This window comes from Halomonas sp. I1 (genome assembly GCF_032334135.1).
Classification (GTDB): Bacteria; Pseudomonadota; Gammaproteobacteria; order Pseudomonadales; family Halomonadaceae; genus Halomonas.
Genome location: NZ_JAVXUS010000009.1, coordinates 30,770 through 122,042, shown reverse-complemented (window position 1 = coordinate 122,042; position 91,273 = coordinate 30,770). Strand labels below are relative to the sequence as shown.

The window sequence follows — 91,273 nt, the reverse complement described above, 5'->3', positions numbered from 1 at the left end:
TGTGATCATTACAGGAACTATGGTGGAAGAACTGAAGGCCATTTGGAACCAGCACCCACTACATTAGATGATGACCCGATGTTTTCCACGAAAAAAATGGTAGCGTTGATATCAGCAATGAATTGCTTGGTGTTCTAAAAGGGATTCAACTATCTTCTAAAAGCTCCTCTCAGGAGAAAGCATTGGCTATAAGCCTGGCAAATGAAATAGTAAATTTAAAAACAACTTCAGAAAGAACCACATATTTGAGCATTGGAATGTTTGGATTATGTCAACTCGAAGCTAACGGGGGAATTGCCAATACTGAGCTACTCTCTCTGGTTTCAAAACTAATAGATAACTCACTTTTAATAGGCACCGATGACTCTCTATCAAAACAATCCGAGGAATCTCCCGAAGAATTTTATAACAATCAAAAATAGCCAGTCGCGTCAGCGCGTTGTTACCTAGTGCATCAATTTTCCGAGAGCAGCCAGTACAGCAATATTTCTTGAGCATCTTGACCAGAGCACCGGTGACGACACCAACCGCCACCGGTGCAACAAACCTGATGGCGTTGTCCTCCAAGCCTCCGTTCGCGTCCAATCTCACGCTTGGGAAGCCTTCCACGCTTCCCCCTGCCTCTCGCCTCTCGCCTCTCGCCTCTCGCCTCTCGCCTCTCGCCTCTCGCTGATCATTTTCATGCGAATTCAGCCATATTGTTTGCAACTTGTCGCGCCAAGGTCATGAATCGTTCTCATTAGTTTCTGGGTGCGCCGTCGCCCGAAAATGACCCTGTCGTTGCTGATCCTCGTCGCCCTGTTGCTGGTCGCCGGCTGGCGCTGGGGCTGACCTCGGCCCCGGCGGTGCAATGGCAGACCGCCCAGGTCTCCGGTCAGCTCACCGAGCTGCACGTGGATGTCGGCGACAGCGTGGAAGCCGGGCAGCTGCTGGCGGAGCTCGAGGCGCTGCGCACCCAGCTCGAACAGCGCCGGGCGGGATGTCACGACGCCTTCAGGCCCAATCGCCTGGCCAGCCGATGAAGATTGCCCGGGTCCATGCCCAGTGCCCGGGCCGACGCCGCCCAGTTGCCGTCATGATCGCGCAGGCTTGCCTGGATGTGATGCCGCTGAAACGCCTCGGTCGCTTCCTTCAGCGACAGCGACGGCCCGGCCGATACTGCATGGGCACGCATGGAGACCGCCGCGCCGCCGTCATCAGGCAGGTCGAGGTGGTCAGGCGTGATCAGTGCCACGGCCTGGCGCCGATCAGCGGTCGCCGGCGTTTCATGATCTCCCAGCGCCCGTAAGGCCGCCCTGGCCAGCGTATGTTCGAGTTCCCGCACATTGCCCGGCCAGTGCCAGGCCAGCAGCGCCGTCTCGGCCTCCGCCTGCAGCCGCAGGTTGTTGAGCCCCAGACGAACCCTGTTGATCTCGAGAAAATGGCCGACCAGCAGCGGAATATCCTCGGGGCGATCCCGAAGGGGCGGCACATGCAGGGGAAAGGCACTCAGCCGATGATAGAGGTCCGCGCGGAATCGGCCGGCCTCGACTTCGGCCTCGAGATCGCGGTTGGTGACGGCGACGACCCGCACATCGACCTGGCATGGCGTTTCGCTCCCCAGCGGCTGAATCTCGCCTTCCTGCAGCACGCGCAACAGCTTGGGTTGAAGTGACAACGGCAGCTCGCCGATCTCGTCGAGCATCAGGGTGCCGCCATCCGCCATCGCGAAGTGACCCCGCCGGTCCTCGGTCGCCCCGGAGAAGGCGCCGCGCCGATGGCCGAACAGCTCGCTCTCGATCAGGCTCTCCGTCAGAGCGGCGCAGTTGACCTTGACCAGCGGCCCCTGGTGGCGGCCCGAGCGCCGATGCAGGGCACGTACCGCCAACTCCTTGCCCACCCCCGTTTCCCCATGCAGCAGCACGCTCATGTCGGTGGGCGCCACCAGCTCGATGGCATTATCGAGCTGGCGCATGGCGCGACTGTTCCAGCGCCAGCCGACCTCGGAAGACGACGCTTGAGTCAAGGCCTCGCTGAGACGGGTACGGGTCGTGCGCAACCGCTCGGCCAGGCGCAGGCAGGTGCCCAGTAGCCGCGCGATACTCAGCAGTTGATCGTCATCGAGGCCGTCCAGACACCCCGGCTCGAGCGCATCCAGCGTCAACAGGCCCGTCAGTCGCTCCTCATCGCGCAGCGCGACGCCGAGGCAGTCATGCACGTCGCTGAGGTCCTCATCGATCAAACCATCGAAAGGGTCCGGCAGCGGACTGTCATGGGGAAATCGACATACCCCGGGATGGCTGGCGATCGCGGCAAGCCGAGGGTGGTCCTGCAACGCGAAGCGTCGCCCGCGCACCTCATCATTGAGTCCCAGCAGCGCCACCGGTCGCAAGGCATCGCCATCCATCACCATCAGGGTGCTGGCATCGGCGGGAAAGTCTCCTACCAGGGCCCGGAGCAGGTGGCCCCAGTGCACCTCGGACGCCTCATGCTCCGCGAGCTGGGCCAACAGCGTACGCAGCGCCTTGAGAAACTCCGTCATTCGCTCCCCCTCCGATAGGCCGACATGATAACGAGACTATGACAGTCAATTGTCATAATGACACTACCAATGTCATATCGACCAGTGTCATTTAAACACTTCCAGGCCGAAAACCGAGTATGAGCTCACTGACAGATGCTTGGAAGCATCCTGGAATTCGATATACGACAGACAGTTATAGCCAACCATGTGACGAAGTGTCGCAATGACAGCGAGGTGGAACACCCCTTGCTCCTACAGGGTGTCTCCACCCACATCCTGAATCGAGGCTGACGCGAACCATGCTGACACGTGCACAGGAAGACATCATCGACGCCACCGCCCCCGTCGTTGCCGAGCACCTCACGACCATCACCCAACGCTTCTATCCATTGATGTTCGAGCGCTACCCCGAGGTCGAGCCGCTCTTCAACCAGGCTCACCAGGCCAACGGCGGGCAGCCGCGGGCCCTGGCCGGCGCGGTCCTGGCCTATGTCCAGCTGCGCAAGGAACCCGCCAGGGCACGGCGCACCCTGGAAACCGTGGTCAACAAGCACGTCTCGCTGAACATCCAGCCCGACCAGTATCCGATCGTCGGCGAGTGTCTGATGGCCGCCATCGGCGACGTCCTGAGCGAGGCCGTCACGGAAGAGATCGCCGATGCCTGGGGGGCGCTGTATCAGGAACTGGCCGATCTGCTGATCGATCTCGAGAGCCAGCGTTACCGCGAATTCGCCGAATCCACCGGCGGCTGGCGCGGTACCAGGTCCTTCCGGATCGCCGACACTCGCCAGGAAAGCGCTGTCATCCGCTCCTTCATTCTGGAGCCGGAGGATGGGCGTCCCGTAGCCGCCTTCCAGCCCGGCCAGTTCATCGGCGTCCGCCTCATGATCGACGGCAAGCCGGTCTATCGGCACTACAGCCTGTCGGCCTATCCCAATGGCCGCAGCTATCGCATTTCCATCAAGCGCGAAGCCGACGGGGTCGTCAGCCGCCACTTTCACGAGGCCCTGAGTGTCGGCGACCGTATCGAGCTGCTGCCGCCCGCCGGTGACCTGACTCTGCCCGAGGAGGGACACGATCCGGTCATGCTGCTCAGCGGCGGCGTCGGCCAGACGCCCATGCTGTCGCTGCTTCGCCAGGCGCTGGAACAGGGACGACAGGTCGTCTACCTGCATGCGGCACTGGATGGCGATCATCACGCCTTCGGCGATGACGTCAACGCCCTGGCACGCGACTATCCCGATCATCTGCGGGTCATCACGGTCTACGAGCAGACCGACGATGGCGCCGCTGTCGATCATGTCGGACGCGTGCATCACGACCTGATCGCCCGCCACCTGCCCGCCGGCACGCCGCACTGCTACTTCGTCGGGCCACAGGGCTTCATGGTTGCCGTCGATGGATACCTGCAAGCACTGGGCGTGCCTGAAGAGCGCCGCCACTTCGAGCATTTCGGTCCTTCCCGCGCTCTCGAAGCCGCCTGACGACAGGCCACGCGCGCCACACCGGACAGTCGCCGCCCGGCGGCTGTCCGGCCAGGCCGCGCGCCCACCCTCACGAAACCCGCAATGCTCGCTCTTCCTGGCGATGCTGCAAGGGCGAGATTCCGAAGTAGCGCTTGTAGTCGCGGCTGAACTGCGAAACGCTGCGATACCCCACCGCCGAGGCCGCCTGATTCACGTTGCAGGTCTTCTGAGCCAGCAGCTGTTGCGCCTTGAGCAATCGCAGCCGCTTCAAGTACTGCAGTGGCGATGCCTGCACGATTTCCTTGAAATGCTGATGGAAGGTCGACGGGCTCATGTTCGCCTGACGAGCCAGCGCCTCCACCGACACCTCGTCCGCATAGCGGGTATGCAGCCGCGACAACACCTGGACGATGCGCGAGTAGTGCCCCTGGTGCAGCACCAGAGCACGAAGCGCCGGCCCCTGTCGGCCCCTCAAGGCTTCGAACACCACGTCCCGCACTCGCGACGCCCCCATGGCAGCCGTCTCGGCGGGATCGTGCAGGGTCCTCAACAGCCGCTCCACCGCTCCCTGCATGCCATCGGTCATCGATACCGACGCCATCGGCACCGGCGACGCTTCAACCTCGCTCGAAGGCTGGCCGCCCCCTTCACCGATCATCGTCACCAGCTCGCCGAGCAACGCCGGATCGAGGTGCACCGCCACCCCCAGCAAGGGTGCTTCAGCGGAGGCATGGGTCTCGCACTCGAAAGGCAGCGGCAGCGTCTGCACCAGATATTGCCCGGGGCCATAGTGGATCTCCCGGTCCCCCAGGTAGCCGATCTTGTACCCCTGGGCCACGATGATCAGGCTCGGCTCGTAGATCATCGGCGTGCGGCCGCTCGGCCGATGCATGGCCATCAAGGACACCCCGGGCAGCTGGGTCGGCGTATAGCCGTCACCCTCGACCAGGGGCGCCAGCAGATCGACCAGCGAACCGGCGTGAGATTCTGTGATATGCATCCTGAAATCCTTCCTCCATGCCCGGGGCCATCGAAGATTCATCGGGCCGCCCCTTCATGACGGGCAAAAGCGAGTTCGTAGAAAGTAGCAAAAATGCGAGAGAAACGTGGATTCACGGCGGGCTCGACCAGCGCCATGATAATTTCTTGTCGCCTCGGGGCTACATGATGGCGGCATCAGCGCTTCCACGGTACAGAAGGACGCCACCTCTCGGAGAAACGGGCAAAAAATCCGGAGGAACGTCGGTCCTCAGCGCCCCTCGCCGCTTCCATAATGAGCCCAGCCTCACCCCGAGGCATCACAGACCGACAGGAGAGCCATTCATGAGTCAGACTCGTGCCTATGCGGCCCATGCGGCCGACCAGCCCCTGGCCCCCTTCGCCTTCGAGCGCCGTCAGCCGCGCCCGGACGACGTCGCCATCGAGATCCTCTACTGCGGCGTCTGCCACAGTGACCTGCACTTCGCCCGCAACGACTGGGGCATGACACGCTTCCCCATCGTGCCCGGCCACGAGATCGTCGGCCGCGTCACCGCCGTGGGTGACGACGTCAGCCGCTTCCAGGTCGGCGACATGGTCGGTGTCGGTTGCATGGTCGATTCCTGCCGCCACTGTCAGCCCTGCCAGGACGGCGTCGAGCAGTTCTGCCTCGAAGGCTTCACCATGACCTACGGCAGCGATGACCGCCAGGACGGCACCATGACCCAGGGCGGCTACTCGGACAGCGTCGTCGTCAGCGAGCACTTCGTGCTGCGCATGCCCGAAGGCCTCGACCCGGCCGCCGCCGCCCCCATCCTCTGCGCCGGCATCACGACCTATTCGCCGCTCAGGCACTATGGCGTCAAGGCCGGCCACAAGGTCGGGGTGATCGGCATGGGCGGCCTCGGCCACATGGGCGTCAAGCTGGCCAAGGCGCTGGGTGCCGAGGTCACCGTCTTCACTCGCTCCGAGGCCAAGGTCGAGGAAGCCCGTCGTCACGGCGCCGACCATGTGGTCGTCTCCGGTGATGCCGCCCAGATGGAGGCCGTGGCCGAGACCTACGACTTCATGCTCGACACCGTTCCGGTACAGCACGACCTCAATCCCTATCTGGCGACCCTGAAGTACGACGGCACCCATATCCTGGTGGGCCTGCTCGATCCCATCGAACCGGCCATCGAAGGCTTCAACCTGGTCTTCAAGCGTCGTGTGCTGGCCGGCTCGCTGATCGGCGGCATCCCCGAGACCCAGGAACTGCTCGACTTCTGCGCCGAGCACGACATCACCTGCGACATCGAGACCATCGACATCCAGGACATCAACACCGCCTATGAGCGCATGGAGAAAGGCGACGTGCGCTACCGCTTCGTCATCGACATGGCGTCGCTGAAGAACGAAAGCGCCGACTGACGGCTCGCGCCTGCCGAGGCCCCCTCGGCAGGCGCCCCCATCCCCCTTGCCTTGCCTTGTCTTGCCTTCCCGCCACCTTCCCTTCCAGCAGCCCCGTCACCGTGACAGGCCGTAGCGTACACACAGCAGATCGGTCACTCCCGACACTGTAACGTCAGGAAACGCCTGCCATACTGACCTGACGAGATTCCAGAGACATGCTGGAGGCATCACTGTCGCGGTGTCCGAGTCGTGTCGTGATACACAGGGAGTCAAAGGATGACATTGAATTTGCCCACGCCAGGGGCACCGGAAACGACGTCGCTGGCCGAGTGCATCAGACGCCGGCGCAGCACAAGAGAATACGCCGAATCGCCGATCCCGCTCTCCTGTCTGTCGGAGCTGCTCTGGTCGGCCCAGGGAATCACCGGCGATGAGGGCAAACGAGCGTCTCCGTCGGCCGGTGGGCGCTACCCGCTTCACCTCCATGTTCTCGTACGAAGCGTCGACGGTCTGCCACCGGGCCTCTATGCGTACGGGGTCGATGACCATTCGCTGCAGCGCATGGATGACCTGCCATCGGATGCCGTGGTAGAGGAAATGGGAATCGGCGATCAGCCATGGTTGCGTGACGCCGCTGTCATGATCGGCGTAGCCGCAGACCTGGCAGGCACCATTGAACACTTCGAGGACCAGCCACCGGCAGGCGAGCGTGGTCCACGATACGTCTACATGGAAACCGGCGCCCTGGCCCAGAATGTTCAGCTTTACGCGACAGCCCTGGAGCTTGGCTGTGTCCTGGTCGCCGGATTCGAGGATGGGCTGACCAGGAGCGCGTTGCGGTTTTCTTCGAACCTGGCCCCCTGCGCGTTACTGTGTATCGGGTATCGACCGAGTACGTGAACTCAGCCTGCCAGACCAAGCGACGCTCACCGTGAACAACAGCCTCAGGGAGGGACAATGAAGGTCAAACGCATCGTCGCCAATACCGACACGCCGGCGCTCGACCAGGCGGCCGCTTTCTACCAGGATATCCTCGGCCTCGACCTGCTCATGGATCATGGGTGGTTCCGGACATACGGCTCGGACGAACAGATGATGGTCCAGGTCAACTTCGGCTCGCAGGGCGGATCCGGTACACCAGTACCGGCGCTATCGATCGAAGTCGACGACCTGGATGCCGCCCTGGCGAGGTTCGAGAAGGCCGACATTCCCGTCGAATACGGCCCCGTCAGCGAGGAATGGGGCGTGCGCCGATTCTATGTCCGCGATCCCTTCGGGAAGCTGATCAATATCCTGCAGCATGAATGAGCGAGGTGGCCGCCCCTCTGGCCCGGCTTAGGTTACCGAACGCAGACGCGCCACCAGATCGGTCAAGGCCGTCTCGAGCGCCAGGTCGGGCAATGCGTCGCGCAGGGCGATATGGCTCTCGGCCCGGAAATGCTGGGCATCGCCGACAGCCGACTGGAAGTCGTTGACGACCTCGACCAGCGCCGACGGCGTCCCCTCGACCTGCATGGCACCATGCACCAGCAACGCCATGTCACGGCTGCCCTTCACGCGACGCCAGCGCTGGGCCGTGCCGACCAGCTTGCGGCCGGCAATGCGCACGTTGAAGCGGCCATCGCAGTAGGCCCCCGGCACCGCACCGAGATCCGCCGAGGCCACGCCCAGGGATGCCAGCCACTCACACCAGGGGTCGCCCAGGCGGTGATAGCCCCAATCGAGATGCGCCGCCGAACTGCGCACCTCGCAGCGCACCGCCAGGGCCAGGTTGACCACCATCGGCCCCTGGGGCACCGGCGTGCCGCCGGTGGCACGGAACAGCACCGGCCAGCCTCGCGCCTCCAGGCGCGACCGCGCCTCGGCGAAGCCCTCGAGGCGCGCGTGACGACGCGGCATCACCAGGGCTCGGTCATGCGGCGACCAGGCCAGGCACTCCAGCTGGCTCTCGCCCCGGCACACCCCTTCCAGCAACGCTTCCTCGGCGGCGAGCCCCTCTTCCACCGTGGGATGCCGAAGGATGCTGTCGTTCGTCATCATCTCGCTCGCTCAAGTCGTGAAGGCCCAAGCTTACGTCGTCACCCCCGACCGGCGCCATCGCACACCACCTTGGTCGAACCTCTCATCCATGACCTTTACGTTAACGTAAACCTGTCTTAGTCTTGGCATCATCACCTCGAAGAATGATCGGACGTGCCCCATGGCGCGTCACCAGACCAGCGGAGTTCGCCATGCACGCGCCCTACCAACCCCTCGACTTCGGTCTCGACGACGAACTGAACATGCTGCGCGACCAGGTCAACGCCTTCGCCCGCGACGAGATCGCGCCGCGCGCCGCCGAGATCGACGCGAAGAACGAATTCCCCGACGACCTCTGGAAAAAGTTCGGCGACATGGGCCTGCTCGGCATCACCGTGCCGGACGAGGACGGCGGCAGCGGCATGGGCTATCTCGCCCATTGCATCGCCATGGAAGAGATCTCGCGGGCCAGCGCCTCGGTGGCACTCTCCTACGGCGCCCATTCCAACCTCTGCGTGAACCAGATCAAGCTCAATGCCAACGCCGAGCAGAAGGCCAGGTACTTGCCCGGCCTGATCAGCGGCGAGCACGTCGGGGCACTGGCCATGTCCGAGCCCGGCGCCGGCTCCGACGTGGTCTCCATGAAGCTCAAGGCCGAGAAGCGCGGCGCGCACTATGTGCTCAACGGCAACAAGATGTGGATCACCAACGGCCCCGACGCCGACATCCTGGTGGTCTACGCCAAGACCGATCCGGAAGCGGGCTCGAAAGGGATCACTGCCTTTATCGTCGAGAAAGGCATGAAGGGATTCTCCACGGCCCAGAAGCTCGACAAGCTGGGCATGCGCGGCTCCAACACCTGCGAGCTGGTCTTCGAGGACTGCGAGGTGCCCGAGGAAAACATCCTCGGCGAGGTGAACAAGGGGGCGCGGGTGCTGATGAGCGGCCTCGATTTCGAGCGCACCGTGCTGGCCGCCGGCCCCATCGGCATCATGCAGGCCGCCATGGACGTGGTGGTACCCTACCTCCACGAACGCAAGCAGTTTGGCCAGTCCATCGGCGAATTCCAGCTGGTGCAGGGCAAGGTGGCCGACATGGTCACCACCCTGAACGCCTGCCGGGCCTACCTCTATGCCGTCGCCGGCGCCTGCGACCGCGGCCGCACCTCACGCAAGGACGCCGCCGGCGTGATCCTCTACTGCGCCGAAAAGGCCACCCAGATGGCACTCGACGCCATTCAGCTGCTCGGCGGCAACGGCTACATCAACGAATACCCCACCGGCCGCCTGCTCCGCGACGCCAAGCTCTACGAGATCGGCGCCGGCACCAGCGAGATCCGCCGCATGCTGATCGGCCGCGAAATCTTTAATGAATCGGCTTAAAACCAGCTATAAGCCGTAAGCTATAAGCTGTAAGCAAGACAGCCCCGTCGCAGGACGCCCCTCAGGAGTCTACGGCAAGTAAGTCGGCGCGGCAGGCAACCTCTTAAAGCTTAAGGCTTACAGCTTACGGCTCATCTCGGAGAGATGTATGTCCATCTTGCAGACCCAGATCAACCCGCGCAGCGAGGGTTTCCAGACCAACGAGGCGGCGATGCGCGCCGAGGTGGGCGGGTTGCGGTCGTTGACCGCGGCGATTCACCAGGGCGGTGGCGAGAAGGCGCGCGCCCGGCATGAGTCGCGCGGCAAGCTGTTCGTGCGCGACCGTATCGACCATCTGCTCGACGAGGGCTCGCCCTTCCTCGAGTTCTCGGCGCTGGCCGCTCACGAGGTCTACGACAGCCCGGTGCCCGCCGCCGGCGTGGTCACCGGCATCGGCCGCGTCTCCGGCGTGGAGTGCGTGATCGTCGCCAACGACGCCACGGTCAAGGGCGGCACCTACTTCCCGCTGACCGTGAAGAAGCACCTGCGCGCCCAGGAGATCGCCCGCAAGCACCGCCTGCCCTGCCTCTACCTGGTGGACTCCGGCGGCGCCTACCTGCCGTGCCAGGACGAGGTCTTCCCCGACCGCGACCACTTCGGGCGCATCTTCTACAACCAGGCCACCCTCTCCGCCGAGGGCATTCCGCAGATCGCCGTGGTCATGGGCTCCTGCACCGCCGGCGGCGCCTATGTCCCGGCCATGGCCGACGAATCCATCATCGTGCGCGAACAGGGCACCATCTTCCTCGGCGGCCCGCCGCTGGTGAAGGCGGCCACGGGCGAATCGATCAGCGCCGAGGACCTGGGCGGCGCCGACGTTCACGCCAAGGTCAGCGGTGTGGCCGATCACTACGCCGAGAACGATGCCCATGCCCTGCAACTGGCGCGGCGCTGCGTGGCCCGACTCAACTGGCAGAAGCGCGGTCAACTGGCCATGGCCGAACCCAGGCCGCCACGCCTCGACCCCGAGGAGCTCTACGGCATCGTCGGCACCGACCTCAAGAAGCCCTTCGAAGTGCGCGAGGTGATCGGCCGCATCGTCGACGACTCCGCCTTCGACGAGTTCAAGCGCACCTATGGCGACACCCTGGTCACCGGTTTCGCGCATATCCACGGCCACCCGGTGGGCATCGTCGCCAACAACGGCGTGCTGTTCTCGGAGAGCGCCGTGAAGGGCGCGCATTTCATCGAGCTCTGCGCCCAAAGGAAAATCCCATTGATTTTCCTACAAAATATTACCGGTTTTATGGTCGGCTCGAAGTACGAGCACGAAGGCATCGCCAAGCACGGCGCCAAGCTGGTCACCGCCGTGGCTTGCGCCAAGGTGCCCAAGTTCACCGTGCTGATCGGCGGCAGCTTCGGCGCCGGCAACTACGGCATGTGCGGCCGCGCCTATGATCCCAACCTGCTGTTCATGTGGCCCAACGCCCGCATCTCGGTGATGGGCGGCGAACAGGCCGCCGGCGTGCTGGCCCAGGTCAAGCGCGAGCAGATCGAGCGCGAGGGACGCGAATGGTCCGACGCGGAGGAAGCCGACTTCAAGCAACCGACCCGCGACCAGTACGAGCACCAGGGCCATCCCTACTACGCCAGCGCGCGACTCTGGGACGACGGCGTCATCGACCCCGCCCAGACCCGCGACGTACTCGGCCTCTCGCTCGCCGCCGCCATGAACGCCGAGGTCGAAGACACCAAATTCGGCGTGTTCAGGATGTAGACGCGCTTCGCGCCAGAAACGAGTACCGAGCGACGAGATACGAGCAGCTCGAAGCTCGAAGCTCGAAGCTCGAAGTCAGCAGGATACCGATATGACCACAGAGACCTACTCCACCCTGGACATCGACCCCCACGCCGTTGCGTGGCTGACCCTGGATCGCCCGGAGGTCCTCAACGCTTTTGACGATGCCTTGATCGGCGAGCTCAACGGGCATCTTCAGCACGTGCGGGAGGCCGCCGAGCGTGGCGAGGTCCGCGCGCTGGTACTGGGTTCGCAGGGCAAGCATTTCTCCGCCGGGGCGGATCTGGGCTGGATGAAACGCATGGTCGACTACGATCTCGAGGACAATCTGGCGGACTCCCGCCAGCTCTCGGCGCTGATGCACGGCCTGGACACCCTGCCCTGCCCCACGCTCTGCCGCGTCCAGGGCGCGGCCTTCGGCGGCGCCGTGGGCCTGGCCGCCTGCTGCGATATCGTCATCGCCTCGGAGAAGGCTCGCTTCTGCCTCTCCGAGGTCAAGATCGGCCTCTCGCCAGCGGTGATCAGCCCCTATGTGCAAGGCGCCATCGGCAGCCGGCAGATGCGCCGCTACGCGCTGACCGCCGAGGTCATGGACGCCACCACCGCCGAGGCCCTGGGGCTGGTGCATCGCGTGGTCGAGCCGGACGCCCTGGACGAGGCGGTCGCCGCCATGGTCGAGACATTGCTCGCCACCTCGCCGCAGTCCAGCCGCGCCACCAAGGCGCTGCTCGCCGAGGTCGCCCGTGATCCCGACAGCGCCGCAACCCGCGAGCGCACCTGCCAGGTGATCGCCGAGCTGCGTGTCAGCGACGAGGGCCAGGAAGGCCTGGCCAGCTTCTTCGACAAGCGCCGCCCTGCCTGGGCCCCCGAACCTCCTTCCACGACGGAGCGCTCCTCATGAGCCATGCCTTCGATACCCTGCTGGTGGCCAATCGCGGCGAGATCGCCTGCCGCGTGATGCGCACCGCCCGCCGCATGGGCCTGCGCACCGTGGCCGTCTACTCCGATGCCGACGCCAGCGCCCGCCACGTGCGCGAGGCCGACGAAGCCGTGCGCCTCGGCCCGGCCGCCGCCCAGGCCAGCTATCTCGATATCCAGGCGGTGATCGACGCCGCCCGGCGCACCGGGGCCGGCGCCGTGCATCCCGGTTACGGTTTCCTCTCCGAGAACGGCGATTTCGTCGCCGCCCTGGCGGACGCCGGCATCACCTTCGTCGGCCCGCCCGCCTCGGCCATCGCCGCCATGGGCGACAAGTCCGCCGCCAAGGCCCGCATGTTTGATGCCGGCGTGCCCCTGGTGCCCGGCTACCATGGCGACGCCCAGGACGACGCCCTGCTCAAGGCCGAAGCCGACCGCATCGGCTATCCGGTGCTGCTCAAGGCCAGCGCCGGCGGTGGCGGCAAGGGCATGCGCGTGGTGGAAAGCGGCGATCAGTTCCAGGCCGCGCTGGACGGCTGCCGCCGCGAATCCCGGGCCGCCTTCGGCGACGAGCGCATGCTGATCGAGAAGTACCTGACCCAACCACGCCACGTCGAAGTGCAGGTGTTCTGCGACACCCAGGGCCACGGCGTCTACCTCTTCGAGCGCGACTGCAGCGTACAGCGTCGCCACCAGAAGGTGCTGGAGGAGGCCCCCGCCCCGGGCATGACCGAGGCCCTGCGTCGCCAGATGGGCGACGCCGCGGTACGCGCCGCCCGCGAGATCGGCTATGTGGGCGCCGGCACGGTCGAATTCCTGTTGGACTCTTCACAAGGTCAGGATCAATCGTTCTACTTCATGGAGATGAACACCCGCCTCCAGGTGGAGCATCCCGTCACCGAGATGATCACCGGCCAGGACCTGGTCGAGTGGCAGCTGCGCGTCGCCATGGGCGAGCCTCTGCCGCTGAGCCAGAACGAACTGGCCATCACCGGCCACAGCTTCGAGGCGCGCCTCTACGCCGAGGACCCGGCACAGGACTTCCTGCCCGCCACCGGTACCCTCAGCCGCTTCGAACTGGACCTCGCCGGCGCCGGCCTCGAGCCGACCCGGGTACGCCTGGACAGCGGCGTGGCCAGCGGCGACAGCGTCTCCATGCACTACGACCCGATGCTCGCCAAGCTGATCGTTCACGGCGACGACCGGGAACAGGCGCTGGCCACCCTCAACCGCGCCCTGGCCGCCCTCGATGTCCAGGGCGTGACCACCAACCGCGACTTCCTGCAACGCCTGGCGACGCACCCCGCCTTTCGCGCCGCCGAGCTGGACACCCGCTTCATCGAGCACCACGAAGCGGAACTGTTCGCGCCACGGCATTATACGGCCGAGGAATACGCCAGCGCCGCCCTGGTCGGCCTCCACCAGCTCGGCCAGGAACGCGAGAGCGACTCCCCCTGGGATCGCCACGACGGCTTCCGGCTCAACGCCGAGCACACCATCCGCATCGCCCTCTGCGACCCCACCCGAATCGACGACGAGGACGCCGTGGTCACCGTCGAGGGCAAGCGGGCGGCCCCCGGCGCCCCCTGGCGCCTGCGCATCGGCGAACAGACCTTCGACGCCACCCTGCAACCGCTCGACGGCGACGCCGTGGCGGTGACCCTGGACGGCCACCGCCGCCGCCTGCAGACTCGACTGGTCGGCGAAGGACGAGAACGCAACCTGGTGGTGATGGTCGACCCACGGCGCGAAACTCGGCTGTTCTGGCGACGCATCGACGCCATCGACCACGGCCGCCAGGAAGCCGAATCCACCCTCACCGCCCCCATGCACGGCACCGTGGTGACCCTGCTGGTGCAACCCGGCGAACGCGTCGAGAAAGGCATGGCGCTGATGGTCATGGAAGCCATGAAGATGGAACACACCCTGACCGCCCCCGCCGACGGCCAGGTCGAAAGCTTCCACTTCCAGGCCGGCGACACCGTGGGACAAGGCGACGTGCTGCTGGAATTCGCTGCAGACGAGTAACCACCGTGCCCCTGGCAAGTAGCGTCCAAGGTAAGCGGCGCCGGGGGCAGGCCGTAGCGAAGGTCATTCGCCATGGATGGCGAATGTAGCGTCCAGGGAGGGATTCACAGCGCCTTCGCCAAGGCCTGCCGCCGGATCAGCCGCTGCTCTGGATTCTCTCGAATGATTGGAGCTCTGCAATGGCATTCCCCAAGCAAGTCCGCCTGGTCGACGTCGCCCCCCGCGATGGGCTACAGAACGAACCCGAAGCCATCGACACCGACACCAAACTCGAACTGATCGACCGCCTCGCCGACGCCGGCCTGCGCCATATCGAAGCGGCAAGCTTCGTCTCGCCCAAGTGGGTACCGCAGATGGCCGATCACCGCGAGGTGATGACCCGGCTCGAACGTCGCCCCGGCATCACCTACTCCGCCCTCACCCCCAACCTAAAGGGACTCGAGACCGCACTGGAATGCGGCGTCGAGGAAGTCGCGGTATTCGGCGCCGCCAGTGAGGCCTTCTCCAAAAAGAACATCAATTGCACCATCGCCGAATCCCTGGAACGCTTCGCCCCAGTGCTCGAGCGCGCCCAGGAAGCCAACGTTCGCGTACGCGGCTACGTCTCCTGCGTGCTCGGCTGCCCCTACGAAGGCGAGATCGCGCCGGCCAAGGTCGCCGAAGTATCGAAGGCCCTGTTCGACATGGGCTGCTTTGAAGTCTCGCTCGGCGACACCATCGGCACCGGCACCCCGCTCAAGGCCAAGCGCATGCTCGAGGCCGTCGCCCGCGACATCCCCATGGACAAGCTCGCCGCCCACTTCCACGACACCTACGGCCAGGCACTCGCCAACCTCTACGCCGTGCTCGAGGAAGGCGTGGCGGTGATCGACAGCTCCGTCGCCGGCCTGGGTGGCTGCCCCTATGCCAAGGGCGCCGCCGGCAACGTCGCCAGCGAAGACGTCGTCTACCTCCTCGACGGCCTGGGCATCGACAGCGGCGTCGACCTCGACAAGCTCGCCGCCACCGGCGACTGGATCACCCAGGCCATCGGCCGGCCCAATCGATCCAAGGCTGGCGTTGCCACTGCCACGAAACTATCTGACACATCCGGCTGACTACCAAAGGCACACATTGTGCTATCCTCACCTTATGAAGCCGATCACATGGAACACCGAGAAGAACCAACGCCTACAGGAGGAAAGAGGTATTTCCTTCGAGGCGGTGGTCTTCCACATGTCGGCGGGTGATCTTCTGGATACACTGGAACATCCAAACCAGAAGCGTTACCCAGGCCAGCAGATCCATGTGATCGACATAGAGGGGTACGCGTACCTCGTACCTTTTGTCGAGTCGGATGATGAAATCTTCCTGAAGACCATTATCCCGAGCCGAAAAGCGACAAAGGCCTATCTGGGAGGTGGCAAATGAGCAAATTGGACAAGGAAGAGCGAGAGCTACTGGAAGCTTTCGAAGAAGGCGAGCTGAAACGAGTGCCGGACGCCGAACATACGCAGCAACGGCATCAGCAGTATGCAGAGGCCATGTTCAAGAAAGATGCACGCATCAACATTCGCCTTTCCTCCAGGGACCTTCGAGGCCTCCAGAAAAAGGCGCTGGCAGAGGGTATTCCCTACCAGACACTGGTTGCCAGCATCCTCCACAAATATGTGGAAGGTCGCCTGCACGAGGACTGATCGCCAGCGCCAAAACGCAAAGCCCCCGAGCCAGATCGCTGACTCGGGGGCTTATTCATTATGCCGCGTCAGCGATGCGGGGTTCGGCCGGCGATCGCGACGCTCTCGGGCGGGCGGATGCCGAAGCACTCCCGGTAGCGCTGGGGCGGCAGCCCCGCGTAGCGCTTGAACAAGCGCCGAAAGAAGGCCAGGTCGTCGTAGCCGACGGCGCGGCTCACCTGCTGAACGGTCTGCTGCTCGTTCTCCAGCAGGTGGCGGGCGGCATTGATGCGCAGGCGGTGGAGGTAACCGGTGGGCGTTTCCCCGGTGGCCAGCTTGAAGCGGCGAGCGAAGTTCCGCGGGCTCATGCCCACCTGTCCGGCCAGGTCATCCAGTCTCACCGGTTCGGTGAAATGGTGGAACAACCACTCCTGGGCCCGTCGGATCTGCCCGTCCTCATGCGACATCTCCGGAGGTTCCGCCGCGTACCCGGCCTGCCACACACGCGGCGTCTCGAGCAGTAGTGCCCTGGCCGTCTCCATGGCAACTCGATGACCGCAGAATTTCTCGACCAGATAAAGGCTGAGATCGACGGAGGCATACACGCCGCCACTGCATAGCACGTTGTCGCTCTCCGTCAGGAACCGCTCCGGCTGCCAGTGCACCTGCGGGTAGCGTCGCCGACACGCCTCTACCACCCCCCAGTGGGTCGTCGCGGGCCGGCCATCCAGGATACCAGCCTCGGCAAGCAGTCCCACGCCCGCGCAGATACCAGCCAGGGTGACGCCACGCGCGTGCCACTTGCGCAGCCACGGATAGAGTGCCGTGTTGGCCGAGCAGGCGGCCTCCAGGTCTGCACCCACGGCGGATACGATAATGAGATCGGTCTCCGCTACCGCCTCGATGGCACAGCTCGGCTCCAGGTTCAAATCCACGGCCGTGGACACCCGCCGGCCGCCCTGGGACGCCGTACGTACCCGGAAGTGCGGCTCCACCGCCTCCCCGCGCATGGTATTCCACAGCACGCCGGCCGTGCTGAACACCTCCACCGGCGCCACCGCCGTCGAGGGCATTCCCCCCTCCACCAGCACCACGGTGACATCGATCATCTGATCACTCCGTTGGCCGGATCGCCCCTGCAGTATGTCATTTCCGCCACTACGCGGCGGGAAGCACCTGGAGAATACTGGCGAAACGCGTCCGAGACGCCTCGGCATACGAGACCCAGGCACGCAGAGGAGACACAGCATGAGCAACAACACTACCTACAAGGGAAGCTGCTTTTGTGGCGCCGTACAAGTGACCGTCAGCGGCGAGCCGGAGGCCATGGGCTACTGCCATTGCGATTCGTGCAGACAGTGGTCCGCAGCGCCAGTCAACGCCTTTACACTATGGAAGCCGGAGGCCGTCCACATCACCCAGGGCGAGGAGCACATCGGCACCTACCACAAGACCCCACAGAGCTACCGCAAATGGTGCAAGACCTGCGGCGGGCACATTCTCACCGAGCACCCGGAGCTCGGCCTGACGGATGTCTATGCCGCGATTCTGCCCGCACTCCCGTACAGCCCCGGCCTTCACGTGCACTACCAGGAAAGCGTGTTGCCGATTTCCGACGGGCTCGACAAATTCAGGGATGTGCCCGAGGAGATAGGCGGTTCCGGTATTCGCGTGGCGGAATGACGTGCTGAGACGTATCACACCATGCATAACCCGAAGCGCCCCGGACCAATGCTGGACCGGGGCGCTTCGAGTGATACGAAAGGAAGCGTGCGGCTACGCCGCCGCGTCTGCCCGCCTGGCCCGATGGGCATGCAGCTTCTTGTAGCTCTCGATCAGCCGCTGGTGACGCTCCAGGCCTTCCAGTTGCATGCCGACCGGCTCGAGGCCGTGGAAGCGCACCTCGCCGTTCACCGAGCCGACCACGGCGGCCATGGTCGCTTCGCCGAACATGCGCTCGAAGTTGTAGAGGTAGTCCTCCAGCTCAAGCTCGTCGTCCTGCACGATTTCCAGCACCGCGTTCACCGCCTGGTAGAAGAGCCCGCGCTCGACGGTGTTGTCGTTGAACTGCAGGAACATCTCGACCCGCTCCAGGGCCTCCTCGTGCTGGCCGAGCGCCAGGTTGATCAGCAGCTTCAGCTCGAGGATGGTGAGCTGCCCCCAGATGGTGTTCTCGTCGAACTCGATGCCGATCAGGGTGATGATGTCCTCATGGTCATCGATCTGGGTCTCTTCCAGGCGCTCCAGCAGATCGCCCAGTTGCTCGTCGCTCAGCTCGTGGAGGTGCAGGATGTCCTCGCGGAACAGCAACGCCTTGTTGGTGTTGTCCCAGATCAGATCCTCCACCGGGTAAACCTCGGAATACCCCGGCACCAGGATGCGGCACACCGGTGCGCCCAGATCCTCGTGGACGGCCATGTAGGCTTCCAGCCCCAGCTCCGCGAGGATACCGAACAGGCGCTCGGCCTCCTCTTCGTTCGTGCCCGAGAAATCCCACTCGACGAACTCGACATCTGCCCGGGCACTGAAGAAACGCCAGGACACTAGCCCCGAGGAATCGATGAAGTGCTCGACGAAGTTGTTCGGCTCGGTGACGGCCAGCGAATTGAAGGTCGGCGGCATGAAGTCGTTCAGGCCCTCGAAGCTGCGGCCCTGCAGCAGCTCGGTCAGGCTGCGCTCCAGCGCCACCTCGAAGCTCGGATGCGCGCCGAAGGACGCGAAGACCCCGCCCGTACGCGGGTTCATCAGGGTGACACACATCACCGGATACTGCCCGCCCAGGGAGGCATCCTTGACCAGCACCGGGAAGCCCTGCTTCTCCAGCGCCTCAACGCCCTCGAGAATCTCGGGGTACTTCGCCAGCACCTCATGCGGCACGTCCGGCAGCGCGATCTCTTCCTCGATGATCTGCTTCTTCACCGCCCGCTCGAAGATCTCCGACAGGCACTGCACCTGGGCCTCGTGCAGGGTGTTGCCGGCACTCATGCCGTTGCTGAGGTAGAGGTTCTCGATCAGGTTCGAGGGGAAGTAGATCACCTCGCCATCCGACTGGCGCACGAACGGCAACGAGACGATGCCGCGCTCCACCTTGCCGGAGTTGGTGTCGATCAGGTTGGAGCCGCGCAGCTCGCCATCCGGGTCGTAGAACTCCCGGCAGTAGGCATCCAGGATGCCCTCCGGCAGTTCGTCGTTCGGCCCCGGCTGGAACCACTCCTCGTTCGGGTAATGCACGAAGCGGCTGTTGGCGATCTCCTCGCCGAAGAACTGATCGTTGTAGAAGAAGTTGCAGCTCAGACGCTCGATGAACTCGCCCAGCGCCGAGCACAGCGCGCTCTCCTTGGTCGAGCCCTTGCCGTTGGTGAAGCACATATTGGAGTGGGCATCGCGAATGTGCAGCGACCACACATGCGGCACGATGTTGCGCCAGGAGGCGATCTCGATCTGCATGCCGAGCGACTCGAGGATGCCCGTCATGTTGGCGATGGTCTGCTCCAGCGGCAGGTCCTTGCCCTCGATCCAGGTGCTCTCGCCCTCCTCCGGCTCGGCCATCAGCAGCGCCTGGGCATCCTCGTCCAGGTTCTCGACCGTCTCGATCTGGAAATCGGGCACGTTCTGCACCACCCGCTTGACCGAGCAACGCTCGATCGAGCGCATGATGCCCTGGCGATCCTTGTCGGACAGATCCTCCGGCAGCTCGACCTGAATCTTGAAGATCTGCTTGTAGCGGTTCTCCGGGTCGACGATGTTGTTCTGCGACAGCCGGATGTTCTCGGTGGGAATATCGCGCGCGTTGCAGTAGACCTTGACGAAATACGCCGCACACATCGCCGACGACGCCAAGAAGTAATCGAAGGGGCCAGGCGCCGAGCCATCGCCCTTGTAGCGAATCGGCTGGTCGGAGATGACCGTGAAGTCATCGAACTTGGCCTCCAGCCGGAGGTTGTCGAGATAGTTGACCTTGATTTCCATTGACAAAGCACCGGATTCGTGGTTTCGGTCGGCCGTAGCGCGTAGCCCGCCATTATCCAGCTTTTGAGGCGCTTCGTCTTGGGCGGCTGGTCAAAAAATCGCCAGAGCGGGCGCGCCGAGGGCATGCTCCGCTCGGGCCCGAACGCCGCCGGGCATTACGACGACGATGCTCAATACCGGTAGCGGAACTCAATCATGTGGAAATCCGCCCCGGTCGTGTCCGGGCCATTCACGCCGGCATCGGAATAGTGAAGAAACCGATAGCCCACGCCAGTGGCGCAGGGCGGTCAACGGCAGAAATATCTCAGATATTGTCTACGGCTTCCAGAATAAATGAAACGCGCTCACCGACATGAGTACGCGGCACTTCCAAGGTTTCATAGCCCCATTGCCGATACCACCTTTTCAGACCCTCGAACACCTCGACGGACTGTTCAAGTGTCTGGTCACGCTCGGCATCGGTCCCATAGATCTCTTTCCATGGAGGCAGAAGAAAAACGCGCCTGTTGTAGGGAAAATCGTGAACGTATCGAGCCGCTTGATCATATGTCAGTGCATCCTCCGCATCCAGCATCCACAACGCGTCCAGCACACCTCGATCAAAGAACCTGGGACCATCACTAATACCGGCTTCTCGATACTTTTCGATATCCGCACTCAGGACCTCATGGGCAAACAAGGCGGGCTCCGGCCTTGGCGAAAACCCCGCCATTAACCGCTCCTGGATTATCCTCCGGGCAGACTCTCGTGCGAAACCGTACCCACGCTCCGCCAGAGCGGCCAGAACTGTGGTTTTGCCTCCGCCGGGCCCGCCGGTGACTACGAATCGATTGTTCATTAAACGTCTAAGGCCATCCATCAAGTGCTTGTCGCGCACATGGAAATGCTGGTCTCTCCTGAAAAAATGCTACCGGACACCAGACATCCGCAATATCTCGTCACTTGGGACAATCGCCAGGTCGGCGGCAGATAGCCCAGACGCCAGGGTAGCGGAACAAGTGTTGGCTACATGGTGTTTTAGGTTTCATCACTTCCAGAGCCGATACCTCATCTCGAGATAGCATTCACCCCCACCGGGAATCGGCCTGAACTCCCACTGAGACATTGCTGCGGCCGTAGGGGGGCCGAAAATTTCCGATGGGCTGGATCGGATAATTTCTACTCGTTCTGGCCTGCCGCCCTCCGAGCCGATAAATACTCTCGCGACACTCCATCCCTCCTGGTTCGCGTTCACGGCCGACGACGGATATTTCGGCAGAACACGCCGGAGAGGGTCGAGGGTGTTGCACTGCGTACCTAACCTCGAGATGTCTATGATTGGCTCGACTGGCACGGTCTTGGATGAGGTTGAGCAGGCCGCGAGGAACAATACAACTAGACCATAGAAACTGAAAGCGAACCGATTCACGGAGCTATTCATGCGCATTTTCTCTGATATTAAAATCTAATACCCCAAGCAGGGCATATTTTGTGCTTTGAGCGAAGAGGAGAAAATATTTTGGTGTTCCCCCAAAAAAATGGACACGCGCCATTGTAATGACCCCCTGGTTTCTGCACACCCTACGCAGCTAATGCGGGGTGTGCTCGGGGTGCCACATAATCCAGAGACTGATGTGGCCGTTCTTCGTTGTAGTAACGAATCCAGCGATCGATCACCGCCCTGGCTTGGCCTAGTGACTCGAAGCGATGCTGCCAGATGCACTCCTCCTTCAAGGACCGGAAGAAGCGCTCAACGAGCCCGTTCTGCTCCGGGGTATACGGTGTCGTGAACTCCTGCGTGAGGCCATAGGCCTTCACTGTGCCCGTGTAGTGGCGACTGCTGAAAACGAGCCCGTTATCTGACCGAAGGGCCAACGGTTGCTGAACACGTCCCAGCGCTCCCAGCCGATAGATCAGCGCTTCCTCCAACGCGGCCTCCGCGGTCTTGCTGCTGCCATTGTCCGACAATCGTCAGCCGAGGATCTCTCGTGTGCAGCAGTCGATGATCACCGCGAGACTGGCTCGCCGATCCTTTCCGCACCACACGTGGGTGAGATCGGTCGCCCATCGTTCATCAGGCCGTGAGGCGATGGATGGCAGACTCCTGGCGCGAGGGCGAAAGCCCTGGGGCCGCTTTCGCACCTGCCAGCCTTTGAGCTGCAGGATGCGCTGGATCGGCTTGCGATTTTCACCCAGGACGCACGCCAGTCGCCGATAGCCGTAGGTGGGGAACCGTTCCAGGGCCAGCTTCACCCTGCTGGCCAGCTCAGTATTCATCGCACGCTGCCGCAGCTTGGGACGGTAATACAAAGTCCGTCGGGGAAGTCCCAGCCACCGACAAAGCTTGACGAGCGATACCACATGGCCCTCCTGGGCCATTTCCGCCTGCAGCGACCTTACGAGTTCTCGTCCTCGTCGAGCAGGCGGCGAAACTTTTTTAGCGCGTAAATCTGCAAGTGAGCCTCGCCCAGTGCTTCTTTGGTTTCCCGCAGCTCGGATTCGTACTGTTCACGGATGTCCTTGGGACGAGCCTTGAATCCGTTCTCCATGCTGCGCTGGGCCTCATCGATCCAGCTCTCGACCTCAGAGACGGTGAGATCGTGCTGGCGAGCCACCTCAGCAGCCGTGGTCTTGCCCTTGAAGATGTCCATGACCACAGCGGCTTTGCGCTTCGCGGTCCATCGTTTGATGGGGTTGTCGTCGCTCATCCTGTCCTCCTGATGGCTGCACTATACCCTGTGCAGCTCTGGAGGGGGTCACTTCACCATCAGCTAATCCCTTCGAATTCTATCGGGCTCCGGTAACCAAGGCCACTGTGAAGACGATGGCTATTATAGAAGCCATCAATATAGTGCCTGATTTGGCTTCGTAGCTGGCACATCGCAGTGAAGCTAGTTGCGTGTAGCAACTCTCCCTTCAGGGTCTTAAAAAAGGATTCCACTTCCGCATTGTCAGTACATTGCCCAGGCCGATTCATGCTGTGTTGCTCTTGATGTTGATTCAGAAGCCGCTGCATTTTGTTTTCCCTATACTCGACCCCACGATCCGTGTGGAGCAGTAAGCCGGGTGAAGGATGACGCCGCTTGAAGGCCTCTCTGAGCGCCGCTTTAGAGAAGTCAGCAGTTAGGCTCTACCGAGTCGCCAATGGATGACTCGGCGAGAATAGAGGTCCAGCACAACGGCCAAGAACACGTATTTTGTGCCTAATTTGATGTAGGTAACATCACTGCTCCACTGCTGGTTGACACCTGTTGGCGCTGGTGCAGCCAGCCGGTAATTGGGCAATGCCTACAATTCATGACGTCTGCGTGCCAAACGCCGGTAGACTCGAGTGACACGTGCCTTCATGCCCCATTCCTGCATGATCCTCGCCACGCGGTTTTCGCCCACCTGAACGCCCTCACGGCGTAGCGCCTGATACACCCTAGGACTCCCATACCGCCCTCTGCTCTCGTCATAGACCTTCCGGATCCTGAAGACCAGATCTGCCCGCTCGACAGCCCTAGGGCTTGGCTTACGATTGACCCAGGCGTAATAGCCTGACCGGGAAACGCTCAAGTACTTGCACAGGAGCTTTACGTTGTATTCTCGTCTGTGCTTCCAGACGAACCGGAACGCTTCCGTCGTCCCTCGGCCTGAAAGCGTTGAAACTTTTTTAGGATGTCGTTCTCCTCCTGAAGCTCCGATACGCGGCGTTTCAGGCGAGCAACCTCATCCTGCTCCTGGACCTTCTGCTTGGCCTCAGCTGGTGCCTTCCTGACTCGTTTCATGGCGAATTTTCCTTCGCGATATTCCTTTCGCCAGCGTGACAGTATGAAGGGGTGGATATCCAGTGTTTCAGCCACCCCCTGGACGCTCCGGTGGGCCTGATAGCTCCACTCCACTGCTTTGACTTTGAACTCGGTGCTATAGCGCTGTGTTTTCTTCCCCGTGATCATCTCGGGCATCGGTTCTCTCCTGCTGGGGAGTTATCGATGCGTGTCTACTAGAGTGGGGGAAGTCCACGGTCGGCTTGATTCACTTGTTAGCATTTAAGGCCCCGACCTTCTCCAAAAAATCCTTTGCCTTTTCTATCTTTAATTTGTTCTCAAATCCTTTTACTACATCATTTTCGAAAGCTTTGTATTGGCTTTCGAGAATAAATGTAGCTTCATCTTTCCCGATACCGCCATATTCAATCATAGCTGCTCGTAGTATTCCGGCGGAACGAAATAATGATTGGACAGAATCAATCGCACTCTGAATTTGGGCAGAGTCTAATAATTTTTTCAATTCATTGCTTGATAGATATGAGCTAAAAAGCTTTATGGTTGACACAACACCTTTCAGGTTTTGCTCATACCTCTGATAGAAAATAACAGTTTGCTTGGGTAATTCTGCCTGCTGGTCGTTACTAAGGTAAGTTCGAGTGAGATTTTCAATGAATTGGTCGGAAAACTTCTCGATATCTTGCAATTTCTCGAATGTTTCAGTTTCGGAATTACGTATCATATCTTCTATCAACACTGAAACAGCATGCGAAAACTCAAACTCACCTTCAGGAATAGGCTCGTCAATCTGACTTTCCAGCTTTCCTATAAAGCTTCTTAGCCACGCATCAACTGCCAATATAAAACTTAGCTGGACAACGTACACATAAGCCAATCGAGTCTCCGACTCTCGCTTATCCTTTTTTTGAACCAGCATTCTGATGCGATAGCTCAAATACGCAGATATCAAAGCACCGCATAAGCCGCTTAGGACAGATATAAAAAGGGTTGAGATGCCTGCCATAATGATTTCTTTTTTATGCTAACGCCGCTCAGCACGCGCGGCTACGAAATGGAGGCGAAGCCGCAATGTAGAAGCCGTCGCCGTGACTGGCCTTGTTAGCTGCCAGCATGCAAGCCTGACGCGAAATTCTTGTGCAACAAGATAGGTAACTCATAGTGCCGCCGCTCAAGCGCTACAGAAGTATCCCTGCATTGGAACACTCCAAGGTGGGTTAAATATGCCAAGAAGTCTCTAATCTCGACATCGTCTCCAACGCCAATCAGCTTCCGTACAGCACGGTAAGAGAAGGTCGTCTTCTTACCCTTTTGCTTAAATATGATCTCCAACCACGTACGCCATTCGTTGATCGTGACTGAGCCCAAAAATATTCGAAGCACCTCTTCTTGTAGCCACCCGTATGCAGCGAGAATTTCTCTCCGCTTGAGAAGCGGAAACTCGCCATTCTCGTCTTTTTCAACGAACGGTTCGTCGTTCTTTGCATAGTAGTCGGCGCAAAGTTCGAATACCTTCTGAACATAAATCATCAATATCCTGGGCGTTAGTTCATCATTTCCAAGTTTGAAGTGGGTTTCAATGAAGCTGAACAGATCAATGTCTTCGACATTCCCTGACCCATCGTAGTGCTTGATTGTTCTCGGAAAAATCGTCGTAATTGCTGACTTGTAGGCCTCATCCCATAAACTCACATCCTTCGAATCTCGGGAATCCCGGCCATTGGGTTTATAAAGATGCAGCCACATCAGCAGTCGGTGATACCATGGCACTTTCCTATCCCATGGCTCTAGATCCAAGCTTTGACCGTCACCCGAATATTCAAAATGCTCGATTTCTAGATGATGCTTAAAATTCCAAAGTATTCTCTCGCCGAGAAACTCCCAAATATCTGAGGGCGTCCAGCTTAACTTGATTGTGGTTGGCGCGACTTTGTCATAGCCACCAACCTGTGAAAAGTTAATGTGCTCGAATAGCTCGGTTCGCAAAAGCAGACGGATCTTTATATTTCGAGTTGAGATAAAGCTCCGCGAGCAACGGAGAAGACCTTGCAGAAGAAGTTTTTGTATTTCGTACTCCTCTCTTGACACGAAATCGTCGATATTATCAACAACGATGTAGACATACTGCTTGCGCCGCGCCAAATAGCGACTTATGGATGCCTTTAGTTCACTTAGTGATACGTCGAACTTCTCAGCGTTGCTTGCGGACGCATCTCCGGGCTCAACGCTCACATAGAAGTCCGGTGTTGGGAAGGCAGGGTTTGATGTATCTACTCGAAATCCAGCTGTTTTCTTTACCGCGCCAAGAAACTCCATGAGGCTCGGCGTCTTACCCTTTGCATCAAAAATTTCTAGAAACCGGCTTGCTTCACTCTTCGCCCGATGATCGCTCAGAATCCCGTCATCTTTCAGCTCCACGAGCAAGCAATAGATGATGTAAATTTCCCAAAGGTATCTAAACTGGATGTCTTCATCGGGAATATCGGACTTGATTGTCGACAAAGCCGCATACTTCAGGCGAGAGTATTCAACATCAGAATCTATGGCAATCAACCGCTGTCGGGCTCGACGTGGGTTGGCGAATTCACGATCCCCATGTTTCAGAAGTGTGAATAACGCCGTTTTTCCGGTGCCTTTCCCGCCCAGAAGGATGCCCTTATTGGCCCGTAAAAATCTTTCAATTGCAGGTGTGTCGCAAAAGCACGGAAGAAGTAGTTCATCTAGCGAGGGTTCCACTTCACCGATATTGAAGTGCTCTAAGATTTTCGTCGGGAACCGCTCTGGGAAAGGTGTAATCACGCAAATGCTCTCCTCTGGCAGCTAACGAGACTGTAGAAAAACTCGATTCTGAGTCTCTCTCACCACCTGTTTTCTGATTTTTTGTACCGCCCACCAAACGAAAAACATCCTTGGCCAAGGGACCTAATTAACCATGTCGATTCCTTGGTGATGTAAAAGTATCTCATCACCTGCATTTGGCGGCCACTTTCAGCCTTTTAGCCCCTTTATCACGTGCCTAACCGACCATAATTGGCGAGCTTCTCAATGTTGTGTATCAAACAGTATAACTGCCACTGACACTGTACCTTCTTCTTGCCACGAAGCCCGAATCGGTTCAAACGTTTCGTAGTGCCGATGTTGCCGAATACCGGCTCCACCACTGACATTCGGTGACTATATATCTCCTTACCTTGCTGGCTATCCACTCGGTGCTTCATCCAGTCTGTATAGCTCGGTTGTCCGTCGCTCTTTATCGTAAAGGAGACTTGTCGGCCAGCTCCGTTTCGGTGATCCGCCGAGGAGGGGTTCTGCATGCACCGGTGCTTCTTGGGGCAGTGCCGACATTGCAGAAGTCGACCTTCAAAGTGCGCCCGAACCTTACCATTCTCGGCTTCCTGCTGTCCCCGATAGGTCAGGGATTCCCCATTGGGGCAGATACAGCTAAGGGTGACCGGGTCGAACTGGAATTCACTGGCCGGAAAGGTGGCTTTCCATCCCTTGTCTGTCAGGTTCTGGTGCCGCTTTCCGTACTTCTCTTTCTGCTGAGAAAACTTGGGATCCCGGCTACGAAACTGATTGTCCGGCACATAGCCGTTGATCTGCCGTTCGTGCAGGTACTTCATGTTAGCTTCATTGGCGAAGCCAGTGTCAGCGGTGACGACGGTGCCTTGCTGGTAGATGTTGTCAGCAATCCCCAGCTTCTTGAAGCGGGCTTTCACCCGCTCGAGTACCGGTTGCAGCGTGTGGTGTTCCTGTTCCTCTCCAAACGCCTGGGCATCGATGATGACTTGGTGTTTCTTGTCCACCGTGGCCACGCCGTTATAGCCCTGGATCGTTCCCTTGCTGGTGGTCATCTTAGCGCTTTCGTGGTCCGTGATATTGCTCTTCACTTCCTTGCTCCGCCTCCCCTGGCCCATCCTTGGACTGTGCGTCTTTAGGAAGCGATCGACTTTGTTCATGGCAGCATCTAGCGAGAGGATCGTCTTGGCTCGACGGATATCCCGATCAAGGTCGGCCTCCGTCTCGGCTTTATCCCGCGCGTAGTGCTCCAGCAGGTGATGGCGAACTAAACGTCGCAGCTTCTCTCGCTTCTCGCCCAGCTCCTTGAAGGTGCCAGACCACTCCTTTGAGGCATCGGAGGACACCTTGCAGCCGTCAATGGCGAAGAGTTCGTTGCCCAGCAGGCCTTCTCATGGCACACCAGCAGCACCTGCTCAAAGAGGTCTTCAATCTCATCAGTGTGGCTGCTGACGAACTTCGCCAAGGTGGTGAAGTGAGGGACAGTATCGCAGGACAACGCCTTGAAGATGATGTTGGTTTCGCAGCACCACTGCATCTCGCGGCTGGAGGTGATCCCCTTGGAATAAGCGAACAGGATGATCTTCAGCAGTATGGCGGGGTCGTAGGCCAGCCGGCCCGTATCGTGGTTGCGGTACTGGGGATGGAAAACCGACAGGTCCAGCTTGTGTTCGATCAGGTAGTGGACGGCGTGCTCGAACGTACCGGGCTGAAGCTAGTCCTGATAGTTGATCACTACCATGGCGCTCTGGTCATGGTTGTAAGGCTTGAAGCGGGGCATGTTGACCACTCCTAGGTGTTTTCCCCAACCCTACCAAAACGGCGTGGGCTAAGGGCTTTTTCTACAGCCTCAACGCCCACAGCACGGGCAAATTTGTAGCGCAGCGGAAAATTTGTCCCTGTGCCTGTGCCTGTGCCTGTGCCTGTGCCTGTGCCTGTGCCTGTGCCTGTGCCTGTGATTGTTAGGCTTCTGATGAAATTTGCGCAAGCAATTCACCATGTACTAAACAAAACCAAGCGTCGGGTTCGCGGCCCCATTCTCTCCAGGCACGGACAATGCTTTCGATGCTTTCATCACCAAGTCCCTGCTCCTGTGCTTGTTGGGAGAAAATTTCACCTGCGCAGCGGCTAGCCTGCCCATTACCCCACCAGAGGCAAGTTGCAGGATCTGAGTAGCTCCAGACGGATGCCGTAACTTGTGGATTGACTATACCTGCTGCATTCGCCCACGCACGAAGCCTTCTACCTGCATCTGGTTCAGCTCCGTTGGCACGAGCTGCAGCGCGGTAAGCCTGTCTCCACAATTCAAGACCTGCAATCTCTGGATACCAACTCATGGCAGCATAGTCGGCATCACGTGCCGCAATCCAGCCGCCCGGCTTACACACTCGAACCATCTCACGTAACGCCGTTACAGGATCAGTCAGGTGTTGTAGAACTTGATGGGCATGTACCACATCAAAAGATTCGTCTTCAAAAGGGAGGTTCAGAGCATCTCCGCTTTGAAATACAGTTGTTTTATCTTCACGAGCGCTGGCCTCAGTGCGAGCAACGCGAAGGGGAGGTTCGACATTTTCTATGCCGACAACCTTTCCAGGCGCAACAAGCGGAGCGAAGTCCAACGTAATCGTGCCCGGGCCACAGCCAATGTCCAGAATATCCATTCCTGGTTTCAATTGCGGCAAAAGATACGCCGCAGAGTTCTGCGCAGTACGTTTTCCATGCGAATCAAGCGTGCTACGTTCGTGCCCGTGCGTATATCTACCGGACGAATCTTGTCTCATATTTTAAATTACCTAGCTGAAAGCATTTAACGAGTGTCTACTGTTCATGGATAACTCGGGAGCCTAACAGTTCAGCATTTCTTCGCTGTGCGGAGCATGGCGTATAAATGCCTGTTGGACTAAGCCGCCCATCAGGCTGCTACACAGCTTCTATAGGGTATTGTATTGGCCAGTGTTCGGCCTGTGACGGCAGATCGCGCGCAGACGGATCTGTTGTGACGCATTCGGGCAGTGATATTGGCCATGATTCCGGTACCTTTCGGGCCCAGTTTGCCCCAACGTAGCGCGCTTGCCGGTCAAAATCCATCATCGGGACGAGCACCGCCGCGACCCGCAAGCGGGCCGGATCGACGAGTCCGTTGTGTGGGTAGGACGTTAGTTCATGCTCGATAGCGTTGCTCCCTGTGGCTGGGGGGGCGGCTACGTTTGGGTCGCAGGGGTATGAGGGTCCCGATCACTCTCAGTGTCGGTTGCCCGCAGTGTCGGCAAGTGTAGGTTGGCTCCGCGTCGTTAGCGGCAGTATCGGCCTCCGGTGTCGTCTCGACCGCCAGCGCCCGGCGGATCTCTGTCAGACGTCGTCGTCGACAGCGATTGGCCAAAAAGCCATAGTGACGAACTCGCATCAGTCCCTTGGGCAGAACGTGGAGCAGGAAGCCGCGCACGAATTCCTCGCCTGCGAGGACGAGCTGTTTACGCCGGTCACGGTCGCGGTAGTCCTTGTAGCATAGGGTCACCTGATGGTCGTCCACGGCGAGGATACGGGCATTGCTGATGGCGATCTGGCGCGTGTAACGCGCCAGGTAGCGCACCACCGTGTCGGTGTGTTCGAGACAGTCCTTGCTGTAGACCACCCACTCGGTGGCCATCAGCGTGTTGAGCTGGTCATCGACGTCACCCGGCCGGGTAACCCGGTGGAGTTCGCCTGAAGTGGCGGCCTCGCGCAGAGCGCTCACCAGGTTCCCGCGAAAGTGGCGCGACAGGGCCCGGACCGGAAACAGGTAGTGGCTGCGCGCCTCGCGCCAGATGCCGTCGTCGCCCAGCGCACCGCCGGGAACCAGACAGTGCAGGTGCACATGCTGGCTCAAGTTCTGGCCCCAGGTATGAAGCACAGCGCTCATGCCCATCTCACCGCCGAGACGCTTGGGGTCACGACCAAAGGTGCGCAGCGTCTGCCAGGCGCTCTGGAACAGCCGTCGGTAGATCACCTCGGGGTGAAGCTGGACCCAGCCGTTGAGGCTGTGCGGCAGAGTGAACACGAGGCAGCGAGTTTGCTGGCGTACTTGGTCCTTTGGGGTGAGGAGGACAAAGTTTCAGGCACGCTACCGCCACCTACCCTGCACGATGCAATGACAATTTGGCCATCTTCCCGCGGTAGTCCCTATGCATGGTCAGAAAAGTGCCTGTGCTCGGTTATACGGCGTTGAAAATCCGCTCAAAATGCTCATTTACCTCTGTAAACTCCGCATCTTTCGCAAATTTTCGCCTAGTCTAACCTTCGCTCGTCGACTTTTCTGACTATGCATCGCGTATCTTGATTGTGTCGTTATCACGGCGATCTCGGTCGCCTTGCATTTGTGAGCCTAATCAACCGGGCATATAAGTGCAAAGCGGGGATTGGCGGGATGCAGGCTGCTCCCGCCCATCAGGGCATTCCAGTAATGTGCTATGGCTATACCTTGACCGAGTATTTGAGGTCTCGCGCCTCGTCGCCCGTCATGCCGCGAAAGCCCCAGCAGTGCGGGGGTTGCTCCTTGATCGTCACTTCTACATCCACAGGAGCGAGACCTACCTCAGCCTCCAGACGCTGAAAGATCGTCTTGATCAGGGCTTTCTGGGTCTCCGCCGAGCGTCCCTGCATCATATTGATCTCGATGGCTGTATAGGCCGGCGTTCGGCCACCCGGGTAGTAGAAGTCCTCGGCGTCCATCGGAATGAAGCGATGCGCCCTCTTGTCTTCCGGCATTCCCAGTACCGACTGCATGCAGCCATGAATGACGTCGGAGAGTTGGGCCTTGATGGGGTTCAGATGTTCCTTGATGCCATAGATGACTATCACGATGTCTCCTGTTCGGTATAACGCCGCCTTCGGCGGGAAAGATGCCCGGTGGTCGTATCACATTATGGTTTCGCCAACGCCTCGAGCACGCGTGCCACGGCTTCGGCACCGGGGTCGACGATGCCTTCCAGCGCGCTTTCCGGCACATAGGCCGAACGCCCTGCCTTGGCCGTGGTCAGCGAAGCGGTAGCTAGTGCACCGGTGCGCGCCGCCTGGGCGGCTTCCGCCAGTGTATTGCCCTGTTGCAGCGACTCGATCGCCGGTATCAGGGCATCGAGCATGGTGCGATCCCCGGGTCGAGCACCGCCGTATTCCTGCATCTTCCTGACACCCGCCGCCAGCGCTTCCCCTGGATTGTCACCGCGCCCCAGTGCGCCGCCTGCCGCCGTGAACAGGATCGACAGCAGTACGCCACTGGAGCCGCCCATGTCTCGAGCCAGTAACTGGCCGATACCGGTGAACAGCGGTGACAGGGAGCTAGTATCCAGGCGCTGGGCGTCGAGTGCCTTGGCGATGCTGTCGGCGCCACTCTGCATGCTGGCCCCGGCATCGCCGTCACCAGTCTTGGCATCCAGGGCGTCCAGCTCCTCGCGCGACTCGCGTAATGTCTCGATCACCCGCCACAGCACCGCTGATGTCTCGCTATCCTGCGGAGCATCGTCAGCCAGGGCGTCGTGGCCCTGGGCCGTGTCGGGTGTGAAGGTGGGCGCCTGGCGCACGCCATGAACGCCCGGCCAGGCGGGAGCGTTCGTGGGTGCCGTGAGGGCAGCCAGCAGTTCGGGCGTGCCGGGCACCAAGGTGACAGAAAAACCGTGCATATCGAGCGAGGTCATCAGCGGCGCGGGGCCGATCAAATGACTTACCCGATCCTCTCCCAGCTGGCGTAACAGGCACTCGGCCAGCACGCCCATCTCCTGGGACGAGCAACTGCCCAGGTTGTTGAGCATGGCCACCCAGGCGGTGTCGGATGACGAACCAGGGGCAGACACAGGCGTCACTGCCTGGCGCAACGGCTCCAGCACCAGGCGCATCGCGTCATCCGCACTTTGAGGGTCGACCGCACGGGTGCCGGGTTCGTTATGAATGCCGAGCCCCAGCTCGGGGGAACGCCTTGACGCCGGCTGACCAGGCTGTGCGGCAGGCTTGATCGCCATGCCCAGTGACCCCATCCGCTCGCAGAGTGCCCGGGTGCGCTGTTGAATCTCGGCCAGCGACGCGCCCTGGCTTGCCAGATAGCCGGCCAGCTTGTGTACCAGCAATGTACCGGCAATACCGCGTGGTTGCGGTGCTTCGGCGATGGCGACATCGTCGGCGACGATCACCATTTCGACATTGAGCCCTTCGCCGCGGGCACGTTCGGCCGCCAGGCCAAAATTCAGCCGATCACCGGTGTAATTCTTGACCACCAGCAAGCAACCGGCATCGCCACAGACTTCACGAATGGCCGCCAGAACCGGCTCGACGCTGGGCGAGGCAAACAGATTGCCGGAAATGACCCCGGTCAGCATGCCATCGCCGATAAAGCCGGCATGGGCGGGTTCATGGCCGGCACCGCCGCCGGATAGCACGGCTACCTGACGGCGGCCCTCTCGCTGCCGGTCCCAATCGCCCCTGACCAGAATCCGCAGACCGCTTTCCGGCTCGGCAATGCGCAGGTCCGCGGTAGCGGCCGCTACATGAAGAATATCGTCGACGACACGCTCGGGCGCGTTATAAAAGCGTTCCATAAGTTCTCCGCGGGACCACAAGGACGAAATACGTTAAAGCCCACAGTTTACGCAGGATCAAACACGATATCCCATGACAATCTCGGCATGACCGGTGTTTTCATCGACCTGCTCACCAAGCGAAACAAAACCGTGATTCTCATAGAACCTGACGCTTGGCGCATTCTCTCTGTAGACCGTCAGGCGCAGCCCCTCTCTTCTGCCCTTGGCATCATCCAGCAACGTTGTTCCGATCCCTTGTCCCTGCAGGTCGGGATCCACGAAGATGGCCGCCAGGGTGTCCTCGAACAGGCTATAGAACCCGACGACTCGATCATTGCGTTCATAGACGAATATCTCCGAAGCGGGGATATACCTGTCGCGCATTTCACCGACTTTCGACTGCCAGAATGCTGGATCGACAAACCCATGGGCTTTAATTGATGCTGAAAGCCAGATATCCAGGACTCGATCAATATCTGCTTCCCGATACGCGCGAATCATATCGCTGCCTTACCCCCTGAAACTAAAGATACTGTCATTTTATTGCTGCAGGCAGTCACTGACTTGGGCGACGCGTCCTCCACCGAGTCGGGTAAGGCCGTGGGGGGCGGCGATGCGGAAGAAGCGTTCCACGACCTCGGCCTGGGTGGGCGCGGTCATCAGCGAGACGATGACGAAGACCGGCAGGTTGAGCATCAGGCCCCAGAAGCCGGCGTGGATGCCCAGCGGGTGCTTCCACAGGGTGGTGAAGGCCACGGTCACCATGAAGCCGGCGACGATGCCCGCCAGCACGCCCAGTTTGGAGGCGCGCGGCCACAGGAACATGCCGATGAAGGCCGGCATCACCTGGGTGGCGAAGCCCAGCCCGACCAGCAGGATCATCACCAGGCTGCCCGGTTCGGCGATGGCCAGTGGGGCGATCACCAGGGCCATCAGCGGCAGGATCATCCAGCGCGCCAGCTTCCCGGTGAAGGCGTCGGAGAGACCAAACAGCGGCTGCAGCACGTCCCGGCTCCAGGAGAGCGCCACCGAGTGGATGAAGGGTTCGCTGGAGGACATCGAGGCGGCCAGGGTGCCGGCGCCGAGCAGTCCGACCAGCACGACCGGCAGGTGCTGCATGGCGTACTCCAGCACCACGGTGTCGGCGCGGGCCAGGTCGGGCAGTGCGAAGATGCCGATGAAGCCCACCACCACCATCGGCAGGATCACCACGTAGTAGGTCGGCAGCCAGGTGGCGCTGCGCCGAATGGTCCGCGCCGAGGAGGCGCTCATCCACTGGGTCCATACCGGCGGCATGAAGGAGAACATCGAGACGATGACGGAAGTCGTCCAGAAGCTGAAGCTCATGTCGCCGCCGGCGCCGGGCAGGGTCAGGGACTCGCCGTGCTCGGCCTGGAGCCGCGTGAACAGCGCGCCGACATCGAGCCCACCGGTGGCGCTGTGCAATGCCCAGAGCCCCACGGCCCAGGCCACCACCAGCATCAGCACGCCCTGAAAAGCGTTGGTCCGGCCGATGGCGCGCTGGCCACTGACGAACAGGTAGACGGCGATGCAGGCCAGCACCAGCGGCACGCCCAGCCATATCGGAATCGCCCCGCCGCTCATCACGTTGAGGATGTAGGCGGAGCCGATGGTCTGCAACACGGCGTAGGCGATCGAGCCGATCGACATCACCAGCGACGCCAGGGCGCCCAGCAGCGGGCTCTGGTAGCGGTCGGCAATGGCGCTGGCCTGGGTCACATGGCCGAAGCGCTCGCCGAATTGCCACACCTTGGGGCCGACGTACCAGGCCACCAGCGCCAGGTAGGCGAGATAGACGGCCACGTAGAATACCGGCACGCCTTTCGAGTAGGCCCAGCCCGGCGCGCCCATGAAGGTGTAGGCGCTGACGCTGCCGGCGGCGATCAGCAGATAGAGCGTTACCGGGCCCATGCTGCGCCCGGCCACGCCCCACTCTTCGAGGCTGTTCATGCGCCGCCCGCCCCGGGCACGCAGGCCGATGAACATGGCGATGGCGACATAGGTCAGGGTGATGAGCAGCGGCCAGGGGCTAGTCATGGTGGTCCTCCTTGCGCTCGAGGACACGATTGGCGATCAGCATGACGGCGAAGCAGGCGAAGATCACCACATAGCTCCACACCACCAGCAGCGGCAGGCCCAGCACCAGCACGGCGCGGTTCACCCAGCCGATGACCGGCCAGATGCCGGCCGCCACCACGGCGACGAAGGCGATCAGCAGCGCCCAGCCGGCGCGACTGGTGGGCAGGACGACGAGACGAGACATGATGCGTATCTCCCACGATGACAAGACGAGACAATTGACCGAGAAGCTTACTGCGCGACGGGCGGTGTCGGCCAACGCGGTTCGAGCGCCAGGCGCGTCTCCAGGACCTTGGCCAGCTTGAGCACGCGATGGTCGGCAAAGCGCGGGCCGATCAACTGCACGCCGAGCGGCATGCCGTCACGGGAGAACCCGCCGTTGAGCGATAGCGCCGGCTGCTCGCCCATGTTCCACGGCACCGTGTAGGCGATGTGTTCGAAGGGTTGCTGCGGGTCATCGGTGGGCGAGACCCAGTCGGCGGAAAAGGCAACATTGGGCGTGGTGGGCGATATCACGGCGTCGACATCGTCGAACACGGCTTCCGTCGCGCGCCGCATGGCCAGGGTCTGCTCGAAGCCGCGCACCGCCTCGACGCCGCCGATCCGTCCGCCGTCGTCGGCCCAGGCGAGGATCGCCGGCAGCACGCGCTCACGCTGTTCGGGCGTCAGCGCCTCCAGGGCGCTCCACTGGCGAGTACGCCAGAAGCGGTCCAGGCCATCGAGCATCTCGCGAGTCAGCACCGGCGCCAGCGGCACCAGGGTGGCGCCGGCGGCCTCGAGTCGCGCGGCGGAAGCCTCCACGGCGGCGGCGATCTCGTCGTCCAGCGGCAGGCCGCAGCCGGCGTCCAGCATCACGCCGATGCGCCACCCCGAGACGTCGCACGCGAGGTCCGTCCAGTCGATCGACTCCGGCGGCAGGCGCGTGGCGTCGCGGCGGTCGGTGCGTGCCAGGGTGGTCATCATCAGGGCGGCGTCGTCGACGCTGCGGGTCATGGGGCCGGCACAACGCCCCACATAGTAGGGATCGATGGGAATGCGCCCCTGTGTCGGCTTGAACCCCACCACGCCGCACCAGGCGGCGGGCAGGCGCACCGAGCCGCCGATGTCGGTGCCCACGTGCAAGGGGCCATAGCCGGCCGCCGCCGCGGCCCCTGCCCCGGCGCTCGAGCCACCGGGATTGCAGTCGAGCCGCCAGGGATTGCGGGTTGTACCATGGAAGGAGGAACGCCCCGAAGAGAGCATGCCGAAATCCGGGCAGGTCGTCTTGGCCAGCAGCAGTGCCGCGTCTTCGGCCAGTCGGGCCGCCGGCGGCGCATTTTCGGTGGCCGGTGTCTGCGGGCCCAGGCCCGTGCCATTCGGCACCGGCATGCCACGCGTCGCGATCAGTTCCTTGAGGGTGACCGGCACGCCATCCAGCGGGCCGCTGGGCTCACCGCGCGTCCAGCGTTCGCTCGAGGCCCGCGCCGCGTCCAGGAAGGTCTCTGCCCGATAGCCGTAGAGGGCATTGAGGCGGCCTTCCCAGCGGCCGATGTGCTGAATCAGGGCCTCGGCGACATCCAGCGGCGACAGCGCCTTGCGGCGATAGGCATCCAGCAGTTGGGTGGCAGTCATCAGGTGGAGGTCTGACATCGTTCACTCTTGGCGTTGTTGTCGGTGCCTTCAGCTTGGTGCCGAGCGGTGTCTACCGCCATTACAATCCTGATGCCAGGGTGTCCACTTTTTGTGTGCACCTCTCAGGTGTTCGGTCCCTGCCCCCCTGCGTCGCCCTCTCCCATGGCCTGCAGTACCGAGGCCAACAGTCCCAGGCAGGCCTCGGTGGCGAAGCTGCGCTGGCGATGCCGGTGCAGGCACAGGTCCAGCCGGGTATGTTCGAGCTCGCCCCGGGCCAGGGGCACGCTGACCAGCTGGCCGTCCCGGCATTCCCGGGCCACCGCCATGGGCGGCAGGATCAACAGCCCGGTGCCCGCCATGGCCAGAGCCTTCTGGGTTTCCAGAGAGGCCGTATGAAAGCTGGGGTTCAGCGTCACGCCCTGGCGTCGCGCCGCCTCGTCGAGCGCCTGCCGCACGCCGTAATGCTCGTCGGGCAGCGCCAGGGGATGGTCGGCCAGTTCGGCCAACCGCAGCGCGGCCCTGTCCGCCAGCGGATGGTCGGGCGCCATCACCGCGTGGTGTTCCAGACGACTGCTGGCGAACGGCTGGATGTCGTCGTGGCGAGGCATGAAGAAGGTCAGGCCGATGTCGGCATCGCCACTGCGCAGCGCCTCGACGACCTGGCCGGCGCTGGCGATCTGGATATCGAACTGCAACTGCGGGTGACGTTGGCTGAGTTCCCCGAGCACCGGCACGAGCAGCCCGGAGACCACGCCTTCGGCCACTCGCAGGCTGACCTTGCCGGTACGCAGGCCCTTGAGGTCGCTGATGTGCTCCTGCACCCGCTCGAGATCGCGCAGCGTGCGGCGTGCCTGCACCGCCAGCAGTTCTCCCGCGGCGGTGAGCCGAATGCCGCCGGGCCCACGCTCGATCAGGGGCGCCCCAAGCTGGTGCTCCAGCAGGTCGATCTGACGGCTGATGGCCGTCGGGGCGATATGCAGCCGAGCCGCCGCCTCGCGCAGCGAGTGGCTACGAGCCACGGTGTCGAAGTAGCGCAGGGCCCGCCAGTGCATGGTTCAGGCCGGAGACGGAAGGTCGCGCTGCATGATGGTCACCGCCTCGCCGCGATATTCACGCTCCTCGACGTCCTGCCAGCCCAACCGCCGGTAGAGCGCCTGCTGGTCCGGCGTATAGAGGTAGAAGCGCTCGACGCCGTGGTCCCGGGCCTCCTCCTCGACTCGACGCACCAGCCGCGAGGCGATGCCGCGGCCGCGCCACTCGGGCAATACGTAGACCGAGGCCAGCCAGGGCGTCAGCTCGCGGCGGTCGCTCATGTCGTCGACGACCAGGCTCGCCATGCCCACCGGCCGCTCACCGTCCATGGCGGCGAATACCGAGGGCACACCGGCCGAGCCGCAGTCGGCGCGCAAGTGACCGATGGTGGCCGCGAGGTCGCGGCCGGGGTTCAGGTGGCCCCATTCGGCATGGGTCCAGCCGGCCAGGGTGGCGACATGGGGTGAATGGGCGTCGATACGGACGAGAGGCAGGCCTGAGTCCATGGCGAAGAATTCCTGTCAGCGATGCGTGGCGATGCCGAGGTTCCCCTTGCACAGGGCCGGCACGGCGAAGCGCCCCAGTATCCCTGTTATCGCCAACGCTCGCCAGAGGGGAGCCGTCGTTCAACCGCTGGCCAGCAACTTGACCCCAAGGCCCGACAGGCAGATGCCGACAACTCTCTCGATCCACCTCCTGGTCCTGCGGATACGTGCCTGGATGATCGGCAAGGTGAGGAAGGCAGCCACCACGGAGAACCAGGCCATGTGACAGGCAATCACATAAAGACCATAACCAAGCTCGGTACCAAGCGTCGTTCGTGGCGAGACGACCTGACTGAACAAGGAGACGATAAACAGCATGGTCTTGGGATTGAGGGCATTACAGGCAAAGCCCATCCAGAACGCGGAACCTCCATCGGCCTGCTCCGCCGACGCAGATTCCCCGCCATCACTCACGCTCTCCTTGGCGTCCCCCGATATACGAGCCTTGATATCGGGCCAAAACGCCGAAATGCCTAACCAGATCAAGTAACCAGCCCCCAGATAGCGCAGTGTCGTCAGAAGCCAGGCCTCCCCGGCGAACACCACGCCCAGCCCGAATAGGGTATAACTCAGGTGGACCGAAACGCCGCAACCAATGCCGATCGCGCACCATACGCCGGCACGCCGACCACGTATCACCGCGATGCGCGTGACCATGGCAAAATCGGGGCCTGGACTGAGAACGGCCAGACAGGTGATCACGGCGACGGCAAGAATCTCGGCCTGGGCAATGTTGGACATGTCTCCTCCCTTGCGTTGTCTTCGGGACGAGTATGAAATCGACCAGGTGTGCGGAAAATCGAAAATAACTCGGATACGTTGTGAGCGATCTTCACAGAAAAAGACACCTGCCACCCCTGGCTCCACTACCAGCCTTCGAAGCGGCCGCCCGTCATCAGAGCTTCTCTCGCGCCGCCGAAGAGCTGCACCTGACCCATGGAGCGATTAGCCGAGCCGTTGCTCAACTCGAGCGACGCCTGGGGGTTCAGCTCTTCGTCCGCCGCCACCGCAGGGTATACCTCACCCTGGCGGGAGAACGGCTCCAACGAGTCGCGGGTGAGATGCTCGATCGCCTGGACGAGGCGGCCGAAGCACTGCGCCGTCATGAAGGCAGCTCCCCCATCCTGACCATCTCCTGCGAACCCAGCCTGGGAATGCGTTGGCTGATGCCGCGATTGGGAACATTTCGCACACTGAACCCCGACCTCAATATCGACCTGCGTCTGGCGGGAGGCCCGATCGACTTGCTCGCGGATGGATGTGACGCCGCGATTCGCCACACCAACCTGGTCTTGCCTGAAGACGACGTCGTCACACGACTATGGTCCGAGTACGCCGGGCCGGTTTGCGCCCCTGACTGCTGGGAAACGGTCATTGGCCGCGACCTTTCTCGGGCGAGATGGTTGCACAGCCGCACTCGGCCAGAGGCGTGGCGAGAATGGCAGCGGGAAAGCGGCTATCGCGGCTCGCCAGCCAGCGAGCAATTCTTCGATCACTTCTTTTTCGCCTTGCAGGCGGCAGTCGACCGCCTGGGGACCGCGATCGGCCCGCTACCACTGGTCAACGATGATCTGCGGGCAGGAAGACTCATCGCGCCCTTGGGGATGGTAGCGACGGGGTATGATTACGTGCTGCTCACCAAGGACTCACCCGACACGGATCCCCGCATCGCACGCTTCTCCAACTGGCTGATGCAGCAGGCGAAGGATCTCTCGACGGGCGCAGGCCAGCTCCCGTCCGATTCTCCTTGAAGGCATTTCTCAACACTGAACTGACGAGCTTGTATATCGACTTATTATGATTGGACACCGTCTCTCGGGAAAACTGATGGCTCAGGCTTGCACCTTTCTATATACCGGAGATATCGTGAAGCATTAAGTGGCAACCGATAATGGAAGCTCCTCTCACTACACTAACCACTGGATATTGCTCCAAAAGCCTGAAGACAACACGACAGGCAACATGAGGCCCAGGCCAAGATGCCACACTCAAGTTCGACTACAGTTCAGAAGTCTCTTGAAACGGCTGGCGCGACAGCGGTTCGTTCCAAGCGGCTACCATCCGGCATCGTGCTTTCCGAGTGGTCTGGCCGCAATACTCTAACGAAATATCAAGGAACGTCTGAAAATGTGTTAAGCATCTACCTTTCTGAGGGGAAAAACTGTAGCCAGGTACGTGGCCAAAAAGTGATCAGAAAAGGCTTTAAAGATGCCATCTGCCTATTCCCCAGAGGCAGAGGAGCGTCGTCCTGGAAGATTGATGATAGGTTAAACTTCCTCCACATCTACTTTGACCCTCGACGTTTTGATACGGACTTGCTTCGGTCAATACGTCGAGACCCTGATCGCTGCCACTTTCGAGAAGTATTTCAAGAGTCAGAGCCAGTAATCAGCTCCGCAGCCCAAAGCCTTTCTAAGGCAGACTGGAGCGACCACTCGCTTTCTCTGGGCATTGAAAGCCTCATGACCTGGATCTTGCAGAACACCTTTCATCACTTTTCCGAAAAAGGACTCGCAGAAGAAGATCCACGGGGATCCTTAACAGCTTGCCAAGCCGCATTAATTCGAGATTACTTGAATGAAAACCTCGAAGCTCCCATCCAGCTAGAGGACCTTTCAGAACTTGCTAACCTCAGCCGCTTCCATTTTCTACGCAAATTCAAGAACACTTTTGGGCAGACTCCCCATGCCTACTTGACCCAGATTCGTCTTGGCCGGGCACACTCACTGCTCGAGAAAACAGATGAGAAGGTAATGATGATTGCTCTTGAGTGCGGGTATACTCAGCATAGTCAATTCACCCAGGCCTTCAAGCGCCACTATGGATATCCTCCTGCGACACTCCGGAAGCGCTTGGGTCGTCACTGACATCATATGAGTAGAAATACCGCGGAAGATGCTGTCAGCCCCCCCATAAGCCGAAAAAAAATTCGGTCGTGTAGCAACCTGCGCATCAAGGCTCCACTCATTGCCCAAACTGAATTGCACGGAAAGAAAATCATTCCCAGCGTTCCAGACAGCAGGATGGCATCTGTGTACACAGCCCCTGTGAGTGGGAGAAAAGTCGATGTTGCGGTAGCTGCAAGGATCCAGATCTTGGGGTTGAGAACCTGTAACAAGGCTGCCTGACGCAGCGTTATAGGGTGATAATTCTTGCCATTCTCAGCACCCACTGCCTGTGAGGTATACAGTTTGTATGCGAGATATAGGATGTATGCTGACCCCAGGATCTTGAGAGCCATATGGAGAGCGGGATAGTGACTCAACAGACCGCCTAGCCCAAGTGCGACTGCCATGAACAGAATGATGACGCCCAGGGATATTCCCGCCAAGGTCGGCAAAGTTCGCCTATAACCAAACCTGGCGCAATTCGCGGTTACAAGTAAATTGTTTGGACCAGGAGAAATAACCAAGGGAATTGCGAACAACGAAATCTGAAGAACCTGGACAATCACATTCTCTCTCATCACCCTCACTTCCTCTTGACCTCTAGCTGTAGTGCCCCCTGCCAAGCGGCGACACTCTATTGACATTTCCGTTTCTCGAAGCAACGCACGAAACTTGCGACAAACGCCTCCTTAGCTCTGTACGGACACCTATTTTCCTTCCCACTCAAAGTGATCTCGACCCGACTAAGCCGCAAGCATATAGGATAGAAACCCCTGATTTCTTGGGAACCATTGCTCAGAGGTTATGAAAAATTGCTGAATGCGTTCTGTGAGGAACAGCTGGTGGGCGCCATGATGCGATAGCGAGCAGAGAAGAAGAGCAGCAATGGCGCATGGCGGCCCTGAGGGCCGCCGAAATTCTGCATCAACTTCTAGTGCCCTGTATCAGAGGTTGACTGTAGTTCAACGAACCTCCGAAACAGGACACTAGTGTGGAACACCATTCAGCCGCCGTCCGCGGCACGCTCCAGGTCGGCGATGATGAACTTTTCCATCTGCATCATCGCCTCCATGGCGCGCCGGGCGCGCTCGGAATCGGGGTCGCGCATCAGTTCGTGCATGCGCACGGGCACCACCTGCCAGCGCAGTCCCCAGCGATCCTCGAGCCAACCGCACTGGATGGGGCGACCGCCCTCGATCAGGGCGTGCCAGTAGTAATCCACCTCGGCCTGGTCGGCGCAGTCGATGTGCAGCGAAATCGCCTCGGTGAAGGGCATGCCGGGCCCGCCGTTCATGCCCAGGTAGCGCGCGCCGTCGAGGACGAACTCCACCAGCAGCACCCCGCCGGCCGGCACGTTCGGCGTGTCGGTCGGCGACTTCACCACCCGCTCGATGCGGGAGTCGGGAAATACCGAGACATAGAAACGAGCCGCTTCTTCCGCCTGACCATCGAACCACAGGAAGGGCGTGATACGGTGCATGACAAAACTCCTCCTGGCAGGGACCTATTCGTCGAAAATGACCTCGAACCCCCCATAGAGTAGACGCTTGCCGTCGAACGGCATGGGATTGACGTCGGGCTGCAGGCGAGGGTCTTCCATGAGCTTTGGCATGGCCTGTTCGCGGGCTTCGCGCGAAGGCCAGAGGAACCAGCCGAAGACGACGGTTTCCTCCGGCTGACGCTTCACGGCCATGGGGAAGGAGGTGACCTCGCCATCCGGCACGTCATCGCCCCAGCATTCCACCAGCTTGAGAACACCGTATTCCTTGAAGACCGCCGCGCAGGCGCGAACATGCTGCAGGTATTGCTCGCGATTGGCGGTGGGAACGGCGGCCACGAATCCATCGACATATGTCATCTTGTGCTCCTCCATCCAGCATTGAAGTGACTCGCGACAGCGTGACATCGCCGTCGCTTCCTTCATGAGTCGTTTCGAGAGCGAGCAAATCGACATGGTTCGCTGAAGCGATATACATCATCGGGGGTACTGTTCAGCCATCATCCCTCGGCTAGACTGTCGGTTTCCGGTCATCAGGCGAACGCTTCATGTCATCTACTCTCGAGCAACGCGCCCTCAAGGTTTCCATCGTCATGACCCTGCTGGTCTCCTGCCTAGGGGTCAGCTTCGGTCTTCTGGCGGGGTCTCGGTCGATTCTCTTCGATGGGGTCTTCTCGACCATCGACGCGGCCATGTCGGCCCTGGCGCTGGTGGTCACGCGGCTGATCGCCCGGGAGGTCAGCCAGCGCTTCCAGCATGGTTACTGGCACCTGGAACCACTGGTGGCAGCGCTCAACGGTGCCATCCTGCTGTTGTTGTGTTTCTATGCCTTCCTCAATGCCGTCCAGGGGATGATGACCGGCGGCCATGACCTGGCCTTCGGCCTGGCGAGCGTCTATGCCGTGGTGGTGGCCATCGTCTGCTTCACCATGGCTGCCTATCAGCGCCGTCTCAATCGCCGCGTCGGCTCGGAGTTCGTGCGCATCGACATGCATAGCTGGCTGATGGCGGCGCTGATCACCAGTGCCCTGCTGGTGGCCTTCGTCGTCGCCCTGATCCTGCAGCGCACGCCCTACTCGCACCTCACGCCCTATGTCGATTCGCTGTTGCTGACCGTCCTGACGGTGGCCTTCATGCCGGTGCCCATCGGCATCGTGCGCCGGGCCATGAAGGAGGTGTTCCTGATGGCGCCGAGCGCCATCGACCGCGAGGTGCATGCCGCCATGACACCGGTGATGCAACGCGAAGGCCTGCTCGAGTACAGCAGCCACGTGGCCAAGAGCGGTCGGGGCCATTTCATCGAGATCCACCTCGTCACCACGCCCGAGTTCGCCGCCGAGCGCGGCGTGGCCGAGCTCGACGAGGTCCGCGAGGCGATCGCCAGCGGGTTGAGCATCCCCGCCGAGCATCGTTGGTTTACCGTGGCGTTTACGGCGGATCCCCGTTGGCTCTGAGGAACATCACCGCTCGGCTGCCTGTCGCAGGTCATGAAGGCCATGCCATGGAACAGGAGCCAAGATGCCGACTTTCCATAACGATGCCACTATGCCCACCCCCACCTTTCCCGGCAGCCATGTGGTGCTGGACGACCGCTACGTCTACCTCTCGGGGCTGACGGCCGCGGATATCCAGGGCAACGAGGCGATACTCGGCGATGTGGGCGAGGAAACCCGCTGGATCATGCGCCGTGTGCAGCACCTGCTCGATTCGGTGGACTGCACGCTTGCCGATGTGGTGCGCGCCGATGTGCATCTCACCGATCTCGAGAAGATTTACGAGCTGGATGCGGCCTATGCCGATTTCTTCGAGTCGCCGCATTACCCCGCCCGCACCTGCACCCAGTCACCGGCCCTGCTAGACAACGCCAACGTCGAGATCACCCTGGTGGCACGCCGCTCCGATGATGACGACCTCGCCGTCAACCGAGGATGAAGAATACACAGGCCGCGGTGAGCGCGCCCATGGTGCCGTTGAAGACCCGCCATGCGCGCGGCCCCTTGAGCCAGCGGCCGATGGCCATGCCGAAGCCTGCCCAGAGGGCGATGCAGGGCAGCCCCACCAGTTCGGCGAAGCCGGCCAGCAGGAGGGCATTGACGACGGTATTGCCGCCTTCCGGCAGGAAGCTCGCCATCAGCGTCAGCCCCATGACCCAGGCCTTGGGGTTGGCGAACTGGAAGGCCGCCGCCTGCCAGAAACCGAGGGGGCGACCCTCGACATTGCCGAACTCGGGCGGCGGTGCGGTGGCGATCTTCCAGGCCAGGTACAGCAGATAGAGGCTGCCAATCACCCGTAGTGCCGTCTGCACCAGCGGATAACGCTCGAAGACGATACCCAGCCCCAGGGCAATCGCCGCAAAGAGCACGAAGCATCCTCCGAGGATACCCAGCAGATGCGGCATGGTACGCCGAAAGCCATAGTTGGCGCCGGAGGCGGTCAACATCACATTGTTGGGGCCTGGCGTGATGGTCATCGAGATCATGAACAGGGTCACGGGCCCCAGATATGCCAGCGAGTTCATAAAATTGTACCCATACAATATTGAACAAACGGGCTTTCATTCCCCGTTTCATTGAGCATAATGGGGACAAAATTGGCGTCAAAGGTTTTATTGTCACCATGACAATCTGGACACCCCGGCTAACCGAAGGCGGCCCCCGCTACCGCCGCATCGCCGATGCCATGGCCGATGCCATCACCCGGGGCGAACTGGCACCGGGAGAGCGCTTGCCGCCCCAGCGTCGCCTTGCCGACACGCTCGGCGTGACCATCGGCACCATCACCCGCGCCTATGCCGAGGCACAGCGTCAGGGCTGGGTCGAATCGCGGGTCGGTAGCGGCACCTATGTACGACACAAGGACGCCGAGTCGACGGCGACGTTCCGCGCGACGCGCCCGCAGGCGAGCGGCGTCATCGACATGGGCATGAGCCTGCCGCCGCCTCACCCCCAGCGTGCCCAGGGGCTGCAGCGCGCGCTCGAGAGCATCACGGCGTCTTCCGAAGCGCTTCAGGCAGCCACTGAATATCAGCACGAGGCGGGCAACGAGGCCCAGCGTGCTCGCATTGCCGCCTGGCAGGGCCGCCTTGGCCTGCCCGACGACCCCGCCCGCCTGCTGGTAACCCAGGGCGGCCAGCACGGTATCCATCTGGTGGTACGAACCCTGGCCCAACCGGGCGACCTGGTGGCCGCCGACACCCTCACCTACCCGGGATTCATCTGCGCCGCCCAGCAGGCTCATCTGCGTCCGTTGGCCGTGCCGATGGATGCCGATGGCCTGGATGTGGAAGCCCTGGCCCGGTTGTGCGCGCGCCAGCCGCCGCGCCTGCTCTATAGCACGCCGGATCTTAACAACCCTACCGGCGCGCATCTCACGGAGGACCGCCGCGAACGCTTGGTGGCCCTGGCCCGAGAGCACGATTTCTGGCTCATCGAGGACGCCGTTCAGTACCTACCCGAGAGCGAGCGCGGCACGCCGCTGATCGAACTGGCACCGGAACGCACCCTGCACATTTTCAGTACGTCCAAGGTACTGGCCGGCGGATTGCGTATCGGTAGCCTGACGGTGCCGGATCAACTGCAGGAACGCTTGTGTTCCGCCTTGCGTTCCCAGAGCTGGATGGTACCGCCGTTGATGGTCGAGGCGGCCTGTCGCTGGATGGAAGATGCCGGCAGCCTGGAACTGCTTCACTGGCAAGTCGACGAACTCGCCGCCCGCCGACACCTGGCACTCGACCGCCTGGCGGCTTACGGGCCATCGAGCCGCCAGGGCTCATCGCTGGTCTGGCTGCCCTTGCCGGTCGGGCTGCGCAGCAGCCAGGCCCAGGAGATGCTCTCGCAACGCGGAGTCCACATCGCCACCCCGGAGCCCTTCTGCATGGGGAGCGAACCGGCTCCCCAGGCGCTGCGTCTCTGCCTGGGACCACCGGCGACCCGGGAAGAACTCGACCGGGGCCTGGAGATCGTCCTGGAGACATTGTCGGAACCGCCCCGCTCACCCTGGCACACCATGTGACGCAAAGGGCCGGCTCACCCTGATTCAACGGCGCCCAATCGACACCTGCCCAGCGCTGGAACGCCGTCATGACAGCGCTCCAGCGCGCAACGCGGTGCGCCTGGGACGTGAACTCGCCGCGCGTGTATCGACCGGGCCAGCTCACCCATTGTCGAGATTGCCTCGATATATGGGCTAGGCTTGGACATCATGCGGTTGGACAGCCCCGGCTCCCGGATGGAGCGACATGACCTGTCCCACCGCGACTCATCGCATCGGGCGGTACAACGCCATACGCACAGGGACGAATCGACGTGGCAGGCGAGCCGGAAACAACGCGGGCACACGACCCCAAGCACCCGACCCAGGGCGCTCGGGGCATGGTGCGTTTCCTGGGTCTGGTGGTACTGGGTGCGTTGATCGGCGGCCTGGCGGCACTCGCTGCCGTGGGCTTCGTGAGTGCGGTGCTCTGGCTCAACGATGTGCTGCTGATCTCGCCGCGCGGGCGCATGATGTTCGCCCACCCCGAGGCGCTCGCCATCGCCACCGTGCTGGTGCCCACCCTCGGTGGCCTGGTCGTGGGACAATTGCACCGCGCCATCCGCGAACGCCGTCCCCACACGCCCGCCGACGTGATCGCCGCCGTGCAGACGCGTCGCGGTCGCCTTCCGGCCCGAGCCGGCGTCCTCTCGGCACTGTCCGGCCTGGTATCGCTCGGCGCCGGGGCTTCCGTGGGTCAGTACGGTCCCCTGGTACATCTGGGTGCCAGCCTGGGCTCGGTAGGCGCGAAGCTGCTCAGGCTGGGGCGCTCCGACGATAACGTGGCCATTGCCTGCGGGGTGGCGGCGGCCATCGCCACGGCCTTTCATGCCCCCCTGGCCGGCATCGTCTTCGCCCATGAAGTGGTGCTGCGCCACTATGCCCTGCGGGCCTTCGCACCGGTGGCCGCCGCCGCCATCGTCGGTCATGTCATCGCCACCAACGTGCTGTCGAGCGGCGCACTCTTCCACGTGACCGATACCGCCGTGCCGCGGCCCTGGGAGTTCGCGGCCTTCATCGTCATCGGCGGCCTCGGTGCCCTGGTGGCCGGCGCTTACATGCATGCGATTCTCGCCGTCGGCCGCTGGGCCGGCCGCCTGCCCGTGGTGCCCTCGTTGCGCCCCGCCCTGGCCGGGGCGGCCCTCGGTCTCGTCGCCCTCTGGGTGCCGGACATCCTCGGCATGGGCCAGGAGACCCTGCGTTTCGCCACCATCGAGGGAGCCTTCGGAAGTCTCGAATTGATCATCGTCATGGTGCTCAAGCTCGCCGCCACGGCACTGTGCATCGGCATGGGCTTCGGTGGCGGCGTGTTCAGCCCGGCGCTGGTGATCGGCACCCTGTTCGGTGCCCTGTGCGGCACCCTGATCGGCGATGCCGGCCTGGCCGGCGATACCTTCGTCTTCTATGCCGTATGCGGCATGGTCGCGGTGACCGCACCGGTGATCGGCGCCCCCCTGACCAGCCTGCTGATCGTCTTCGAACTCACCGGCAGCTATGTATTGACCACCGCCGCCCTGGCCAGTGTGACCCTGGCCAGCCCCATCGCGGCCCAGCTCTTCGGCCGCTCGCTGTTCGATATCCAGCTTGCCCGGCGCGGCCTGGACCTCTCGGCCGGGCGCGGCCGAGCCCTGCTGCAGAGTGCCAGGCTCAAGCATCTGCTGAGCCAGGACTGCGTGACCCTGAATCCGCACGACAGCGTGGACGATGCCGTGACGGCCCTGGGCAACGGCGGCCATGGCGAGGCTTACCTGGTCGATGACAAGGGGCGTTATCGAAGCAGCGTGACGCTGGCCGACCTCGAGGTGATGCGCGGTCGCGGCCAGGGACAACGCCAGGTACGCGACTGCCCACGTACCCCGCGCCCGGTACTGGGGCCGGAAGCCTCGGTGTGGGACGCCATGCATCAGCTCCAGGATGTCACCGGCGAGGCGATCGCCGTGGTCGACGACAAGGCCGGCGACGCCTTCCTTGGCGTGGTCTACGAGGCGAGTATCGCCCGCGCTTACCTGCAGTACAGTGAAGAACTGCGACGGGAGGAACATGGCACGGGTTGATCACATCATGCGCCGCGCCTGCACCGGTGCCCTGCTCGGCTTGACGATCCTGCTGGCCCACTCGGCCCACGGCGATGAGGCGACAGGGGAACCGCTGACCGTGCTCAGCTGGGGCGGCGCCTATGAGCGTGCCCAGCAACGCGCCCTGTTCGACCCCTTCACCGAGGCCACGGGCATTCCGGTGGAGGTTCAGCAGTACGACGGCGGCATCGTCGAGCTGCGCCAGGCTGTGGCCGAAGGCGATGTGGCCTGGGACTTGATCGACATGACCCGCAGTCAGGCCAAGGCTGCCTGTGCCGAGAACCTGCTCGCGCCGCTCTCCCCCGAGCTGCTCGCTCCCGCGCCGGACGGCACTCCCGCCGCACGCGACTTCATCGCTGGCGCCCTGAACCGCTGCTCCATCACCCACTCGGTCTTCGCCACCGTCGTCGCCTATCGTCGCGATGCCTTCCCGGGTCGGCGGCCCACCGAGATCGCCGACCTCTTCGACCAGGAACGCTTCCCTGGGCCTCGCGCCCTGCAACGCACGCCCGCGGTTAACCTGGAGTGGGCACTGCTCTCCTACGGCGTGCCCCGGGAGGAAATCTATCGGCTGCTCAGCACACGCCGCGGCCTGTCGCTCGCCTTCAAGCGAATCGACAGCCTCGAGAACCTGCATTGGTGGGAGGCCGGGGACGCCCCGGTGCGTCTGCTCGCCGAGGGGGAAGTGGTGATGGCCTCGGGCTACAACGGGCGCTTCTTCGACGCCATGATCAACCGTGACCTGCCCATCGAGATCCTCTGGGACGGTCAGGTCCAGGAGCACGAAACCTGGGCCCTGCCGCGCGGTGCCGCTCACCCGGATGCCGCCCGCGAATTCATCCGCTTCGCCACCTCCAGCGAACGCCAGGCCGCCCTGGCCCGACTCATCCCCTATGGCCCCTCGCGTCGCTCGGCGACCCTGCAGGTCACCACCCACCCCGACAGCGGCGTCGACATGCGCCTGCACATCCCCACCCACCCGCTGAATGCCGAACGCGCCATCACCAAGGATGACGACTGGTACGCCCGCAGCCATACCCGTATCAACGACTACTTCCGGGATGCCCTGCTCGATGAACGCGGGAATAGCGATTCCCCCTGATCGGTCGGTTTCCGACATGATCCCGCGATATCCCATGCCCTTCTGACGGCCTGCCGCCTGTCCGAGGGACGGCCATCGATTATCGAACTCCGACGACCCCCTACGCCGGCCAGACGATGGCCGTCTTGATCCAGCATGGCGGCGATGCTATTTTGAACTTGCATTTCAATTTTATAGAACCACCGATTCCGGAGAACGCATGGAGATTCGTCAGGCGATCCACAGCGAACATGCCAAGAACCTCGACACCCAGGGACTTCGTGACCAGTTCCTGATTGAAGAGTTGTTCGTCGACAATCAGCTCAAGCTGGTATACAGCCACATCGATCGCATCATCATCGGAGGCGCCCAACCGGCCGGGGAAGCCGTGACCATCCCCGCGTCTCTTGGCCAGCAGACCGGAACCGATTTCTTCCTCGAGCGCCGCGAGCTCGGCACCATCAACATTGGCGGCCCGGGAACCGTGGTCGTCGATGGTACGCGTCATGAGGTCGGCACCCACGAAGGTCTTTATATCGGCAAGGGCAGCCGTGATGTCCAGTTCGAAAGCCAGAACGCCGATAGACCGGCCGCTTTCTACATGACGTGCGCGCCTGCTCACCAGGCATATCCGACTCGCAAGGTGACCCTCGAGGATGCATCGCCACAGACCCTGGGCGACACGGCCAACAGCAATCGTCGAACCATCTACAAGTACCTGGTGCCGGATGTACTCCCCACCTGCCAGCTTCTGATGGGGATGACCCGCCTCGAGGAAGGCAGCCTGTGGAACACCATGCCCTGTCATACCCATGAGCGACGCATGGAAGCCTATTTCTACTTTGACATGGCCGACGACAGCCTGGTCTTCCACATGATGGGGGAACCCCAGGAGACCCGGCACCTGGTCGTGCGCAACCGCCAGGCGGTCCTGTCTCCAAGCTGGTCGCTGCATTCCGGCGTAGGCACCGGCAGCTACACCTTCATCTGGGCCATGGTCGGCGAGAACCAGACCTTCCCTGACATGGACCACGTTGCCATGTCGGAACTGCGCTGAGTTGAAAGGAGGTCTCCATGAGTCAGATGAGTCAGCTTTTCGACTTGAGCGGCAAGACTGCCATCGTCACCGGCAGCAACACTGGCCTGGGCCAGGGCATGGCGCTGGGCCTGGCCGGTGCAGGATGCAACATCGTGGCCGTCAACCGTCGCCCGCCCGAAGAGACCCGACGGCACGTCGAGGCGATGGGCGTGGCATTCTTGTCCGTGGAAGCCGACCTGGCCGACACGACGCCGATCGACAACATCCTCGCCCAGACCGAGGAACATTTCGGCGGTGCCGATATCCTGGTCAACAATGCCGGCATCATCCGTCGCGCGGATGCTCTGACATTCACCGAACAGGACTGGGACGACGTCATGGACGTCAACATCAAGAACCTGTTCTTCCTTTCCCAGGCCTTCGCCCGGACCTGCATCGAAGGACAGCGGCGAGGCAAGATCATCAATATCGCCTCGATGCTGTCCTTCCAGGGGGGCATCAGGGTCCCTTCCTATACGGCCTCGAAGAGCGGCGTCCTGGGGGTCACCCGATTGATGGCAAATGAATGGGCCTCTCACGGCATCAACGCCAATGCCATCGCTCCCGGCTATATGGCCACCAACAATACGGAAGCATTGCGCAACGACCCCGAGCGCAGTCGCGAGATCCTTGGCCGAATACCTGCCGGACGCTGGGGAGCTCCCGAAGACCTCGCCGGTGCCGCGGTATTTCTAGCCTCGGACGCGTCGAACTACGTCAATGGGCATGCTCTTGCAGTGGATGGAGGATGGCTGGCCAGATAGCGCCCCATCCGATAGACCGGACGCAGCCTGTCGGCTGCGTCCGGCCGAAAGCGCATTCATCAGACAGCCAGGGAGCGATCTTCGAAGGCATACTCGTGGTATCCCTGCCCTTCGGAAATGCGCTTACCGGCCTCATGCAACAAACGTACGTATTCGGCTCGTTTCTTCGTGTCATAGCGCACCACGGGGAATGACAAGCTCAGGGCTGCCACCGCATGGCCGAAGCGGTCGAACACCGGAACCGACAGGCAGCGCACGCCCAGCTCGGCTTCTTCCCGATCTTCCGCCACACCCTCTTTTCTGATCTCGGGCAATTCGCCCATGACCGCTTCCACGCTGGTCAAGGTGTGTTCGGTATGGGGTTCGAAATCCACGGACTCGAGCACTTCCCTTGCCCGCTCCTGCTCCATCCAAGCCAGAAGCGTCTTCCCCATCGCCGTTGAATACACCGGATTTCGACGACCGATACGCGACTGCATGCACAGGTTGTACTGAGAGCTGTACTTGTGGATGTACATGATCTGCCGGGGATCATCATCCAGAACCCCCAGATGGATCGCCTCGTGGGTCTCCTCTGAGAGCTTGCGCATCTCCACGTCGGCCAGGCGCGTCAAATCGACATGCTGCAGAGCAGAAGACCCCAGCTCGAAGAGCTTCAAGGTCAATGCATACTTCTCCGACTCTTCTTCCTGACTGACATAGCCCAGTTCTTTCATCGTCTGCAGGAAGCGATAGGCGGTGCTTTTCGATGTGACAGCACGCTGGGAAAGCTCGGACAGGCCAATTTCCCTTTGCTCGGCCAACCCTTCGAGAATCCCGAACACCTTCATGACGGCGGCTACATTGTCGGGTTTTTGCGACGCTGCCATAGCCCCACCCCTCGTTTCACAAAAATTGGAATCACGGTCTGAATTTAACGCAAAACGCGTCCCATCGCTACCTGCCTCGTGTCATCGACCCGTCCAAGACGTATTCAACACCGACCAAAGTATAAAAGAAACACCATTTCATTTTTATAGGAACATTGTTACTTTTTTATCGGCCCAAGGGATTGAAACGTGGCAAGCGCCATTTCCCGCCACGTGGACCCGGCAAGGACACCCCCTTTCGGCCCGATCAGGACAATTCACAAAAAACCAACAATGGAGCTGACATGCGAGCCACATACCCGTCGAGATGGTTCATCGGTACTGCCGCAGCCTGCATGACGATGTTTCTGACAGGACCGTCTCTCGCTGCCGACGACATCCTGACGATGAAGCTGGAACATACCACCAATAGTCATGCCCTGACGCTTCCCAAGGTGGCGGTCACCCGTGTCTTTGATGACACCTCTTCCCTGACACTTGAAAAATCCTGGTACTGGCAGGAAGGTGTACATGAAAATGGCTGGCCAAAACACGACGAAGGCTTCGTCAACTACGCCTTTCCTTCCTATAACTTGGGTGCAGATAACCGGTGGTCATTGACACCACAGTTGGGTGCAAAGTTTCGCTCGAATCTAACGCGTGCTCTGGCTGCCATCAAAATAGGTTACCAGGGCGATGGCTGGAGTCTTTCCGGACGTTACCGTTACGAACAGGAAACGACTCATGAAACAGCTGAAGAAGGCACAGCGGGCAGGATCGACCTGTATGCCAGTTACAACATCAACGATGACTGGATGCTCCTTTACAACCCCCACTACCACTTCAAGCATGAAGACGATTCACCCGATTTTGGCACCGGGGATCGTGACTATCTCGAACAGGAATTCCTTGTATTCCATACGCTCGATGCCAAAAACACGCTTTTCGGGGGCTATATTCGTCGGGACAAGAACAACGACCAGGCCTCGATGGATCCTGGGCAGCGAAACAGCTCCTGGCTGATTGGCTATCAGCACAAATTCTAGTCACCATAGGCATGGGATGCTTTTCCCATGCCACAATCGACTTCAACCAGAGAGCAAAATGACCTGCAAAACCTGACAGTGCCGTGAAAAGCTAAAACCAGGAGAGGAAGCATGCAAAAAGTACGAACCTTAATTGATCGAAGCCTCCAGACTATTTGTTGCTTTCTGTTCATGGTAATGGTGATAACTGCCAGCTGGCAGGTCATCAGTCGTTATGTTCTCAACAGCCCAAGCACAATCTCGGAAGCCTTTCTTCGCTGTTCCTTGATATGGCTATCAATGCTCGCTATCGCCTATGTTGCGGGGCGTCGAGAACACGTAAGTTTGACGTTATTTACCGACAGATTGACCGGAAAATGGAAAGTTGCATCTGATCTTTTGACAGAAATTCTGTTCATTTCCTTTGCAGCCTTTGTGATGATACATGGTGGCTTTCAAGCAGCATCCAATACAATGTCCCAGATATATCCCATGCTCAATATCCCGAAAGGCTTGATCTACCTTTCACTCCCCGTTTCCGGGTCTATCATCGTTGCTTACTGCCTTATTAACTGCTTGAAAATATACACAAATTCACAACCCTTAAGGAGTCGGCAATCATGATAGCGGATGCAGGTCTCGTTCTAATCTTGTCCTTCCTTGGACTTCTCATCATTGGGGTACCAATCGGAATTTGTATCGCTGCCTCTTCGGCAATAACGATACTTCTTGAATTACCAGCAGATATCGCCATTTTCACAACGGCACAGAAGATGGCATCAAGTCTTGATAGCTTTACTCTTCTGGCCATACCCTTCTTTATTCTCTCCGGTGTTCTCATGAACAATGGAGGGATTGCCCTTCGCCTGGTAAATTTTGCCAAGCTCTTCAGTGCAAGAATTCCTGGATCACTGGCGCATACCAATATTGTAGGCAACATGATGTTCGGGGCGATCTCAGGATCCGCGATTGCCGCATCAACCTCTATCGGAGGCGTCATGGTCCCCATGAGTGAGAAGGAAGGTTATAGCCGACCATTCTCTGCATCCGCCAATATCGCCTCGGCACCTACGGGAATGCTGATCCCTCCGACAACCTCTTTTATTCTCTATGCACTGGCCAGCGGCGGCACCTCGATTTCAGCCCTATTTGCCGGTGGGCTCGTAGCCGGTTGCCTATGGGGTGCCGGTTGCATCCTGGTTGCCCTGATCATCGCAAAGTACCGGAACTACACTGTGAGACTGGACCTGCGTGACAATTCGATCAAGACTGTCGTCCTTCAGGCGCTCCCCAGCCTTCTTCTCATTGCCATCATCATTGGCGGTATCGTATTTGGTATTTTTACGGCTGTCGAGGCGTCTGCCATTGCAGTCATTTATACGATATTCTTGACCGTCGTCGTCTACCGAACCATTGATCTACGCGCTTTCATCGACTCATTGATCAAGGCAACCGAGACGACAGGCGTTATCATGTTCCTCCTTGCAGCCTCTTCGGCCATGTCATTCGCCATGTCCATCACAGGGTTGCCCACAGCGATCAGCTCCGCCATTCTCGGTTTTTCCGACAACCCCGCTGCCATATTGTTGATCATCACCGCTTTACTGTTGGTTATCGGGTGCTTCATGGATATTGGCCCGGCCATTTTGATCTTCACTCCGATTCTTCTACCCATCACATCGGCCATTAATATCGACCCGATACATTTCGGGATCATCATGGTATTCAATCTTTGCATTGGAACGATTACACCACCTGTTGGAACTGGGCTGTTTATTGGTGCCGGCATTGCCAAGGAAAAGGTCGAGAATCTTCTTATCCCTCTTCTGCCCTTTTACTTGGTCATCCTTGCAGTCCTGCTGCTCATCACCTTCATACCGGAAATCACACTATTCCTTCCCATGATGATGGGCCTCTAATTTAATAATCGAAAAGATGCGAGAACGATATGAAAACATTTAGTGTCAAGCACAGCCCACTCCTGAGGCAAGAAGAGCGCTTCATCTCCAAGGATGACGTTACGGAATTGATCAAGAAGACTATCGACAACCTGGTCAATATAGAAGACGAGACCGGCGAATTCCTGCTTCACCTTGATGATGGACGTACCATAGACACGAAAGGATGGGCTGGTTGGGAATGGACACACGGTATCGGCCTGTATGGCATCTACAAGTACTACGAGCAAACCGACGATACCGAGGCACTGGCCATCATCGATACCTGGTTTCGCAACCGCTTTGCCGAACGACTGGCCACCAAGAACGTCAATACCGTGTGTCCCTTCCTGACCCTCGCCTATCGCTACGAGGAAACGGGGCGCAAGGAGTGGTTGCCTTATCTGCAGGCCTGGGCGGATTGGGTCATGCACGATATGCCGCGCACCGACAAGGGTGGTCTACAGCACGTCGTCTACAACAGCGAGAACCATCAGCAGCTGTGGGATGACACCTTGATGATGAGCGTGCTGCCGTTGGCCAAGATTGGACGGATCCTCGATAGACAGGACTACGTGGAAGAGGCGAAATACCAGTTTCTGGTACACATTCAGTATCTCATGGATCGGGAGACGGGTGCCTGGTTCCATGGCTGGACATTCGAGGGAAATCATAACTTCGCCGAGGCTCGCTGGGCGCGTGGCAATAGTTGGTTGACGATCGTTATTCCCGAGTTTCTTGAGCTCCTCGACCTATCTCCTAACGACCCCATTCGACGTTTTCTCATCCAGGTTCTGGAGTCCCAGGTCGAGATACTGACCCAGTGGCAATCAGAATCCGGCCTATGGCATACGCTGCTTGACGATCCATCCTCTTACCTTGAGGCATCGGCAACGGCCGGCTTTGCGTATGGCATTCTCAAGGCGGTCCGGATGCGCTATCTCGATGCCTCCTACTACGATGTAGCCGAAAAAGCCACCAAGAGTGTCATTCAGCACATCACCCCGGATGGTGAGTTGGCGCAGGTCTCTTTCGGCACCGCCATGGGAGACGACCTCGACTATTACCGAACCATTCCTTTGACCTCCATGCCCTATGGCCAGGCCATGGCAATCTTGTGCCTCTCCGAATACTTGAGGACATATCTGTAGCATTCCCTTGGCCCTGTTGGGCCATGAACTCACCAACAAATCCAAAGAAAGGAGACATCATGACCATACCAGCTCACAAAAAGACACTGATCGCCGCAACACTCGCCACCCTGGCATTGGGAACGTCTACGGCATATGCCGAAAATAGCGTCACTCTCAAGCTGGCCTATGCCCAGAACTCTCAACCTGTCAAGGACGCCCTCGCCAAGTTTGGCTCCCTTGTCGAGGAAAAGTCAGGTGGGTCTATCAGTGTCACCTACTTCCCGGATAGCCAGTTGGGCGGAGAAAGTGAACTCGTCGAGCTTCTACAGACTGGTGCGATCGACATGACCAAGGTATCCGGCGGCCTGATGGGAAGTTTTTCACCACTCTACAGCGTTTTCTCCATGCCTTATCTGTTCGATGGGGAGACACATTTTCATGACGTGATGAACGATCCCGACATCATGGATGATGTATACCAATCGACAAAGGATCAGGGGTTCGTCGGTGTCGGTTGGTACGACTCGGGCCAACGTAACTTTTATACAAAGGACGAGCCAATCAATGATGTGTCTGACCTGGAAGGCAAGAAGATTCGGGTCATGCAAAGTGAAAAGGCCGTCAATACCATGGAGCTCCTGGGGGCTTCACCTGTCGTGATGGCCCAGGAGGAAGTATATACCGCGCTACAGCAGGGTATTCTGGATGGCGCAGAAAACAATGAATTTGCTCTTACGACTGCGCGCCATGGCGAGGTGGTCGATTACTATACCCTTGACGGCCATACGCGGATTCCCGACATCATCCTGTTCAACAGCAATACGCTTTCCAGCTTGACAGACTCTCAGCGAGAAGCCGTCATGTCGGCTATCGAGGAATCGACTGAATTCCAACTGGAGAAGTGGTCCCAGTCTATCGAGGAAGCGAGAAACAGCATCAAGGATGAATTCAACGTCGAGATCAACGAAGTTGATATCGCCCCCTTCCAGGAGGCCGTGCAGCCGATGTACGACGACCTCGAAAGTCATCCAGAGCAATATTCACTTTATCAGAAGATCAGAGATTCCGTCAGCCACTGATTCTTCCCGACGAGATATTGCCAGCACGCCTGGCAATATCTCCTTCAATACACTACACATCAGCATGAAGAGCATGAACAGAACATTGAATATAGGAATCAGAGCACACGACCTGCCCAAGCAGCCTCTGGGGAGCCTGGTAAATGATGTGGCCGACCGAGGGCTTGGATCGGTGCAATTGGCCCTGAACAAGTCGTTCGATTTTGATACAAGGCCGGGAACATTGAATCCGGGCATGGCGCATCTTGTTGGAACGGCATTCAGACGTCGCGATATTCAAATTTCGGTACTTGGCTGTTATGCCAACATAATCCATCCAGATCCCGATGAACGCTTCTCTGCGCTATCAAGGTTCAAGGAACATATTCGGTATTCCAGAGACTTCGGATGCGGAATCGTTGGCACTGAAACAGGCAATGTCAATCCCGATATCATATACACCGAAGAAAATTTTCATGAAGAACCTTTTCAAGAGGTGTTATCCAGTGTCAGAGAACTTGTCGATGAGGCCGAAAAATTCGGCGTCATCGTAGGTATCGAGCCGGGCGTCAACCATCCAATCCATTCCCCCAGGACAATGAAACGCTTGCTCGACGAAACGAGGTCCAACAACTTGCAAGTGATATTCGACCCAGTCAATCTGTTGACGGCCGATAATCACGAACGACAGGACAAAATCTTGTCTGAGGCCTTTTCATTGTGGGGAGACCGCATTGCTGTCATCCACGCCAAGGATTTCACCATCGATGATGGTCGTATAGTCCCTGCCCCGGTGGGAAAGGGGCTCATGAATTACAAGTTTGTCCTTGAGCATCTTAGCCCGCACATCAATATCATTCTCGATGAAACAAGCCCCGAGCATGTCGAGGATGCCGTTCGTTTTCTTAATTCCTGTTAGACGACTTCATTGACCTAACTGACGTGGTCAGGTATAGCCCGCGCTGGGCGGGCCAGAGGTGAGGTATGTCTATCCCCTATCGTATGATATCCCCTATCCTGCGACGGATATCCATGCAAGCCAGGGGGAGCCGACCATGTGGGACCAGCAAGACATCCGCCTCGCGCCACGTTCGCGGGGTTTTCACCTGATCACCGACGAGGTCACCGAGGCCGTCCCCCGGTTGGCCCGTTTGAAGGTTGGCCTGCTGCATCTGCAGCTCCTGCATACCTCTGCCTCGCTGACCCTCAACGAGAACGCCGACCCCGATGTACGTCATGACATGGATGCCTTCTTTCGCCGTCTGGTGCCGGGCGATCTCCCCTATTTCCGCCATACCCTGGAGGGCCCGGACGATATGCCCGCCCATGTCGCGGCGAGCCTGCTCGGCACGCAACTGACCCTGGCCGTGCGCGACGGTCACCTGGCACTCGGCACCTGGCAGGGCATCTGGTTCGGCGAACATCGCGACCATGGAGGCCCCCGACGCCTGGTGGTCACGCTCAATGGCGAGGAGAGCTCTTTCAGGGCGTATTCCAGGTCTTCGGCGTCCAGGTAATGCCGCTGTCGCCACTGGCATCCCAGGTCAGCACGGCATTGGGGTGAGTATTGGCGTTCTCTTCGCTGAATTCGCTGTTGCCGGGGGTATTCTCGATAGTGCCGGAATCATCGTCGTTGGCGGTACAGTTCCAGCCCACGCCCGTGCAGGGGTCGTCCAGCCCTTCGGAAATATTCACCGAAACCCGCAACTTCGCCGCGCTCAGCTCCGAGAGCGCGGCACTGTGTTCGGCCCGTTCCGTATAGTCCTGATAGCGCGGTACCGCGATCGCCGCGAGTATGCCGATGATCGCCACTACGATCAGCAGTTCGATCAGGGTAAAACCGGCTTGGCCCACCGGTGTCACCGTCACCTCTTCACTCTTCCGTCCTTCCATGGCTCACCTCCCTGCGGTCAACCGCCCTGCGGGGTTCTCCGGATAGCGTTATCCGGACACTGAACGCTCCTACCTTGACGGTAGGAGGCACCCCCAGGACCGACAAGGACGATTCTCTGACTTTTCGGCGTCGTCATCTCGCATGGAGGAGTCGGCAAACTCGCCGACATGTCACCGTGAAAACGTCGAGCCACGACAACCTCGACTGACTAGACTCGGCGATATCCCAAGCCGGGACCGCAAGATGCCATGAGCGAATATCCAGCGGGTGGCGACATGGAGCAGAACCCTGAGCGAGATATCATGGGCCTGGATGGCCTGGCTCGGCGCCTGGTCGACGAGGGCCTGCTCGACGCCGGGGAGGCCCGGCACCTGGAGCAGCAGTCCCGGCAGGCCGACTGCTCGTTGTTGTCACTCGTCGTCGATGCGGGAGCCGTGTCGGCATGGCAGGCTGCCGAGGCGGCCGGAAGGGAATACGGTCTGCCGGTCGTCGATCTGGATACCCTGGATTTCGACGCACTGCCTCCCGTCGCCGACTATCCGCAAACCCTGCTCCGCCGGCTCGATGTGCTCCCCCTGCGTCACCACGGTCAGCGTCTCACCGTCGCCGTGAGTCAACCCGCCACGCTCGCCGAACTCGATGAGTTGCGTTTCGCCACCGGTCTCACGCCCGAAGGAGTACTGGCTCCCAGGGACCAACTCGACGCCTGGCTGACCCGCTACCTCACCCCCAGAAGCGGCACCCTTGCCGCCATGGCCCGCATGGAGTCGTCAACGGGAACGCAGGGAGAGGATCAGGAGCGTAATGTCGCGGGATACGAGGTCACGCATGACGACGCCCCTCTGGTGGCTTTCATCGACAGCATCCTTCACGATGCCATCCAGCACGGTGCCTCGGACATCCACTTCGAACCCTATGCCGCCCATTTCCGCATTCGCCTGCGGATCGACGGCATGCTGCATGACATGGCGCATCCCTCCTTCACGATGCGCTCGCGCATTGCCGCCCGTCTCAAGGTCATGGCAAACCTGGATATCTCGGAGCGTCGCCTCCCTCAGGATGGCGCCATCAAATGGCACACCCCCGGGGGCCCGGGCGTCGACTTTCGCGTCAACACGCTGCCCACCGTGCACGGTGAAAAGGTCGTTCTGCGTCTGCTCGACCCGACCTCGGCACACTGGCACATCGACCAGCTCGGTCTTTCCGCGACACAACGGCGGCTCTACGAGACCGCCCTGTCCGCTCCCCAGGGCATGATCCTGGTCACGGGGCCTACCGGCAGCGGCAAGACGGTGACCTTGTATACCGGGCTGGGCCGACTCAATGAGGCCAGTCGCAACATCTGCACCGCCGAGGATCCGGTGGAAATCACGCTGGAAGGCATCAACCAGGTCAATGTTCAGCCGCGCATCGGCCTGGATTTCGCCAGCACCCTGCGCGCCTTCTTGCGTCAGGATCCGGATGTGGTGATGGTCGGCGAGATACGTGATCGGGAAACCGCGGAAATTGCCATCAAGGCTGCCCAGACCGGCCATCTGGTGCTCTCCACGCTGCACACCAACTCCGCAGCGCAGACCCTGACACGCCTGGTCGACATGGGCATCGCTCCCTTCAATATCGCCGGTTCGGTGAGCCTGATCATTGCCCAGCGCCTGGCACGCCGACTCTGCGACCACTGCAAGCAGCCTGCCCGACTGAACCGGCAAGCCCTGTTGGACCTCGGCATCGATGATCAAGCAGCCCACCGCGCCGATCTTCACGAGCCCGTGGGTTGCGGCTATTGCACCCAAGGCTTCAGGGGACGCATCGGCCTCTATGAGGTGGTGCCGATCGACACGACAATGCGTGAACGGATCCTGCGCCGCGGCAAGGCAGCCGATCTGGAGGAGCAGGCCCGACAGGGTGGCTACCCGAGCTTGTGGAGCGATGGACTCGACAAGGCCATGCAGGGCTTGACCAGCCTCGCCGAAGTGAGTCGCGTCGCCGGCCATCATTGAGACAAGGCGACATGGGAGGTGCCGATGCCCCGTGCCCATCGTGGCGATGACACCAGGCCGCAGCGTTGGCGCTGGTCAGGACGGGATGCCGACGGACGACGCGTCGCCGGCGAGATCATCGCCATACGACGCGAAGACGTCATACAGCGTCTCGTCGAGCAACGTATCCTCGTACGTCGTATCCAGCGCAAGCGGGGGTTCGGCACGGGAGCGGGGCGTATCGGCGCCCGGGACATCACGCTTTTCGCACGCCAGATGGCCACGCTGCTTCGTGCCGGCCTCCCCGTGCTGCAAGGCCTGGGGGTTGTCGCCAGCGGGGTCGAAAAACCTGCCATGCGACATCTGATGGAAGCGCTGAGCAAGGAAGTGAACGAGGGGGCCAGCGTGGCGGAAGCCCTGGGTCGTCACCCTCGGCATTTCGGCGAGCTCTTTATCCATCTGGTGGCAGCGGGAGAGCAGTCCGGCACGCTCGAGCGCATGCTCGATCGCGTGGCGACCCACAAGGAAAAGGTGGAAAGGCTCCAGTCACGCGTACGAAAGGCACTCTGGTACCCGGCCGTCGTGCTCGTCACCGGGGGGATCGTCGCCTCACTGCTGCTGATCAAGGTAGTGCCTCGCTTCGAGGGACTGTTCCATGACTTCGGCGCCGAGCTGCCGGCATTGACGCGCCTGACCCTGGCACTGTCCGAGTTCGCCAGGGACTACTGGGTCTGGGGATGCGCGTTCGTGCTCGGCCTGACCCTGCTGGTGCAGGCCGGCCAACGGCGTTCGTCGACTTTCGCCACTCGCCTGCATGCGCTGGCGCTGCGTTTGCCGATACTCGGCCGTATCCTTGAGGCATCCTGCGTGGCGCGCTATTGCCGGACACTGGCGACGACCTTCGCCGCCGGCGTCCCTTTGGTGGAAGGCCTGGAGAGCGCCACCGGCGCCACCGGAAACCATGACTTCAGCGCGGCTATCGGCCATATCCGACGTGATGTACTCGATGGCCAGCCCCTTCACATCGCCATGCGCCAGACTCGACGCTTTCCGACACTGGCAGTCCAGATGGTCGCCATTGGCGAAGAATCAGGGACCCTGGATCAGATGCTCGAGCGCATCGCCGACCATTACGAACAAGCGGTCGATGACCGCGTCGATGTTCTGACATCACTGCTCGAACCCGCCGTCATCGTGATCCTCGGGGTCCTGGTCGGGGGGCTGGTGGTAGCGATGTATCTGCCCATCTTTGCACTCGGAGGCGCCATCTAGCGCCCCCTGTCAATGCAACCAGACAGGGGGCGCATCAGCTCGCCTCCTGTACCGGCGGTTCGGGCAACGGTGCCTGCATCGCCGATACCACCACGGGACGCAGACGACGGACCAGATCGCGCACGGTGACATGCTCGTGGTAATCCTGCTCGGCGATATCGCGCAACGCATCCAGCCCCGAGAGCGTAAAGATCACCGTACCGAGTACGAAGTGCAGACGCCAGAAACGCTCGGCGTCGGGCAGTTCCGGCGTCGCCCGCCGCACCAGCTCGGTAAAGCGAGTGAAGACGCTGCCGTACTCGTCCTGGATATAGCGACGCAGATGCCCCTGGGCCTGGCTGTAGGCCAGCCCCAGCAGGCGCATGAATACCTTCAGGCTGTTACGCTCCGCGGGCACCTCGAGCACGGTTCGTGCCATGGTCTCGAGCAGTTCTTCCAGAGGGATTTCACTGCCATCCTGACGATGTTTGGCTTCCAGTTCGTCCAGGGCGGCGTGGAAGCGCGTGGTGAAAGGATCCAGATAGCGCGAGAAGACGGCCTGAATCAACGACTTCTTGGAGCCGAAGTGGTAATTCACCGCGGCCAGGTTGACCTTGGCCTTGCTGGTGATGTTGCGCAGCGACGTCTCTGCGAACCCTCGCTCGGCGAACAGCACTTCGGCGGTGTCCAGAATGCGCGTGACAGTGTCGGGCTGGGCCATGAATCGGGTCCAAGGTTGGAAACAATTGTTTGAATGTGGTTCGAGTGTACGACAGGCCAGTCAGTGCCTCAATGTTACCAATCGTTGACCGTTTGAAACGAAGAGCCGGACACGCCCCACGGGCCGGCCCGAGATCCGTTTTTACTGGATGGATCACCATGCTGTATACTTGACCAATAGCATGGTGATCGAATCTGGCACTGCTTGACGAATGCCGACGCTCGTCGGCTTCCCGAATAGCACCAGTCTCATCGATCCGTCCATTGACAGATTCTCGACCCGGAGGTCGCATGTCTCGCTCCCTCACGCCCCGCCAGCAGAACGTCTTCGATTTCATCGTCAAGACGATGAACGAGCTGGGCTACCCCCCGACCCGGGCCGAAATCTCACGTGCGCTCGGTTTCCGCTCACCCAATGCCGCCGAGGAGCACCTGCGCGCCCTGGAACGCAAGGGGGTCATCCGGGTCATCCGCGGAACCTCCAGAGGGATCCGCCTGCCGGCCCAGGAAAGCGAATCCCTGCTTGCCGGTGACTCATCCGGGGACAACGCATCGCCCCAGGGCCTGCCGATCATCGGTGAAGTGGCGGCCGGCAGCCCGGTCCTCGCCACCGAGCACATCGATCGCTATTGCCCGCTCCCCCCCGAATACTTCACTCCCCGTGCCGATTACCTGCTGCGGGTTCGCGGTCTTTCCATGCAGAACATCGGTATCCTGGAAGGCGACCTCCTGGCCGTGCATCGCACCGAACGCATCCGTGACGGGCAGATCGTGGTGGCACGCCTCGAGGATGAGGTGACCGTCAAGCGCTTCCATCGTCAGGGGCATCAGGTGGTGCTGGAAGCCGAGAATCCCGATTTCGCGCCCATCGAGGTCGACCTTCGCCATCAGGAGCTGGAAATCGAGGGGATCGGTGTGGGCGTCATTCGCGGCGGCAATGGCCAGGCCCTGGCCTGATGCCCGTGGATGCGAGAGGCGGAGACGGCCATGCGCAAGATCCTGCATGCCGATTGTGATTGCTTCTATGCTGCCGTCGAGATGCGCGACGATCCGTCGTTGCGCGAGATCCCCCTGGCCATCGGGGGATCTCGCGAACAGCGAGGCGTGATCGCCACCTGCAACTATCCGGCCCGGACCTATGGCATCCACTCGGCCATGCCCACCGCCCGGGCATTGCGCCTCTGCCCTCACCTGACCCTGATGCCCGGCGATTTCGACAAGTACCGCGCGGTATCCCGAGACCTTCAGCGCATCTTCCACGAGTTGACACCGCTGGTCGAACCCCTGTCGCTCGATGAAGCCTTCCTGGACGTCACCGATGTCGACGATTTTCAAGGCAGCGCCACCTGGATGGCCCAGTGGCTCAAGGAAGAATGCCTCGCCCGAACCGGCATCACCGTGTCCGTGGGCGCTGCGCCGGCGAAGTTCCTGGCCAAGATCGCCAGCGACTGGGAAAAGCCCGATGGACTCACCGTGATCCCCCCGGAACGGGTCGACGCCTTCGTCGCCTCGCTGCCGGTCAACAAGCTGCATGGCGTAGGGCCCGCTACCGCGGCACGGCTGGATACCCTGGGCATCGCCACCTGCGCCGACCTGAGACGCCAGCCCTTCGAGCGGTTGATCGACGAATTCGGCAAGTTCGGGAGGCGGCTTTTCGAGCTCTCACGTGGCATCGACGAACGCCCGGTGCGCACCGAACGCGAACGCAAGTCGATCAGTGTAGAAACGACCTTCGAAAAGGACCTGCCCGACCTGGAGAGTGCCCAACGGGCCTTGGCTCCCTTGTGCGAACGCCTGTCGGAGCGGGTCGCCCGACACGGCAAGCCACCTCTTGCCGGCCTGTTCGTCAAGGTGCGTTTTGACGACTTCAGTCTTACTACGCTGGAGAGTCGAGGCCTGCCCGCCGTCCCCGAGAGTTTCTCGCAGTTGCTCGAACAGGCCTGGTCACGCGCCCACCGCCCCGTAAGACTGCTCGGCGTGGGGGCACGCCTGGTTTCCGAAGAAGCGCGACTGCAGCTCCCCCTCCCGCTGTAATCGACCCGGACGTCAGGCGAAGACCACCGTCTTGTTACCGTGCAGCAGGACCCGATCCTCAAGGTGCCAACGCACGCCCCGCGCCAGCACGGCCTTTTCGACATCACGGCCGAAACGTACCAGGTCGTCAGGGGTATGGCAGTGGCTGACCCGGTGAATATCCTGCTCGATGATAGGACCGGCATCCAGCTCTTCGGTCACATAGTGACAGGTGGCACCGATCAGTTTCACGCCTCGCCGATATGCCTGATGGTAGGGCTTGGCGCCGGCGAAGGACGGCAGGAAGCTGTGATGGATGTTGAGCACGCGGCCGGCATAACGTTGACAGAGTCCCGGTGGAAGAATCTGCATGTAGCGTGCCAGCACCACGCAATCGGCGCCCGCCGACTCGACGAGACGCTCGATCTCGGCAAACGCCGGCGCCTTGTCATCGGCCGGCACCGGCACATGGTGGTAGGGTATCTCATGCCACTCCACCAGGCTGCGCAGGTCGTCGTGATTGGAAATCACCGCGGCGATATCGCAGTCGAGTTCATCGGCTGTCCAGCGATAGAGCAAATCCACCAGACAATGACTCTCCCTGGACACCAGCAGCACCACGCGACGGCGTTTCCGGGTATCAGTGAGCGCCCATTGCATGTCGAACTCCCGGGCGATGGGCTCGAAGGCCTCGCGCAGGGCATCCGGTGACATCCCGACGGAATCCGCCAGGATCTCGTAGCGCATAAAGAAACGCCCCGACTCGAGATCGGAATGCTGGCTGGCCTCGGTGATGGACCCGCCATGTCCGGTAATGAAGCTGGAAACACGGGCCACGATCCCGAGGCGATCGGGGCAGGAAATCACCAGACGATAGTAATGTGACATCGAAAAAGCATTCCATTGGGATAACGGCAGAGGGCGGCATTGTAGCGAAATCAGGCGAACACCACACGGTACGCCACCGCGCATTGTGGGGCATGGTGACGATCCCGTATAGTGAATGTCACACTCTCTGCCCAGCCCTGCTCGATGCCCCAGCCTCGCGTCCAGATCCGCTCCCGCCGCCGCGCACCACTTCATCTTCTCCCACTTGGCGGCTGTGGCGAGATCGGGATGAACCTCACGCTCTATGAACACCGGGACCACTGGATCGCTGTAGACTGCGGCATGATGATTCGCCAGGACTTGCCGGGCGGCCCCCTGCAAGTGCCCGACCTCTCTCCCCTCGACACCCTTGGCATAGCCCCCGAGGCCCTGGTCATCACCCATGGCCACGAGGACCACATCGGTGCCGCCGCCTGGCTATGGCCGCAGTGGGGTTGTCCGATCCATGCCACCCCGCTTGCCGCCGGACTGTTGCGCAGCAAGTTTGCGGAACGTGGTCTGCGCGCCGATGCCATCCATGTCATCGAGCCCGGGGAAGCGATCGAGATCGGCCACTTCACGCTGCGCTACCTGCCCTTGACGCACTCGATCCCGGAAAGCTGTGCCCTGCTGATACAAGCAGGCGAACGCCGCATCCTGCATACCGGTGACTGGAAGCTCGATCCTGCGCCCTTGCTGGGCGCTCCCATCGATGCCGACACCTACCGCGCCATTGCCCCGGTGGATCTGGTCGTCGGTGATTCGACCTGTGCCCCGGAGCCGGGACATTCGCGTAGCGAGAGTGAGGTCGCCGAGGCTCTCGAAGAGGCCATTGCCTCACTCCCCGGACGCGTTGTGGTCAGCTGTTTCGCCAGCAATCTCGACCGAGTTCTGGCAATCGGCCGTGCGGCTGATCGTTGCGGCAGACGCGTCAGCCTGATGGGACGCTCCATGGAGCGCATGGTACGGATCGCCCAGGGGCTCGGCTACCTCGAGGACTTTCCCGCCCTGGTCCCGGTACAAGACCTGGGTTACCTGCCCGCCGAGGAAGTTCTGGTGATTGCCACCGGCAGCCAGGGCGAACCCCGTGCGGCCCTGTCACGCCTGGCAGCAGGACGTCACCCGCATTTCGAGCTGGCCCAGGGCGACAGCGTGATCTTTTCGGCCCGCGCCATCCCCGGCAATGAACGCCTGATCGAGCGCCTCAAGCATGCCTTGAGGCTGGCCGGCGTCACCCTGCTGGATGATACCCACCAACCGGCACTGCATGCGTCGGGTCACCCTTATCAGGATGAACTCCGCACCTTTTACGACTGGATTTCGCCACGCCGTCTACTGCCGGTTCATGGCGAAGCCCGCCACCAGCATGCCCACCAGGCACTCGCGCGCGAGATGTCGATCGAGGCATCTCTGACGCCGCGCAATGGGGATCTGATTCGACTGGATGATCAAGGCCTTCAACTCGAGCGCCATCATCGACTGACGCCACGCATCATCGACCAGGACAGGATCGCCCCGGTCGCCGGGGCAGGCGGCGAAACCAATGCACGCCATGGCCAGCTCTTCCTGGCGATGTCCGTCGCCGTCACCGAAGAGGGATGGACCCGCATCGGGCGGCTCATGCTGGACGACAGTCATGCCAGCCCACTCGATGAGACGGCACTGGCCGACCGCCTCGACGAATGCCTGTGCGACGCTCGAGGCGACTCCCTGGCGGAATTACGGGAAACCCTCTACCCCGACCTGATGGCCTGGCTATCCGACCATCTCCACCGTGTACCCGATGTACACCTCCAGCTGTTCGCCGTGGAGACCCGGGCCACAGTGGTGAAGTAGCGGATTATCCATCGCAGCGGACGGTGCAACAGACGTGATACCCGATACCGGCTCCATCGCTGTCCTGCCCGTCAGGACTTGTCGGCATCCTTGGCGTTCTTCGGCGGACGCCCCCGTTTGCGCTTCGGCTGATCGGGCACCAGGTCATCGATGGAAAGGCCGGCCTCATTGATCTGCTCGCGAATTTCCGCAAGCTTGCGCGCCTTTTGCGCCTCTTCTTCCTGGCGGCGCTTTTCCTCGTCGTTCTTCTGCTCGATAACCTCGCCGATCACCTCAGCCAGTTTGTGCAGTTGTTCCATGCTCAACTGGCGAGCCGCCGCGCGTGCCACATTCTTGTTTCGAGCGATTCGCTCCAGGGTCTGGTTGGACATTACCCCCTCCATGACGAGTTTTGACGTGCAGGAAAAATACTGAACGGATCATTCCTGGAACTCCGGCATGCCCACTCGAGTATCGAGCCTGTGCTGCACAGAGAAATTCAGTTTTTCCCAAAAGCCGTTCAACCGGCCTAAACAAAAGTATATTCGTCAATGCGGGTTTGGCAAGAAAAGCCAGGGAAAATACATCCCTTACCCGGCCATATAAGGGGGACACTCGGACTGAGGAAGGTCCGACGAAAGGTTTCAGCCACCCGTCGTGTTCATGAACCGAACCACTTGTACATCACCGTCGGTGGTGAAGTGATGTCGCTCGGGCTTGAGCGGCATCGCCGCCACAATAGCCTTCTTGAGCTCATCGATATTCCCGGGGTGGCGCCGCAGCACGGCCCTGAGATCGACGGAGTGCTCATTCCCGAGACAAAGCAGGAGGCGCCCTTCTACCGTGACACGCACACGATTGCAGGAGGAACAAAAATTATGGCTGTGCGGCGATATAAAGCCCACGCGACTCTCGCTGTCGGGCATGCGGAAATAACGAGACGGGCCCGGGGTAGTCTCGGTGGTGGGAATCAGATCGTACTTCTGTTCGATCAGCGCCTGAACTTCATCGCTCGAGCAATAGGTTTCGGCACGCGAATGATCGGACACATCACCAAGCGGCATTTCCTCGATGAAGCTGATATCGACCCCCTCACGACGCGCGAAATCGACCAGCGAGGTCACTTCGTCATCATTGCGTCCCTTGAGGATCACGGCATTGAGCTTGATACGCTCGAACCCTGCCTCTCGTGCAGCGCGCATGCCATCGATCACCTTGTTCAGATCGCCGGTCCGCGTCAGACGCCGAAACCGCTCCGGATCCAGGGAGTCGATGCTGATGTTCAAACGCTGAAGTCCGCCCTCGCGAAGACGCGATGCATACTTGCCGAGCCCTGCGCCATTGGTCGTCATGGCGAAGTCCTTGAGACCCGGAAGTGCACCGACATCGGTCACCAGGCGATCGATATCACGCCTGACAAGGGGCTCACCGCCGGTCAGGCGGATCTTCTCCACACCCAGCTCGGTAAAGGCCCTGGCGACCAGGCCGAGCTCCTCGAGGGTCAGCACCTGCTCGCGTGGCAGAAACGTCATCTCCTCGCTCATGCAATATACACAGCGAAAGTCACAGCGATCCGTGACGGAGATGCGCACATAGCTGACCCGTCTACCGAAGTCGTCGATGAGTTCGTCGGTCATGATGATGCCTCCCAACGTCGGGCGTCTCGATGATCGGTCTCGCGTTCCGCAACCCAATAATCACCACTGGCGGTATGCTCCTTTTTCCAGAAAGGAGCTCGCGTCTTGAGATAGTCCATGATGAAATCGCAGGCCTCGAAGGCCGAGCGTCGATGTGCACTGGCCACCAGCACCAGAACGATGGCATCGCCGGGTTCGAGGCGTCCTACACGATGCACCAGCCGCACGTCCTGCAAGGGCCAGCGTGATTCGGCCTCGGCGACGATATCGGTCAGTGCCGACTCGGTCATGCCCGGATAATGCTCGAGACTCAGCGCCTGGACATCGGGGCGTTCGTTGAAATCCCGCACCAGCCCCGTGAAAGCGACGACCGCACCGATATCGCGACGCCCTGCCAGCAGAGCCCGCTGCTCATCACCCGCATCGAAGGATTCTTGTTGTACGCGGATCATTCTGTCAGCCTCCGGTCACCGGGGGGAAGAAGGCGACTTCGTCATCGGCGGTCAATGGTGTGGCACCGCCGGCCATGACCTGATTGACGGCACACAGTACACGACCTTCCTCGAGCCCGGCAAAACGTGCATCCATATCTTTCAGCACCGTCTTGAGCCCATTGATATCGGCACTCTCGAGTCGTTCGAAAGGCACCGCGACCTCGCCGACACCAAGCCGCTCGCGCAACTCCGCCAGACACTTGACGCGTACGCAGGGCTCCCCCAGGTCGCAGCGAACGCCCAGTGACACTTCACCACTGGCGCCCTCTCCCGTCACGATGGGAGCCGACTCGGCCGGCGACGCACGGCGGTAGTCACCGGAAGCGCCGCCACTTTTCTCTTCCAGGCGGATTCCACCGATTTCCATGTCCTTGTCCACTGCCTTGCACATATCGTAGAGCGTCAGACAAGCCACGGAAACCGCCGTCAGCGCCTCCATCTCGACCCCGGTACGACCGTTCAGTCGACAGCTTGCCGTGACCTGCACGCCACCTCCGGTCTCGTCGATACGAAAGTCGACCTCGACCCCGGACAGGGGCAGCGCATGGCAGAGGGGTATCAGTTCATGGGTGCGCTTGGCGGCCTGGATGGCGGCGATGCGCGCGGTCGCCAGGACATCCCCCTTCGGCAGATTGCCCTCGGCCAGCTGCTGCAATGTCGATTGCCGCATATGGATGAAACCCGAGGCGCTGGCTTCCCGGCGACTCTCCGGCTTGTCGGCCACATCGACCATGCGAGCCTCGCCGCGGGCGTTGAGATGGGTCAGGGTCATGGATTCAATGCCTCATGACAGTCACGGTAAAATGGTTGCAGGACGATATCATGTGCGGTCGCTCGTCTCGGCAAGAACCTCGCGCTCGGACGGCCAGCGCGCCGGCCAGGCCGCCACCCAGTCGATCAGAGCGTCGAGATCATCGAGATTCAGGCACTCGACACCGGCCGGCGGCTGCCAGTCCCCCTTGCAGGCCACCGCCCTCACCCAGGGATCGACTGCGGCGCGCGCCGGCTGGCCGAGTTCACTCCGATACAGTTCCAGCTTGGGCAGAGGCCAGGCCTTGAAGCCTTCCACCAGGATCAGGTCGGGCGCCTGCGGGCGCACCATCTCGATCAATTGCGCCAGATCCGCTTCCTCGCGATCCGGCGTTTCCAGCATCATGGCGATTCTGGCGCGGGACGCCACCAGCATCGGTGACGCCCCGGCCTGGCGCAAGCGATGGCTATCCTTGCCCGGCTGATCGACGTCGAAGTCGTGATGCGCATGCTTGATCACCGCCACCCGCAGGCCACGCTGTCGCAAGGCAGGCAGCAACTGCTCGAGCAAGGTCGTCTTGCCCGTGCCGCTCCAGGCCGCGATCCCCAACAAGGCGGGTGATTCGGTCGCGGGCACCCCATCGGTCATGGTGACGTTGACTCCTCGCTGAGCGCATGCGCCAGACGCTGTCGCTCGGCATCGGTGTTGAGATTGGCAAAGGCCCCCGGGCAGTCCGAGACATCGGCCCAGACTCGGTCATGCCGAGCCTGCCAGGCATCGACCTTACGCTCGCCCTCGGCCAGGCAGCGCGCCAGATCGTCGGCCAGGGCGACACGCACCAGAGCCACCACCGGATGCGCCCGCCGGCCGTCATGGGCGACGGCAATGTCGTTCTCACCGACGGCATCGACCAGGCGGGCAACGAGCGAACGGGGCAATGCCGGTGCATCGCACGGCACGACAACCAGCCAGGGAGTGCAAGCGGCACGCAGGCCACTGTAAAGCCCCATCAGCGGTCCTTGATAGCCGGGCTCGATATCCTCGACGACGCGATCGGCCAGTGCCGCATAGGCATCATGGTGCCGATTGGCAGTGATCAGCAACTCACTCACATGCTCGCGCAGCACACCGACGGCATGAGCCGCCAGGGGACGATCGAGAAAGGGCTCCAGCCCCTTGTCGCATCCCCTCATGCGGCTTCCCCGACCACCGGCCAGCACCAGGCCGGTCAGGTCGTCGCGACGGATCATGACGTCTCCTGCGTTCGGTAATACTATCGCCATGATGCCTCACCCAGCGACTCGGTGCCATGGCTCCGGGACGTCGGCATTTCCCGAGGGACGTCCAAACGGGTATCATTCGTCAAGAATTTTCCACAATGCAGGACGGCAACCACGCCGCTTACAGGACACAGGATGGAAGAAGGATTCGACGTCGGGGCACGTCTGCGTCAGCTTCGACAGGAACGGAACCTCTCGCAGCGCGAACTCGCCAAGCGAGCCCAGGTCACCAACAGCACCATCTCGCTGATCGAGCAGAACAGCGTCAGCCCCTCGGTCAGCTCCCTGAAGAAAATACTCGACGCCATGCCGGTGTCGATCAACGCCTTTTTCGCCGGTGACGAGCCCAGCCACCCTCGCCCCTTCTACAAGGCCGACGAGCTCACCGAGATCGGCGATGGCATGCTCTCATGGCGACTGGTGGCCGCACGCCGCCCCGACCGGCGCATGTCGGTGCTGCATGAGCGCTACCCGCCCGGCGCCGACAGCGGCGAGGACATGCTCGAACATGACGGCGAAGAAGGTGGCGTGGTCATCGCCGGCAGTATCGAGATCACCGTCAACGGCGAGGTAGGGATCCTGTCGGCCGGAGATGCCTATTATTTCGACTCTCGCCTGCCGCATCGCTTCCGCAATGTCGGCGACGCCGAATGCGTGATCGTCAGCGCCAACACCCCGCCCTCCTTCTCGGATGGCGGCGAGGTGCTGCATCACGGCCAGGCTGGCACCGAGGGTTGAGCCCTTCTCCTCCCTGCCCCCTTCACATCAGGTATCGGGGTCGTTGGGCAGCACCCAGTTGAGCCCGATGCCGACCAGCGCCGCGAGGCTCACACCCTGCAGGGTGAACTGGCCGTCACCGAACTGCATGCCCCCGATGCCGAATACCAGGATCAGCGATACCACTACCAGGTTCCGCGAGGCGGTCAAAGCACTGCCAGCCCTCACCAGGGTATTCATGCCGACCACGGCGATGGAGCCGAACAACAGCGTCATGATACCGCCCATCACCGGCGCCGGGATGGTCTGCAGCAAGGCTCCCAGCTTGCCGAGGAAGGACAGCACGATGGCGATGACGGCGGTGACCAGCATAATGCGCGGGTTGAAGGCTCGCGTCAGGGTCACCGCGCCGGTCACCTCGGAGTAGGTAGTATTGGGCGGACCACCGAACAGCGCCGCCGTGCAGGTCGCCAGGCCATCACCCAGCAGGGTGCGATGCAGGCCCGGCTTTTCGAGATAATGGCGGCGCGTCACCGACCCGATGGCGACCATGTCGCCGATGTGCTCCACCGCCGGCGCGATGGCGACCGGGATCATGAACAGCACCGCCGCCCAGTGGAAGGTCGGCGCCGTGAACTCGGGCAACGCCAGCCATGCCGCCTCGTGCACCGGCGTGAAATCCACCACACCCATCACCATCGACAGCGCATAGCCAGTCACGATGCCGCCCATGATCGGCACCAGGCGAATCAGCCCCCGGCCGAAGACCGCCAGCACCAGGGTCACCAGAAGGCTCGCCATGGACAGGGTGATGGCCTGCCCGTAACCGATGGCATCACTGGTCTCGCCGGTGGCCATGTCGACTGCCACCGGCGCCAGCGCCAGCCCGATGACCATGATCACCGGTCCCACCACCACTGGCGGCAGCAGGCGATGCAACCAGGCGGTACCCTTGAGTCTCACCAGTTGGGAGATCAGGACATAGACCAGGCCGGCCGCCAGCATGCCGCCCAGGGTGGCGGGAATACCGAAGCTTTCCACCGAACTCTGGATGGGCGCGATGAAGGCAAAGGACGAGGCCAGAAACACCGGCACGCTGACGCCCGTCACGGCATGGAAGACCAGGGTACCGACACCGGCGGTGAACAGCGCCACATTGGGGTCCAGCCCGGTGAGCAGCGGCACGAGCACCAGGGCGCCGAAGGCCACGAACAGCATCTGCGCCCCCACCAGCAGGGTACGCATCGGGGTATCGGTCGGCATGGCCGCCGTGTCGTCGGTCATGGTAGGAAGCTCCTGGCATCGAAAGGAATGGACGGACGGGCGGCATTCTAGCAACCCCGATCGTTAAGGAAACACTGCTTAAATCGCAGTCACCCCGCGTCAGACGCAGGGCAGTCGGAACACCCAAGACACGGACGCCCTGGCACTGGATCAGACAGAGTCAGCGGCGGTCTCCCCCGTCTCGACCGACCAGTACTCCGCCAGCCGCTGCTCCGCCTCATCACCGAACAATATCTCGCAGGCCTCCCGCAGCCCCGGCGAATCACGCAAGACGCTCTGCGAGACGACCAGCGAGACTTTGGAGCGACGCCTGAGGAAGTCCTCTAGCCTGGTCACCATTTCACAGCGCCTGGTCAGCTTCAGTTCACCACGCAGATATTCCGTGCCTTCGATGAGCACTTCCGCCTGTCGCGGATCCTGACGAATGTCCTCGAGCAGCTCCAGTGCGCGGGTGCCATAGCGCCGCCACAGGCGTGTGCTGAGCGGCTCCATGGCTTCGGCGCTGGTCATCGCATCCAGCCCCATGAGCCGTGCTTGATGCATGAAGTCCTCACGGACCGATGCTTCGGGCTCGCCGTACCACCGGAAGTCCGGCTGTGGAATCTCGACACCGAGCTGACTGACCGCCTCGACGACCTCCTCACCGACATTCAGGCAATCGGTCAACTTGCCGCCGAAGATGCTCAGGTGGCCATTCTCGTGGTCGATGTCGATGGCATGCTTGCGCGACAGATTGAGAAAATCGCGGTCACTGCCACCGCTGGGCTTGACGGCCAGGGGGCGTACGCCACAACGCGTGGCGATGATGTCGTCCGGATCGAGCGGAACCGGCAGTTCGAGCCGCGTATTGATATTGTCGAGCACAAAGCGAATGTCCTCTTCCGTCACCTCCACCTCGGGCGTTTCCACTCGTGTGTCGGTGGTACCGATACATGTCCTTGGCCCCATGGGAATGACGAAGAACAGCCGACCATCGTCGGCGAAGAACGCCAACACGCGCTTGTTCTCGGTCAGCCGCGGCACAATGAGGTGAATGCCCTTCGAAAAGACATGATGATGATCGGTCTGCTGCCCCGAGAGGCGATTGTGCTGATCGACCCAAGGGCCGGCAGCGTTGATCAGCACTCTGGAACGAATCTCGAAGGTACGGCCGTCGATTCGATCCCTGACGCTGGTGACCCAGAGACCATCCTCGCGACGCGAGCCCAACGACTCGACATAATTGGCCGCCATGGCGCCGAAATCCAGCGCACCCCGCACGAAGCTGAAGACGAAACGGGCGTCATTGTCGTACAGATAGGCATCGGAGTATTCAAAGCCACCCCGGGCATTTCGGGTATTGATGATGGGTTCACGCGCCTTGATCCCGGCGGGACGCAGGAAGTTCGGCATCCGCGTAAAGGCACTGCCCATCAGCCAGTACAGCCAGGTTCCCGCCCAGGGATATAGAGGGTGATGACGAAAGCCCTTGTTGATGGTGGTCAAGAAGCGAATTTCCTGAACCGTGGATGGGTAGCTTCTGATCAAGTGGTTGCGGCTCTTGCAAAGCTTGCGCACCAGCGTGAAATCGCCGCTTTCCATGTACTTGATGCCGCCCCATACCAGGTTGGAGGAATGCATGCTGGTACTGCCGGCGAAATCTCCGCGATCGATCAAGGCCACCCTGGCCCCCTTGCCGCTCAACGCAGCGGCGGCCGAGGCCCCATTGATGCCGCCCCCGATGACCAGAACGTCGAAGGTCTGACCGGGAAGCTTGCCGATGTTGCTCTGTCTGAGTTGCATGTCTGGCCCTTTTTCAAAGCAAAAGGCCCCACTCGGTATGCACCGAGCGGGGCCTGGTCCCGTTCAGGCTACCGGTTACACGATCTTGAACTGCCCCGGGAGTGCCCGGGGCAACGGCGAGCGGATCAGATGCTCCGCCCATTCATCATTCGCGAGAACCGGCGGCCATCCACGCCTCCATCATGTCGTCATAGGGAACCGTCGTGCCCTGCGGCATCTCGTTATCCAGCTTCGGCTTCGGCGACCCCGGCTGGTCGAGCCAGTACTGGGGATCACGCTCGTCGTTCAGGCTCGGAGAATAGGTATCGAAGACCTTGGCGCGCGCCAGGCGTGCCATGATGCTGTCGAGATCCCCGGCCAGATTGTCGAGCGCTTCTTGAGGCGTGATCTCGCCATTGACGGCCGGTGCCAGATTCTGCCACCACAGCGGCGCCATGCGCGGATAGTCCGGCACGTTGGTGGAGGACGGGGTCCAGTTGGATTCGTTCGGGCTGCGATAGAATTCCACCAGACCGCCGAGCTTGGGCGCCATCTCGGTCATCTGCTCGGAGAAAACGTCAGACTCGCGAATCGGCGTGAGGCCCTCCATGAGCTTCTCCAGGGACACCGTCTTGGAAACGGTGAACTGGGCAAACAGCCAGGCAGCCGTACGACGGTCTTCTGGCGTCGAGTCGAAGAAGGTCCAGGCCCCCACGTCCTGATAACCGACCTTCATGCCGTCTTCCCAGTAAGGCCCTGTCGGTGACGGCGCCATGCGCCACTTCGGGTTGCCCTCCTCGTCGGTCACCGGGAGTTCGGGGTCCGTCATATCTGCCGTGAAGGCGGTATACCAGAACATCTGCTGAGCGACATTGCCTTGAGCCGGTACCGGACCGGCTTCGCCAAAGGTCATGCCGCTGGCCTCGGGCGGCGCATACTTGTCGAGCCAATCGACCATCTTGGTGACGGCGAATACTGAGGCAGGCGAATTGGTGGCCCCGCCGCGAGACACGCTGGCCCCGACCGGCTGGCTCTTCTCGTTGACGCGAATCCCCCAGTCGTCCACCGGATTGCCGAACGGCACACCGGGGCTGCCCATGCCGGCCATGGAGAGCCAGGAGTCATGGAAGCGCCAGCCCAGCGAAGGATCGCGACGCCCGTAATCCATGTGGCCATAGACCGTCTCGCCATCAATCTCGCCAACATGCTCGGTGAAGAACTCGGCGATGTCTTCGTAGGCGGTCCAGTTGGTCGGCACCCCCAGGTCATAGCCATAGAGCTCACGGAACTGCTTCTGCAGGTCTTCACGCTGGAACCAGTCGTAGCGGAACCAGTAGAGGTTGGCGAACTGCTGAGTCGGCAATTGATAGACACTGCCATCCGGACCGGTGCCATACTGCAGGCCGATGAAGTCATCGAGATCCAGGGTCGGCAGGGTATAGTCGGCCCACTCGTTTTCCATGGCCTTGGAAATATTGACGGTGGTGCCATAGCGAATATGGGTACCGATGGCATCGGAATCGTTGACATATCCATCGTAGATATTGCGACCCGATTGCATCTGGGTCTGCATGTTGTTGACGACATCACCTTCGCCGATGATGTTGTGCGTCACCTCGATACCCGTCAGCTCGCTGAACGCCTCGGCCAGCACATCCCGCTCATAGATATGCGTGGTCAGGCCCTCGGCGACGGTATTGATTTCCATGCCCCGAAAGGGTTCGGCCGCGTTGGCGAACCACATCAGCTCCTCGATCTGCTCCTCGCGGGACAGCGTCGAGTCCTGGAAGTGTTCATCGACCAGACGCTCGGCGATGGCACGAGCATCATCATTGTCGGCGTGCAGGGCACCGCTTGCCAGCATCACACCGGCAGCCAGTAGAGAGAGTCGCATTGTTCTCGCTTTCATGTTGACCTCTTTGGTTGTTGTCGTCCGTCCCTGGACATTCGGCTCCATGCGTTTGTCAGCCCCAGCGCATCAGGATCAGCAGCCAGAGCACCGATGCGCCCAGCGCCAGCCAGATGCTGAGCGGGGTAAAACCCACCACCACCAAGTGGATATAGGCAGCGGAGAGCAGTCCGATGAAGAAACGATCGCCGCGGGTGGTCGAGATCGGCAGGAAGCCCTTGCGCTCGATCGTCGGCGAGATGACTTCCCAGGCCGTCATGCCGGCCAGCATGGCCGCGATGGCGGCGAAGAAGACCGTGGTGGGCGTGGTCCAGACCATCCATTCCATGTCAGGTCCTCCTCAGGTGCGGCCCAGGGCGAAGCCCTTGGCAATGTGATTGCGAACGAAATAGACCACCACGATGCCCGGCAGAATCGTCAAGGTCCCCGCAGCGGCCAGGGCTCCCCAGTCGATTCCCGAGGCCCCCTTGGTCTGCGTCATGACCGAGGCGATGGGCTGGGCATCGGTCGAGGTCAACGTGCTGGCCAGCAGCAGTTCGACCCAGGAGAACATGAACAGGAAGAACAGCGTCACGCCGATCCCCGAGCTGATCATGGGAATGAAGATCTTCACGAAGAATCGAGGAAAGCTGTAACCGTCGATGAAGGCGGTCTCGTCGATCTCCTTGGGTACACCGCTCATGAACCCCTCGAGGATCCACACGGCCAGCGGAATATTGAACAGGCAATGGGCCAGCGCAACCGCCACATGGGTATCGAAGAGTCCAACGGTGTAATAGAGCTGAAAGTACGGCAGCAGAAAGACGGCCGGCGGCGCCATCAGGTTGGTCAATAGCCAGAAGAACAGATGCTTGTCCCCGATGAACTGATAGCGACTGAACGCATAGGCGGCCGGCAGTGCCACCACGATGCTGATCAGCATGTTCATCAGCACATAGATGATCGAGTTCACGTACCCCATGTACCAGCTGGATTCGGTCAGAATCTTGGCGTAGTGCTCGACAGTGAAGTTCTCGGGCCACAGGGTCAGCCCACCGAGAATTTCGGTGTTGGACTGAAATGACATGTTGAGCAACCAGTAGATCGGCAACAGCACGAACACGATATAGGCTGCCATCAGTCCCCGACGGCGCCACTGCCGGGAGGCCGGTCGGGCCTGGCGACGACGCCGATTATCGACAGCCGCGGCACGCTGGCGTACGGCATCGGGAGTCGTGGGCGATGAATGACTCATGTCATGCCTCCTTGTTGTCGTCTTTCTGCATGTTCATGATCGCGGTGTAGAACACCCAGGTGACCAGCAGGATGATCAGGAAATAGATCAACGAGAATGCTGCCGAGGGCCCCAGATCCTGCTGACCGATGGCCATGGTCGTCAGCGACTGGCTGAGGAAGGTGGTGGAACTGCCGGGGCCTCCCCCCGTTAGTACGAAGGGCTCGGCGTAGATCATGAAAGAGTGCATGAAGCGCAGCAGCACCCCGATCACCAGCACATTGGTGAGCTTGGGCAACTGGATGTAACGGAAGACCGCCCACTTCGAGGCACGATCGATACGCGCCGCTTGATAATAGGCATCGGGAATCGAGCGCAGACCGCTGTAGCAGAGCAGTGCGATCAGCGGCGTCCAGTGCCAGACATCCATCAGGATGATGGTCGCCCAGGCATCCACCGGACTCGCCGTAATGTTGTAGCCATAGCCGAGCTCACGCAGGCTCCAGCCCATCAGGCCAATATCGCCACGGGTGAAGATCTGCCAGATGCTGCCCACCACGTTCCAGGGAATCAGCAGCGGCATAGTGACCAGAATCAATACCGCCGAGGCCTGCCACCCTTTCTTGGGCATCAGCAGGGCAATGCCGATCCCCAGCGGCACTTCGATGGCCAGCACGGTCAGCGAGAAAGCGAACTGGCGCAGCACGGCCGCTTGCAGGGCCGGATCATTGAGCATCTCCTTGAACCATTCGGTGCCCGTGAAAAATCGCGTGTGGGCATCGAAGACGTCCTGCACCGAATAGTTCACCACCGTCATCAGCGGAATGACTGCCGAGAAAGCGACCAACAGCAGCATCGGCAGGATCAGCCACCAGGCCCGGTTGTTGTAGACTTTATTCATGGTCGATCTCCACGCGGAATTCGTCGACGTAAAGGCCGAGGTGCTCGTCGGGGAAGCGCAGCCAGGCTTGCCCCGTCGGCGTCGCCTGGTCTTCTTCGATACGGGCCTTGAGCGAAATATTGCCAAGCGTCAGATAGACGATCGAATAGGTCCCCAGGTCCTGAGCGTGATCCACTTGAGCCGGCATTCCCCCGTCCACCGGCTCGGCATGCACCTCGATGAATTCGGGCCGGATTCCCAGCTTGATGTTGGATGAGCTCGCTCGCGTCACGGCATCGTGGACGCCCTGCCCGACCGCCAGCTCCGTATCACCTGTCATCACGGCCCCATCACGCGCCGTGACATCAAGGAAGTTCATCCCCGGGCTGCCGATGAAGTAGCCGACGAAGGTGTGATTCGGCGTCTCGAACAGCTCCCTGGGCGTACCGAACTGCACCACCTGTCCCTCGTACATCACGGCGATCTTGTCGGCGAAGGTGGAAGCTTCGAGCTGGTCGTGCGTCACATAGACCATGGTGATCTGGAAGCGCTGGTGGATCTCCTTGAGCTTGCGCCGCAGCTTCCACTTGAGTTGCGGATCGATAACGGTCAACGGCTCGTCGAACAGGATCGCCGAGACGTCGTCACGCACCAGGCCACGCCCCATGGAGACCTTCTGCTTCTCGTCGGCGGTCAGGTTCTTGGCCTTGCGCTTGAGCTGAGAGGTGAGCTCCAGCACGTCCGCCACTTCCATGACGCGCTCGTGGACGCGCGTCTCGGGCGTTTTCACATTGCGCAGCGGGAAGGCGAGGTTGTCATAGACCGTCATGGTGTCGTAGATGACGGGGAACTGAAAAACCTGCGCGATATTGCGTGCCTCGGGCGGCAAGGCATTGACCACTTCCCCGTCGAACAGCACCTCACCACTGGAGGGTTCGAGCAGGCCGGAAATGATGTTGAGCAACGTCGACTTGCCGCAACCCGAGGGCCCGAGCAGCGCATAGGCGCCCCCTTGATGCCAGACATGGTCCATCTCACGGATGGCATAGTCCTCGGGCGACCGGGGATCGGGCAGGTAAGTGTGGGCCAGCGACTTCAGGGTAATCTCTGCCATGTCAGATCCCCCCCAGATGTTCCGGTATATGCACCACCGCACCCTGGCGATCGAAGGCATAGACCTTGTGAGTCGGGAAGTAGAGGGTCACGGGCTCATCGACACGAAACTCATGAACGCCCTCCAGATGTACCGTCATGTGAAAGAGGTCGTTGTGCACATGCAGGAACGTCTCGGAACCGCTGATTTCCGCGAGATCGACGATCATGTTGACCTCGATGTCATCCTCGGCACGAGGCGTCAGGGAGATATGCGACGCACGGATGCCGAAACGGTACTCCCCCGGTGACAAGCCACTCAGATCATCGTTGACGGGGAAATGCAGCGTCTCGTCGAAGGACACCCTGGACGCCGTGATGACCCCTTTCACGATATTGATCGGGGGCTCGGAGAACATCTCCGCACTCAGGATGTCGCTCGGACGATGGTAGACGTCCTCGGTTCGGCCATACTGGAGCAGGCGCCCTTCGTGCAGCACCGCCGTGTTACCGCCCAGCGCCAGTGCCTCGGCAGGCTCGGTAGTGGCATAGACGGCAATGCAGTTACGCTCGCTGAAGACGGCCCGCAGCTCCTCGCGAAACTCCTCGCGAAGCTTGTAGTCCAGGTTGACCAGTGGCTCGTCGAAGAGCACCACATCGGCATCCTTCACCAGAGCCCGCCCCATGGCGGTACGCTGCTGTTGACCACCGGACAGCTCCAGCGGCTGACGATCGAGCAGGTGCTCGATATGCAACATCTCGGCGATACTCCGCACCCGACGATCGATCTCGGCGCGCCCGATCTTGGCCAGCTTCAGCGGCGAGGCGATGTTGTCGTAGACGGTCAGGCTGGGATAATTGATGAACTGCTGATAGACCATCGACACATTGCGATGGCGCACGGAACGGCCGGTCACATCTTGACCATCCATCAGGACCCGCCCACGGGTCGGCGTGTCGAGTCCCGCCATCAACCGCATCAGCGTGGTCTTGCCGGCAAGTGTCCGGCCCAGCAGGACATTGAACGATCCGGGCTCGAGGGTCAGGTTCATATCGGCGATATGCGTCTCGCCACCGACCACCCGATCGATGTTTTCTAGGATCAATGACATACGGATCTCGGCTGTTCTTTGTTATGCGGTCACGCTTGGTGCGCGCGTAGCCTCACGTTAGCCGAGATTCGATTTCTGACACAAATGTAGTTTAGCGAAAATACAGCACCGATGAGCGAAAATACGTCAATATTTTAAATAACCAATTGATTTTTATATATTTTTATAAGGGTTCATACTTTTGTCTATAGATATCAGGCCGCCAGGGAGAAAGATCGCCACCGGGTGATACCTGACCGTTTTTTTCGATTTCGAACATTAAAAAAGGCCGTTTCAAACGGCCCTTTCGTCATTGCCTTCCCGGTACGACCCGTCACCCTTTTCGAGGGCAACATGCCCTGTCGATGCCTGGGCTCAACGCGTACCGAAGATCTTGTCTCCTGCATCCCCCAGGCCCGGCACGATGTAGCCATTCTCGTCGAGGTGGTCGTCCACCGAGGCCGTGTAGATTTCGATATCGGGATAGTCTTGCTGCACACGTTCGATGCCTTCCGGCGCCGCCACCAGCACGATCACCTTCATGTGCTTGCAGCCCCGGTCACGCAGCATGTCCAGGGTCGCCACCATCGAGCCGCCGGTCGCCAGCATCGGGTCGATGACGATGGCCATGCGCTCATCCAGGTCACCGACGAACTTCGAGAAGTACGGCACCGGCTGAAGCGTCTCCTCATCGCGGTACAGACCCACCACACTGACCCTGGCGCTGGGAATCAGGTCGGTCACCCCTTCCAGCATGCCGAGACCGGCGCGCAGAATCGGCACGATGGTCACCTTCTTGCCCTTTAGCTGATTGACGGCAATCGGCTCGCCACTCCAGCCCGGAATGTCCTGCGACTCCAGCTCGAGATCCTGTGTCGCCTCGTAGGTGAGCAGCTTGGCCACCTCGCCGGCCAGTTCACGAAAGCTCTTGGTACTGATGCCGGCTTCGCGCATCAGCCCCAGCTTGTGCTGGACGAGGGGATGTTGAATGGCGTGAACACTCATGGGCGGGAACCTCTTCGGCGGCGATAGGGTCGATGGCGGCCTTTGTCGCATGGAGCATGCGCAAATTGCGCGCCATTCTACCCGCATCCCGCGTTGAGGTTAAGCTGGCAATCCCAGGCCTCAGGGTTGCTGAGGCAGTTGCCAATCGATCGTCGTGCGCCCCTGCTCGGCGAGAAAGGCATTGGCCCTCGAGAAATGCCGATTGCCGAAGAACCCTCGATGGGCCGACAGCGGCGAGGGATGAGGCGACTCGAGCACCAGATGGCGGCTGGTGTCCACCAACGCCTTTTTCTTGCGCGCATGACTGCCCCAGAGCAGAAACACCGTGGGGCCGGCATGTTCATTGACCGTGGCAATGGCGCGATCGGTGAACGTCTCCCAGCCTTTCCCCCGATGGGAACCGGCATTGCCCTGCTCCACCGTCAGTGAGGTGTTCAGCAACAGAACACCCTGTCGCGCCCAGCTCTCCAAAAAGCCATGGTTGACGGGCTGACACCCCACATCGGCGGCCAGTTCCTTGTAGATGTTGACCAGCGAAGGCGGCACCTGCACGCCAGGCCGGACCGAGAAGCACAGGCCATGCGCCTGGTTCGGACCGTGATAGGGATCCTGCCCGAGAATCACGACCCGTACATCATCCAGAGGCGTCAGCTCGAAGGCGCGAAACCAGTTCGACGAATGCGGGTAAATGACCTTGCGTTCGGCTTTTTCACCGGCGAGAAAGTCACGCAATGCCTGCATATAGGGCGCCTGAAACTCGGCACCCAGCCATTGTCGCCAGCTATCGGGCAGCGGAATATCCATGAGTCACCGCTTGATCTGATCCGCCAGGGGTTCGACATAGGCCACCCCCATGTCCCAGGGAAACTGGATCCAGCAATTCTGGGCGACTTCCGTCAGGTACTGGTCCACCAGGGGGCGCCCTTCGGGCTTGGCGTAGACCGTGACGAAGTGTGCCTTGGGCAGCATCTCACGGACCCGCCGTGCCGTCTTGCCGGTATCGACCAGGTCGTCGACCAGCAGCCAGCCCTCTCCATCATGCTCGACGCCTTTCATGACCTCGAGGCCCCCCTGATCCATATGGTCATAACTCTTGATGCAGACCGTATCGATCAAGCGAACATTGAGCTCTCGGGCGAACAACGCGGCGGGAATCAATCCCCCTCGGGTGATGGCGACGATCCCCTTGAAGTCGCGTTCGACGAGCCGATGGCTGAGTTCACGCACGTCCCGGTGCAGTTGATCCCAGGAAACGGTGAAATGCTGATGATAACGATGAGTGCTCATGACCGGCTCACTCGTCCTCGGTGAAGGAACAGACCGCGAAGACACCGAAACCGGCATCACGAATGCGTTGGGCACCGCCCAGGTCCGGCAGGTCAACGATCGTTGACGTCTCGACCACCAGACCACCGCTACGGGTGATCAGCTTGGCTGCCGCCAGCATGGTGCCACCGGTGGCGATCAGATCGTCCACGAGCAGGATACGATCGCCCTCTCGGAAGGCATCGGAATGCAGTTCCACTTCGGCTTCGCCATACTCGAGCGTATAGGTCTCGCTGACGGTCTTGAACGGCAGTTTACCCTTCTTTCGCACCGGCACGAAACTGCACCCCAGCTCATAGGCCAGTGGCGCGCCGACGATGAAACCTCGTGCATCGATAGCGGCAATGGCGTCGAGGTCCATCTCCTGGTAGCGATGCACGAAGCTGTCGACCAGTTTGCGAAACGCCGCACTGTTCTGCAGCAGCGGCGTGATATCCCGGAAATTGACGCCGGGCTGGGGCCAGTCGGGAACGGTGCGGATCACGGACTTGATGTAGTCGCCGTAGATGCTCATCACGAATCTCAGTCGGTAAGTGTCAGTCGAGGAACAGGAACTTGGCGGCGAAAATCAGCGCCAGCACCACCACAGCGGGGTTCAGGTCCTTGAAACGACCTGAAAGCGCCTTGATGGCCACAAAGCTGATGAAGCCAAGCGCGATGCCCTCGGCAATCGAGAAAGTCAGCGGCATGGCCAGCGCGGCGATCAGCACGGGAGCCGCCTCGGTGGCATCGTCCCAGTCGGCGTGGGCCAGACTGCCGGCCATCAGTACCGCCACATAAAGCAGTGCGCCGGCCGTGGCATAGGCGGGAATCGACCCGGCCAACGGCGAAAAGAACAGGCTGATCAAGAAAAGCGCAGCCACCACCACGGCGGTGAGCCCGGTGCGTCCGCCGGACGCGATACCGGCCGTGGATTCGATATAGCTGGTCGTCGTGGAGGTCCCCAGCACGGCGCCGGCCATGGAGGCACTACTGTCGGCCATCATGGCACGCCCGATGCGCGGCAGCTTGCCGTTCTCGTCGAGCAGCCCTCCACGGTGAGCCACCCCGACCAGGGTGCCGGAGGTATCGAACAGGTCGACGAACAGGAAAGCGAACACCACGCTGAACATCGCCACGTCCAGTGCGCCGGCGATATCCAGTGCCATCAGGGTCGGTGCGATGGACGGCGGCATGGACATTACCCCGCCGAACTCGTTATGGCCCAGCAGGATGGCCAGAATGGTCACGCCGAGAATGCCGATCATCACCGCTCCGGTCACGCGGAGATACGCCAGGGCCGTGATCACGAAGAAACCCAGCAGCGCATAGAGCGCCGAAGGCTCGGAGAGATCCCCCAGGGCCACATAGGTGGCCTCGTTGGATACCACGATACCGGCATTCTTCAGGGCGATCATCGCCAGGAACAGGCCGATACCCGCGGCGATGCCGAGCCGCAACGACATAGGAATCGAATTGATGATCCACTCGCGGATGCGAAAGATACTGAGCAGGAAGAAGGTGAAGCCGGACAGGAACACCGCTCCCAGGGCGGTTTCCCAGCTGTACCCCATGCCCATTACCACGCCATAGGTGAAAAAGGCATTGAGTCCCATGCCCGGTGCCTGGGCAATTGGGTAGTTGGCCCACAGCCCCATGATCAGACACCCGATGGCCGCCGCCACGCAGGTCGCCACGAACACCGCACCATAATCCATCCCCGACTCCGAGAGAATGCTCGGGTTGACGAAAATGATGTAGGCCATGGTCAGAAAGGTGGTGATACCGGCGATCACCTCGGTCTTCACATCGGTGCCATGTTCGGCAAGCTTGAAATGGTCATCTATCAGGCGTTTCAACATGGGATGCGTCCTTCGCGCGGGGACATCGTGCGTCCGGGGTGCGAGAAAAGCCGCACATGGTAGCGGATGGCGCCCCGTGATGCGAGGCACCGCCCACCAGCACGGCACATGACTTTTATATAAGCGGCTTCCGGTTCAAAGTGCCACCCCGTTCACCAACGCAGTCTGAACGACTCAAGGGTAGCGTTCGGCCATGACGCGCTCGACCGTCTCGACGATAGCCTGAGTCTGGGGGTCGACCTCGAGATTGACGCGATCTCCCGGCACACGCTCGCTCAACACCGTACGCGCCAGTGTCTCCGGAATCAGGTCCACGCAGAAGCAGGTCCCGCTACCATCGGTGCCAGGCCGCACCTCGCCGATGGTCAGGCTGGCGCCGTCCACACCGATGTAGCCCTTGTCGAACAAAAAGCGCGCAAGCTGTTCGGGGGGCGCGAACCACAGTCGACGATTATTCGGGGCCTCCTCGATTTCCACCAGCTCGGCCATCCCCATGACATGGCCCGACATGGCATGCCCACCGATCTCGTCGCCGAAGCGCGCCGCGCGTTCGATATTGACCCGCCCCCCGACGTCGAGATCGCCCAGATTCGTCACCCTCAGGGTCTCGCGCATCAGGTCGAAGCCGACGCGCTCCCCGTCGATGGATGTCACCGTCAGGCAGGCGCCGTTGTGCGCCACCGAGGCGCCGATTTCCAGACCGTGACGCAGCGCCTCCGGCAGCCGCAGCACATGAGTCCGAAAGGCCTCGGCCTCTTCGATGGCCACCACCTCGGCGGTCCCCTGGACGATACCCGTGAACATGACGAATCCTCACAATTTGAGCCAATGCCGAACGACGATAAGGCGGCCAGTCTATGAAAACCGCCCAGTCGGCGTCCACGTCACCACCTTGCGCCACCTTTTCCGTTCTTGCCAGGCGACCCCTCAGAGCCATAAATATTACTTCAAAACGAAATTAAATAGTCTTTTTTACTGCTTTCAGGTCTCGTCGCTACCGAACTCGCCCAGAGTATTTGACAAACGACCGTATGAGGCATAGGATTTCGCGCTACATTTCGTAGGCGCCGATTTGTACCCGGATTGCGGGCGCCGACGACGCGGCGGCATGTCCGGCGCGTCGTGAAATGCAGCTAAAAGGGTGTGTCCAGCGTTGATGGCCACCCGTCAGGGTGGCCTTTTTTTGGCCTCCCGAACCTGCCCGCCCGCTCCGCGACCCTGCGGCGCCACCTCTGGTGGCCCAGATGATCCGACTGCAGAACGTTTCCAAGACCTATTTCCCCACGAGCAAGCGCCGAAATGCCCGGGGCGTCGAAGCCCTCAAGGCGGTCGACCTGCATGTCCCCCAGGGGCAGATTCATGGCGTGATCGGCCTGTCCGGCGCCGGCAAGTCAACCCTGATCCGTTGCGTCAACCTGCTCGAGCGACCTACCACCGGCACGGTCACCGTGGACGGCCAGGAACTCACCGAGCTGTCCGGCGACGCCCTCAACCAGGCGCGCCATCGTATCGGCATGATCTTCCAGCACTTCAACCTGCTGACGTCACGCACCGTATACGACAATATCGCCCTGCCCCTGGAGCTCATGGGGATGAAACGCCGCGATATTCGCGAGCGAATCACGCCGCTGCTCGAGCTGGTCGGTCTGGACGACAAGGCACGCCAGTATCCGGCCCAGCTTTCAGGCGGTCAGAAGCAGCGCGTGGCCATCGCCCGTGCGCTGGCCAGTCGCCCCCGAGTGTTGCTCTGCGACGAGGCCACCTCGGCACTCGATCCCCACACAACGGGCGCCATTCTCGAACTGCTGCGCGATATCAACCAGAAGCTCGGCCTGACCATCCTGCTGATCACCCATGAGATGGAAGTGGTCAAGTCGATCTGCCACCGTGTCAGCCTGATTTCCGAGGGAGAACTGGTGGAAGAAGCCGATGTCGGCGACTTTTTCACCTCGCCGGCCACCCAGTTGGGGCGCGATTTTCTCAACGACTTCCTCGAACTCGACCCCCCAGCCGCGCTGATCGAGCGCCTCGAGGAAACCCCAGGGGAGCACAGCCACCCGGTCGTGCGACTGGCGTTCTCCGGCGACGCCGTCTCCACGCCCCTGATCTCGCGACTGGCCCGGGAGTGCGGTGTCGATGTCAGCATTCTTCAGGCCAAGGTGGAATCGATCCAGGATCGCACCCTGGGACTGATGATCGCCGAACTGATGGGCGATGCGCAGGATACGCGCCGCGCCCTCGACTATCTGCGAAACCACGACCTGCAAGTGGAGGTGCTCGGCCATGTCCAGCGCGATGATTAACCTGATTCTCGAGGCCACTCTGGACACGCTCTACATGGTGGCCGTGTCCGGCCTGATCGCCGCAGCACTCGGTATTCCACTGGGCGTCATGCTCTATGTCACGCGGCCACGCCAGATACTCGCCCAGCCAGTGCTCAACGGGGTACTGGGCGTCATCACCAATATCGGCCGCTCGATTCCCTTCATCATCCTGATGGTGGCCATCATTCCGTTCACCCGCACCCTGGTCGGCTCATCAATCGGCACCAACGCGGCCGCCGTCCCGCTGACCATCGCCGCCATTCCCTTCATTGCCCGACTGGTGGAAGGTGCACTGAACGAGATTCCGCCCGGACTCGTCGAAGCTGCCCAGTCCATGGGCGCCACCCCTTGGCAGATCATTACTCGGGTACTGCTGCCCGAGGCGCGTGGCGGCATCTTCACCGCGTTGACGGTGACCATCGTCACCCTGGTCAGCTACTCTGCCATGGCCGGCGCGGTAGGCGGCGGCGGGCTTGGCGACCTGGGCATCCGCTACGGCTACAATCGCTTCAATCCCACCATCATGCTGATCACCGTGGCGATCCTGGTGATCATGGTCCAGGGGTTCCAGAGCCTCGGCGACTACCTGGTACGCAAGAGCGACCATAAATGATGCGCCACGGCTCTTGATAACCAGAAAGAATTACACATAACCTGGTTATTCCAATAACATAAACAACGAGCTCACGATTTCCTCGAAGGGAGACAACTTACATGCGCAACATCCTGATCGGCGGCCTCGCCGCCTCCGCCCTCACCCTGGCAATCGGCCAGGCCAGCGCCGACGAGCACGGCATCAAGGTCGGCACTGTCGCTGGCCCGGAAACCGAGGTCATGCAGGTGGCGGCGGATATCGCCGAACGCAAGCACGGTCTGGACGTCGAGATCATCGAGTTCACCGACTATGTGACGCCCAATGCCGCCCTGGCCGACGGCAGCCTGGATGCCAACGCCTATCAGCATGAACCCTACATGCAGTCGATGGTCGAGGATCGCGGCTATGACTTCGCCATCGCCGGGCGCACCTTCGTCTATCCGATCGGCGCCTACTCGGAGAAGTACGACAGCATCGATGCTCTGCCGGACGGGGCTACCATTGCCCTGCCCAATGACCCGTCCAACGAAGGACGCTCCCTCATCCTGCTGCACAACGAGGGCCTGATCACGCTGGACGACCCGGAAAACCTCGAAGCCACGCCACTGGATGTGGTCGAGAACCCCCATGACTTCGAGTTCCGCGAGATCGAGGCCGCACAGCTTCCCCGGGTGCTGCCCGACGTGGACATGGCCTTCATCAACAACACCTTCGCCCAGCCGGCCGGCCTGACCCTGGACGACGCCCTGATCAAGGAAGGCCCGGAATCGCCCTACGTCAACATCATCGCCGTACGTGCCGGTGACGAGGACAAGGAAAGCATTCAGCAGCTGGTCGACGCCTATCAGAGCGACGAAGTGGAAACCAAGGCCGAGGAACTGTTCGGGGCCCAGGCGGTACCCGGCTGGAAGTAAGGGGAACCGTCCGGCGACTGCGCTCGCAGCAGATATCCGGAATCCTCTCGGTATCAAGAAGTCCGGGGCCGGCCACTGAGCCGGCCCCTCGCGTTGGAGAAGCCACCATGACCGACTACGCCCTTCTCGCCCGGCAACTGGACGCCCTGCTGGATACGCCTGACTGGCTGACCAACAGCGCCCAGACCTGTGCGCTGATCATGCAGGAAGTGCCCGACCTCAACTGGGCAGGCTTCTACCTCCAGCGCCAGCCGGAGCAGCTCCATCTGGGGCCCTTTCAGGGTAAACCGGCCTGCCACCCCATCCCCTTCGACAAGGGAGTATGCGGCGCGGCAGCCCGGACCCGACAGACCCAGCGCATCGATGACGTCCATGCCATCGCCGACCATATTGCCTGCGACAGCGCCTCCCAGGCCGAACTGGTCGTGCCTGTCGTCGTCGATGGGCGTCTGTGGGGTGTCCTGGATCTCGACAGCCCCAAGCCCGGCCGTTTCTCCGCAGACGATCAGGCGGGCATCGAAGCGCTGATCGAGGTGTTCATCGCGCGCACAAGGTTCTGAACCACCCTGACGCCCCGGGAGCCGACCGTGGCGTCGGGGCATCCCCGAAGCCGCCCGACGCCCCCAGTGGCGCGACAGATACGGGTATATGGACAAGGGCGCGTGGAGCCCTCTCGCACGAGACTCGCGCACAGAAAAGCCCCGTGACAGCAAGGCTGCCACGGGGCTTTTGGGATCTGGT

General features: G+C 61.0%; 97 protein-coding genes and 2 pseudogenes. 41 read left to right on the top strand and 58 right to left on the bottom strand.

Going from position 1 to position 91,273, the window contains the following annotated elements; genetic code table 11:
- The first annotated feature begins 182 nt into the window (after nt 1–182).
- Both RSO41_RS11405 and RSO41_RS11400 read left to right on the top strand, forming a co-directional pair.
- The gene (locus RSO41_RS11405) at nt 183–422 is read left to right on the top strand and encodes a hypothetical protein (protein WP_315619226.1); all 240 of its coding nucleotides are present in this window, start codon (nt 183–185) and stop codon (nt 420–422) included.
- 423 nt (nt 423–845) lie between these two features.
- Nucleotides 846–1,022, top strand: coding sequence for a biotin/lipoyl-binding protein (locus RSO41_RS11400; protein WP_315619225.1), 177 nt, complete (start codon nt 846–848; stop codon nt 1,020–1,022).
- Here RSO41_RS11400 and norR read toward each other — a convergent pair.
- Nucleotides 983–2,521, bottom strand: coding sequence for a nitric oxide reductase transcriptional regulator NorR (norR, locus tag RSO41_RS11395; RefSeq protein WP_315619224.1), 1,539 nt, complete (start codon nt 2,519–2,521; stop codon nt 983–985). The two genes, RSO41_RS11400 and norR, sit on opposite strands and share 40 nt — an antisense overlap.
- A 281-nt stretch (nt 2,522–2,802) precedes the next feature.
- Here norR and hmpA point away from each other — a divergent pair, with 281 nt between their 5' ends.
- On the top strand, nt 2,803–3,987 hold the full coding sequence (gene hmpA, locus RSO41_RS11390; RefSeq protein ID WP_315619223.1) for an NO-inducible flavohemoprotein: 1,185 nt from the start codon (nt 2,803–2,805) through the stop codon (nt 3,985–3,987).
- A gap of 70 nt (nt 3,988–4,057) precedes the next feature.
- Here the strand turns inward: hmpA and RSO41_RS11385 are convergent, their stop codons facing one another.
- A complete protein-coding gene (locus RSO41_RS11385; RefSeq protein ID WP_315619222.1) occupies nt 4,058–4,969 on the bottom strand; it encodes an AraC family transcriptional regulator in 912 nt (303 codons plus the stop codon).
- A gap of 323 nt (nt 4,970–5,292) precedes the next feature.
- On the opposite strand from RSO41_RS11385, the gene RSO41_RS11380 reads away from it, so the two are divergent.
- The 3 genes from RSO41_RS11380 to RSO41_RS11370 all read left to right on the top strand — a co-directional run bounded on the left by RSO41_RS11380 (nt 5,293) and on the right by RSO41_RS11370 (nt 7,647).
- On the top strand, nt 5,293–6,357 hold the full coding sequence (locus RSO41_RS11380) for an NAD(P)-dependent alcohol dehydrogenase (protein ID WP_315619221.1): 1,065 nt from the start codon (nt 5,293–5,295) through the stop codon (nt 6,355–6,357).
- 258 nt (nt 6,358–6,615) lie between these two features.
- Nucleotides 6,616–7,239, top strand: a complete 624-nt coding sequence (locus tag RSO41_RS11375) for a SagB/ThcOx family dehydrogenase (protein ID WP_315619220.1) — start codon at nt 6,616–6,618, stop codon at nt 7,237–7,239.
- Nucleotides 7,240–7,296: 57 nt separating this feature from the next.
- A complete protein-coding gene (locus tag RSO41_RS11370; RefSeq protein ID WP_315619219.1) occupies nt 7,297–7,647 on the top strand; it encodes a VOC family protein in 351 nt (116 codons plus the stop codon).
- 27 nt (nt 7,648–7,674) lie between these two features.
- On the opposite strand, the gene RSO41_RS11365 is transcribed toward RSO41_RS11370, so the two are convergent.
- Nucleotides 7,675–8,376 carry a lipoyl protein ligase domain-containing protein gene (locus RSO41_RS11365; protein ID WP_315619218.1) on the bottom strand — a complete coding sequence of 234 codons (702 nt, stop codon included), beginning with the start codon at nt 8,374–8,376 and terminating at the stop codon, nt 7,675–7,677.
- A gap of 194 nt (nt 8,377–8,570) precedes the next feature.
- On the opposite strand from RSO41_RS11365, the gene RSO41_RS11360 reads away from it, so the two are divergent.
- From RSO41_RS11360 to RSO41_RS11330, 7 genes are all read left to right on the top strand, one after another.
- Nucleotides 8,571–9,740 carry an isovaleryl-CoA dehydrogenase gene (locus RSO41_RS11360; protein WP_315619217.1) on the top strand — a complete coding sequence of 390 codons (1,170 nt, stop codon included), beginning with the start codon at nt 8,571–8,573 and terminating at the stop codon, nt 9,738–9,740.
- A gap of 148 nt (nt 9,741–9,888) precedes the next feature.
- Nucleotides 9,889–11,496 carry a carboxyl transferase domain-containing protein gene (locus RSO41_RS11355; protein ID WP_315619216.1) on the top strand — a complete coding sequence of 536 codons (1,608 nt, stop codon included), beginning with the start codon at nt 9,889–9,891 and terminating at the stop codon, nt 11,494–11,496.
- A gap of 91 nt (nt 11,497–11,587) precedes the next feature.
- Nucleotides 11,588–12,418, top strand: a complete 831-nt coding sequence (locus RSO41_RS11350; RefSeq protein WP_315619215.1) for an enoyl-CoA hydratase-related protein — start codon at nt 11,588–11,590, stop codon at nt 12,416–12,418.
- Nucleotides 12,415–14,463, top strand: coding sequence for an acetyl/propionyl/methylcrotonyl-CoA carboxylase subunit alpha (locus tag RSO41_RS11345; RefSeq protein WP_315619214.1), 2,049 nt, complete (start codon nt 12,415–12,417; stop codon nt 14,461–14,463). Before RSO41_RS11350 ends, RSO41_RS11345 begins: the two co-directional genes overlap by 4 nt.
- 179 nt (nt 14,464–14,642) lie before the next feature.
- The gene (locus RSO41_RS11340; RefSeq protein WP_315619213.1) at nt 14,643–15,560 is read left to right on the top strand and encodes a hydroxymethylglutaryl-CoA lyase; all 918 of its coding nucleotides are present in this window, start codon (nt 14,643–14,645) and stop codon (nt 15,558–15,560) included.
- Between the two features lie 34 nt (nt 15,561–15,594).
- Nucleotides 15,595–15,873 (top strand): BrnT family toxin, encoded by a 279-nt coding sequence (locus RSO41_RS11335; protein ID WP_315619212.1) that lies wholly within the window; start codon nt 15,595–15,597, stop codon nt 15,871–15,873.
- The gene (locus RSO41_RS11330; RefSeq protein WP_315619211.1) at nt 15,870–16,139 is read left to right on the top strand and encodes an antitoxin; all 270 of its coding nucleotides are present in this window, start codon (nt 15,870–15,872) and stop codon (nt 16,137–16,139) included. Before RSO41_RS11335 ends, RSO41_RS11330 begins: the two co-directional genes overlap by 4 nt.
- Nucleotides 16,140–16,207: 68 nt before the next feature.
- On the opposite strand, the gene RSO41_RS11325 is transcribed toward RSO41_RS11330, so the two are convergent.
- The gene (locus RSO41_RS11325; RefSeq protein WP_315619210.1) at nt 16,208–17,227 is read right to left on the bottom strand and encodes a GlxA family transcriptional regulator; all 1,020 of its coding nucleotides are present in this window, start codon (nt 17,225–17,227) and stop codon (nt 16,208–16,210) included.
- Nucleotides 17,228–17,366: 139 nt separating this feature from the next.
- Here RSO41_RS11325 and RSO41_RS11320 point away from each other — a divergent pair, with 139 nt between their 5' ends.
- Nucleotides 17,367–17,801 (top strand): GFA family protein, encoded by a 435-nt coding sequence (locus RSO41_RS11320; RefSeq protein ID WP_315619209.1) that lies wholly within the window; start codon nt 17,367–17,369, stop codon nt 17,799–17,801.
- Nucleotides 17,802–17,894: 93 nt separating this feature from the next.
- Here RSO41_RS11320 and RSO41_RS11315 read toward each other — a convergent pair whose 3' ends face one another.
- From RSO41_RS11315 to RSO41_RS11220, 26 genes and pseudogenes are all read right to left on the bottom strand, one after another.
- Entirely contained in the window at nt 17,895–20,087 is a 2,193-nt protein-coding gene (locus tag RSO41_RS11315; RefSeq protein WP_315619208.1) for an OsmC domain/YcaO domain-containing protein, read from the bottom strand.
- A gap of 170 nt (nt 20,088–20,257) precedes the next feature.
- Nucleotides 20,258–20,356: an acyloxyacyl hydrolase gene (locus tag RSO41_RS18500; RefSeq protein ID WP_410000329.1), complete on the bottom strand. Its 99-nt coding sequence runs from the start codon at nt 20,354–20,356 to the stop codon at nt 20,258–20,260.
- A 35-nt stretch (nt 20,357–20,391) separates the two neighbouring features.
- Nucleotides 20,392–20,925 carry an AAA family ATPase gene (locus RSO41_RS11310; RefSeq protein WP_315619207.1) on the bottom strand — a complete coding sequence of 178 codons (534 nt, stop codon included), beginning with the start codon at nt 20,923–20,925 and terminating at the stop codon, nt 20,392–20,394.
- Between the two features lie 189 nt (nt 20,926–21,114).
- Nucleotides 21,115–21,507 carry a TonB family protein gene (locus RSO41_RS18495; RefSeq protein ID WP_410000328.1) on the bottom strand — a complete coding sequence of 131 codons (393 nt, stop codon included), beginning with the start codon at nt 21,505–21,507 and terminating at the stop codon, nt 21,115–21,117.
- A gap of 140 nt (nt 21,508–21,647) precedes the next feature.
- Nucleotides 21,648–21,884: an integrase core domain-containing protein gene (locus RSO41_RS18490; RefSeq protein ID WP_410000330.1), complete on the bottom strand. Its 237-nt coding sequence runs from the start codon at nt 21,882–21,884 to the stop codon at nt 21,648–21,650.
- Between the two features lie 153 nt (nt 21,885–22,037).
- Nucleotides 22,038–22,427, bottom strand: a complete 390-nt coding sequence (locus RSO41_RS11305; protein ID WP_315619206.1) for a hypothetical protein — start codon at nt 22,425–22,427, stop codon at nt 22,038–22,040.
- Nucleotides 22,428–22,462: 35 nt separating this feature from the next.
- A complete protein-coding gene (locus tag RSO41_RS11300) occupies nt 22,463–22,774 on the bottom strand; it encodes a DUF1153 domain-containing protein (protein ID WP_315619205.1) in 312 nt (103 codons plus the stop codon).
- Between the two features lie 59 nt (nt 22,775–22,833).
- Nucleotides 22,834–23,175: pseudogene (locus RSO41_RS18485) on the bottom strand (transposase); the annotation flags it as partial.
- Between the two features lie 14 nt (nt 23,176–23,189).
- Nucleotides 23,190–23,351: a DDE-type integrase/transposase/recombinase gene (locus RSO41_RS18480; RefSeq protein ID WP_410000327.1), complete on the bottom strand. Its 162-nt coding sequence runs from the start codon at nt 23,349–23,351 to the stop codon at nt 23,190–23,192.
- 3 nt (nt 23,352–23,354) lie between these two features.
- On the bottom strand, nt 23,355–23,624 hold the full coding sequence (locus RSO41_RS18475; protein WP_410000326.1) for an IS3 family transposase: 270 nt from the start codon (nt 23,622–23,624) through the stop codon (nt 23,355–23,357).
- A 17-nt stretch (nt 23,625–23,641) separates the two neighbouring features.
- Nucleotides 23,642–24,013: a transposase gene (locus RSO41_RS11295; RefSeq protein WP_315619204.1), complete on the bottom strand. Its 372-nt coding sequence runs from the start codon at nt 24,011–24,013 to the stop codon at nt 23,642–23,644.
- A gap of 70 nt (nt 24,014–24,083) precedes the next feature.
- On the bottom strand, nt 24,084–24,839 hold the full coding sequence (locus RSO41_RS11290; RefSeq protein ID WP_315619203.1) for a hypothetical protein: 756 nt from the start codon (nt 24,837–24,839) through the stop codon (nt 24,084–24,086).
- Between the two features lie 95 nt (nt 24,840–24,934).
- A complete protein-coding gene (locus RSO41_RS11285) occupies nt 24,935–26,632 on the bottom strand; it encodes a P-loop ATPase, Sll1717 family (RefSeq protein WP_315619202.1) in 1,698 nt (565 codons plus the stop codon).
- 209 nt (nt 26,633–26,841) lie between these two features.
- The gene (locus RSO41_RS11280) at nt 26,842–27,978 is read right to left on the bottom strand and encodes a transposase (protein ID WP_315619200.1); all 1,137 of its coding nucleotides are present in this window, start codon (nt 27,976–27,978) and stop codon (nt 26,842–26,844) included.
- Entirely contained in the window at nt 27,900–28,208 is a 309-nt protein-coding gene (locus RSO41_RS11275; protein ID WP_315619230.1) for a transposase, read from the bottom strand. Before RSO41_RS11275 ends, RSO41_RS11280 begins: the two co-directional genes overlap by 79 nt.
- A 385-nt stretch (nt 28,209–28,593) precedes the next feature.
- The gene (locus tag RSO41_RS11270) at nt 28,594–29,415 is read right to left on the bottom strand and encodes a class I SAM-dependent methyltransferase (RefSeq protein ID WP_315619199.1); all 822 of its coding nucleotides are present in this window, start codon (nt 29,413–29,415) and stop codon (nt 28,594–28,596) included.
- A 380-nt stretch (nt 29,416–29,795) separates the two neighbouring features.
- Complete coding sequence (locus RSO41_RS11265) at nt 29,796–30,671, bottom strand: transposase (RefSeq protein WP_315619198.1); 876 nt, start codon at nt 30,669–30,671, stop codon at nt 29,796–29,798.
- 413 nt (nt 30,672–31,084) lie between these two features.
- Nucleotides 31,085–31,471, bottom strand: a complete 387-nt coding sequence (locus tag RSO41_RS11260; protein ID WP_315619197.1) for a tautomerase family protein — start codon at nt 31,469–31,471, stop codon at nt 31,085–31,087.
- Nucleotides 31,472–31,533: 62 nt separating this feature from the next.
- On the bottom strand, nt 31,534–33,198 hold the full coding sequence (locus RSO41_RS11255) for a dihydroxyacetone kinase subunit DhaK (RefSeq protein WP_315619196.1): 1,665 nt from the start codon (nt 33,196–33,198) through the stop codon (nt 31,534–31,536).
- Between the two features lie 57 nt (nt 33,199–33,255).
- Nucleotides 33,256–33,681, bottom strand: a complete 426-nt coding sequence (locus RSO41_RS11250; protein ID WP_315619195.1) for a GNAT family N-acetyltransferase — start codon at nt 33,679–33,681, stop codon at nt 33,256–33,258.
- A 39-nt stretch (nt 33,682–33,720) separates the two neighbouring features.
- Nucleotides 33,721–35,238 carry a sodium:solute symporter family protein gene (locus RSO41_RS11245; protein WP_315619194.1) on the bottom strand — a complete coding sequence of 506 codons (1,518 nt, stop codon included), beginning with the start codon at nt 35,236–35,238 and terminating at the stop codon, nt 33,721–33,723.
- The gene (locus RSO41_RS11240) at nt 35,231–35,464 is read right to left on the bottom strand and encodes a hypothetical protein (protein ID WP_275288307.1); all 234 of its coding nucleotides are present in this window, start codon (nt 35,462–35,464) and stop codon (nt 35,231–35,233) included. Before RSO41_RS11240 ends, RSO41_RS11245 begins: the two co-directional genes overlap by 8 nt.
- 47 nt (nt 35,465–35,511) lie before the next feature.
- Complete coding sequence (locus RSO41_RS11235) at nt 35,512–36,909, bottom strand: amidase (RefSeq protein WP_315619193.1); 1,398 nt, start codon at nt 36,907–36,909, stop codon at nt 35,512–35,514.
- Between the two features lie 104 nt (nt 36,910–37,013).
- Nucleotides 37,014–37,943: a LysR family transcriptional regulator gene (locus tag RSO41_RS11230; RefSeq protein ID WP_315619192.1), complete on the bottom strand. Its 930-nt coding sequence runs from the start codon at nt 37,941–37,943 to the stop codon at nt 37,014–37,016.
- A 3-nt stretch (nt 37,944–37,946) separates the two neighbouring features.
- On the bottom strand, nt 37,947–38,429 hold the full coding sequence (locus RSO41_RS11225; protein WP_315619191.1) for a GNAT family N-acetyltransferase: 483 nt from the start codon (nt 38,427–38,429) through the stop codon (nt 37,947–37,949).
- A gap of 120 nt (nt 38,430–38,549) precedes the next feature.
- Nucleotides 38,550–39,209: a LysE family translocator gene (locus tag RSO41_RS11220; RefSeq protein WP_315619190.1), complete on the bottom strand. Its 660-nt coding sequence runs from the start codon at nt 39,207–39,209 to the stop codon at nt 38,550–38,552.
- An 80-nt stretch (nt 39,210–39,289) separates the two neighbouring features.
- On the opposite strand from RSO41_RS11220, the pseudogene RSO41_RS11215 reads away from it, so the two are divergent.
- The 3 genes and pseudogenes from RSO41_RS11215 to RSO41_RS11205 form a co-directional block, all read left to right on the top strand.
- Nucleotides 39,290–39,493: pseudogene (locus tag RSO41_RS11215) on the top strand (LysR family transcriptional regulator); the annotation flags it as partial.
- A gap of 36 nt (nt 39,494–39,529) precedes the next feature.
- Nucleotides 39,530–40,219 carry a LysR substrate-binding domain-containing protein gene (locus RSO41_RS11210; RefSeq protein WP_315619229.1) on the top strand — a complete coding sequence of 230 codons (690 nt, stop codon included), beginning with the start codon at nt 39,530–39,532 and terminating at the stop codon, nt 40,217–40,219.
- 711 nt (nt 40,220–40,930) lie between these two features.
- Nucleotides 40,931–41,335, top strand: a complete 405-nt coding sequence (locus RSO41_RS11205; protein ID WP_315619189.1) for an AraC family transcriptional regulator — start codon at nt 40,931–40,933, stop codon at nt 41,333–41,335.
- A 2-nt stretch (nt 41,336–41,337) separates the two neighbouring features.
- On the opposite strand, the gene RSO41_RS18470 is transcribed toward RSO41_RS11205, so the two are convergent.
- From RSO41_RS18470 to RSO41_RS11195, 3 genes are all read right to left on the bottom strand, one after another.
- A complete protein-coding gene (locus RSO41_RS18470; protein WP_410000325.1) occupies nt 41,338–41,934 on the bottom strand; it encodes a LysE family translocator in 597 nt (198 codons plus the stop codon).
- A 425-nt stretch (nt 41,935–42,359) separates the two neighbouring features.
- On the bottom strand, nt 42,360–42,836 hold the full coding sequence (locus tag RSO41_RS11200; protein ID WP_315619188.1) for a VOC family protein: 477 nt from the start codon (nt 42,834–42,836) through the stop codon (nt 42,360–42,362).
- Between the two features lie 24 nt (nt 42,837–42,860).
- Nucleotides 42,861–43,214, bottom strand: coding sequence for a DUF1428 domain-containing protein (locus RSO41_RS11195; protein WP_315619187.1), 354 nt, complete (start codon nt 43,212–43,214; stop codon nt 42,861–42,863).
- A 188-nt stretch (nt 43,215–43,402) separates the two neighbouring features.
- Between RSO41_RS11195 and RSO41_RS11190 the strand changes: the two genes are divergently transcribed.
- Together RSO41_RS11190 and RSO41_RS11185 are read left to right on the top strand one after the other, a co-directional pair.
- Nucleotides 43,403–44,308 carry a cation diffusion facilitator family transporter gene (locus RSO41_RS11190; RefSeq protein ID WP_315619186.1) on the top strand — a complete coding sequence of 302 codons (906 nt, stop codon included), beginning with the start codon at nt 43,403–43,405 and terminating at the stop codon, nt 44,306–44,308.
- Nucleotides 44,309–44,372: 64 nt separating this feature from the next.
- Complete coding sequence (locus RSO41_RS11185) at nt 44,373–44,786, top strand: RidA family protein (RefSeq protein ID WP_315619185.1); 414 nt, start codon at nt 44,373–44,375, stop codon at nt 44,784–44,786.
- Here RSO41_RS11185 and RSO41_RS11180 read toward each other — a convergent pair.
- Entirely contained in the window at nt 44,773–45,372 is a 600-nt protein-coding gene (locus RSO41_RS11180; RefSeq protein WP_315619184.1) for a LysE family translocator, read from the bottom strand. The two genes, RSO41_RS11185 and RSO41_RS11180, sit on opposite strands and share 14 nt — an antisense overlap.
- Before the next feature lie 98 nt (nt 45,373–45,470).
- On the opposite strand from RSO41_RS11180, the gene RSO41_RS11175 reads away from it, so the two are divergent.
- From RSO41_RS11175 to kduD, 5 genes are all read left to right on the top strand, one after another.
- A complete protein-coding gene (locus tag RSO41_RS11175; RefSeq protein WP_315619183.1) occupies nt 45,471–46,865 on the top strand; it encodes a PLP-dependent aminotransferase family protein in 1,395 nt (464 codons plus the stop codon).
- 293 nt (nt 46,866–47,158) lie between these two features.
- On the top strand, nt 47,159–48,937 hold the full coding sequence (locus tag RSO41_RS11170; RefSeq protein ID WP_315619182.1) for a chloride channel protein: 1,779 nt from the start codon (nt 47,159–47,161) through the stop codon (nt 48,935–48,937).
- Nucleotides 48,924–50,060: an ABC transporter substrate-binding protein gene (locus RSO41_RS11165; protein WP_315619181.1), complete on the top strand. Its 1,137-nt coding sequence runs from the start codon at nt 48,924–48,926 to the stop codon at nt 50,058–50,060. The genes RSO41_RS11170 and RSO41_RS11165 overlap by 14 nt, the downstream gene beginning before the upstream one ends.
- Before the next feature lie 199 nt (nt 50,061–50,259).
- Nucleotides 50,260–51,096, top strand: a complete 837-nt coding sequence (gene kduI / locus RSO41_RS11160) for a 5-dehydro-4-deoxy-D-glucuronate isomerase (protein WP_315619180.1) — start codon at nt 50,260–50,262, stop codon at nt 51,094–51,096.
- 26 nt (nt 51,097–51,122) lie between these two features.
- Nucleotides 51,123–51,881 (top strand): 2-dehydro-3-deoxy-D-gluconate 5-dehydrogenase KduD, encoded by a 759-nt coding sequence (gene kduD, locus RSO41_RS11155; RefSeq protein ID WP_315619228.1) that lies wholly within the window; start codon nt 51,123–51,125, stop codon nt 51,879–51,881.
- Between the two features lie 59 nt (nt 51,882–51,940).
- Here kduD and kdgR read toward each other — a convergent pair whose 3' ends face one another.
- Nucleotides 51,941–52,750 (bottom strand): DNA-binding transcriptional regulator KdgR, encoded by an 810-nt coding sequence (gene kdgR / locus RSO41_RS11150; protein ID WP_315619179.1) that lies wholly within the window; start codon nt 52,748–52,750, stop codon nt 51,941–51,943.
- 284 nt (nt 52,751–53,034) lie between these two features.
- Between kdgR and RSO41_RS11145 the strand changes: the two genes are divergently transcribed.
- The 7 genes from RSO41_RS11145 (at nt 53,035) to RSO41_RS11115 (ending at nt 59,399) form a co-directional block, all read left to right on the top strand.
- Nucleotides 53,035–53,775, top strand: coding sequence for a hypothetical protein (locus tag RSO41_RS11145; protein WP_315619178.1), 741 nt, complete (start codon nt 53,035–53,037; stop codon nt 53,773–53,775).
- A 111-nt stretch (nt 53,776–53,886) separates the two neighbouring features.
- A complete protein-coding gene (locus RSO41_RS11140; protein ID WP_315619176.1) occupies nt 53,887–54,378 on the top strand; it encodes a TRAP transporter small permease in 492 nt (163 codons plus the stop codon).
- Nucleotides 54,375–55,673, top strand: a complete 1,299-nt coding sequence (locus tag RSO41_RS11135; RefSeq protein WP_315619175.1) for a TRAP transporter large permease — start codon at nt 54,375–54,377, stop codon at nt 55,671–55,673. Before RSO41_RS11140 ends, RSO41_RS11135 begins: the two co-directional genes overlap by 4 nt.
- A 29-nt stretch (nt 55,674–55,702) precedes the next feature.
- A complete protein-coding gene (locus RSO41_RS11130) occupies nt 55,703–56,842 on the top strand; it encodes a glycoside hydrolase family 105 protein (RefSeq protein ID WP_315619173.1) in 1,140 nt (379 codons plus the stop codon).
- 59 nt (nt 56,843–56,901) lie between these two features.
- A complete protein-coding gene (locus RSO41_RS11125; RefSeq protein ID WP_315619170.1) occupies nt 56,902–57,903 on the top strand; it encodes a TRAP transporter substrate-binding protein in 1,002 nt (333 codons plus the stop codon).
- 73 nt (nt 57,904–57,976) lie between these two features.
- Nucleotides 57,977–58,801, top strand: a complete 825-nt coding sequence (locus tag RSO41_RS11120; protein ID WP_315619169.1) for a sugar phosphate isomerase/epimerase family protein — start codon at nt 57,977–57,979, stop codon at nt 58,799–58,801.
- Between the two features lie 136 nt (nt 58,802–58,937).
- Nucleotides 58,938–59,399: a secondary thiamine-phosphate synthase enzyme YjbQ gene (locus RSO41_RS11115; protein WP_315619167.1), complete on the top strand. Its 462-nt coding sequence runs from the start codon at nt 58,938–58,940 to the stop codon at nt 59,397–59,399.
- Here RSO41_RS11115 and RSO41_RS11110 read toward each other — a convergent pair.
- Nucleotides 59,365–59,775, bottom strand: coding sequence for a prepilin-type N-terminal cleavage/methylation domain-containing protein (locus RSO41_RS11110; RefSeq protein WP_315619166.1), 411 nt, complete (start codon nt 59,773–59,775; stop codon nt 59,365–59,367). The two genes, RSO41_RS11115 and RSO41_RS11110, sit on opposite strands and share 35 nt — an antisense overlap.
- 249 nt (nt 59,776–60,024) lie before the next feature.
- Here RSO41_RS11110 and pilB point away from each other — a divergent pair, with 249 nt between their 5' ends.
- Both pilB and RSO41_RS11100 read left to right on the top strand, forming a co-directional pair.
- On the top strand, nt 60,025–61,773 hold the full coding sequence (gene pilB / locus RSO41_RS11105; protein WP_315619165.1) for a type IV-A pilus assembly ATPase PilB: 1,749 nt from the start codon (nt 60,025–60,027) through the stop codon (nt 61,771–61,773).
- 24 nt (nt 61,774–61,797) lie between these two features.
- Nucleotides 61,798–63,024, top strand: a complete 1,227-nt coding sequence (locus RSO41_RS11100) for a type II secretion system F family protein (RefSeq protein WP_315619164.1) — start codon at nt 61,798–61,800, stop codon at nt 63,022–63,024.
- 34 nt (nt 63,025–63,058) lie between these two features.
- On the opposite strand, the gene RSO41_RS11095 is transcribed toward RSO41_RS11100, so the two are convergent.
- Nucleotides 63,059–63,724, bottom strand: coding sequence for a TetR/AcrR family transcriptional regulator (locus RSO41_RS11095; RefSeq protein ID WP_315619163.1), 666 nt, complete (start codon nt 63,722–63,724; stop codon nt 63,059–63,061).
- A 290-nt stretch (nt 63,725–64,014) separates the two neighbouring features.
- Between RSO41_RS11095 and lexA the strand changes: the two genes are divergently transcribed.
- Entirely contained in the window at nt 64,015–64,680 is a 666-nt protein-coding gene (lexA, locus tag RSO41_RS11090) for a transcriptional repressor LexA (RefSeq protein WP_315619161.1), read from the top strand.
- 30 nt (nt 64,681–64,710) lie between these two features.
- Nucleotides 64,711–65,757 carry a DNA polymerase IV gene (dinB, locus tag RSO41_RS11085; RefSeq protein ID WP_315619159.1) on the top strand — a complete coding sequence of 349 codons (1,047 nt, stop codon included), beginning with the start codon at nt 64,711–64,713 and terminating at the stop codon, nt 65,755–65,757.
- Nucleotides 65,758–65,769: 12 nt separating this feature from the next.
- On the opposite strand, the gene purU is transcribed toward dinB, so the two are convergent.
- The gene (gene purU, locus RSO41_RS11080) at nt 65,770–66,624 is read right to left on the bottom strand and encodes a formyltetrahydrofolate deformylase (protein ID WP_315619158.1); all 855 of its coding nucleotides are present in this window, start codon (nt 66,622–66,624) and stop codon (nt 65,770–65,772) included.
- A 228-nt stretch (nt 66,625–66,852) separates the two neighbouring features.
- Here purU and RSO41_RS11075 point away from each other — a divergent pair, with 228 nt between their 5' ends.
- Complete coding sequence (locus RSO41_RS11075) at nt 66,853–68,439, top strand: ribonuclease J (RefSeq protein ID WP_315619157.1); 1,587 nt, start codon at nt 66,853–66,855, stop codon at nt 68,437–68,439.
- A gap of 71 nt (nt 68,440–68,510) precedes the next feature.
- Here RSO41_RS11075 and RSO41_RS11070 read toward each other — a convergent pair whose 3' ends face one another.
- The 6 genes from RSO41_RS11070 to mobA form a co-directional block, all read right to left on the bottom strand.
- Nucleotides 68,511–68,810, bottom strand: coding sequence for an H-NS family nucleoid-associated regulatory protein (locus RSO41_RS11070; protein WP_315619156.1), 300 nt, complete (start codon nt 68,808–68,810; stop codon nt 68,511–68,513).
- A 252-nt stretch (nt 68,811–69,062) separates the two neighbouring features.
- Nucleotides 69,063–70,055: a GTP 3',8-cyclase MoaA gene (gene moaA, locus RSO41_RS11065; RefSeq protein WP_315619155.1), complete on the bottom strand. Its 993-nt coding sequence runs from the start codon at nt 70,053–70,055 to the stop codon at nt 69,063–69,065.
- Nucleotides 70,052–70,507 carry a molybdopterin synthase catalytic subunit MoaE gene (gene moaE, locus RSO41_RS11060; RefSeq protein WP_315619154.1) on the bottom strand — a complete coding sequence of 152 codons (456 nt, stop codon included), beginning with the start codon at nt 70,505–70,507 and terminating at the stop codon, nt 70,052–70,054. Before moaE ends, moaA begins: the two co-directional genes overlap by 4 nt.
- A gap of 4 nt (nt 70,508–70,511) precedes the next feature.
- Nucleotides 70,512–71,321 carry a cyclic pyranopterin monophosphate synthase MoaC gene (moaC, locus tag RSO41_RS11055; protein ID WP_315619152.1) on the bottom strand — a complete coding sequence of 270 codons (810 nt, stop codon included), beginning with the start codon at nt 71,319–71,321 and terminating at the stop codon, nt 70,512–70,514.
- Between the two features lie 48 nt (nt 71,322–71,369).
- Complete coding sequence (gene mobB, locus RSO41_RS11050; RefSeq protein WP_315619150.1) at nt 71,370–71,948, bottom strand: molybdopterin-guanine dinucleotide biosynthesis protein B; 579 nt, start codon at nt 71,946–71,948, stop codon at nt 71,370–71,372.
- Nucleotides 71,945–72,550 carry a molybdenum cofactor guanylyltransferase MobA gene (mobA, locus tag RSO41_RS11045; RefSeq protein ID WP_315619149.1) on the bottom strand — a complete coding sequence of 202 codons (606 nt, stop codon included), beginning with the start codon at nt 72,548–72,550 and terminating at the stop codon, nt 71,945–71,947. The genes mobB and mobA overlap by 4 nt, the downstream gene beginning before the upstream one ends.
- A gap of 165 nt (nt 72,551–72,715) precedes the next feature.
- On the opposite strand from mobA, the gene RSO41_RS11040 reads away from it, so the two are divergent.
- Nucleotides 72,716–73,318 carry a cupin domain-containing protein gene (locus RSO41_RS11040; RefSeq protein ID WP_315619148.1) on the top strand — a complete coding sequence of 201 codons (603 nt, stop codon included), beginning with the start codon at nt 72,716–72,718 and terminating at the stop codon, nt 73,316–73,318.
- A gap of 27 nt (nt 73,319–73,345) precedes the next feature.
- Here the strand turns inward: RSO41_RS11040 and RSO41_RS11035 are convergent, their stop codons facing one another.
- The 14 genes from RSO41_RS11035 to RSO41_RS10970 form a co-directional block, all read right to left on the bottom strand.
- Nucleotides 73,346–74,581 carry a uracil-xanthine permease family protein gene (locus RSO41_RS11035; protein ID WP_315619147.1) on the bottom strand — a complete coding sequence of 412 codons (1,236 nt, stop codon included), beginning with the start codon at nt 74,579–74,581 and terminating at the stop codon, nt 73,346–73,348.
- Between the two features lie 150 nt (nt 74,582–74,731).
- A complete protein-coding gene (locus RSO41_RS11030; protein WP_315619146.1) occupies nt 74,732–76,363 on the bottom strand; it encodes a glycerol-3-phosphate dehydrogenase/oxidase in 1,632 nt (543 codons plus the stop codon).
- A 145-nt stretch (nt 76,364–76,508) separates the two neighbouring features.
- On the bottom strand, nt 76,509–78,251 hold the full coding sequence (locus RSO41_RS11025; protein WP_315619145.1) for an ABC transporter substrate-binding protein: 1,743 nt from the start codon (nt 78,249–78,251) through the stop codon (nt 76,509–76,511).
- 55 nt (nt 78,252–78,306) lie between these two features.
- The gene (locus RSO41_RS11020; RefSeq protein ID WP_275288367.1) at nt 78,307–78,579 is read right to left on the bottom strand and encodes a DUF2160 domain-containing protein; all 273 of its coding nucleotides are present in this window, start codon (nt 78,577–78,579) and stop codon (nt 78,307–78,309) included.
- A gap of 12 nt (nt 78,580–78,591) precedes the next feature.
- Entirely contained in the window at nt 78,592–79,485 is an 894-nt protein-coding gene (locus RSO41_RS11015) for a carbohydrate ABC transporter permease (protein ID WP_315619144.1), read from the bottom strand.
- 1 nt (nt 79,486) lies between these two features.
- Complete coding sequence (locus RSO41_RS11010) at nt 79,487–80,365, bottom strand: sugar ABC transporter permease (protein WP_315619143.1); 879 nt, start codon at nt 80,363–80,365, stop codon at nt 79,487–79,489.
- Nucleotides 80,358–81,458: an ABC transporter ATP-binding protein gene (locus RSO41_RS11005; protein WP_315619142.1), complete on the bottom strand. Its 1,101-nt coding sequence runs from the start codon at nt 81,456–81,458 to the stop codon at nt 80,358–80,360. Before RSO41_RS11005 ends, RSO41_RS11010 begins: the two co-directional genes overlap by 8 nt.
- A 1-nt stretch (nt 81,459) precedes the next feature.
- Nucleotides 81,460–82,548 carry an ABC transporter ATP-binding protein gene (locus tag RSO41_RS11000; RefSeq protein ID WP_315619141.1) on the bottom strand — a complete coding sequence of 363 codons (1,089 nt, stop codon included), beginning with the start codon at nt 82,546–82,548 and terminating at the stop codon, nt 81,460–81,462.
- Between the two features lie 354 nt (nt 82,549–82,902).
- Entirely contained in the window at nt 82,903–83,532 is a 630-nt protein-coding gene (gene upp, locus RSO41_RS10995; protein WP_315619140.1) for a uracil phosphoribosyltransferase, read from the bottom strand.
- A gap of 120 nt (nt 83,533–83,652) precedes the next feature.
- On the bottom strand, nt 83,653–84,336 hold the full coding sequence (ung, locus tag RSO41_RS10990; protein WP_315619139.1) for a uracil-DNA glycosylase: 684 nt from the start codon (nt 84,334–84,336) through the stop codon (nt 83,653–83,655).
- Nucleotides 84,337–84,339: 3 nt separating this feature from the next.
- On the bottom strand, nt 84,340–84,819 hold the full coding sequence (gene gpt / locus RSO41_RS10985) for a xanthine phosphoribosyltransferase (protein WP_315619138.1): 480 nt from the start codon (nt 84,817–84,819) through the stop codon (nt 84,340–84,342).
- 7 nt (nt 84,820–84,826) lie between these two features.
- Nucleotides 84,827–85,372, bottom strand: a complete 546-nt coding sequence (locus RSO41_RS10980) for an adenine phosphoribosyltransferase (protein ID WP_315619137.1) — start codon at nt 85,370–85,372, stop codon at nt 84,827–84,829.
- Between the two features lie 22 nt (nt 85,373–85,394).
- Nucleotides 85,395–86,699 (bottom strand): NCS2 family permease, encoded by a 1,305-nt coding sequence (locus RSO41_RS10975; RefSeq protein ID WP_315619136.1) that lies wholly within the window; start codon nt 86,697–86,699, stop codon nt 85,395–85,397.
- A gap of 174 nt (nt 86,700–86,873) precedes the next feature.
- Nucleotides 86,874–87,503, bottom strand: coding sequence for a riboflavin synthase subunit alpha (locus RSO41_RS10970; RefSeq protein ID WP_315619135.1), 630 nt, complete (start codon nt 87,501–87,503; stop codon nt 86,874–86,876).
- A 440-nt stretch (nt 87,504–87,943) separates the two neighbouring features.
- Between RSO41_RS10970 and RSO41_RS10965 the strand changes: the two genes are divergently transcribed.
- From RSO41_RS10965 to RSO41_RS10950, 4 genes are all read left to right on the top strand, one after another.
- On the top strand, nt 87,944–89,002 hold the full coding sequence (locus RSO41_RS10965) for a methionine ABC transporter ATP-binding protein (protein ID WP_315619134.1): 1,059 nt from the start codon (nt 87,944–87,946) through the stop codon (nt 89,000–89,002).
- Complete coding sequence (locus RSO41_RS10960) at nt 88,983–89,636, top strand: methionine ABC transporter permease (RefSeq protein ID WP_315619133.1); 654 nt, start codon at nt 88,983–88,985, stop codon at nt 89,634–89,636. Before RSO41_RS10965 ends, RSO41_RS10960 begins: the two co-directional genes overlap by 20 nt.
- Nucleotides 89,637–89,737: 101 nt before the next feature.
- Nucleotides 89,738–90,532: a MetQ/NlpA family ABC transporter substrate-binding protein gene (locus RSO41_RS10955; RefSeq protein ID WP_315619132.1), complete on the top strand. Its 795-nt coding sequence runs from the start codon at nt 89,738–89,740 to the stop codon at nt 90,530–90,532.
- A 107-nt stretch (nt 90,533–90,639) separates the two neighbouring features.
- Entirely contained in the window at nt 90,640–91,092 is a 453-nt protein-coding gene (locus RSO41_RS10950; protein WP_315619131.1) for a GAF domain-containing protein, read from the top strand.
- Nucleotides 91,093–91,273 lie beyond the last annotated feature (181 nt).

What these genes read in the sequence shown, in the direction of transcription:
- RSO41_RS11040 (WP_315619148.1), top strand. Translation starts at nt 72,716, where the DNA reads ATGGAAGAAGGATTCGACGTCGGGGCACGTCTGCGTCAGCTTCGACAG.
- norR (WP_315619224.1), bottom strand. Translation starts at nt 2,521, where the DNA reads ATGACGGAGTTTCTCAAGGCGCTGCGTACGCTGTTGGCCCAGCTCGCG.
- RSO41_RS11235 (WP_315619193.1), bottom strand. Translation starts at nt 36,909, where the DNA reads ATGTCAGACCTCCACCTGATGACTGCCACCCAACTGCTGGATGCCTAT.
- moaC (WP_315619152.1), bottom strand. Translation starts at nt 71,321, where the DNA reads ATGACCCTGACCCATCTCAACGCCCGCGGCGAGGCTCGCATGGTCGAT.
- RSO41_RS11295 (WP_315619204.1), bottom strand. Translation starts at nt 24,013, where the DNA reads ATGCCCGAGATGATCACGGGGAAGAAAACACAGCGCTATAGCACCGAG.
- RSO41_RS11330 (WP_315619211.1), top strand. Translation starts at nt 15,870, where the DNA reads ATGAGCAAATTGGACAAGGAAGAGCGAGAGCTACTGGAAGCTTTCGAA.
- pilB (WP_315619165.1), top strand. Translation starts at nt 60,025, where the DNA reads ATGAGCGAATATCCAGCGGGTGGCGACATGGAGCAGAACCCTGAGCGA.
- RSO41_RS10980 (WP_315619137.1), bottom strand. Translation starts at nt 85,372, where the DNA reads ATGAGCATCTACGGCGACTACATCAAGTCCGTGATCCGCACCGTTCCC.
- RSO41_RS11290 (WP_315619203.1), bottom strand. Translation starts at nt 24,839, where the DNA reads ATGGCAGGCATCTCAACCCTTTTTATATCTGTCCTAAGCGGCTTATGC.
- RSO41_RS11220 (WP_315619190.1), bottom strand. Translation starts at nt 39,209, where the DNA reads ATGTCCAACATTGCCCAGGCCGAGATTCTTGCCGTCGCCGTGATCACC.
- RSO41_RS11270 (WP_315619199.1), bottom strand. Translation starts at nt 29,415, where the DNA reads ATGAGACAAGATTCGTCCGGTAGATATACGCACGGGCACGAACGTAGC.
- RSO41_RS11020 (WP_275288367.1), bottom strand. Translation starts at nt 78,579, where the DNA reads ATGGAATGGATGGTCTGGACCACGCCCACCACGGTCTTCTTCGCCGCC.
- mobA (WP_315619149.1), bottom strand. Translation starts at nt 72,550, where the DNA reads ATGATCCGTCGCGACGACCTGACCGGCCTGGTGCTGGCCGGTGGTCGG.
- RSO41_RS11120 (WP_315619169.1), top strand. Translation starts at nt 57,977, where the DNA reads ATGAACAGAACATTGAATATAGGAATCAGAGCACACGACCTGCCCAAG.
- RSO41_RS11375 (WP_315619220.1), top strand. Translation starts at nt 6,616, where the DNA reads ATGACATTGAATTTGCCCACGCCAGGGGCACCGGAAACGACGTCGCTG.
- RSO41_RS11035 (WP_315619147.1), bottom strand. Translation starts at nt 74,581, where the DNA reads ATGACCGACGACACGGCGGCCATGCCGACCGATACCCCGATGCGTACC.
- RSO41_RS11145 (WP_315619178.1), top strand. Translation starts at nt 53,035, where the DNA reads ATGCGAGCCACATACCCGTCGAGATGGTTCATCGGTACTGCCGCAGCC.
- RSO41_RS11320 (WP_315619209.1), top strand. Translation starts at nt 17,367, where the DNA reads ATGAGCAACAACACTACCTACAAGGGAAGCTGCTTTTGTGGCGCCGTA.
- RSO41_RS11310 (WP_315619207.1), bottom strand. Translation starts at nt 20,925, where the DNA reads ATGAACAATCGATTCGTAGTCACCGGCGGGCCCGGCGGAGGCAAAACC.
- RSO41_RS11335 (WP_315619212.1), top strand. Translation starts at nt 15,595, where the DNA reads ATGAAGCCGATCACATGGAACACCGAGAAGAACCAACGCCTACAGGAG.
- RSO41_RS10970 (WP_315619135.1), bottom strand. Translation starts at nt 87,503, where the DNA reads ATGTTCACGGGTATCGTCCAGGGGACCGCCGAGGTGGTGGCCATCGAA.
- moaE (WP_315619154.1), bottom strand. Translation starts at nt 70,507, where the DNA reads ATGATCCGCGTACAACAAGAATCCTTCGATGCGGGTGATGAGCAGCGG.
- RSO41_RS10955 (WP_315619132.1), top strand. Translation starts at nt 89,738, where the DNA reads ATGCGCAACATCCTGATCGGCGGCCTCGCCGCCTCCGCCCTCACCCTG.
- RSO41_RS11185 (WP_315619185.1), top strand. Translation starts at nt 44,373, where the DNA reads ATGCCGACTTTCCATAACGATGCCACTATGCCCACCCCCACCTTTCCC.
- RSO41_RS11350 (WP_315619215.1), top strand. Translation starts at nt 11,588, where the DNA reads ATGACCACAGAGACCTACTCCACCCTGGACATCGACCCCCACGCCGTT.
- RSO41_RS18470 (WP_410000325.1), bottom strand. Translation starts at nt 41,934, where the DNA reads ATGAGAGAGAATGTGATTGTCCAGGTTCTTCAGATTTCGTTGTTCGCA.
- dinB (WP_315619159.1), top strand. Translation starts at nt 64,711, where the DNA reads ATGCGCAAGATCCTGCATGCCGATTGTGATTGCTTCTATGCTGCCGTC.
- gpt (WP_315619138.1), bottom strand. Translation starts at nt 84,819, where the DNA reads ATGAGCACTCATCGTTATCATCAGCATTTCACCGTTTCCTGGGATCAA.
- RSO41_RS11250 (WP_315619195.1), bottom strand. Translation starts at nt 33,681, where the DNA reads ATGATTCGCGCGTATCGGGAAGCAGATATTGATCGAGTCCTGGATATC.
- RSO41_RS11015 (WP_315619144.1), bottom strand. Translation starts at nt 79,485, where the DNA reads ATGAGTCATTCATCGCCCACGACTCCCGATGCCGTACGCCAGCGTGCC.
- RSO41_RS11135 (WP_315619175.1), top strand. Translation starts at nt 54,375, where the DNA reads ATGATAGCGGATGCAGGTCTCGTTCTAATCTTGTCCTTCCTTGGACTT.
- RSO41_RS11315 (WP_315619208.1), bottom strand. Translation starts at nt 20,087, where the DNA reads ATGGAAATCAAGGTCAACTATCTCGACAACCTCCGGCTGGAGGCCAAG.
- RSO41_RS11100 (WP_315619164.1), top strand. Translation starts at nt 61,798, where the DNA reads ATGCCCCGTGCCCATCGTGGCGATGACACCAGGCCGCAGCGTTGGCGC.
- kdgR (WP_315619179.1), bottom strand. Translation starts at nt 52,750, where the DNA reads ATGGCAGCGTCGCAAAAACCCGACAATGTAGCCGCCGTCATGAAGGTG.
- RSO41_RS11025 (WP_315619145.1), bottom strand. Translation starts at nt 78,251, where the DNA reads ATGAAAGCGAGAACAATGCGACTCTCTCTACTGGCTGCCGGTGTGATG.
- RSO41_RS11110 (WP_315619166.1), bottom strand. Translation starts at nt 59,775, where the DNA reads ATGGAAGGACGGAAGAGTGAAGAGGTGACGGTGACACCGGTGGGCCAA.
- RSO41_RS11140 (WP_315619176.1), top strand. Translation starts at nt 53,887, where the DNA reads ATGCAAAAAGTACGAACCTTAATTGATCGAAGCCTCCAGACTATTTGT.
- RSO41_RS11095 (WP_315619163.1), bottom strand. Translation starts at nt 63,724, where the DNA reads ATGGCCCAGCCCGACACTGTCACGCGCATTCTGGACACCGCCGAAGTG.
- moaA (WP_315619155.1), bottom strand. Translation starts at nt 70,055, where the DNA reads ATGACCGACGAACTCATCGACGACTTCGGTAGACGGGTCAGCTATGTG.
- RSO41_RS10950 (WP_315619131.1), top strand. Translation starts at nt 90,640, where the DNA reads ATGACCGACTACGCCCTTCTCGCCCGGCAACTGGACGCCCTGCTGGAT.
- RSO41_RS11030 (WP_315619146.1), bottom strand. Translation starts at nt 76,363, where the DNA reads ATGCAACTCAGACAGAGCAACATCGGCAAGCTTCCCGGTCAGACCTTC.
- RSO41_RS11125 (WP_315619170.1), top strand. Translation starts at nt 56,902, where the DNA reads ATGACCATACCAGCTCACAAAAAGACACTGATCGCCGCAACACTCGCC.
- RSO41_RS11300 (WP_315619205.1), bottom strand. Translation starts at nt 22,774, where the DNA reads ATGAGCGACGACAACCCCATCAAACGATGGACCGCGAAGCGCAAAGCC.
- RSO41_RS11325 (WP_315619210.1), bottom strand. Translation starts at nt 17,227, where the DNA reads ATGATCGATGTCACCGTGGTGCTGGTGGAGGGGGGAATGCCCTCGACG.
- RSO41_RS11200 (WP_315619188.1), bottom strand. Translation starts at nt 42,836, where the DNA reads ATGCACCGTATCACGCCCTTCCTGTGGTTCGATGGTCAGGCGGAAGAA.
- purU (WP_315619158.1), bottom strand. Translation starts at nt 66,624, where the DNA reads ATGTCACATTACTATCGTCTGGTGATTTCCTGCCCCGATCGCCTCGGG.
- hmpA (WP_315619223.1), top strand. Translation starts at nt 2,803, where the DNA reads ATGCTGACACGTGCACAGGAAGACATCATCGACGCCACCGCCCCCGTC.
- RSO41_RS11385 (WP_315619222.1), bottom strand. Translation starts at nt 4,969, where the DNA reads ATGCATATCACAGAATCTCACGCCGGTTCGCTGGTCGATCTGCTGGCG.
- RSO41_RS10975 (WP_315619136.1), bottom strand. Translation starts at nt 86,699, where the DNA reads ATGTTGAAACGCCTGATAGATGACCATTTCAAGCTTGCCGAACATGGC.
- RSO41_RS11370 (WP_315619219.1), top strand. Translation starts at nt 7,297, where the DNA reads ATGAAGGTCAAACGCATCGTCGCCAATACCGACACGCCGGCGCTCGAC.
- RSO41_RS11355 (WP_315619216.1), top strand. Translation starts at nt 9,889, where the DNA reads ATGTCCATCTTGCAGACCCAGATCAACCCGCGCAGCGAGGGTTTCCAG.
- lexA (WP_315619161.1), top strand. Translation starts at nt 64,015, where the DNA reads ATGTCTCGCTCCCTCACGCCCCGCCAGCAGAACGTCTTCGATTTCATC.
- upp (WP_315619140.1), bottom strand. Translation starts at nt 83,532, where the DNA reads ATGAGTGTTCACGCCATTCAACATCCCCTCGTCCAGCACAAGCTGGGG.
- RSO41_RS11255 (WP_315619196.1), bottom strand. Translation starts at nt 33,198, where the DNA reads ATGGAACGCTTTTATAACGCGCCCGAGCGTGTCGTCGACGATATTCTT.
- RSO41_RS11195 (WP_315619187.1), bottom strand. Translation starts at nt 43,214, where the DNA reads ATGACATATGTCGATGGATTCGTGGCCGCCGTTCCCACCGCCAATCGC.
- RSO41_RS11000 (WP_315619141.1), bottom strand. Translation starts at nt 82,548, where the DNA reads ATGTCATTGATCCTAGAAAACATCGATCGGGTGGTCGGTGGCGAGACG.
- ung (WP_315619139.1), bottom strand. Translation starts at nt 84,336, where the DNA reads ATGGATATTCCGCTGCCCGATAGCTGGCGACAATGGCTGGGTGCCGAG.
- kduI (WP_315619180.1), top strand. Translation starts at nt 50,260, where the DNA reads ATGGAGATTCGTCAGGCGATCCACAGCGAACATGCCAAGAACCTCGAC.
- RSO41_RS11365 (WP_315619218.1), bottom strand. Translation starts at nt 8,376, where the DNA reads ATGACGAACGACAGCATCCTTCGGCATCCCACGGTGGAAGAGGGGCTC.
- RSO41_RS11345 (WP_315619214.1), top strand. Translation starts at nt 12,415, where the DNA reads ATGAGCCATGCCTTCGATACCCTGCTGGTGGCCAATCGCGGCGAGATC.
- RSO41_RS11180 (WP_315619184.1), bottom strand. Translation starts at nt 45,372, where the DNA reads ATGAACTCGCTGGCATATCTGGGGCCCGTGACCCTGTTCATGATCTCG.
- RSO41_RS11210 (WP_315619229.1), top strand. Translation starts at nt 39,530, where the DNA reads ATGCTCGATCGCCTGGACGAGGCGGCCGAAGCACTGCGCCGTCATGAA.
- RSO41_RS11075 (WP_315619157.1), top strand. Translation starts at nt 66,853, where the DNA reads ATGAACCTCACGCTCTATGAACACCGGGACCACTGGATCGCTGTAGAC.
- RSO41_RS10960 (WP_315619133.1), top strand. Translation starts at nt 88,983, where the DNA reads ATGTCCAGCGCGATGATTAACCTGATTCTCGAGGCCACTCTGGACACG.
- RSO41_RS11205 (WP_315619189.1), top strand. Translation starts at nt 40,931, where the DNA reads ATGACCTGGATCTTGCAGAACACCTTTCATCACTTTTCCGAAAAAGGA.
- RSO41_RS11230 (WP_315619192.1), bottom strand. Translation starts at nt 37,943, where the DNA reads ATGCACTGGCGGGCCCTGCGCTACTTCGACACCGTGGCTCGTAGCCAC.
- RSO41_RS11225 (WP_315619191.1), bottom strand. Translation starts at nt 38,429, where the DNA reads ATGGACTCAGGCCTGCCTCTCGTCCGTATCGACGCCCATTCACCCCAT.
- RSO41_RS11360 (WP_315619217.1), top strand. Translation starts at nt 8,571, where the DNA reads ATGCACGCGCCCTACCAACCCCTCGACTTCGGTCTCGACGACGAACTG.
- RSO41_RS11165 (WP_315619181.1), top strand. Translation starts at nt 48,924, where the DNA reads ATGGCACGGGTTGATCACATCATGCGCCGCGCCTGCACCGGTGCCCTG.
- RSO41_RS11005 (WP_315619142.1), bottom strand. Translation starts at nt 81,458, where the DNA reads ATGGCAGAGATTACCCTGAAGTCGCTGGCCCACACTTACCTGCCCGAT.
- RSO41_RS11380 (WP_315619221.1), top strand. Translation starts at nt 5,293, where the DNA reads ATGAGTCAGACTCGTGCCTATGCGGCCCATGCGGCCGACCAGCCCCTG.
- RSO41_RS11245 (WP_315619194.1), bottom strand. Translation starts at nt 35,238, where the DNA reads ATGACTAGCCCCTGGCCGCTGCTCATCACCCTGACCTATGTCGCCATC.
- RSO41_RS11190 (WP_315619186.1), top strand. Translation starts at nt 43,403, where the DNA reads ATGTCATCTACTCTCGAGCAACGCGCCCTCAAGGTTTCCATCGTCATG.
- RSO41_RS18495 (WP_410000328.1), bottom strand. Translation starts at nt 21,507, where the DNA reads ATGAATAGCTCCGTGAATCGGTTCGCTTTCAGTTTCTATGGTCTAGTT.
- kduD (WP_315619228.1), top strand. Translation starts at nt 51,123, where the DNA reads ATGAGTCAGCTTTTCGACTTGAGCGGCAAGACTGCCATCGTCACCGGC.
- RSO41_RS11070 (WP_315619156.1), bottom strand. Translation starts at nt 68,810, where the DNA reads ATGTCCAACCAGACCCTGGAGCGAATCGCTCGAAACAAGAATGTGGCA.
- RSO41_RS11130 (WP_315619173.1), top strand. Translation starts at nt 55,703, where the DNA reads ATGAAAACATTTAGTGTCAAGCACAGCCCACTCCTGAGGCAAGAAGAG.
- RSO41_RS11240 (WP_275288307.1), bottom strand. Translation starts at nt 35,464, where the DNA reads ATGTCTCGTCTCGTCGTCCTGCCCACCAGTCGCGCCGGCTGGGCGCTG.
- RSO41_RS11010 (WP_315619143.1), bottom strand. Translation starts at nt 80,365, where the DNA reads ATGAATAAAGTCTACAACAACCGGGCCTGGTGGCTGATCCTGCCGATG.
- RSO41_RS11175 (WP_315619183.1), top strand. Translation starts at nt 45,471, where the DNA reads ATGACAATCTGGACACCCCGGCTAACCGAAGGCGGCCCCCGCTACCGC.
- mobB (WP_315619150.1), bottom strand. Translation starts at nt 71,948, where the DNA reads ATGACCGATGGGGTGCCCGCGACCGAATCACCCGCCTTGTTGGGGATC.
- RSO41_RS11115 (WP_315619167.1), top strand. Translation starts at nt 58,938, where the DNA reads ATGTGGGACCAGCAAGACATCCGCCTCGCGCCACGTTCGCGGGGTTTT.
- RSO41_RS10965 (WP_315619134.1), top strand. Translation starts at nt 87,944, where the DNA reads ATGATCCGACTGCAGAACGTTTCCAAGACCTATTTCCCCACGAGCAAG.
- RSO41_RS11340 (WP_315619213.1), top strand. Translation starts at nt 14,643, where the DNA reads ATGGCATTCCCCAAGCAAGTCCGCCTGGTCGACGTCGCCCCCCGCGAT.